Source organism: Streptomyces sp. NPDC004610 (assembly GCF_040609715.1).
Lineage (GTDB): Bacteria > Actinomycetota > Actinomycetes > Streptomycetales > Streptomycetaceae > Streptomyces.
On record NZ_JBEXLA010000034.1, the window covers coordinates 1 to 115,343 of the forward strand.

95 protein-coding genes and 8 pseudogenes are annotated in these 115,343 nt (G+C 72.0%); 66 read left to right on the forward strand and 37 right to left on the reverse strand.

The window, feature by feature from the left end:
• Nucleotides 1-670 precede the first annotated feature (670 nt).
• The gene (locus ABZX40_RS30980) at nt 671-1,363 is read right to left on the reverse strand and encodes a response regulator transcription factor (protein WP_355745283.1); all 693 of its coding nucleotides are present in this window, start codon (nt 1,361-1,363) and stop codon (nt 671-673) included.
• Nucleotides 1,364-1,855: 492 nt separating this feature from the next.
• Here ABZX40_RS30980 and ABZX40_RS30985 point away from each other — a divergent pair, with 492 nt between their 5' ends.
• From ABZX40_RS30985 to ABZX40_RS31045, 13 genes are all read left to right on the forward strand, one after another.
• Complete coding sequence (locus ABZX40_RS30985) at nt 1,856-2,989, forward strand: sensor histidine kinase (RefSeq protein WP_355745280.1); 1,134 nt, start codon at nt 1,856-1,858, stop codon at nt 2,987-2,989.
• Between the two features lie 101 nt (nt 2,990-3,090).
• Nucleotides 3,091-3,993 carry an ATP-binding cassette domain-containing protein gene (locus ABZX40_RS30990; protein WP_355745277.1) on the forward strand — a complete coding sequence of 301 codons (903 nt, stop codon included), beginning with the start codon at nt 3,091-3,093 and terminating at the stop codon, nt 3,991-3,993.
• Nucleotides 3,986-4,738, forward strand: coding sequence for an ABC transporter permease (locus tag ABZX40_RS30995; RefSeq protein WP_355745274.1), 753 nt, complete (start codon nt 3,986-3,988; stop codon nt 4,736-4,738). Before ABZX40_RS30990 ends, ABZX40_RS30995 begins: the two co-directional genes overlap by 8 nt.
• 115 nt (nt 4,739-4,853) lie before the next feature.
• On the forward strand, nt 4,854-4,982 hold the full coding sequence (locus ABZX40_RS31000; RefSeq protein ID WP_355745272.1) for an aborycin family tricyclic lasso peptide: 129 nt from the start codon (nt 4,854-4,856) through the stop codon (nt 4,980-4,982).
• Between the two features lie 56 nt (nt 4,983-5,038).
• A complete protein-coding gene (locus ABZX40_RS31005) occupies nt 5,039-6,973 on the forward strand; it encodes a lasso peptide isopeptide bond-forming cyclase (protein WP_355745269.1) in 1,935 nt (644 codons plus the stop codon).
• Entirely contained in the window at nt 6,970-7,233 is a 264-nt protein-coding gene (locus tag ABZX40_RS31010; RefSeq protein WP_355745266.1) for a lasso peptide biosynthesis PqqD family chaperone, read from the forward strand. Before ABZX40_RS31005 ends, ABZX40_RS31010 begins: the two co-directional genes overlap by 4 nt.
• The gene (locus ABZX40_RS31015) at nt 7,230-7,661 is read left to right on the forward strand and encodes a lasso peptide biosynthesis B2 protein (RefSeq protein WP_355745263.1); all 432 of its coding nucleotides are present in this window, start codon (nt 7,230-7,232) and stop codon (nt 7,659-7,661) included. The genes ABZX40_RS31010 and ABZX40_RS31015 overlap by 4 nt, the downstream gene beginning before the upstream one ends.
• Nucleotides 7,658-8,623, forward strand: coding sequence for an ATP-binding cassette domain-containing protein (locus ABZX40_RS31020; protein WP_355745260.1), 966 nt, complete (start codon nt 7,658-7,660; stop codon nt 8,621-8,623). Before ABZX40_RS31015 ends, ABZX40_RS31020 begins: the two co-directional genes overlap by 4 nt.
• The gene (locus tag ABZX40_RS31025) at nt 8,620-9,495 is read left to right on the forward strand and encodes an ABC transporter permease (protein WP_355745257.1); all 876 of its coding nucleotides are present in this window, start codon (nt 8,620-8,622) and stop codon (nt 9,493-9,495) included. The genes ABZX40_RS31020 and ABZX40_RS31025 overlap by 4 nt, the downstream gene beginning before the upstream one ends.
• Nucleotides 9,496-9,518: 23 nt before the next feature.
• Complete coding sequence (locus tag ABZX40_RS31030; protein ID WP_355745254.1) at nt 9,519-10,004, forward strand: MauE/DoxX family redox-associated membrane protein; 486 nt, start codon at nt 9,519-9,521, stop codon at nt 10,002-10,004.
• A gap of 17 nt (nt 10,005-10,021) precedes the next feature.
• On the forward strand, nt 10,022-10,753 hold the full coding sequence (locus ABZX40_RS31035; RefSeq protein ID WP_355745251.1) for a thioredoxin domain-containing protein: 732 nt from the start codon (nt 10,022-10,024) through the stop codon (nt 10,751-10,753).
• The gene (gene mslH, locus ABZX40_RS31040; RefSeq protein ID WP_355745248.1) at nt 10,750-12,087 is read left to right on the forward strand and encodes a lasso peptide C-terminal Trp epimerase; all 1,338 of its coding nucleotides are present in this window, start codon (nt 10,750-10,752) and stop codon (nt 12,085-12,087) included. The genes ABZX40_RS31035 and mslH overlap by 4 nt, the downstream gene beginning before the upstream one ends.
• A 70-nt stretch (nt 12,088-12,157) precedes the next feature.
• A complete protein-coding gene (locus ABZX40_RS31045; protein ID WP_355745245.1) occupies nt 12,158-12,835 on the forward strand; it encodes a response regulator transcription factor in 678 nt (225 codons plus the stop codon).
• Nucleotides 12,836-13,083: 248 nt separating this feature from the next.
• Here ABZX40_RS31045 and ABZX40_RS31050 read toward each other — a convergent pair whose 3' ends face one another.
• Nucleotides 13,084-15,591: an SdrD B-like domain-containing protein gene (locus ABZX40_RS31050; protein ID WP_355745310.1), complete on the reverse strand. Its 2,508-nt coding sequence runs from the start codon at nt 15,589-15,591 to the stop codon at nt 13,084-13,086.
• Between the two features lie 428 nt (nt 15,592-16,019).
• On the opposite strand from ABZX40_RS31050, the gene ABZX40_RS31055 reads away from it, so the two are divergent.
• Nucleotides 16,020-16,865 carry a hypothetical protein gene (locus tag ABZX40_RS31055; protein WP_355745242.1) on the forward strand — a complete coding sequence of 282 codons (846 nt, stop codon included), beginning with the start codon at nt 16,020-16,022 and terminating at the stop codon, nt 16,863-16,865.
• Nucleotides 16,866-16,902: 37 nt separating this feature from the next.
• Here the strand turns inward: ABZX40_RS31055 and ABZX40_RS31060 are convergent, their stop codons facing one another.
• A complete protein-coding gene (locus ABZX40_RS31060; RefSeq protein ID WP_355745239.1) occupies nt 16,903-18,273 on the reverse strand; it encodes a right-handed parallel beta-helix repeat-containing protein in 1,371 nt (456 codons plus the stop codon).
• A gap of 107 nt (nt 18,274-18,380) precedes the next feature.
• Here ABZX40_RS31060 and ABZX40_RS31065 point away from each other — a divergent pair, with 107 nt between their 5' ends.
• A complete protein-coding gene (locus ABZX40_RS31065; protein ID WP_355745236.1) occupies nt 18,381-19,760 on the forward strand; it encodes a Dyp-type peroxidase in 1,380 nt (459 codons plus the stop codon).
• Nucleotides 19,761-19,867: 107 nt separating this feature from the next.
• On the opposite strand, the gene ABZX40_RS31070 is transcribed toward ABZX40_RS31065, so the two are convergent.
• A complete protein-coding gene (locus tag ABZX40_RS31070; RefSeq protein WP_355745233.1) occupies nt 19,868-21,583 on the reverse strand; it encodes a bifunctional 3'-5' exonuclease/DNA polymerase in 1,716 nt (571 codons plus the stop codon).
• Between the two features lie 259 nt (nt 21,584-21,842).
• On the opposite strand from ABZX40_RS31070, the gene ABZX40_RS31075 reads away from it, so the two are divergent.
• Entirely contained in the window at nt 21,843-22,973 is a 1,131-nt protein-coding gene (locus tag ABZX40_RS31075) for a DUF2786 domain-containing protein (protein ID WP_355745230.1), read from the forward strand.
• Nucleotides 22,974-23,006: 33 nt separating this feature from the next.
• On the opposite strand, the gene ABZX40_RS31080 is transcribed toward ABZX40_RS31075, so the two are convergent.
• From ABZX40_RS31080 to rpmB, 4 genes are all read right to left on the reverse strand, one after another.
• Nucleotides 23,007-23,546 carry a DUF4232 domain-containing protein gene (locus ABZX40_RS31080; RefSeq protein ID WP_355745227.1) on the reverse strand — a complete coding sequence of 180 codons (540 nt, stop codon included), beginning with the start codon at nt 23,544-23,546 and terminating at the stop codon, nt 23,007-23,009.
• Between the two features lie 423 nt (nt 23,547-23,969).
• On the reverse strand, nt 23,970-24,470 hold the full coding sequence (locus ABZX40_RS31085; protein ID WP_355745224.1) for a hypothetical protein: 501 nt from the start codon (nt 24,468-24,470) through the stop codon (nt 23,970-23,972).
• Between the two features lie 213 nt (nt 24,471-24,683).
• The gene (gene rpsN / locus ABZX40_RS31090; protein ID WP_355745221.1) at nt 24,684-24,989 is read right to left on the reverse strand and encodes a 30S ribosomal protein S14; all 306 of its coding nucleotides are present in this window, start codon (nt 24,987-24,989) and stop codon (nt 24,684-24,686) included.
• A gap of 14 nt (nt 24,990-25,003) precedes the next feature.
• Nucleotides 25,004-25,240, reverse strand: coding sequence for a 50S ribosomal protein L28 (gene rpmB, locus ABZX40_RS31095; RefSeq protein WP_355745218.1), 237 nt, complete (start codon nt 25,238-25,240; stop codon nt 25,004-25,006).
• A gap of 66 nt (nt 25,241-25,306) precedes the next feature.
• On the opposite strand from rpmB, the gene rpmG reads away from it, so the two are divergent.
• The 7 genes and pseudogenes from rpmG (at nt 25,307) to ABZX40_RS31130 (ending at nt 29,428) form a co-directional block, all read left to right on the forward strand.
• Nucleotides 25,307-25,471 (forward strand): 50S ribosomal protein L33, encoded by a 165-nt coding sequence (rpmG, locus tag ABZX40_RS31100; RefSeq protein ID WP_355745215.1) that lies wholly within the window; start codon nt 25,307-25,309, stop codon nt 25,469-25,471.
• Nucleotides 25,472-25,479: 8 nt separating this feature from the next.
• Nucleotides 25,480-25,728, forward strand: a complete 249-nt coding sequence (locus tag ABZX40_RS31105; protein ID WP_355745212.1) for a type B 50S ribosomal protein L31 — start codon at nt 25,480-25,482, stop codon at nt 25,726-25,728.
• A gap of 4 nt (nt 25,729-25,732) precedes the next feature.
• Nucleotides 25,733-27,340 (forward strand): GTP-binding protein, encoded by a 1,608-nt coding sequence (locus ABZX40_RS31110; RefSeq protein WP_355745210.1) that lies wholly within the window; start codon nt 25,733-25,735, stop codon nt 27,338-27,340.
• Nucleotides 27,341-27,465: 125 nt separating this feature from the next.
• Nucleotides 27,466-27,876 (forward strand): VOC family protein, encoded by a 411-nt coding sequence (locus tag ABZX40_RS31115; protein WP_355745207.1) that lies wholly within the window; start codon nt 27,466-27,468, stop codon nt 27,874-27,876.
• A gap of 195 nt (nt 27,877-28,071) precedes the next feature.
• Nucleotides 28,072-28,392: pseudogene (locus ABZX40_RS31120) on the forward strand (metalloregulator ArsR/SmtB family transcription factor); the annotation flags it as partial.
• The gene (locus tag ABZX40_RS31125; protein WP_355745204.1) at nt 28,389-28,892 is read left to right on the forward strand and encodes an SRPBCC domain-containing protein; all 504 of its coding nucleotides are present in this window, start codon (nt 28,389-28,391) and stop codon (nt 28,890-28,892) included. The pseudogene ABZX40_RS31120 and the gene ABZX40_RS31125, both read left to right, overlap by 4 nt.
• A gap of 317 nt (nt 28,893-29,209) precedes the next feature.
• Nucleotides 29,210-29,428 (forward strand): DUF397 domain-containing protein, encoded by a 219-nt coding sequence (locus ABZX40_RS31130; RefSeq protein ID WP_355745308.1) that lies wholly within the window; start codon nt 29,210-29,212, stop codon nt 29,426-29,428.
• A gap of 310 nt (nt 29,429-29,738) precedes the next feature.
• Here the strand turns inward: ABZX40_RS31130 and ABZX40_RS31135 are convergent.
• Nucleotides 29,739-30,230: pseudogene (locus ABZX40_RS31135) on the reverse strand (ATP-binding protein); the annotation flags it as partial.
• A 331-nt stretch (nt 30,231-30,561) separates the two neighbouring features.
• Here ABZX40_RS31135 and ABZX40_RS31140 point away from each other — a divergent pair.
• From ABZX40_RS31140 to ABZX40_RS31165, 6 genes are all read left to right on the forward strand, one after another.
• Complete coding sequence (locus ABZX40_RS31140; protein ID WP_355745305.1) at nt 30,562-31,386, forward strand: helix-turn-helix transcriptional regulator; 825 nt, start codon at nt 30,562-30,564, stop codon at nt 31,384-31,386.
• A 255-nt stretch (nt 31,387-31,641) separates the two neighbouring features.
• A complete protein-coding gene (locus ABZX40_RS31145; protein WP_355745201.1) occupies nt 31,642-33,105 on the forward strand; it encodes an aldehyde dehydrogenase family protein in 1,464 nt (487 codons plus the stop codon).
• A gap of 184 nt (nt 33,106-33,289) precedes the next feature.
• Nucleotides 33,290-33,838, forward strand: coding sequence for a DinB family protein (locus tag ABZX40_RS31150; RefSeq protein ID WP_355745198.1), 549 nt, complete (start codon nt 33,290-33,292; stop codon nt 33,836-33,838).
• A gap of 259 nt (nt 33,839-34,097) precedes the next feature.
• The gene (locus tag ABZX40_RS31155; RefSeq protein ID WP_355745195.1) at nt 34,098-34,739 is read left to right on the forward strand and encodes a PadR family transcriptional regulator; all 642 of its coding nucleotides are present in this window, start codon (nt 34,098-34,100) and stop codon (nt 34,737-34,739) included.
• 179 nt (nt 34,740-34,918) lie between these two features.
• Nucleotides 34,919-35,878 carry an ATP-binding cassette domain-containing protein gene (locus ABZX40_RS31160; protein ID WP_355745192.1) on the forward strand — a complete coding sequence of 320 codons (960 nt, stop codon included), beginning with the start codon at nt 34,919-34,921 and terminating at the stop codon, nt 35,876-35,878.
• A 155-nt stretch (nt 35,879-36,033) separates the two neighbouring features.
• Nucleotides 36,034-36,762: an ABC transporter permease gene (locus tag ABZX40_RS31165; protein WP_355745189.1), complete on the forward strand. Its 729-nt coding sequence runs from the start codon at nt 36,034-36,036 to the stop codon at nt 36,760-36,762.
• 190 nt (nt 36,763-36,952) lie between these two features.
• Here the strand turns inward: ABZX40_RS31165 and ABZX40_RS31170 are convergent, their stop codons facing one another.
• Nucleotides 36,953-38,236, reverse strand: coding sequence for an ion channel protein (locus tag ABZX40_RS31170; RefSeq protein ID WP_355745186.1), 1,284 nt, complete (start codon nt 38,234-38,236; stop codon nt 36,953-36,955).
• 129 nt (nt 38,237-38,365) lie between these two features.
• On the opposite strand from ABZX40_RS31170, the gene ABZX40_RS31175 reads away from it, so the two are divergent.
• Nucleotides 38,366-39,127 carry a MerR family transcriptional regulator gene (locus ABZX40_RS31175; RefSeq protein WP_355745183.1) on the forward strand — a complete coding sequence of 254 codons (762 nt, stop codon included), beginning with the start codon at nt 38,366-38,368 and terminating at the stop codon, nt 39,125-39,127.
• Between the two features lie 810 nt (nt 39,128-39,937).
• On the opposite strand, the gene ABZX40_RS31180 is transcribed toward ABZX40_RS31175, so the two are convergent.
• Nucleotides 39,938-40,303, reverse strand: a complete 366-nt coding sequence (locus ABZX40_RS31180) for a YbjQ family protein (RefSeq protein WP_355745180.1) — start codon at nt 40,301-40,303, stop codon at nt 39,938-39,940.
• Between the two features lie 139 nt (nt 40,304-40,442).
• On the opposite strand from ABZX40_RS31180, the gene ABZX40_RS31185 reads away from it, so the two are divergent.
• Nucleotides 40,443-41,516 (forward strand): VTT domain-containing protein, encoded by a 1,074-nt coding sequence (locus ABZX40_RS31185; RefSeq protein WP_355745177.1) that lies wholly within the window; start codon nt 40,443-40,445, stop codon nt 41,514-41,516.
• Between the two features lie 57 nt (nt 41,517-41,573).
• Here the strand turns inward: ABZX40_RS31185 and ABZX40_RS31190 are convergent, their stop codons facing one another.
• Entirely contained in the window at nt 41,574-43,238 is a 1,665-nt protein-coding gene (locus ABZX40_RS31190; RefSeq protein ID WP_355745174.1) for a threonine/serine exporter family protein, read from the reverse strand.
• 194 nt (nt 43,239-43,432) lie between these two features.
• Nucleotides 43,433-43,924: an inorganic diphosphatase gene (locus ABZX40_RS31195; RefSeq protein ID WP_355745171.1), complete on the reverse strand. Its 492-nt coding sequence runs from the start codon at nt 43,922-43,924 to the stop codon at nt 43,433-43,435.
• Nucleotides 43,925-44,003: 79 nt separating this feature from the next.
• Here ABZX40_RS31195 and dacB point away from each other — a divergent pair, with 79 nt between their 5' ends.
• The 6 genes from dacB to folE all read left to right on the forward strand — a co-directional run bounded on the left by dacB (nt 44,004) and on the right by folE (nt 52,145).
• Nucleotides 44,004-45,599, forward strand: a complete 1,596-nt coding sequence (dacB, locus tag ABZX40_RS31200) for a D-alanyl-D-alanine carboxypeptidase/D-alanyl-D-alanine-endopeptidase (protein ID WP_355745168.1) — start codon at nt 44,004-44,006, stop codon at nt 45,597-45,599.
• A gap of 181 nt (nt 45,600-45,780) precedes the next feature.
• Entirely contained in the window at nt 45,781-46,905 is a 1,125-nt protein-coding gene (locus ABZX40_RS31205; RefSeq protein WP_355745165.1) for a zinc-dependent metalloprotease, read from the forward strand.
• 211 nt (nt 46,906-47,116) lie between these two features.
• The gene (gene tilS / locus ABZX40_RS31210; protein WP_355745162.1) at nt 47,117-48,286 is read left to right on the forward strand and encodes a tRNA lysidine(34) synthetase TilS; all 1,170 of its coding nucleotides are present in this window, start codon (nt 47,117-47,119) and stop codon (nt 48,284-48,286) included.
• Between the two features lie 64 nt (nt 48,287-48,350).
• The gene (gene hpt, locus ABZX40_RS31215) at nt 48,351-48,911 is read left to right on the forward strand and encodes a hypoxanthine phosphoribosyltransferase (protein WP_355745302.1); all 561 of its coding nucleotides are present in this window, start codon (nt 48,351-48,353) and stop codon (nt 48,909-48,911) included.
• A 254-nt stretch (nt 48,912-49,165) separates the two neighbouring features.
• Complete coding sequence (ftsH, locus tag ABZX40_RS31220) at nt 49,166-51,208, forward strand: ATP-dependent zinc metalloprotease FtsH (protein WP_355745299.1); 2,043 nt, start codon at nt 49,166-49,168, stop codon at nt 51,206-51,208.
• A gap of 331 nt (nt 51,209-51,539) precedes the next feature.
• Nucleotides 51,540-52,145, forward strand: coding sequence for a GTP cyclohydrolase I FolE (gene folE, locus ABZX40_RS31225; RefSeq protein WP_355745159.1), 606 nt, complete (start codon nt 51,540-51,542; stop codon nt 52,143-52,145).
• Nucleotides 52,146-52,304: 159 nt separating this feature from the next.
• Here folE and ABZX40_RS31230 read toward each other — a convergent pair whose 3' ends face one another.
• The 6 genes and pseudogenes from ABZX40_RS31230 to ABZX40_RS31255 all read right to left on the reverse strand — a co-directional run bounded on the left by ABZX40_RS31230 (nt 52,305) and on the right by ABZX40_RS31255 (nt 57,609).
• Nucleotides 52,305-52,793: a DUF3180 domain-containing protein gene (locus ABZX40_RS31230; RefSeq protein ID WP_355745156.1), complete on the reverse strand. Its 489-nt coding sequence runs from the start codon at nt 52,791-52,793 to the stop codon at nt 52,305-52,307.
• Between the two features lie 87 nt (nt 52,794-52,880).
• A complete protein-coding gene (gene folK, locus ABZX40_RS31235) occupies nt 52,881-53,489 on the reverse strand; it encodes a 2-amino-4-hydroxy-6-hydroxymethyldihydropteridine diphosphokinase (protein WP_355745153.1) in 609 nt (202 codons plus the stop codon).
• Nucleotides 53,486-53,845: a dihydroneopterin aldolase gene (gene folB / locus ABZX40_RS31240; RefSeq protein WP_355745150.1), complete on the reverse strand. Its 360-nt coding sequence runs from the start codon at nt 53,843-53,845 to the stop codon at nt 53,486-53,488. The genes folK and folB overlap by 4 nt, the downstream gene beginning before the upstream one ends.
• A gap of 273 nt (nt 53,846-54,118) precedes the next feature.
• The gene (locus ABZX40_RS31245) at nt 54,119-54,640 is read right to left on the reverse strand and encodes a nuclear transport factor 2 family protein (RefSeq protein WP_355745147.1); all 522 of its coding nucleotides are present in this window, start codon (nt 54,638-54,640) and stop codon (nt 54,119-54,121) included.
• Nucleotides 54,637-55,692, reverse strand: coding sequence for a dihydropteroate synthase (folP, locus tag ABZX40_RS31250; RefSeq protein WP_355745144.1), 1,056 nt, complete (start codon nt 55,690-55,692; stop codon nt 54,637-54,639). The genes ABZX40_RS31245 and folP overlap by 4 nt, the downstream gene beginning before the upstream one ends.
• A gap of 145 nt (nt 55,693-55,837) precedes the next feature.
• A pseudogene (locus ABZX40_RS31255) lies at nt 55,838-57,609 on the reverse strand (phosphatidylglycerol lysyltransferase domain-containing protein).
• Between the two features lie 1,199 nt (nt 57,610-58,808).
• On the opposite strand from ABZX40_RS31255, the gene ABZX40_RS31260 reads away from it, so the two are divergent.
• Nucleotides 58,809-60,518, forward strand: a complete 1,710-nt coding sequence (locus tag ABZX40_RS31260; RefSeq protein WP_355745141.1) for a hypothetical protein — start codon at nt 58,809-58,811, stop codon at nt 60,516-60,518.
• An 84-nt stretch (nt 60,519-60,602) separates the two neighbouring features.
• On the opposite strand, the gene ABZX40_RS31265 is transcribed toward ABZX40_RS31260, so the two are convergent.
• Both ABZX40_RS31265 and ABZX40_RS31270 read right to left on the reverse strand, forming a co-directional pair.
• Nucleotides 60,603-61,961 (reverse strand): PH domain-containing protein, encoded by a 1,359-nt coding sequence (locus tag ABZX40_RS31265; protein ID WP_355745297.1) that lies wholly within the window; start codon nt 61,959-61,961, stop codon nt 60,603-60,605.
• Between the two features lie 620 nt (nt 61,962-62,581).
• Nucleotides 62,582-63,085: a PH domain-containing protein gene (locus ABZX40_RS31270; protein WP_355745138.1), complete on the reverse strand. Its 504-nt coding sequence runs from the start codon at nt 63,083-63,085 to the stop codon at nt 62,582-62,584.
• A 31-nt stretch (nt 63,086-63,116) separates the two neighbouring features.
• Between ABZX40_RS31270 and ABZX40_RS31275 the strand changes: the two genes are divergently transcribed.
• Nucleotides 63,117-64,268, forward strand: coding sequence for an NADH-quinone oxidoreductase subunit D (locus tag ABZX40_RS31275; protein WP_355745135.1), 1,152 nt, complete (start codon nt 63,117-63,119; stop codon nt 64,266-64,268).
• Nucleotides 64,269-64,280: 12 nt separating this feature from the next.
• Here the strand turns inward: ABZX40_RS31275 and ABZX40_RS31280 are convergent, their stop codons facing one another.
• Entirely contained in the window at nt 64,281-65,342 is a 1,062-nt protein-coding gene (locus ABZX40_RS31280; RefSeq protein WP_355745132.1) for an SAM-dependent methyltransferase, read from the reverse strand.
• A gap of 253 nt (nt 65,343-65,595) precedes the next feature.
• Between ABZX40_RS31280 and ABZX40_RS31285 the strand changes: the two genes are divergently transcribed.
• The 3 genes from ABZX40_RS31285 to ABZX40_RS31295 all read left to right on the forward strand — a co-directional run bounded on the left by ABZX40_RS31285 (nt 65,596) and on the right by ABZX40_RS31295 (nt 68,360).
• Entirely contained in the window at nt 65,596-66,798 is a 1,203-nt protein-coding gene (locus ABZX40_RS31285) for a sensor histidine kinase (RefSeq protein WP_355745129.1), read from the forward strand.
• Nucleotides 66,799-66,888: 90 nt separating this feature from the next.
• On the forward strand, nt 66,889-67,560 hold the full coding sequence (locus ABZX40_RS31290; RefSeq protein ID WP_355745127.1) for a response regulator transcription factor: 672 nt from the start codon (nt 66,889-66,891) through the stop codon (nt 67,558-67,560).
• Nucleotides 67,561-67,727: 167 nt separating this feature from the next.
• A complete protein-coding gene (locus ABZX40_RS31295; RefSeq protein WP_355745124.1) occupies nt 67,728-68,360 on the forward strand; it encodes an AAA family ATPase in 633 nt (210 codons plus the stop codon).
• A 418-nt stretch (nt 68,361-68,778) separates the two neighbouring features.
• Here the strand turns inward: ABZX40_RS31295 and ABZX40_RS31300 are convergent, their stop codons facing one another.
• Nucleotides 68,779-69,879 (reverse strand): DUF5937 family protein, encoded by a 1,101-nt coding sequence (locus ABZX40_RS31300; RefSeq protein WP_355745121.1) that lies wholly within the window; start codon nt 69,877-69,879, stop codon nt 68,779-68,781.
• 337 nt (nt 69,880-70,216) lie between these two features.
• On the opposite strand from ABZX40_RS31300, the gene ABZX40_RS31305 reads away from it, so the two are divergent.
• Nucleotides 70,217-70,450, forward strand: a complete 234-nt coding sequence (locus ABZX40_RS31305; RefSeq protein ID WP_355745118.1) for a hypothetical protein — start codon at nt 70,217-70,219, stop codon at nt 70,448-70,450.
• 25 nt (nt 70,451-70,475) lie between these two features.
• Here the strand turns inward: ABZX40_RS31305 and ABZX40_RS31310 are convergent, their stop codons facing one another.
• A complete protein-coding gene (locus ABZX40_RS31310; RefSeq protein ID WP_355745115.1) occupies nt 70,476-71,699 on the reverse strand; it encodes a beta-eliminating lyase-related protein in 1,224 nt (407 codons plus the stop codon).
• 487 nt (nt 71,700-72,186) lie between these two features.
• Between ABZX40_RS31310 and ABZX40_RS31315 the strand changes: the two genes are divergently transcribed.
• The 10 genes from ABZX40_RS31315 (at nt 72,187) to ABZX40_RS31360 (ending at nt 81,436) form a co-directional block, all read left to right on the forward strand.
• On the forward strand, nt 72,187-73,134 hold the full coding sequence (locus tag ABZX40_RS31315; RefSeq protein WP_355745112.1) for a DUF2520 domain-containing protein: 948 nt from the start codon (nt 72,187-72,189) through the stop codon (nt 73,132-73,134).
• Entirely contained in the window at nt 73,131-74,123 is a 993-nt protein-coding gene (gene panC, locus ABZX40_RS31320) for a pantoate--beta-alanine ligase (RefSeq protein ID WP_355745109.1), read from the forward strand. Before ABZX40_RS31315 ends, panC begins: the two co-directional genes overlap by 4 nt.
• The gene (locus ABZX40_RS31325) at nt 74,120-75,859 is read left to right on the forward strand and encodes an L-aspartate oxidase (RefSeq protein WP_355745106.1); all 1,740 of its coding nucleotides are present in this window, start codon (nt 74,120-74,122) and stop codon (nt 75,857-75,859) included. The genes panC and ABZX40_RS31325 overlap by 4 nt, the downstream gene beginning before the upstream one ends.
• 5 nt (nt 75,860-75,864) lie before the next feature.
• Nucleotides 75,865-76,836: a carboxylating nicotinate-nucleotide diphosphorylase gene (gene nadC, locus ABZX40_RS31330; RefSeq protein WP_355745103.1), complete on the forward strand. Its 972-nt coding sequence runs from the start codon at nt 75,865-75,867 to the stop codon at nt 76,834-76,836.
• Nucleotides 76,837-76,849: 13 nt separating this feature from the next.
• The gene (locus ABZX40_RS31335) at nt 76,850-77,647 is read left to right on the forward strand and encodes a type III pantothenate kinase (protein ID WP_355745101.1); all 798 of its coding nucleotides are present in this window, start codon (nt 76,850-76,852) and stop codon (nt 77,645-77,647) included.
• A gap of 1,091 nt (nt 77,648-78,738) precedes the next feature.
• Nucleotides 78,739-79,401 (forward strand): hypothetical protein, encoded by a 663-nt coding sequence (locus ABZX40_RS31340; RefSeq protein WP_355745294.1) that lies wholly within the window; start codon nt 78,739-78,741, stop codon nt 79,399-79,401.
• 98 nt (nt 79,402-79,499) lie between these two features.
• Nucleotides 79,500-79,691, forward strand: a complete 192-nt coding sequence (locus ABZX40_RS31345) for a hypothetical protein (RefSeq protein WP_355745098.1) — start codon at nt 79,500-79,502, stop codon at nt 79,689-79,691.
• A gap of 183 nt (nt 79,692-79,874) precedes the next feature.
• A complete protein-coding gene (locus ABZX40_RS31350) occupies nt 79,875-80,324 on the forward strand; it encodes a BlaI/MecI/CopY family transcriptional regulator (RefSeq protein ID WP_355745095.1) in 450 nt (149 codons plus the stop codon).
• A gap of 9 nt (nt 80,325-80,333) precedes the next feature.
• Nucleotides 80,334-80,876: an amino-acid N-acetyltransferase gene (locus ABZX40_RS31355; protein ID WP_355745093.1), complete on the forward strand. Its 543-nt coding sequence runs from the start codon at nt 80,334-80,336 to the stop codon at nt 80,874-80,876.
• Between the two features lie 224 nt (nt 80,877-81,100).
• On the forward strand, nt 81,101-81,436 hold the full coding sequence (locus tag ABZX40_RS31360) for an Lsr2 family protein (protein ID WP_355745090.1): 336 nt from the start codon (nt 81,101-81,103) through the stop codon (nt 81,434-81,436).
• Here the strand turns inward: ABZX40_RS31360 and ABZX40_RS31365 are convergent.
• Nucleotides 81,415-81,597, reverse strand: a pseudogene (locus tag ABZX40_RS31365) (hypothetical protein); the annotation flags it as partial. The gene ABZX40_RS31360 and the pseudogene ABZX40_RS31365 sit on opposite strands and share 22 nt — an antisense overlap.
• A 714-nt stretch (nt 81,598-82,311) precedes the next feature.
• Nucleotides 82,312-82,536, reverse strand: a pseudogene (locus ABZX40_RS31370) (hypothetical protein); the annotation flags it as partial.
• Nucleotides 82,537-82,977: 441 nt separating this feature from the next.
• Here ABZX40_RS31370 and ABZX40_RS31375 point away from each other — a divergent pair.
• Nucleotides 82,978-85,503: an ATP-dependent Clp protease ATP-binding subunit gene (locus ABZX40_RS31375; RefSeq protein WP_355745088.1), complete on the forward strand. Its 2,526-nt coding sequence runs from the start codon at nt 82,978-82,980 to the stop codon at nt 85,501-85,503.
• Between the two features lie 354 nt (nt 85,504-85,857).
• On the opposite strand, the gene ABZX40_RS31380 is transcribed toward ABZX40_RS31375, so the two are convergent.
• Complete coding sequence (locus tag ABZX40_RS31380; protein WP_355745085.1) at nt 85,858-86,586, reverse strand: HAD family acid phosphatase; 729 nt, start codon at nt 86,584-86,586, stop codon at nt 85,858-85,860.
• Between the two features lie 455 nt (nt 86,587-87,041).
• Here ABZX40_RS31380 and ABZX40_RS31385 point away from each other — a divergent pair, with 455 nt between their 5' ends.
• Nucleotides 87,042-87,782 carry a M23 family metallopeptidase gene (locus ABZX40_RS31385; protein WP_355745082.1) on the forward strand — a complete coding sequence of 247 codons (741 nt, stop codon included), beginning with the start codon at nt 87,042-87,044 and terminating at the stop codon, nt 87,780-87,782.
• Between the two features lie 520 nt (nt 87,783-88,302).
• Here ABZX40_RS31385 and ABZX40_RS31390 read toward each other — a convergent pair.
• Nucleotides 88,303-88,890, reverse strand: coding sequence for a helix-turn-helix domain-containing protein (locus tag ABZX40_RS31390; protein WP_355745079.1), 588 nt, complete (start codon nt 88,888-88,890; stop codon nt 88,303-88,305).
• Between the two features lie 177 nt (nt 88,891-89,067).
• On the opposite strand from ABZX40_RS31390, the gene ABZX40_RS31395 reads away from it, so the two are divergent.
• Nucleotides 89,068-90,729, forward strand: a complete 1,662-nt coding sequence (locus ABZX40_RS31395) for an MDR family MFS transporter (RefSeq protein ID WP_355745076.1) — start codon at nt 89,068-89,070, stop codon at nt 90,727-90,729.
• A gap of 321 nt (nt 90,730-91,050) precedes the next feature.
• Here ABZX40_RS31395 and cseC read toward each other — a convergent pair whose 3' ends face one another.
• Both cseC and cseB read right to left on the reverse strand, forming a co-directional pair.
• Nucleotides 91,051-92,412: a two-component system sensor histidine kinase CseC gene (cseC, locus tag ABZX40_RS31400; protein ID WP_355745073.1), complete on the reverse strand. Its 1,362-nt coding sequence runs from the start codon at nt 92,410-92,412 to the stop codon at nt 91,051-91,053.
• A 72-nt stretch (nt 92,413-92,484) separates the two neighbouring features.
• Complete coding sequence (cseB, locus tag ABZX40_RS31405) at nt 92,485-93,192, reverse strand: two-component system response regulator CseB (protein ID WP_355745070.1); 708 nt, start codon at nt 93,190-93,192, stop codon at nt 92,485-92,487.
• Between cseB and ABZX40_RS31410 the strand changes: the two genes are divergently transcribed.
• A complete protein-coding gene (locus ABZX40_RS31410) occupies nt 93,175-93,384 on the forward strand; it encodes a hypothetical protein (RefSeq protein WP_355745067.1) in 210 nt (69 codons plus the stop codon). The two genes, cseB and ABZX40_RS31410, sit on opposite strands and share 18 nt — an antisense overlap.
• Here the strand turns inward: ABZX40_RS31410 and ABZX40_RS31415 are convergent.
• From ABZX40_RS31415 to ABZX40_RS31425, 3 genes are all read right to left on the reverse strand, one after another.
• Nucleotides 93,333-93,995 (reverse strand): hypothetical protein, encoded by a 663-nt coding sequence (locus ABZX40_RS31415; RefSeq protein ID WP_355745064.1) that lies wholly within the window; start codon nt 93,993-93,995, stop codon nt 93,333-93,335. The two genes, ABZX40_RS31410 and ABZX40_RS31415, sit on opposite strands and share 52 nt — an antisense overlap.
• Nucleotides 93,983-94,522, reverse strand: a complete 540-nt coding sequence (locus ABZX40_RS31420; RefSeq protein ID WP_355745292.1) for a SigE family RNA polymerase sigma factor — start codon at nt 94,520-94,522, stop codon at nt 93,983-93,985. The genes ABZX40_RS31415 and ABZX40_RS31420 overlap by 13 nt, the downstream gene beginning before the upstream one ends.
• 600 nt (nt 94,523-95,122) lie before the next feature.
• The gene (locus ABZX40_RS31425; protein ID WP_355745061.1) at nt 95,123-96,136 is read right to left on the reverse strand and encodes an A/G-specific adenine glycosylase; all 1,014 of its coding nucleotides are present in this window, start codon (nt 96,134-96,136) and stop codon (nt 95,123-95,125) included.
• An 860-nt stretch (nt 96,137-96,996) separates the two neighbouring features.
• On the opposite strand from ABZX40_RS31425, the pseudogene ABZX40_RS31430 reads away from it, so the two are divergent.
• The 3 genes and pseudogenes from ABZX40_RS31430 to ABZX40_RS31440 all read left to right on the forward strand — a co-directional run.
• A pseudogene (locus ABZX40_RS31430) lies at nt 96,997-97,758 on the forward strand (histidine kinase); the annotation flags it as partial.
• 717 nt (nt 97,759-98,475) lie between these two features.
• A complete protein-coding gene (locus tag ABZX40_RS31435; protein WP_355745289.1) occupies nt 98,476-99,156 on the forward strand; it encodes a response regulator transcription factor in 681 nt (226 codons plus the stop codon).
• 213 nt (nt 99,157-99,369) lie between these two features.
• Nucleotides 99,370-100,215: a hypothetical protein gene (locus ABZX40_RS31440; protein WP_355745058.1), complete on the forward strand. Its 846-nt coding sequence runs from the start codon at nt 99,370-99,372 to the stop codon at nt 100,213-100,215.
• A 276-nt stretch (nt 100,216-100,491) separates the two neighbouring features.
• Here ABZX40_RS31440 and disA read toward each other — a convergent pair whose 3' ends face one another.
• Nucleotides 100,492-101,616: a DNA integrity scanning diadenylate cyclase DisA gene (gene disA / locus ABZX40_RS31445; RefSeq protein WP_355745055.1), complete on the reverse strand. Its 1,125-nt coding sequence runs from the start codon at nt 101,614-101,616 to the stop codon at nt 100,492-100,494.
• 92 nt (nt 101,617-101,708) lie between these two features.
• Nucleotides 101,709-103,118 carry a DNA repair protein RadA gene (gene radA, locus ABZX40_RS31450; RefSeq protein WP_355745053.1) on the reverse strand — a complete coding sequence of 470 codons (1,410 nt, stop codon included), beginning with the start codon at nt 103,116-103,118 and terminating at the stop codon, nt 101,709-101,711.
• Nucleotides 103,119-103,396: 278 nt separating this feature from the next.
• Between radA and ABZX40_RS31455 the strand changes: the two genes are divergently transcribed.
• Nucleotides 103,397-105,163 (forward strand): hypothetical protein, encoded by a 1,767-nt coding sequence (locus ABZX40_RS31455; RefSeq protein ID WP_355745050.1) that lies wholly within the window; start codon nt 103,397-103,399, stop codon nt 105,161-105,163.
• A 958-nt stretch (nt 105,164-106,121) separates the two neighbouring features.
• Here ABZX40_RS31455 and ABZX40_RS31460 read toward each other — a convergent pair.
• A pseudogene (locus ABZX40_RS31460) lies at nt 106,122-107,015 on the reverse strand (hypothetical protein); the annotation flags it as partial.
• A 94-nt stretch (nt 107,016-107,109) separates the two neighbouring features.
• Here ABZX40_RS31460 and ABZX40_RS31465 point away from each other — a divergent pair.
• The 4 genes and pseudogenes from ABZX40_RS31465 to ilvD all read left to right on the forward strand — a co-directional run bounded on the left by ABZX40_RS31465 (nt 107,110) and on the right by ilvD (nt 112,049).
• On the forward strand, nt 107,110-108,078 hold the full coding sequence (locus ABZX40_RS31465; RefSeq protein ID WP_355745047.1) for a Ppx/GppA phosphatase family protein: 969 nt from the start codon (nt 107,110-107,112) through the stop codon (nt 108,076-108,078).
• Nucleotides 108,079-108,196: 118 nt separating this feature from the next.
• Nucleotides 108,197-109,021 carry a sugar phosphate isomerase/epimerase gene (locus ABZX40_RS31470; RefSeq protein WP_355745044.1) on the forward strand — a complete coding sequence of 275 codons (825 nt, stop codon included), beginning with the start codon at nt 108,197-108,199 and terminating at the stop codon, nt 109,019-109,021.
• Between the two features lie 269 nt (nt 109,022-109,290).
• Nucleotides 109,291-109,887, forward strand: a pseudogene (locus ABZX40_RS31475) (TetR family transcriptional regulator); the annotation flags it as partial.
• A 308-nt stretch (nt 109,888-110,195) separates the two neighbouring features.
• Complete coding sequence (gene ilvD, locus ABZX40_RS31480) at nt 110,196-112,049, forward strand: dihydroxy-acid dehydratase (protein ID WP_355745041.1); 1,854 nt, start codon at nt 110,196-110,198, stop codon at nt 112,047-112,049.
• Nucleotides 112,050-112,450: 401 nt separating this feature from the next.
• On the opposite strand, the gene ABZX40_RS31485 is transcribed toward ilvD, so the two are convergent.
• Nucleotides 112,451-114,808, reverse strand: a complete 2,358-nt coding sequence (locus ABZX40_RS31485) for a serine/threonine-protein kinase (protein WP_355745038.1) — start codon at nt 114,806-114,808, stop codon at nt 112,451-112,453.
• A 151-nt stretch (nt 114,809-114,959) separates the two neighbouring features.
• Here ABZX40_RS31485 and ABZX40_RS31490 point away from each other — a divergent pair, with 151 nt between their 5' ends.
• A complete protein-coding gene (locus tag ABZX40_RS31490) occupies nt 114,960-115,331 on the forward strand; it encodes a peptidase (protein ID WP_355745035.1) in 372 nt (123 codons plus the stop codon).
• Nucleotides 115,332-115,343 lie beyond the last annotated feature (12 nt).

Sequence of the window (115,343 nt, forward strand, 5' to 3'; positions counted from 1 at the left end):
CCCCAAGCCATCAACTCGACAGGGGGAGAGAGTCATGCCAACTCCGGAGGCCGGGCGCCCCATTGCGGGGCCACCAAGAAGGTAATGGGGGGGGGAAGCCGGTCACCCTCGCCGAGTCGCGCATCGGCCCGGCGGACGCATTTGGATCAAATCAGACGGTCAGCGTCGTCGTTCCTCCCATAGCGCCCCGTCGGCACCATCCTGTACCGGGACCCCTACATCTGGCAGCAGGACGGCAGCTGGCGGATGTTGGTCCCGGCGGATGCCAGCCAGCTCGGCACTCGTCAACGGCCGCGACGCCCCACTCCTCTATGAGTTCGACGACTTGGAGAACTGGACCTACCGCAGTCCCCTTCGCCACCGAACAGGACAGGCGGTCGGCTCACAAGAAGCGGTCACTGGGGGCTCCGGAACGTGCCTCCTCCGCGCGACGGCGCTGATGTCAGCCGTGTTGTCCCTTGTCCCTTGCCTCACGTCTCTTGTCTCATGTCCCACCGGGCTCCAGCCGTGTCGTCGTACGGACGGCGCCCCGCCCGCTCCGCCGACGGGCCTCGGCCTCGGCCCCGGCCCGCCCCGGCCCCAGCCACCTCGAACCCTGCTGACGAGGGAGTGATCCGACCAGACCGGCGGTGGCAGACTGACGGTCCGCCGGGGGCGTGCGGCCACGGCGTCAGATGCCCTGCGGAGCCGACGGCCCCGTGAGTCCGCCGAGGCCGGCGTCGCGGGCCACCACCACCGCCGTGGCCCGGTCGTGCACCTCCAGTTTTGTGAAAATCCGGGAGATGTAGTTGCGCACTGTCTTTTCGGCCAGGAAGAGCCTACGGGCGATCTGTTGGTTTCCCAGTCCGCGCGCGAGTAATTCCAGTATCTCCAGCTCCCTGCTGGTGAGGTCGGGAAATTCCGTCAGGTTCGGTCCGCTCTGCATCTTGGAGAAGTACCGGCTGAGTCGGGAAGCTATGGTCGGGCTGAATGCGGCGCCGCCCTCGGCGACTATCTGAATGGCATGGAGCAGTTCCTCGGACGACCTGATCTGCGTGAGATATCCGCTCACGCCCACCCGTAGAGCGGCGACGATGACGTCGTCGTCATCCTGTTGCGACACCACGATTATCCTGGGTCGTAACTTCTCGCGGTGATAGTTCGAGAAGATCCGCTGTACGGTCTCGCAGATGGTTTTTTTCGAGGACGGTTCGCCGAGTATGACGACGTCCGGCTGGAATGCGGTGTCTTCGAGACGTCGTATGCCGTCGGAGCTTCCCGCGGCCTGCCCCACGAGGGAAAATTTCTCGTCCTGATCGATGATTGCTTCAATTCCCGCAACGGTGATCGGGCTGTCGCTGATGATGAACACGTTGCTTTTCATGGATTGATGTGACCCCCGTGTCTGGTTTGTTTCCATGCCGAACAGGAGTGCAGGAGTGCAGGTGTGCGGGAGGGCGGGAGGGCGGGAGTGCTGGAGTGGTATGCCTATTTTGGCTGCGATGAATTGAAGGCGGTGCCATTATTTGTGTTCATGAGAAGTACGGTGTGTGCTACATGCGGCTGATGCCGAGTATGCGTAGGTGTTCGACCGGCGCGCAAGGTAGCCTCTCAAGCGAAATGACGGGTTCCACTTAGGGGCGATTCTCGGTCCAGGGGCGTGATGTGGCCGGTGGTTCCGGGCGAGGGGGCCTTGGCGGCTGTGTGGGGAAGGTCTGTTTCCGGTCGTGGTGATCGGGTGCCCGCCTGGTGGCGGTGATGTGGTCAATTTAGAGTGACGGCGAACTCCCGGAAAAGGCGGACCCGTATGGCCGGTAGAGAGGTAATCGCGCCATTACGTTGGACATAGCATGAACCGAACGAATACGTTCACGGTATGGGTGATCCCCAAAAGCGGCGCTTGATCATGCTCGACGTGCCGGTCGCGCTCGGGTTCGTACTGCTTCCGCAGGTGACCTTGTTGCGGCCGGACCTCGCCGACGGAGTGAGCGGCAGCACCATGTGGCTGCTCTCGCTGAGCACCGCGCTTCCGCTGGTCGTCCGGCGGCTCTGGCCCGTACCGGTCTTCGGGTTCGTCCTGGCCGCCGCCTGCGTCGCGCTGGCCGTCGGCGTCGGACCGATCCCGTTTCTCGCCACCGCGTACGCCCTGTACGTGGTGGCCACGACGAGGCGACAACGGCCGGGGCTGTCCGCGGCCTTCATCACCGGCCTGTGCGCGGTGGGCGCCGTCCTGCTCACGGCGACGGGAGGACAGAGCTACCAGGGCGGGACCAGGGTCGTGCAGGTTCTGTTCGGGCTGCTCGTGCTCGGCGCCACCTGGGCGGCCGGATCGGCCGTCAGGGAACGGCGGGAGAGCACCAGGCGCGCCATCGAGCACGCCGCCGAGCAGGCGAAGGTCGAGGAACGCCTCCGTATCGCCCGTGACATCCACGACGTCGTCACCCACAGCGTGGGCCTGATCGCGATCAAGGCGGGAGTCGCCAACCATGTCGTCGTCACCCACCCGGAGGAGGCGCAGGAGGCACTCAAGGTGATCGAGGATGTCAGCCGCAGAGCGCTGAGCGACATGCGGGCCACCCTCAGGGTGCTGCGCCGGGAGCCGGACGACGGGGCCCAGGACCTCCGGCCGGCTCTCGGGCTGGCGGACCTGCCCGCTCTGGTCCGTACGGCCGAGGCGGCCGGCGTCCGTGTCGACCTGCGGTCCAGGTGTCCGGAGGAACCCCCGGACGGGGTCGCGCTGTCCGCGTTCCGGATCGTGCAGGAGGCGCTGACCAACGTCGTCAAGCACGCCGCGCCGACCGGCTGCCGGGTCCGTCTCACGGCGGAACAGGGCATGGTGATGATCGACGTCGCGGACGACGGGCCCGGGGCGGGGCACCGGCCGACCGTGCCCGGCGGCGGAATGGGCCTCGTCGGGATGAAGGAACGGACCGCCGCGCACGGGGGCACACTCAGCGCCGGACCCGCCCCGGGCGGAGGTTTCCGGGTCGTGGCCACGCTGCCGTACTGACCCGGACTCATCCGCAGGTATGGGTTCGGCGCGCGAAGGCCGTCCGGCAGTCCAGCCCCGGGACCGATGCGGTCGGCGGGACGCCCGACGAGACTCACCGTGTGATTGACGTCCAGAACCTGACCAGGCGATACGGCCAGCACACCGTCGTCGACGGTCTCACCTTCTCGGTGCGGCCGGGAACCGTCACCGGCTTCCTGGGCCCCAACGGAGCCGGGAAGTCCACGACACTGCGGATGGTGCTGGGCCTCACCCGCCCCGACACCGGATCCGCGACGGTGCAAGGCCGCGCCTATCACGAACTGAGGTACCCCGCCCGGCATGTCGGTGCCCTGCTGGAGACGTCGGCCCCGCACCGCGGGATGACCGCGGCCAACCATCTGCTGTGGCTCGCGCAGAGCAACCGGATCGCCCGGAAACGGGTCGGCGAGGTCCTGGAGACGGTCGGCCTCACCGCGGCGGCCAGGAACCGGATCGGCACGTTCTCCCTCGGCATGGCCCAGCGGCTCGGCCTGGCCGCGGCCCTGCTCGGCGACCCGCCGGTCCTGGTGCTCGACGAGCCGGTCAACGGCCTCGACGCGGAGGGCATCCGGTGGCTGCGTGACCTGCTGCGCTCCATGGCCGCCGAGGGCCGGACCGTGCTCGTCTCCAGCCATCTGATGACGGAGATGTCCATGGTCGCGGACCAGCTGGTCGTCATCAACCGCGGACAACTCCTCGCGGAGACCGCGACGTCGGATTTTCTGGAGCGCCACGGTCGGAGCTATGTACGGGTGCGGACCCCGGAACCCCTGCGGCTCAACACCGAACTGCGGCAGCGGGGCGCCGAGTTGAGGCGCGCTGCGGACGGCAGTATCGAAGTCGACGGCATGCCGGCGGCCGAGATCAGCCGGCTGGCGGCGGCGAGCGGGCTCCCGCTCGAAGAGCTGAGCACCCATATGGCATCCCTTGAGGACACCTTCCTCAAGCTCACCGGCAACGGAGGAAGCACCACCCATGTCTGAGACGGCCGCGGCCATCCGGGCCGAGATCACCAAGCTGCGCGGCATCCGCGGCACGTTCGTCGCACTGCTGCTCTTCGTCCCCGTCAGCGTCTGCATCGGCGCCCTCGGCGGCTGGTCGGCGAAGGGCGCGATCGAGTCCGACAGCCCCGGGCTCCGCTCCGACTTCACCCCCGAGCAGGCCGGACTGGACGGCATCCTCTACGGCCAGCTCGCCCTGCTCGTGTTCGGCGTCCTCATCGTCTCCAGCGAGTACGCCTCGGGCATGATGCGCGTCTCGCTGCTCGCCGTGCCCCGGCGAGGCCGGCTCTACGCGGCCAAGATGACCGTCACCGCCCTCGCCGCCGCGGCTGTGGCGGCCCCCGTCATCGTCGTCAGCTACCTGGTCACACAGGTCGCCCTCGGCTCCCACGGCAGCTCGATCGACGCGGACGGCGTCCCCCGGGCCCTGGCCGGAGCGGTGGTCTACCTGATGCTGATGAGCCTGTTCGCGGCAGGTGTGGCCGCGGCGGCCCGCAGCGCCGTCCTGCCCCTGGCCGTACTGCTCCCGATGGTGCTCGCCGGAACTCAGATCCTCTCCGTCATCGGAGCGACGAAGGAGGTGGCCCAGTACTTCCCCGACCAGGCGGGCATGCGGATGCTCACCGTCCACTCGGACGACGCGTACACCGGATTCGCGGTGCTGCTCGTGTGGACGGCGGCGGCGCTCGCCGTCGGCTATGTCCGGCACCGCCGTTGGGACATGTGACGGGACGTGCATGAGGCACTTGGCCCATGCCAGTGGGACATGCCTCCTCGTAACTTCCTGGACAGGTCACGGGCCGAACTGGTCGGCCCGAACGACCGACCATCTGGGAGGAACCATGTCCGCCAGCTACGAGCCCCCCGCCCTCCAGGAGATCGGCGACTTCGACGAGCTGACCAAGTGCCTCGGTGTCGGTAGCTGTGGCGACTTCGCCGGCTGTGGCTACGCCGTCGTCTGCTTCTGGTGATCGCACCGGTGCCGGTGCGCTCCGGCGCACCGGCACCGCCCGGGGAACGAGGCGACATGGAATTCACAGTTCTTCCGGACTGCCCCGCGGGCGCCCGCCCGGCCGCGGAGCTGAGGGCGGCCCAGCGGATCGACCACGCGTCGGGGCGGCCCTGGATCGTCGGCACCTGGCCCGAGGACGAGGTCACGGTGGTCGAAGCGGGCCCGCGCCGGATGGTGCTCCTCGGCCGCACCCGGCTGGACCGGGCGGCGACGACGGCCGCGCTCGACCGGATGCGCTCCCTGCACGACGTGGACACGCTCGCGTCCCGGCTGCCGGGACTCTTCCATCTGGCGGTCTCGATGGACGGCAGGACCCGCGTCCAGGGATCCGTGTCCGGCGTACGGCAGATCTTCACCACCGAGGTCCACCGGGTGACGGTCGCGGCGAGCGGCATGGAACCGCTGCTGCGCCTCACCGACGCCGGCCTCGACGAGACGGTGCTGGCCGCGCGGCTGCTGGCGCCCGGCGGAGCACCCTGGCCGCTCTCCCTGCGTACCGTCCGCCGGGGCATCGACGCGCTCGCCACCGGGCACTGGCTCGAACTGGACACCGACGGCCGGTCACGGCAGCGGCGCTGGTGGCGGCTGCCGGAGGCGTCCCTGTCGCTCGCGCAGGGCGCGGAAGCCGTCCGCTCGGCGCTGTCCGAGGCGATCGCCACCCGGGTACGCCCGGGTTCCGAGGCGATTGACACCCGGGTGCGCCCGGTTTCCGGTGCGATCGACACCCGGGTACGCCCAGTCTCCGACCCGCTCGCCCCCCGGGCACGCCCTGACCGGACGATCAGCGCCGACCTGTCCGGCGGCCTCGACTCGACCTCCCTCTGCTTCCTCGCCGACAGCGCGGGCGCCGATCTGGTCACGTACCACGTCATGCCGCTCGACCACGCCAACGAGGACACCGCCTGGGCCCGCAAGGCCGCCGCGATGCTGCCGAGGGCCCGGCACCACATGCTCGCCGCGGACCGCGCCGAGAACATGTTCGACGTCGGCTACACCGCCGAGCATCCGCCGTCGGCCCCGGAAGGGCCCTCGACCTGGGCCTCCGGGCTCGCCCACATCAAGGACCTGGCGAAACGGGCCACGGCGGAGGGCTCGTCCCTGCATCTGACCGGCTTCGGCGGGGACGAACTGTTCGGCCGGATGCCCGCCTGCGCCTGGTCCCTGGCCCGTGCCAACCCGGTCAGCGGGCTGAGGCTGGTGAACCGCTACCGCCTTGCCAACCGCTGGTCGCTGGCCGCGACCGTACGGTCGCTCGCGGACCGGTCGACGTTCGCGCAGAACCTCACCGCGGTCGCCGCCCGGATCAGCACCCCGCCCGCACGGCTCGACGAGCCCGACTTCGGCTGGGTGTTCGCGCCCCGCATGCCCGCCTGGGCCACACCGGACGCCGTGGCCGCCGTACGGAAGCTGTTCGCCACGGCCGCCGACGAGACGCCGCAGCCGCTGGACGCCGACCGGGCCCGCCATCAGGCGCTCGCGTCGATCGTCTTCGAGGGGAAGACGGTACGTCAGGTCAACACGGCCCTCGCGGGCACGGGCGCGGGCCGGGGCATCGTCTGGGACGCGCCCTTCCTCGACGACCGCGTACTGGAGGCGGCGCTGTCCACCGCGATCGACCAGCGCCTGGCGCCCGGACGGTTCAAGCCGCTGCTGGCCGCCGCCGTACGGGACGTCGTACCCGCCGACATCCTCGACCGCCGGGACAAGGGCGAGTTCAGCGCCGAGGCGTTCCGGGGACTCGAACGCAACCGGGCCCGGTTCCTGGAGCTGTGCGAGGACTCGCACCTCGCCCGGCTCGGACTCGTGGACCCGGCGGCGTTCCGGTCCGCGGTGCTCGACCCCGGGCCGATGTCCCATCACCTCCACCCGATCGAGACCACCGTGGCCTGCGAGAGCTGGCTCCGGACGCACTCCCGGCCACACCCCCACGACATGGGAGAACGCACGTGAAGCTGAGGCTCGCCCGCGATGTCACCCTCACCTCCGTGGAGACCGGCGCCGTACTGCTCGACGGGCGCCGGGGCCGCTACTGGCAGTTGAACCGGTCCGGCTCCGCCATCCTGCGCCGCCTCCTCGAAGGAGCGACCCCCGACGCGACCGCCGCGAGCCTCGCCGAGGTCGCCCCGGTCAGCGAGGAGCAGGCGCACAGGGACGTGCTGGCCCTCATCGAATCGCTGAGCGCGGCCCACCTCCTGGAGGTGTCGCGGTGACCACCCCCGCCGTCGCCGAACAGGCCCCGCGCCTCCCCCCGCACCGGCAGCTCGCGCCCAGATGCGCGGCCGGCGCGGCCCGCCTCCTGGTCCGGCTGCCCCCGGCACGGCTGCAACGGGTGCTGCGCGTGATCAGCAAGGGCACCCGGCCCGCCGCGTACGGCGAGGTGGCGCGTGCCCGGCGGTCGGTCGTCTCCGTCAGCACCCGCTGCGCGGGCCTCGGCTGCCTCCAGCGCTCCGTGGCCACCCTCCTGCTCGTCCGGGCCCGGGGCAGGTGGGCCGACTGGTGCACCGGGTTCCGCATCCAGCCCTTCGGCGCGCATGCCTGGGTCGAGGTCGACGGACGGCCCGTGGACGAGCCGGGCGAGCTGAGCGTGTTCCGGACCGTCCTGGCGGTGCGGCGGCCCGACGGGAGGAGCCGCTCATGACAGCGATCCGGGCCGAGGGCCTGTACGCGTACTACGGCACCTCACCGGCGGTCAACGGCCTGGACCTGGAGGTGCCCGAAGGCGCCACGTTCGGCTTCCTGGGCCCGAACGGCGCCGGCAAGACGACCACGATCAGCATGCTGACCACACTGCTCACACCCACGGCCGGCCGGGCGGAAGTGGCCGGCTTCGACGTGGCGACCCGGCCCGCCGAGGTCCGCCGTCGCATCGGCATCGTCTTTCAGGAGTCGACGCTCGACATGGACCTCACCGCGGCCGAGAACCTCCGTTTCCAGGCCGACCTGTGCGGGCTCGGCCGCCGCGAGGCACGGACCGCGATCGCCGCGATGCTCGACCTGATGGAGCTGTCCGAGCGCGGCGACATCCCCGTACAGCGCTTCTCCACCGGCCTTCGCCGCCGTCTGGAGATCGCCCGCGGGCTCCTCGGCTCCCCCCGCGTCCTCTTCCTCGACGAACCGACCACCGGCCTCGACGCGCAGACCCGCGCGGCGGTCTGGGAGCACCTGGACAGGCTGCGGCGGGAGCGGGGGATCACGGTCTTCTTCACCACGCACCAGCTGGAGGAGGCCGAGCACTGCGACCGGATCGCGATCATCGACCGGGGCAAGGCGATCACCGAGGGGACGCCCGCGGAACTGAAGTCCGTCATCGGCGCCGACCTCGTCGTCCTGCGCACGGAGGACGACCCGAGCGCCGCGGAAGCCCTGTCCGACCGCTTCGGCCTGACCGCGGAACCCGGCCCCGACGGCCTGCGCGTACGGGTGTCGAACGGCGCCACCCTCGTCCCGCGCCTCTGCGCCGAACTGGGCCCGACCGTCCGCTCGGTGACCGTCACCCCACCGACGCTCGACGACGTCTTCCTGCACCACACCGGGTCCGCCATCAGGGAGAGCGCGCCGCACGCCCCCACACTCGGCACCATCGGGGAGGGACGACGATGAGCCGGACCGACATGGCACCCCTCGCACCCGCCGACACCACCACCACACCCCACAGCGCGCCGACCGACCGGCGCGGCCACGCGCTCAGGCCGTACGCCCTGCTCTGGCGCCGCGAGATGACACGGCTGCGGCACAACCCGGTACGCCTCGCCATGGGCCTGGTGACCCCCTTGCTGTTCCTCGTCGTCCTGGGCACCGGCCTCGACGCCGCGTCCTCCACCCTCGGCAAGGCCCAGCTCAACGACTACCGGGCCTACCTGTTCCCCGGCGTGCTGGTGATGTCCGTACAGGCCCCGGCGATCGCCGTGGGCATCTCCCTGGTCTGGGACCGCAGACTCGGCGTCCTGCGCCAGATGCTCGTCTCACCGTTCCCACGCTCCAGCATCGTGCTCGGCCTCGCGCTCGGCGGGGCCACCACGGGCGGGATCTACGGCCTCATGGTCCTGTCGGTCGGAGGCATCGCGAGCATCAGCTACACCCCGATGCTTCTGCTCGTGCTCCTGGAGATGCTGCTCGTCTCGCTGATGTTCACGGCGTTCGGGCTGCTCGCGGCGGTCACGATCAAGCAGGTCGACACCTTCCAGATCGTGGTGAACCTCAGCATGATGCCGCTGATGTTCTTCTCCGGCGCGATGTTCCCGCCGAACGGTCTGCCGGGCTGGCTCGACACCGTCGTCAAGCTGAACCCGCTCACCTACGGCGTCGACGCGGTCCGCCGCACCCTGCCGGGCCCCGACAGCCTCACCTCGGAACAGACCCGTCTGCTGCTCGGCGACTGGAACCCGCCGGTGCTCGCGGAGCTGGGCCTGCTGGCCGCCATCACGGCGGTGGCGCTGGGCCTGGCCACCTACCGGTTCTCCCGTACGTCGTGAGGGAGGGGAGGAGGGCGCACGCGGTGCACGACCTGAAGGCACGGGTGCGGAAACCCTGGGTGGGCACGGCCGCACGGCTCCTCCTCGCGGCGGTCCTGGGCTACGCGGGCCTGGTGAAGATCCGGGATCTCACGGAGTCCGGCCGCACGGTCGCCCTCTACCGGATCGTCCCCGACGACTCCGCCCAACTGGTCGGCGGTGTCGTGCCGTTCATCGAACTGGCGCTCGCCCTGCTCCTGGTCGTCGGCCTGGCGACCAGGGCGGTGGCGGTCGCCACCGTGGCCCTGATGGTCCTGTACATAGCCGCCATCACCTCGGTATGGGCCAGGGGACTGTCCATCGACTGCGGCTGCTTCAGCAGCGGAGGCACCCTGACGAGCGGTGCCGAACGCGGCTACGTCATCGACATCGCACGCGACCTGGTCTTCCTCGGCGCGGCGGCCTTCCTGGTCCGCAATCCACGAACCCGGTACGCGCTGGACCGCTGGGTCCTGGACATGAAGGAGTGAGTCAAGGAGTGACAGGAGTGACAGGCATACAGCCGACCGACGTCATGGTGCGGGAGATGGTGCGCAAGCGGCACCGCCGGCGGCGCACCCTGCTGGTGTCGCTCGTGGCCACCGTCGTGGTGGTCGCCGCCGCGCTCGTCGGCGCCGGCCTCGTCCGGGCGAACAACACCGAGCCGGGCGAGGCACCGGCCCGGGTCCCCGCCGAGGCGACCGACGACAAGGCGGGGCTGACCGCCTCGACGGGCGCGATACGGATCGACCTCTACCTCGACTACCTCTGCCCCGAATGCCGGAACACGGAAAAGGCCCTGGCCGCCGAACTGAACACGCTGAAGGCCGCGGGAGACGTCAGCGTCGTCCACCACCCGGTCGCCTTCCTCGACGGTCGCAGCAGCCCCGAGGGTTACTCGACCCGGGCTGCGTCGGCGGCGGCCTGCGCGGCGGACCGGGGCAGGTTCGAGGAGTACTCCGCGGTGCTGTTCGACCGGCAGCCCCCGGAGGGCGGTCCCGGGCTCAGCGAGGCCCAGCTGATCGCGGCCGGAGAGGAGGCAGGCATCACCGACGGCGGCTTCGCGACCTGCGTCCGGCAGGCCGCGTACACCCCCTGGGCGACGTACGTCTCCGAGGTCGCCGCGTCCCGAGGGGTCGCGCTGACCCCGACGGTCCTGGTCGACGGCGAGCGCATCGAGGTCACCGGACCGGACGCGGCGACCTCACTGACCCGCGCGGTGCGGGAGGCCAGGGGATGACCCGGCTGACGGTGGCGCTCTCCGGCGACTGCATGGCGACCAGGGGAGCGCTGATCACGTCCGACCCCGCGGCGGAGGAACTCCGCGAGGTGCTTCGGGCGGCGGACTTCGCCTTCACCAACCTGGAGGTGGTCCCCGCGACAGGCGAGGGCCACCCCATACACAACGCGGCGGGCGGCGGCGGCCTGATCGCCGACCCCGCAGTGATCGACGACATCACGGCGATGGGCTTCACGGTGCTCGGCTGCGCGAACAACCACGCGCTGGACATGGGCACGAACGGCGTCCTCGGCACCGTGGACCTCCTGACCGCGAGGCGAATCCCCTTCGCGGGCATCGGCGCCGACCTCACCGCCGCCCGGCGCCCGGTCTACGTCGACCGCCCCGGCGGCAGCCTCGCCCTGATCTCCTGCAGTACGACGTTCCTGCCCGGCCACGAGGCGGCGCCCCCGTCCCCGGACCTGCCCGGCCGTCCGGGCCTGAACCCCTTGCGGCACCGCGCGACGCTGAAGGTCACGCCCGCTCAACTGGACATGCTCAGGGAGATCGACGGCGAGACAGGCTTGAGGGCCCGTCGGACCGAGGCGCGCACGCTGCTCGGCTTCGACCCCGCGATGCCCTCGCCCGACAGGCTCACCCTGTTCGGCACCCGTTTCCAGGCCGCGGACGCCCCGGGCTTCACCACCACATGCGACCCGAAGGACCTGGACGACATCTCTCGGTGGGTGGCCGAGGCCCGACGCCGAGCGGACCTGGTCATGGTCAGCGTGCACTCCCACGAGCCGGGCCCGACCCCGCGGACGCCGGGCGAGTTCCTGCGCGAGTTCGCCCACCGGGTGATCGACGAGGGAGCCGACCTGGTGGTCGGACACGGCCCGCATCTCCTCCGGGGCGTCGAGCTCCACGGCAACAAACCGATCTTCTACAGCCTGGGCAACATCGTCACCCAGATCGACCTCGCGGACCGGATCCCCGCCGAGGACTACACGAACGTCACCTCGGCCGAACAGCTCACCCCGGGCCGCTACTTCGCCGAGCGGAGCGCCCACGGCCGCCGCCTCTTCGCCCCGCACCGCCAGTACTGGGAGTCGCTGGTACCGGTGCTCACCTTCGACGACGGCAGGCTGATCGAGGCCCGTCTCCACCCGATAGACCTGGGCTTCGGCCACCCGGTCCACCGCAGAGGCCGCCCGCGCATGGCGGCTCCGACCATGGCGAAGGAGATCCTCACGGACTTCGCCCGACTGGCGGACCACTACGGCGCGACGGTCACCGTCGGGGACACGGGGACGGGGGCGCTGCTGCTCAACGAGCCACAACAGAAAGGCAGTTGATCAGAGCCGACTGGTAGCATCGCAAGGCTCGAAAGGCGATGAACGGTATCCAGGGGACGAGGAGCAAGGAATGGCAGAGGCCGCGATCAGGGTCCTGATCGCGGACGACCAGGCCCTGCTGCGTGGAAGCTTCCGCCTCCTCATCGACTCGACCCCCGGAATGAAGACGGTGGCCGAGGCGGAGAACGGCGCCAGAGCGGTGGAACTGGCCCGCGAACTCACCCCGGACGTCGTCCTGATGGACCTCCGTATGCCGGTCATGGACGGCATCGCGGCCACCCGGGAGATCTGCTCCGACGAGACGCTGACGGGTGTGCGTGTCCTGGCCCTGACGATGTTCGACATGGACGAGTACGTCTACCCGGCCCTACAGGCCGGCGCGAGCGGCTTCATGCTGAAGGACGTCTCACCGTCGGACCTGGTCGCCGGCATCCGGGTCATCGCCACGGGCGAGGGCGTACTGGCCCCCACGGTCACTCGCCGCCTGATCGCGAACTTCTCCCGCACCGACGAGACGACGCGGGCGGCCCCGCGACTGGTCGGCCTCACCAGGCGGGAGCAGGAGGTGCTCGTGCTGATCGCGAACGGCTTGTCGAACGCGGAGATCTCGGGCCGACTGGTGATCAGCCTGCCCACGGTGAAGACCCATGTGAGCAGCCTCTTGGCGAAGCTGCATGCGCGTGACCGTGCGCAGTTGGTCATCATCGCGTACGAGAGCGGGCTGGCGGAGCGGGGCATGCCGATGTGAGGGTCGGCCCTCGCGGGCGAGACGGCGAGGTGCGGGGCAGGGCAGAGCGGGAAGCGAGCCACCGCCGCGACTCCACCCCGGCCCGGCCGTTCCGCCCAGCGGTTCAGCCCGGCCGTTCAGCCCAGCCATGCCGAACGGGCCGGTGCAGTGCACCGGCCCGTCAGGTGTTTCCAGGTACCTCTATGTACCTCCAGGAGGTACATAGAGGTACCTACAGTCATCTCCCATCGTCTCGCGGAGCTACCGCCCTAGCGGTGGCTGGCCCTCCGCTGTCGGCTGGCGTACACCACCGTCGCTCCCGCGCCCACCAGTACGGCGACGAGGGCGAGGACACCTCCGAGGCCGGACATGCCGGTCTCGGCGAGGCCGCCGTCCGGACCCGGGGCGTTGGGCGCGGGGCCCGTCGGCTTCGGGCCCGAGGTGTCGGACTCGGTCGGCGTCGGGGACGGCGATTCCGAGGCCGTCGGGGTCGGGGACGGGGATTCGGAGGCCGTCGGCGTCGGCGTCGGAGACACCGGCTCCGGGATGTGCACGCCGGCGTCGATCGTGTGATCGACCCCTCCTGGTGCGGCCGGTGCGGTGACCGGGGCGTACCCGTTGCAGAGCCGGCCCGTGGTCGGCGGGGTGACGTTGGAGTCGTGCACCGTGTCGTCACCGGCGCGCGGCAGGGTGAACCGCAGGTCGGTGGCGGCCGGCTGACCCGGCACCTCGCTGGTGTCCGCCGTGCACACATCGAACTGCACCGTGTACTCGGCGCCCGGCGTCAACTCGTACTCCGCGCCGACCCCGCCGAAGTAGTACTCACCGGCGGCGTCCGTCGTGGTCGTGGCGACCTGTTCGCCCTCGGCGTCCAGGAGGTTGATCGTGGCACCCGGCAGCAGTACGTGACCCGGGTCCTGGATGCCGTTGCGGTCGCCGTCGTACCAGACCACGTTGCCGATCTGGATCGGGGCGTTGGCCGCCGCGTACGCGATGTCGCCGAGACCGCCGGCCTTGCCGAACCCGCCCTGTCCCGCGCCGACGAACTCGTACGCGTTGTTGACCGGGTCGTTGCCGGGGCCGAGGCCGGTGGCGACGTCGTAGTAGCCGGTGCCGCTGGTGATGACCCGGCCGGTCGGGTCCATCTGGGTGCTGACGACCCACTGCTGCTGCGGGATGTAGGCGACCGAGCCCAGCGCCGACTCCTGATGCGGTCCCGGCGAGGTCGAGGAGCCGCCGTTCGGGAAGTAGTCACCCGGGAAGTACTCGACGACGCTGGCGGGCTGGACCCCGTCGAGGGACGGGTCCGTGGCGTGGTCGGGGCAGATCCCGGTGCCCTCCCAGTCGTAGCCGCCGTCCGGCCGGGCGCAGGCCATGTTGATGTCACCGCCGGCCATGCCGCTCTGCGGTGTGTTGTTGCCGGGTCTGGGGTCCAGTCCGCCCCAGCTCACGACGTCCATGAACCGGTCGCGGAAGCCGAGGATCAGCGAACCGTCGCGGGTGAAGGCCATGCTGGCCAGCGACGGCTGCGGATTGATCATCGCGCCCCCGATGTCGAAGCTGTCCCAGTCCGCGAGGTCGGTGTTCCACGGGTTCCAGTGGTCGACCTGCTCCTGGGTACGGCCGGCGAGGACGTCCCCGCGCTCGAAGTCCAGCGGCTGGGACAGGACGGTGGTGAAGTCCTCGCCGTCATAGGTGGCCACGACGGCCTTCAGGTCCGCACGGTCCTGTGTGCTCTCGGCGCTGCACACACCCCCGACGTACAGCTTGCCGTCGTGGGCCGCCACGCTGAACGGACGCCAGTCCGTGTCCGTCGCGCAGCCCGGGTCGGGGATCGGCACGGTGTCCTCGGGCGCCGAGGCCGTGGGCCCCGTCGCGTCGAAGCTGACCAGGCTACGGGTGAGCAGATTCACCGCGTACAGGGTCGAACCGTCCTCCGACAGGGCCAGACCGCCGATGCTCTCCTTGCCCGGAGCGTCGGTGAACCCGGCGTCCTTGATCAGATTGGCGGTGTCGTGCGGTGTCTCCGTGGCGTCCGGCACCGTCGCGAAGAGCGTCGGGTCACCGCCGTCGACGGGCTGGATGTAGATCGCGTTACCGCCATCCGGCCCGTAGGCGGTGTACCGGCGGGCGAACGACGACTGGAACAGCTGGTCACGGAACCGGTCGAAGGCCAGCCCGTACGTCGTGCCCACCTGGTCCTGGGTGTTGAGGACCTCCGGGCACGCCTGCGGGTCGGGGCAGTTGCCCCGGACCTCCGTCCCGAACGCCACCAGCGCCCGGGTGTCCGTCCCGTTCGCGCCGTTCTGGACCGGCACGAAGTACCGGGACTCGGGCAGGGTGTAGTCCGCCGGGTTCCAGACCCCGGTGGTCACCGAGTCGTCCTTGCCGTCCGAGACGTCCACGAACGACGTGAAGCTGTCGAAGTGGTTCGGCTCGGTCGACGCGGGCGCCGCCCGGAGATAGTCGCTGTAGGGCGCCGGGACGGTGACATCGACCCGGTACCGGCCGCCGGTCAGCTCGCTCGACGACGGTACGACGACCCTTCCGGTGGCGTCCGTGACACCGGTGACCCGGTTGCCCTCCAGGTCGATGACCTCGACCCGCATGCCCCGCTGAGGCACGTCCATGGTCGTGTTGATCACGCCGGTGCCGAAGAAGTCCCGCAGTACCTCGACGGTCAGCGTGCCGTCAGGGGCAGCAGCTCCGGCCTGCCCGGCGCCGGTCAGAACCGTCCCCGCGCCGCCCCCAACGAGCAGCAGACCGGACAGCCCCATCCGCAGTAGTGCACGTAATCGCATAGCTCACCTTTACCTCGTCCTAAGCTAACGCAAATCCAGCAACTCCCGCGCAGAGACTACAGTTGACGGAGCGTCATGTCTGGCAACCTCGGAGTTTGAGGGTGCCTCGGAGAGAGCTGTTACGATCGCGCCGCGTGCGGAGCATGTGGAGCAGGCAGAGACGACAGAGCGAGCGGAGACGACTCGGCGGCGGGGCGCGGAGCGCCGGCGCGGGGGTCGGTGGGGCGCGGAGCGCCGGATTCAAGGGGCGCCTTCTCGGGCGCGGGACGCCCGGGACAGCGGACCGGCCGCGCCGATGGCCGCGATTACGTTGGACAGCAGCCGCCGTCCTCTGTCTCGCGACCGCCGCGACCAGCGCCTTCGTCCTCCTCGGCGACGGCGACGACCGCGCCGAGCCACGGGCGTTGACCCCGGACGAGGTGAACCGGCTGGCGGTCACCCGCTTCCTCAACTACCAGGCGGGCGGCCGGGCGGTGACGATCACCGTCCCGAACGTCACCGGCCAACTGATCATCACCGGCTCCATCGACTACCGCACCCACACCGGTTACGGGGTGGTGCGGGGGAGCGGGCGCGACACCTCCAGCAACGGGCTGATCCAGTGGACCCCCACCACCGTCCTCGTCCATCCCATGGCGGATCCCCCGGCAGCGGCACCGGCGTCGCCGCCCGCGGCCGGGTGGTACAGCCGTCCGATGCAGGCATCCGGCATGACCCTCGACAGCGCCCTCGCCATCGCGCTCGACCTCGGCAGCGACCGGCCGGACAACTCCGCGCTGCTGCCGCAGAACGGGGCGGCCTGGGTGGGGCGGGAGGAGGTGCGGGGGCAGCGGACGGACATCATGAGGGGACCGCGGGCCGAGGGCGGTTCGGGATCCGATTCGGGTTCGGGCTCCGGCTCCGGCTCGGGTTCCGGTTCGGGTTCCGGCTCCGGCTCCGGGGATGGTGCCGGTGACGGTCCCAGTGCTGACGTCGATCTCGGTGGGGGAGCGGATACGGACGCGGGTGCGGGTGCCGGTGGCGACCCCGTCCCCACCCCCGCCCCCAGTGCCGAAGCCGACCCCGGTTCCCGCGGCGCCGACCCCACCCCCCGTGCCTCCCAGACCGTGCGCTACTGGATCGGCCCGGACGGCACCATGTACCGGGTCGAGGCCGCCATCGCCTCCGCGCCCCGACCCGTGGTCTTCGACTTCGACACCCAGACCTACGTCCCCGTCCAGCCGCTGCCCGAAGCCTCCCCGGCGTCGTAGCCGCCGCTCGGGAGGTCGGCGGTCGGGTGGCCGTCGGTCATGAGGTCCGTACCCGGGCGTCCCCGGCCAGCAGCGACGGCGACGGGAGCGTGATGTCGGCGACGACCGGCAGTTCCGGAACCTCCGGGACGACCGTGGCGCCGGCCGTGCCCGCCTCCGGGAACTCCGGCTGCGCGGCGGGCGCGGCCACCTCGGTGAACGGGATGCCCGGGGGCGCCACCGGATTGCGCCAACTGCCGGAGGGGGTGGGGGAGGTGGCGGGGACCGGACAGGACGCGCTCGACGCGAGTCCCTCCGGCACGGTCGTCCGCAGCTCGTTCCCCTCCAGGCAGTTGCCCTGTCCCTGGGTGGCCGTGGGGAAGGTCCAGCCGATGTCGATGCCGTTGGCGGTGAAGGTGTTGTCCGTGATCCGGTTGCGGTCCGCCGTCAGATCGGCGGTCGCGGTGATCACCAGCCCGGCGTTGACGTTGCCGGTGACCAGATTGCGGACGAACAGGTTGTCGCTGCCGCCGTCGACCCCGATGCCGATGCCCCAGCCGCCGTCGGCCTGTTCGGGGGTCTGCTCCTGCTGGTTGTCCGCGATCAGGTTGCCCGCGATGACGGCGTCGCGCTGCGGGAGCAGCTTCTCCTGGTGGTCGGAGTTGGTGGTGAGCCCGACGCGGTTGCCGACCAGCCGGTTGCCGACGACGTACATGTCACCGCTGGCGTTGGTGCCCTCGTAGCCGACCGCGTTCAGCTCGGAGATGTTGTCCCGCACCACGATCCGGCACGGCCGGCACTGGCCGACATAGATCCCGGAGTCCGCCCCGCCGGAGGCGTAGGAGTGTTCGATGACGCCGTTCTGGGCGGAGAAGGCGTAGATGCCGTACAGGCCGTTGCGGGTCGCGGTCACATGCGAGACGAGGAACGACTTGAGGAGGGTGACGGGTTCGTCGCCGGTGTCATAGCCGCTGCTCCCCGGCAGGCTGTTGACCGCCGCCGCCGAGCCGGTGACCAGGACGCCGTTGTGGGTGTTGTTCCGCACGGTCAGGTTCTCGACGGCCACTCCGGGCGCGGCGACGACCACTCCGTTCGGCCGCCGCACCTGCCCGTCGATGACGACCCCGGCCCGGGACTCGCCTCGGAGGGTGATGCGCTCGGTGTCGATCCGCACCGACTCGCGGTACACGCCCGGGGCCACCAGGACCAGGTCACCGGGCCGGGCCAGGGACACCCCGTCCGAGATCGTCGGGGCGTCGCCGGGCACCCGGATCGTCACCCGTGTGCCGTCCGGCCGACGGCCCTCGCCCGCTCCGTCGTCGCCGTTTCCGCCACCGCCGCCGCCATCACCGCCGCCACCGCAGCCGGTCACCAGGGTCAGGGCGCCCAGGGCAGCCGCCGCCAACGCGCGAAGAGCTAATCGAGACATGATCCCAGTCTGGCACGGCGCCGGACCGGCCGCCGGGGTGTCGAACTCCCGGCCGGAGTAGGCCGGTTGAGCGGCGGTCGCGGGGCGGGTGTGGCACTGTACGCATCATGCATCGCCGCCCCGACCACCCGCCCCCGTCCCGCCGCGCGTTCCTCGACGCGACGGGCGCGGCGGTGGCGGCGGGTGTGCTCGCCGGGTGCTCGGGGGACCCAGGGGGTGCCGGGGACTCCGGGGACTCCGGGGACTCCGGGGGGTCCGGGGGGTCCGGGGGGTCCGCCCGGCCCGGTCGCCCGGACGCCTCCGCGTCGGCGGCGCCCGCGCCCGCGCCGGTCGCGGTGACGGGCCGGTATCAGGCGGGCGTGACGCTTCCCCGGATCGCCCAGACCCATCTGCTGGCCCTGGTGGCGGACCTCGACACCGGGGTGGCGCCCGGCCCCCTCCTGGCCGAACTGGGCGAGGCCATCCGCAGCATCGCCGCCGGATCCGACCCACGGCTGCTGGGCCTGTCGCCGGGCGATGTGACGGTGACCGTGGGTGTGGGCCCACGGTTGGTGCGGATGGCGGGTGGGGCGGCCGGGGCGGGTTCGGCGGGGGCCGATGGGGCACCGTCCGGCGGCGGGACACCGTCCGGCGCGGCAGGGTCTGCCGACGAAGCGTCCTCCGGTACGGCACCCTCCGGTACAGCACCCTCCGGTACGGCACAGTCCGGCACGGCTGCCCTGCCCGGCGCGACCGACCTCCCGCGCTTCTCCCGCGAGCGGATCGCCGCAGGGGCGCGCGGCGGTGACCTGCTGCTCCAGATCTGCGCCGGTGACGCCCTGCTCGTACCGGTCGTCGCCGCCGCTCTCCTGGACCAGGCCGGCGACCGCGTCCGGGAACGCTGGCGGCAGTTCGGACGCCGCGGTACGGAGGTGCCGGTCGCCGAGGGCCGCTCCGCTCCGCGCAACCTGCTCGGATTCATCGACGGCATCGTGGGCCCGAACACCGCCGCCGAGCAGGAACGTGACCTGTGGCTGGCGGGACCGCCCGCGGTCGCCGGCGGCACCCTGGCCGTACTGCGGCGCATGGAACTCGACCTGACGCGGTTCGCCGCCCTGTCCGTCGCCGAGCAGGAGGCGGTCTTCGGGCGGCGCCGGGCCAGCGGCGTCCCCCTCTCCGGTGGCGGCATCGCCTCGGCCCCCGGACTGGGCGCCAAGACACCCGACGGGCGCTATCTGGTCCCCGTGGACGCCCATGTCCGCAGGGCGAACCCCAACGTCGTCGGTGTCGGCCATATGCTCCGCCGCTCCTACAGCATCGACGACCCCGCCCCCGGTCTGCTCTTCATCAGCTTCCAGAACGATCTGCGCACCTTCACCGCCACGCTCTCCCGCATGGACGCCTCCGACGCGCTGCTGCCGTTCACGACCACGACGGCCAGCGCGTCCTTCCTGATCCTCCCGGGGTACGACCGGGGCCGCCCACTCGGGGCTTCGCTGTTCGGTTGAGCCGAGGCTCCGCCGGTCCACTCCGTTCGGTGAGCCGGTGAGCCGGTGACCCTGTGATCCGGCGTCCCATATATCCACTTCCGTACCTTCACCCACCCTCCCCACCCCTACTTCGCCTCCGCATAACACTCCACCACCGCCGTACTGAACGGAAACCGCACCGGCGTCTCCCCGAACGTCAGCCGGGCCGCCAGGCGGGCCGACTCGTGGATCGCCGCGACCACCGCCTCCGTCTCGTCCTCCGGGCAGTGCACGATGACCTCGTCGTGCTGGAAGAAGACCAGTTCAGCGGAGAGGCCGACGCAGGACCGGCGCAGGGCGGCGAGCAGGAGGAGGGTCCAGTCGGCGCCGCTGCCCTGGACGACGAAGTTGCGGGTGAAGCGGCCCCGGGCGCGGGAGTTGCGGGACGCGTAACCCGGTACCCACTCCTGCGCGGCGCCGTCGTCTCCCCCTCCCTCGGCCGTCTCCTCGCCGTCGTCCATCGGGATGCCCGCCTCGTCGCCGATGTCGTCCCGCGAGGAACCGACCGCTGGTGGGCAGGTGCGGCCCAGCCAGGTGCGGACCAGGCGGCCCTCCTCCCCGGCGCGGGCGGCGTCGTCGACATAGGCCACCGCGCGCGGGAAGCGGCGTCTGAGCGCGGCGAGGTTCTTGAGGCCGTCGCCGCTGGTCTGGCCGTAGATCGCGCCGAGCACCGCCAGCTTGGCCTGGTCGCGGTCGCCGGAGAAGGCGTGGTCGGAGACCGACTGGTACAGGTCGCTCTCCCGGGCCGCCACCTCCATGAGACCGGGGTCACGGGAGATCGCGGCCAGCACTCTCGGCTCCATCTGGCTGGCGTCCGCCACCACCAGCCGCCAGCCCGGGTCCGCGACCACGGCCCGCCGGATCACCTTCGGGATCTGGAGCCCGCCCCCGCCATTGGTGACCCAGCGCCCCGTCACCGTGCCGCCCGCCAGGAACTCCGGCCGGAAACGCCCCTCCCGCACCCAGTCGTGCAGCCACGACCAGCCGTGCGCGACCCAGATCCGGTACAGCTTCTTGTACTCCACCAGCGGCTTCACCGCCGGATGGTCGATGTTCTCGATCTCCCAGCGACGGGTCGAGGTGATCTTGATGCCCGCCCGCGCGAACGCCTTGATCACATCGGCCGGCAGATCCGGCCGCACCCGTCGCCCGAACGCCGCCGACACCTCCTCCGCCAGCTCCGCGAGGCGCCGTGGCTCGCCCCCGCCCGCGTACCGCTCGCCCAGCAGTTCGTGCAGCACCTCCCGGTGGACGTCCGCCCGCCACGGCAGCCCCGACGCGTTCATCTCCGCCGCCACCAGCGTCCCCGCCGACTCCGACGCCGTCAGCAGCCGCATCCGGTCCGGGTGCTCCGCGCGCTGATGCCGACGCTGCTGCTCGACGTACACCGCGAGCAGGTCGGCCAGTGGCACATGCGCCGACTGCGGCTCGAACAGCGGTGACTGGGCGCCCGGTTCCGCCGGACGCAGCGGCGGATCCGCCGGGACCGGGCCGCCCCGCAGCCGCGCCAGGGCCGCGGCGGCCGAACGGGGCTCCCCGTACCGTCCCTCATGGCCGAGCAGCAGCGTCTCGGCCGCCTCGATGTCGTAGCACCGCTCCACTCGCACCCCCGCGGCGAGCAGAGCGGGATACATCTCCCCGGTGGACCGCCACACCCACCGCGTCACATCGGGCCGCGCCCGCACCGCCTCGGCCGCGTCCGCCTCCCAGCGCACCGGCCCGCCGGGCAGCCCGTCGGGGCCGAGGGGGGCGACCTCCACACCACCACCCTCGACCGCGGCGAGTGCCCAGCGATCGACCATGCTGCGAGTGTGACACCCGGGTCTGACAATGCCCGGGATGGGAGATTTTATGGTGTCATGTAGGGAATTTCGAGGGCCAGATGGACATGCTCGGCGCCGCTGCCGCCGTAGCTGCCGCTGCCGCTGCCGCTGCCGCTGTGGCTGACGCGCCGAGCCTCGCCGGCCGACGGCACCCTGCCGTGCTGTACAGCCCCCTCCCATGACGACCCCGCTCGGCGAGAGCACCCCGCACCCCCTCCCACATGGCACGATCGAGAACGTGAGTACGACCCCGCCCACCCCCGTCGACCGCGCCCTCGCCGCCCTCTACGCCCCCGACGGCGACGACACCGCCCTCGACACCGCCGCCTCCCTCCTCGCCGCCGACCCCTCCGCCGACGCGGAGCTCGACCGGCGCGGCCGGGAGTTCATCGCGGCGGCCTGGCGGCGCGGCTGGCAACCCGCCGACGTCATGCGCCTGGTACGCCGCGAACTGGACGACGTACACGCGCGCCTCGCCGCCGCTCTCATCCGCGCGCAGGCGCCCGACGACCGTCCGCGCGGAGCCCGTTGGGCCGGTCAGCTCGATGCCCTGCCCGCCGGTACGCCGCCCCGCGCGGACCGCTTCTCCCACGCCGGGACGGTGCTGGAGCTGTACCGGCTGCTGCTGCGGCTGCCCGCCCTGGAGCCGCTCGACGACCACGCCGAAAGCGGGTCCGGAGCCCCCGGTGGTTCCCCGTCCCGCACCCTGGTGCGTATCCGCGCCCTGCTCGCCAAGGCCGAGGCCACCGGCTTTCCCGACGAGGCCGAGGCGCTCACCGCCAAGGCTCAGGAACTGATGGCCCGGTACAGCGTGGACGAGGCACTGCTCGCCGCACGGGCGCCCGCCCCCGACACGCCGGGCGCCTGCCGGATCGGCGTCGAGCCGCCCTATGAGCAGGCCAAGGCCGTCCTCCTGGACGCGGTCGCCACCGCCAATCACTGCCGGGCGGTCTGGAACGAACCCTTCGGCTTCTCCACGGTCGTCGGGTTCGAGGCCGATCTCACCGCCGTGGAACTGCTCTACACCTCGCTCCTGGTCCAGGCCGACACCGCCATGACCCGGGCCGAGGCCGCCCAGCGCAAGGGCGGTCGCAAGCGCACCAAGACCTTCCGGCAGTCCTTCCTCGCCGCCTATGCCCATCGCATGGGGGCCCGGCTCGCCGCGGCTGCCGAGACCCCGGTGAGCGACGACCTGTTGCCTGTGATCGCCACCCGCGCGGTGGCCGTCACCGACGCGACCGACCGGATGTTCCCCGAGACCACCACGTCCCGGCTCCGCGGAGTCACCGACGCGGCCGGCTGGACCCAGGGCTCCGAAGCCGCCGACCGCGCGGAGGTCGCCTCCCGGCGAGGGCTGCCGCCCCGCTGAAACGCGGCCCCCGGGGACCGTTCGTCACCAGCCTCAGTCCCCCGCCTGCTGGAACGCGCTCACCGATGCCTCCGGTACCCCGCCCTCGGCGGCCACCGGGCCGTACGACCACGGAAGCCCCGCCCCTTGGTCGCCGCCGGGGAGGCTGACCCGCAACTGCTCGGCGTCGACGCCGCCCGTACCGCGCACATAGGTCACGGTGAAGGTCGCGGCGACGTCCTTCGCGAGGGTCAGCTGCTGCGCGGTGGCGGCCTCGTCGGCCGGGATGTCCACGGAGGCGTCTCCGCCCTCCAGACGGACGCCCGGGAAGCCGTCCAGGACGCAGTCCGCGCCCCGGTTGGTGAGGGTGACCGGCACATTGCCGGTGTCCCCGTCGGCCGGTGCCTCGGCGGCCGGACCGGCCTCCACCGTCAGGTCCCCGATCGCGCACGCGCCGGGCGCCCCCGCCGTCGTCGCCTTGCCGTCGGCAGCGCCGCCGTCGCCACCGCTGTCGTCACCCCCACCCCCACAGGCACCCAGCAGCAGAGCGCCCGCGAGGGCGAGAACGGAGAGCGGAAGCGGACGCGCGCGCATGTACGGGATCCCCACGGGTGGCAGAGCAGACGACGGACAACAGACAACAGAAGACCGAAGACGAACGGCAGATGGCAGATGACGATGATTTGGCAGGAGCTTACGCTGGCCGGACGAGCCGGTTCCGGACGCTGAGGGCGGTCGCCCGCCCGGGGGCGCGACGGATAGCGACCGGCCGGAGCCGCTGCCCGGCGCGGCGAGGCTCGCGGTCACCGTCCGGACCACCCCGGCGATCACCACCCCGATCCGCCTCGCGCTCGCGGTCCGTCGGCGGACGCCAGGCCCGGAGCCGGTGGCCAGTTCCGCCTTCGACGGCGCTCCGGAAGAAAATCTCGGCGGGCCGGGAACTCGGCGCCGCCCCCGGCCCGTTGATCCATCAGCCGGACGGCGACTGCCCACCCGGCGAAGGCCAGGACGGACGGGTCACTGCCCCGGACCCGGCGTCGGCAGCCCCGACGGCAGTTGTCCGCCCTCGGTCTTGGTGTACGTCTCCGTCCCGAGCGTTCCGTCCCAGATCACCTCCAGCGTGGTGGCCGACACGGAGCCGACCGTGCCCGCCGCCCGGTCGTCGCCGCCGTCGGTGCACTCAAGGCTGATCACCCGCTCGCCGTCCGCCTCCCCGGCCGTCCCGCCGCACACAGTCCCGCCGGTCGCGAAGAGCCCCGCCTCCGCGCCCGTGACGATCAGGGCGACCACCTTGCCGTCCGCGGAGGTGGTGACCCAACTGCCCTCCAACTCCCCGGCGCCGGACGCCGAACCACCGGACGCGCCCCCGGTGTCCGCCGAGGCGGAGGGAGAGGCGGCGGTGGTGGGGGAGGGGGAAGGCGCCGAGGACGCGGAGTCGTCGTCCGAGCCGCTCCCGCCGCACCCGCTCGCCGCGAGCACGCCCACCACCCCGGCGGCCACGGCGACGGGCCACCGCACCCACCGACCCCGACCAGCACCACGCCCACTCGACACCGAAGTCACGGAAAGCCCCCACAATGAGCCGATCGGACGTCCTGACCCACAGCAAGCTACCAGCCCGTAACCCCATGACCCCGGGCCCGACGGGCCCGTCCGCGCCCAGTCCGCCCCGGCCCCGGTGAGGCCCGCCCGCGCGGGATTGTCGGCCTCACCAGGACCCTGTCCTCCGCCTCACCAGGACGCTTTGCGCACCCCCGGCAGATACCCCGCGTGCGCCTGCCCCCGCAGCCCCACCCGGGACAGGCCGAACGCGCGGAAGTACCCGCGCGGGCGCCCGTCCACCGCGTCGCGGTTACGTACGCGGATGGGGCTGGCGTCGCGCGGCTGGCCGCGCAGTTCGCGCTGGGCGGCGAGCCGTTCGGCGTCGGTCGAGGCGGGCCGGCGGATGATCTCCTTCAGCTCGGCCCGCCGCTCGGCGTACCGGGCGACGATCTCCCGGCGCCGCTCGTTCTTCGCGATCTTGCTCTTCTTCGCCATGGATCCGTCCCCCCTCAGACCTTGACCCCGCGCGCCCGGATGCGCGCGACGGCCGCCTCGACGCCGATCGTGTCGACGGTCCTGATCCCACGGGCGCTGAGCCGCAGCCGTACATACCGGCCCTCGCTCGGCAGCCAGTAGCGCTTGGACTGGACATTGGGGTCGAACCGGCGCGGAGTGCGCCGATGGGAGTGGGAGATGCGGTTGCCGAAGCCCGGCCGGGCGCCGGTGAGCATGCAGTGTGCGGACATGTGGTGGTGACGTACCTCTCTGCCCCGGAAGGTGTTAATGGGAATCGTTTTCAGTAAGATAGCAGCATGGCACGCAACGAAGTCCGTCCGGTGGTGAGGCTCCGGTCCACCGCCGGTACCGGCTACACCTACGTCACCCGCAAGAACCGCCGCAGCGACCCGGACCGTATGACCCTGCGCAAGTACGACCCGGTCGCCGGGCGGCACGTCGACTTCCGAGAGGAGCGCTGAGGCACCGCATGCGCCAGGGAATCCATCCCGCCTACGGCCCCGTCGTCTTCCGCGACCGCGCCGCGAACCACGCCTTCCTCACCCGTTCGACCATGACGAGCGAGAAGACGATCGTCTGGGAGGACGGCCACACCTACCCGGTGGTGGATGTGGAGATCTCCCATGTGAGCCACCCCTTCTACACGGGTACCGCGCGCGTCCTGGACACCGCGGGCCGCGTCGAGCGCTTCGAGCGCCGGTACGGAAAGCAGGGCTAGGCCGGTGCCCGACCTCCCCGTGGTGATCGTCGGCGGGCTGCACGCCGATGCCCGCCGGGCCACGGTGGCCCGGCTGCTCGCCGACGTGCCCGGCAGCGTCGTGCTCCACCACGACCTCGCGACGGCCCCGGCCGGCACGGTCGTACGGACCGTCTCCGACGCCCGCGGTGTCCTCGCCACTGGCGAGGCGCCGCTGGTCGACGACTGCGCCTGCTGCGCGCTGCGCGAGGACCTGGTCCCCGAACTGGCGCGGCTCGCCCGGGACGGGGTCGCACCGCTCGCGATCGTCGAGCTGTGGGACTCCGTCGAGCCCAGGGCGATGGCGAAGGTGATCGTCTCCGGCGGGCTGCGACTGACCGGCGTGATCACCGCCGTCGATCCGGCACTGCTGCTGCCGTATCTCGCCAACGGCGACGATCTCGCCGAGCGCGGCCTCGCCGCAGCCGCGACCGATCGGCGCACGGTCGCGGACACCTTCGCCCGTCAGCTGGAGTACGCGCCGGTCCTCGCGATCACCGAATCCCCGGAGGCCGATGACGAGGACCGCGAGCTGCTGACCCAACTGCACCCGACGGCCCACCGGGTCCTGATCGGCCCGCCGGTCGGGCCACCTATCGCTCCGCCTACCGATCCGCCAGCCGGGCCGCCTGTCGATCCGGCAGCCGATCCGGCAGCCGATCCGGCAGCCGATCCGGCAGCCGATCCGGCAGCCGATCCGGCAGCCGATCCGCCGGTCGCCCCGCCGGTCGATCCGGCAGCCGATCCGCCAGCCGCCCCGCCGGTCGACCCGCCGGTCGACCCGCCAGCCGCCCCGCCGGTCGATCCGCCAGCCGCCCCGCCAGCCGACCCGCCGGGCGTCCAGGAGACACCCGTCGGCCCCGGCACGTCGGGGCCCGCGAAGCCCTCGGCGCCCCGAGGAACACCGGAGCCGCCGAGGCAACCGCGCTCGACCCAGCTCCCACGCCCGCCTCAGCTCCCAACCTCCCCGCAGCTACCGCGTCCACCGCAGCTCCCACCCTCCCCGCAGCTCCCAACCTCCCCGCAGCCCCCACGCCCGCCGCACCCCCCAACCCCCCTCACCACCGCCGCCCTCGCCGGTTTCGACGTCGATGCCGCCGGCGCGGCCCAGCACCCCGCCTGTGCGCTGCTGCCCGCCGAGGCCGACGCGCACGGGGTGAGCACGCTCGTCTGGCATCGCAGACGCCCCTTCCACCCTGAGCGGCTCTACGCCGCGCTGGAGGAGCTGACCTGTGCCGCCGTGCGCAGCAGAGGGCGGTTCTGGCTCGCCGACCGGCCGGACACCCTGCTGCACTGGGACGCGGCGGGCGGCGCGCTCTGCGTCGAGACGGCCGGTCCATGGCTGGCCTCGCTGCCGGACGCGGCCTGGGACCTGGTCCCGCCGGTGCGTCGGGCCGCCGCCGCGCTGGACTGGCACCCGGAGCACGGCGACCGCGGCCAGCACCTGGTGTTCACGTCCCCCGGCCTGGACCGCGACGGGCTGGAGCGCCTGCTGGAGTCCTGTCTGCTGACCGACACCGAGTACGCCGCCGGGCGGGACGCCTGGAAGCGGCTGCCGCCGGTCTTCGACGCTTTCCTGGATGTGGAGGTCTGACGCCCGATGCGCGGGAAAGGTCGGCGCCCGGCGGCGCAGGCACCCCCAGGCACACTCCCGCCGCGCGATAGGTAGGGGATCTCCTACGTTTGACGCGTAGGGCATCCCCTACCTATCGTTGTCCTATGACGACGAACTCCACCCCCACCGCTCCCACCCCCACCCACATCACCCACACCTCCTTCATCACCCTCCCCGTCACCGACCAGGACCGCGCCCTGCGCTTCTACCGGGACGTCCTCGGTTTCGAGGTCACCGCCGATCTCCAGATGCCGCCCGGCCGCTGGCTCCAGGTCGCCCCGCGCGGCGCGCAGACCGTGTTCACGCTCTCCGGACCCGGCATGGGCGGTTTCGAGCCCGGCTCGGCCCGGGGGATCATGTTGGTCACGACCGATGTCGACACCGACTGCGCGCGTCTCACCGAGGCGGGCGTCGCCGTGGAGGGCCCCGAGGAGCAGCCATGGGGCCGGATGGCCTCCTTCCGCGACCCCGACGGCAACGCGCTGATGCTCCTGACGGAGGCCGATGGCTCCTGACGGAGAAGGAAGGCCCCTGATCACGCCATGACCGCACCCGGGACCGGGACGGACACCCCGCCGCCGCACGGAACCGGGGCGCCCCCTGAGCCGCCCCCCGGCCCCAGCGCGCCCACCCCCACCTCCGGCTCGGAGCCGACCCCCACCTCCAACCCGGAGCCGACCCCCACCCCCGACCCCGACCCCACCCCCACCGACCGCGTCTTCGCCGCCCTCGCCAACACCACCCGGCGTGAGGTGCTGCGGCTGCTGCGGGACGGCGGACCGCAGTCCGTGCAGACGCTGGCCGATCACTTCGCCATGCGGCGGCCGAGCCTCTCCGAGCATCTGAAGGTGCTCAGGGAGGCCGGTCTGGTCTCCGAGCAGCGCTCCGGCAGGCGGCGTATCTACCGTCTGGAGGCGTCCCCGCTGGCCGACGTACAGGACTGGCTCCATCCGTACGAGCGTTTCTGGCGCGAACGGCTGACCGGCCTCGGCGCGCTGCTGGACCGGATGCCCGACGATGAGGCGACATGAACACCGCCTCCCCGCACCAGCCGGACCGGCAGGGCGAGCCCGCCGACGGGCTGACGGCCATCCGCGTCGACCACTTCTTCCCCCATCCGCCCGCCAAGGTCTGGCGCGCCCTGACCGAGCCCGAGCTGCTCGTGCAGTGGCAGATGCCAGGTGCGCGGGACTTCCGGCTGGAGGTCGGTCATCACTACCGGATGACTTCGGTGCCGAGACCGAACACAGGTTTCTCCGGCAGCGTGGAAGTGAGTGTGCTGGCCTTCGACATTGAACGGATGCTTCGAGTCCGCTGGGCCGACACCGATCCGACCAACTCCGCCGACTGGACCATCACGTGGACATTGGAACAGGAAGGGCGGGGAACGCGTCTGTTCCTAGTGCACGAGGGATTCGACCCCGACGATCCGGCGCAGTTGATGGCGCGGAGGATCATGGACGGAGGGTGGAGATCGCATGTCATGCGGTCTCTGGGGCAGACGCTCGACCGGATGGAACCGCATCCGTGAAACGTCCGTGAAAACGAATGGATCGCCCCGGGGGAATGGGTAAAGCTGGGGCGGCAGAGGTAAAGCGGTCGTCAAAGCTGTAATCACGGGAACACCCCGCGTGCACGTGCATCTGCGCATGCATTCGCCCATGCATCCGCAGATGAACAAGGTTATGATCCGGCACAGTTGACCGATGCATCAATGGCCACACCAGCCAGTGCACCACCGGGGAGCGACCTGTGGACCACGACGTGTACGACGGTGATGTGTACGACGGTGACCGGTATGGCGGTGACCTCTACGGCGGAGTCCCCGCCCCCGGCGTCTACAACGGCATGGCCGCCGCCAAGCTGGGCTCAGTGGCCTGGCAGAAGAGCCGGCACAGCAATTCCCAAGGATCCTGCGTGGAGTTCGCGAGACTGCCCGGCGGCGCGGTCGCCGTCCGCAACTCGAACTTCCCGGACGGTCCGGCGCTCGTCTACACCCGCGCCGAGATCGAGGCCATGCTGCTCGGCGTCAAGGACGGAGAGTTCGACCATCTGATCGTCGGCTGAGACGCGGCCCGTCCGGCGTGCCCTCGGGCGTGTCGTGCAACGGGTCGCGGGGCCTGGTCCGTACCAGTCGGTAACGCGCGTAGAACCGGGGCGCATGAAGTGCTCCGGTACCTCAACAGCCATCGCCGGGCCGGACGCCGCCGCCTCTCAGCCGGGCGTCACCCCGTGCCCGGACCCCATCAACCCCCGGGACATCCTCCCCGGGTATCTGCCCGCTCCCCTGCCCGCTCACCTGGCCGCTCCCTTGGCCGCTCGCGTCCCCCTGCCCGCTCCCGCTCCCCTTCCCCCGCTGCTCCCCGCGCTCCTCCCCGAGGCCGAACATCGCCCAGACGACCTTTCCGGGCAGTGATCCGGTCAGCGGGTGCCAGCCCCAGCTGTCGCTGAAGGAGTCCACCAGGAACAGTCCCCGGCCGGATTCCGCCGAGAAGTCCTCGGTCTCCCGGGCGACCGGCGTATCGGCGCTGGGATCGCGTACGGCGCACACCAGGCGGCTGGTCCAGCGCATCAACTGGAGCCGGACCGGCTGCTCATGACCGAGCGTTCCCACCGGACAGGGGCCGGGATGCGGCAGCGCGTGGCGCAGCGCGTTGGTGACGAGTTCGGAGACCACCAGGCAGATGTCGTCGAAGCGGTCGCCCACTTCCCAGCCGTCCAGGGTGTCGCGCGCGAATCGGCGGGCCTCGCGCACCGCTTCGTAGCGGGCGGGCAGGGCGCAGGAGGCGGCGTCGGACGCGGCCGAGGGGTCCAGTGGTGGAAGGCCCTGCCGTAACGGCTTGAGCATGGTCGATCCATTCGTCCCCATGCGAGGCACTCCCGGGAATTCGCGGTCGTTGCGATGCAGCGGTGGCGCGAGTCCATGGTTTCGGATGCGTACATCAGATGCAAGGGCAGATGCACGTGCACGCGACCGAATTGGACCCTCCCGTACCGCTTGTTGGTCATTTTTTCCGTCACCTTTGCGCCAGCTGTGGGCACTGAGCGGCCCGGAACGGATGCGGAATGTTTGGCTTCTTTCCGTCTCTGTAACCGGACGAGTACTGCTCGAAGTGCTTTAGTGGCAGACTGCGGGCCCTGAAGACGGTTGGGAGGCGGCGAACGTGAGCGCGGGAGAGCCCGGATCGGTGGTGCGACGCATGCTGCTCGGCTCGCAACTCAGGCGACTGCGCGAGGCGCGCGGCATCACGCGCGAAGCGGCGGGGTACCACATCCGCGCCTCCGAGTCGAAGATCAGCCGGATGGAACTGGGCCGGGTGAGCTTCAAGACGAGGGACGTGGAGGACTTGCTGACCCTGTACGGCATCACGGACGAGACCGAGCGCGCTTCCCTCGTCTCCCTGGCCCGTGAGGCCAATGTGGCCGGCTGGTGGCACAGCTACTCGGACGTCCTGCCGACCTGGTTCCCCACCTATGTGGGCCTGGAGGGCGCGGCCTCCCTCATCCGCGCCTACGAGGTGCAGTTCGTGCACGGTCTGCTCCAGACCGAGGCGTACGCCCGCGCGGTGGTGCGGCGCGGGATGAAGGGCGCGGGCGAGGCGGATGTCGAGCGCCGGGTGGCGCTGCGGCTGGAGCGGCAGAAGCATCTGGTCGCCGAGGACGCCCCCGACTTCCACATCGTCCTGGACGAGGCCGCGCTGCGCCGCCCCTACGGCGACCGCGAGGTGATGCGCGGACAGCTCCAGCATCTGATCGAGATCTCCGAGCGCCCCCATGTACGGCTCCAGGTCATGCCGTTCGGCTTCGGCGGGCATTCCGGCGAGTCCGGTGCCTTCACCATTCTCAGTTTCCCGGAGTCCGATCTGTCCGACGTGGTCTATCTGGAGCAGCTCACCAGCGCCCTCTATCTGGACAAGACCGAGGACGTCGCCCAGTACGAGACCGCCCTCAAGGAACTCCAGACCGACAGCCCCGGTCCCGCGGAGAGCCGGGATCTTCTCCGTGGACTGCTTCAACTCTCCTGAAACACAAGTACGATGACATGCGATCAGAGCGTCAGGTTTTCCGGGTGGGTCCCGGGCGGCTCTCGGTGGCCGGCCGCGCGGTGTCCCTCGGCGGGCCGACCGCTTCGACCGAGCGGGCTCGTACGGCTCTCCACCGGGCGGGCCGGGCTCTCACGGCTTCCATGGCTTCCACGGCTTTGACCGCTTTGGCTTCCACGGCTTTGACCGCTCTCGCTGCGTGACCGGCAGCCGGGGCGGCGGGGATTGAGGGATCACATGTCGTCGTCGTACTTCACCGACCTGGCCCAGCAGTACATCGACGGTGAGTGGCGCCCGGGTACCGGCGCCTGGGACATCATCGATGTCAATCCGTACGACGGCGAGAAGCTCGCCTCGATCACCATAGCCGCGGCCGATGAGATAGATCAGGCCTACCGCGCCGCCGAGCGCGTCCAGCGCGACTGGGCCGAGACCAACGCCTTCACCCGGCGGGCCGTGATCGAGCGGGCGCTGCGGCTGGTCGAGGAGCGCGAGGACGAGATAGCCGAGGCGATCATCGCCGAACTCGGCGGCACGCGCGTGAAGGCCGGTTTCGAACTCCATCTCGCCAAGGAGTTCCTGCGCGAGTCCATCGGCCTGGCCACCACCGAGCAGGGCCGGCTGATCCCCTCCCCGATCGAGGGCAAGGAGAACCGGCTCTTCCGGGTCCCGGTCGGGGTCGTCGGGGTCATCAGCCCCTTCAACTTCCCCTTCCTGCTCTCCCTCAAGTCCGTCGCCCCCGCCCTCGCCCTCGGCAACGGCGTGGTCCTCAAGCCGCACCAGGACACCCCGGTCTGCGGCGGCACCCTGATCGCGAAGATCTTCGAGGACGCGGGGCTGCCGCCCGGCCTGCTCAATGTCGTCATCACCGACATCGCCGAGATCGGCGACGCCTTCATCGAGCACCCGGTGCCCAAGGTGATCTCCTTCACGGGCTCTGACAAGATCGGCCGCCATGTGGCCGTCGTCTGCGCGGGCCGCTTCAAGCGCGTCCTCCTCGAACTCGGCGGCAACAGCGCCCTGGTGGTCCTGGACGACGCCGACATCGACTACGCGGTCGACGCGGCGGTCTTCAGCCGGTACGTCCATCAGGGCCAGGTCTGCATGGCCGCCAACCGGATCCTGGTGGACCGCTCGATCGCCCCCGGGTTCACCGAGAAGTTCGTCGCCAAGGTCAGGTCCCTCAAGACCGGTGACCCGCGCGACCCGGAGACGGTGATCGGCCCGGTGATCAACGCCTCCCAGGCGGAGATGATCTCGGGGGCCGTCGAACAGGCGCTGGCCGAGGGCGCGACCGCGCTGGTGCGGGGCGAGACCCGGGACAACCTGGTCGAGCCGTCGGTACTGACCGGCCTGCCCGCCGATTCCGCGCTGCTGCGGCAGGAGATCTTCGGCCCGGTCGCCTTCCTCATCCCCTTCGACGGCGAGGAGGAGGCGGTCCGGCTGGTCAATGACACGCCGTACGGCCTCAGTGGAGCGGTGCACACGGGCGACCCGGAGCGGGGCGTGCGCTTCGCGCGGCGCATCGACACGGGGATGTTCCATGTCAACGACGGGACCGTGCACGACGAGCCGCTGGTGCCGTTCGGCGGCGAGAAGAGCTCCGGGGTGGGGCGGCTGAACGGCGAGTCGACGGTGGACGCGTTCACGTCGCTGAAGTGGATCTCGGTGCAGCGGGGGCGCAGCGGGTTCCCGTTCTGACCCGGTGCCGCGCCTCGTCCTCTTGACGCCGGTTGGCGGGTTCTGGGGGCGATGGGTGGGCCCTGGGCGGCTTTTCCCGGGTGCTGCCGCGGGCCATTGGGTCAGGATCTGACCTCATTGGCCCGTAGCGTCATCGGTGTCAGCAGGGCAAGGGACATCCGATCCGGGAAGGCGGGGGTCAGTCATGGTCACTCACGTACGGGCCGAGGCGGCGGGCGACGAGCGCGGGGCGCTGCTCGCCTTCATCGAGGAGCAGCGCGGCGGCATCCGCCGTTCCGTGCTGGGGCTCACCGAGGAGCAGGCGGCGGCCCGGCCGAGCGCGAGCGAACTGACGCTCGGCGGGCTGCTCAAGCATGTCATCGAGGTCGAGCAGGGCTGGATCGCCCGCGCCAAGGGCGAGCCGCCGGCCGTGGCGCGGGACGAGTCGAACTGGCACGAGTGCTTCACGCTGGTCGACGGCGAGAGCGTCGAGTCCCAGCTCGCGTACGGGGAGAAGGTCGCCGCCGAGACGGAGGCGTACATCCGCTCGGTGCCGAGTCTCGACGACACCTTCGCGCTGCCGGACCAGCCCTGGTTCCCGCCCGAGGGGCGGGTCTCGGTGCGCTGGGTGTGCCTGCATCTGATCCGCGAGATCGGCCGTCACGCGGGGCACGCGGACATCATCCGGGAGTCGCTGGACGGCAGGACGGCGTTCGAGCTGGTGGCGCTGGAGCGGGGGGAGTCCTGGGGCTGACGGCGGCCTCCGGGCGGCCGTCCCGTGAACGCCGTCCCCTGCCCCGCTGGCCGCCGTTCCCTGACCGTTGCCTCGCTGGCCGCTGCTCTCCGTCGGCTGCTCTCCGGCCGCTTCTGGCCCGGCGGCTTTCGGGCCCGGCGTCCTTCCGGTCCGGCGGCTTTGTGGCCCGGCGTCCTTCCGGCCCGGTGTCTTTCCGGCTCCGCGGGTCCGGGGGAGCCCGGCGCGCCGCCCCCCGGTGCTTGACGCCTACCCTGAACCCATGTCAGCGATCCGTCTCCTCGTCCTGGGGGCCGTCCGTCAGCATGGGCGGGCCCATGGGTACCAGGTCCGCAATGACCTGGAGTTCTGGGGCGCGCACGAGTGGTCCAACGCCAAGCCGGGCTCGATCTACCACGCGCTGAAGCAGATGGCCAAGCAGGGCCTGCTGGTCGCGCACGAGGTCGCCCCGTCCACGGCAGGCGGTCCGCCGCGCACCGAGTACGAGGTCACCGGGAAGGGCACGGAGGAGTACTTCTCCCTGGTCCGCTCCTCTCTCACCGCCTATGACCAGCGCCCGGACGTGCTCACCGCCGCCCTCGGCTTCATGGTCGACCTCCCGCGCGCGGAGGTGCTCGCCCTGCTGGAGGAGCGGGTGCGGGCGATCCAGGCGTGGCGGAAGTCCGTCACCGAGTACTACACACCGGAGGCAGGCCCGGCCCAGCTCGGCCATATCGGCGAGATCATGAACCTCTGGGTGCACACCGCCGACACCGGCGCCGAGTGGACCCGCGGGCTGATCGACCGGATCCGCGCGGGGGCGTACACCTTCGACGGCGAGGGCGAGCCGTTCGTCGGGGTGCTGGCGGCGGACGAGGAGAACCCGTACGCGACGGGGGAGCGACACGCCGACGACGACCGCTGAACGGGGTCCCCTGGGACCCGCTCCGGCGTACGCGGGATGCGGTCTTACCACCTTCAATTCACCGACCTCGGTAAACAAGTTTCAGTAATCAAGTTTGACTAACGAGCGTCCTGGGCATTACCCTCCGGCGGTTGTTAGTCAAGTTTGACTAGAGTGGAACCAAGGGAGTGGGTGGCGCAGTGTCCGATACGGCGATCGCCGTCGAAGGCGTGCACAAGACGTACGGCGACAAACACGCACTGGACGGGCTCGACCTCACCGTCGGCCGCGGCACGGTGCACGGAGTGCTCGGCCCCAACGGGGCGGGCAAGACCACCCTGGTCCGGATCCTGGCCACCCTGCTGCGCCCGGACTCCGGGCGGATCACCGTGGCCGGGTACGACGTCCGGACCCAGGCCCAGCAGGTGCGCCACCGCATCGGTCTGCTCGGCCAGCACGCGGCACTGGACGAGGAACTGGGCGGTCACCAGAACCTGGAGATGTTCGGCCGCCTCTACCACCTGGGCGCCCGGCACGCGCGCGGGAGGGCGACAGAACTCCTGGAGCGCTTCGGCCTCCAGGACACCGGCCGCAAGGCGGTCAAGCAGTACAGCGGCGGTATGCGGCGGCGGCTCGACCTCGCCGCGTCCCTGATCGTGGAGCCGGAGGTGCTCTTCCTGGACGAACCGACGACCGGCCTCGACCCGCGCGGACGCACAGAGGTGTGGGCCGCCGTCCGCTCCCTGACCGGCGGGGGTACGACGGTCCTGCTGACCACGCAGTACCTGGAGGAGGCCGATCAGCTCGCCGACCGGATCTCGGTGGTCGACCGGGGCAGGGTCGTCGCGGACGGCACGGCCGACGCCCTGAAGAACCGCATCGGCGGCGACCGGATCGATGTCGTACTGCACGACGAGGCCCAGCTCGACGCGGCGGTCGAGCTGCTGCCGATGCCCCGGGACGAGGTGACGGTCGACCGGGACCGGCGGCTGATCAGCGCCCCGGTCACCGACCGGATGACCGCGCTCTCGGAGGTCGTGAGGGCCCTGGAGACGGCCGGGCTCCGGGCGGAGGACGTGGCGCTGCGGCGGCCCACGCTGGACGAGGTGTTCCTGCATCTGACCGGGCGGGACGAGAAGGCGAAGGAGGCCGTGGCATGAGTGCGGACGTGCGTGTGAACTCCGGTGGGTCCGGTGTCGGCGGGTCCGCCGCAGGCGGGGCTCCTGGCGGTAAGGCTCCCGTGGGTGGGCCTGCTGCGAGGGGGTCCGCTGCCGGTGGGTCCGCTGTCGCCCATGCCCTGGCCGACTCCTGGACCATGACCCGGCGGGAACTCGCCCACTGGGCGCGGCAGCCGGTCGGGGTCGTGGTGAACCTGGTCTTCCCGGTGATGCTGCTCGTGATGTTCGGCTATCTGGTCGGCGGCGGGCGCGGCATCACCGGCGACTACGTCGACTTCCTGGTGCCCGGCATGCTGGCGCTCACCATGGCCTTCGGTCTGGAGTCCACGATGGTCGCGGTCACCCAGGACCTCAACAAGGGCGTGATCGACCGCTTCCGCTCCATGCCGATGGCCAACGGGGCGGTGCTGGTGGGCCGGTCCGTCGCCGACATGCTCCAGTCCGCGCTGATGCTGCTGGTGCTGGTCGGTGTGGGGTTCGCGCTGGGCTGGCGGGCGACGGGCGGGGCCGTCGGCTTTCTGGCCGCGCTCGGACTGCTGCTGCTCTTCCGGTTCGCGATGCTGTGGATCGGTATCCATCTGGCCCTGGTGGCGGGCAAGCCGGAGCTGGTGACGGCGGTGCAGATCCTGGTCTGGCCGGTGGGCTTCCTCTCCAACGCCTTCGCGAGCCCGGACTCGATGCCGGACTGGCTCGGCACGGTGGTGCAGTGGAACCCGATGTCCCATACGGCGACGGCGGTCCGCGATCTGTTCGGCAACCCCGGCGGCGAGCCCGGCCATGTCTGGGCGGCGGTGGTGTGGCCGCTGGCCCTGCTGGCGCTGTTCTTCCCGCTGGCGGTACGGAGGTTCGGGCGGCTGAGCAAGTAGCCGGGTGGAGGGGTGAGAAGACCGCGAGGGCTGCGAGGGCTGCGCGGTGGGCTCGGGGAAGATTTTCCGCCGGGGTGGGAACCCGGAGGCGCCGGGCGGTGTACCAGAAATAGATGCCGGCTCGCCTGCCGGTGACACCCGGCGGGGGAGGTGCCGAGCACCCCGGTGCCTCCCCCGCGGGGCGTCGGCGTCAGCGTACGGAGGAGCCGTCCTCCTTCAGCTGCATCTGGGGGCGGCCGGTGACCAGCAGCCAGGCCGGAAGGGAGGCGATACAGAGGAGGGAGAGGATGGCGGGGGAGGAGACGAGGACCGCGGCGGTGAAGAGGCTGACCCAGCCCTGCCGGGTGATCGCCAGCAGCATGCCGAGGACGCCTGCCGAGACACCGACGGCCGGGTCCACACCGGGGACCAGGGCGTGCGCGGCGAGACCGAAGGCGGAGCCGACGAAGACGGCCGGGAAGATCCGCCCGCCCCGGAAGCCACTGGACGCGGCGACCAGCAGCGCGGCCAGTTTCACCACGGCCATCACCGCGAACTGCCCGGCCGACCAGCCGTCCGGGTCATGGGCGAGTTCCGCCGTCTCGTCCAGCCCCTTGAACAGCGTCAGATGGCCGCCCAGCGCACCGAGCAGACCCAGCACCAGCCCACCCGCGGGCAGGATCAGCAGAGGATGGCGCAGCCGGGAGAAGGCGCCATGGACATAGGGGAAGGCGTACACCGCACACATACCGAGCAGCGCGGCGAGGGAGGCGACGACCAGACAGGACAGCAGATCGGCCCAGCCGGGGCGGTCGAACGGCGGCAGATGCAGATCGAAGCTGGGGTGGGCCACCAGGGTGGTCGTCAGGGCGCCCGCGGCGGCGGCGACCAGGGGCGCGAAGACGCTGTCCCACAGCTTGCCCCGGGTCTGACGGCCGGCGAGGGCCTCGGAGATGACCAGCGCGGCGGCGACCGGGGTGCCGAACAGCGCACCGATCGTCGCGGCCTCCGCCAGCACCGGCCAGACGGCGCCGGGTACGGCGGGCAGCAGCCGGTTGCCCAGCCAGAAGGCGAGGCCGACATTGACGGCGATGATCGGGTTCTCCGGGCCCAGGCTGGGGCCTCCGGCCAGGGTCAGGGCGGTGGCGATCAGCAGACCGGGCAGCACGACCGGTGCCATCACGGGCGCGTCCAGGCCGGTCAGGGCCGGGTCGGGTCCGGCGTGTCCGGGGATCTTCCACACCACCAGTCCGGCGAGGAGGCCGGTCCCGGTGAGGACAACCATGATCCAGAGCACGGAGTAGCGGCCCACGCCGAGCGCGTCGGGGAGGTTGTTCCACAGCACATGCTGGAGCTGCTCGGCCAGCCCGCTGACGCCGAGAAAGAGCAGGCTCGCGCCCACACCCACGACCAGCGCGGGAAGGATCAGGGGCAGCAGCGCGCGGGCCGGGGTCGCCGGAGTGCTCGGCGCCGGCGACGAGGTGTCGTGAGCCACCCGGGCCACGATAGACGGGTGAACCTCGCATATCGGGCGTAACGACTGTCATTCATCCCGGAAAATCGGGCTTGCACCTCACGTGGCGTGAGGCAGGAAGGTGAAGGGCGTACCGAGGAAGGAGCGGAAGTGAGCTACTCCGTGGGACAGGTCGCCGGTTTCGCCGGAGTCACGGTGCGCACGTTGCACCACTACGACGACATCGGTCTGCTCGCCCCCAGCGAGCGCAGCCACGCGGGGCACCGGCGGTACAGCGACGCCGACCTCGACCGGTTGCAGCAGATCCTGTTCTACCGAGAGCTGGGCTTCCCGCTCGACGAGGTCGCCGCCCTGCTCGACGACCCGGACGCGGACCCGCAGGCGCATCTACGCCGCCAGCACGAGTTGCTGACCGCCCGGATCGACAAGCTGAGACAGATGGCGGCGGCCGTGGAACACGCCATGGAGGCACGCAGCATGGGCATCAACCTCACACCCGAGGAGAAGTTCGAGGTGTTCGGGGACTTCGACCCGGACCAGTACGAGGAGGAGGTGCAGCAGCGCTGGGGCGACACCGACGCCTACCGCGAGTCCCAGCGTCGCGCCGCCAGTTACACCAAGGAGGACTGGAAGCGGCTCACCGAGGAGTTCGACGCGATCCACCGGCGGATGGCCGACCTGATGACGGCCGGCACCCCCGCGGACGCGCCGGAGGCGATGGACGCCGCGGAGGAGCACCGCCGGTTCATCTCGGGCGCGCATTACGAGTGCTCGCACGAGATGCATGTCTGCCTGGGCGAGATGTATGTGTCCGACCAGCGGTTCACGGCGAACTACGACAAGATCCGCACCGGGCTGGCGGCGTATCTGCGGGACGCGATCACGGCGAATGCCGCCCGACAAGGGGGCTGAGAGGGCTGAGGGGGCGGGGGCGTGGGGGTGCGGGGCGGCGGTCCTGGTGCGCGGCATCGGTGCTGATGCCGGGGGTGGGGGCGGTTCTGGTTCCGGGGTGGCGGTTCCGGGGTGGCGGCGCTGGTGCCGGTCGAGGTGCCGGGGTGGCGGTTCCGGCAGCGGCGGGCTGCCCCGCTGTCACTCCGGTGGTCCCCCGGCGCCGGGTGCGTTCCGCCGTCAGCCCGACGGGCGGGGGCGGGGGCGGGGTGAGGTGGAGGGGAGTGGGTGCAGGCCGGGTGCGGCGGCCCGTTCCGCTTTCGCCCGACGGGCCGCCGGGGTCGTGTTGCCTTCCGGGATCCTCCGGACCACCGGGGTCGTGTTGCCCTCCGGACCCTCCGGGCCACCGGGATCGTGCTGCCCTCCGGGACCCTCCAAACCACCGGAGTCGTCCTGCCCTCCGGAACCCTCCGGGCGACCGGAGTCTCCTGCCCGTCGAAGTCCCTCTGGCAGCCGGTTCGCCCTCGCCCACCAGGTTCCCTGGCCGCCGGTTCGCCCTCACCCGCCAGATTCCTCAGGCCGACGGAGTCCCCCCGGGCCCCTCACCCCGACAGAGTCTGAGTCCCCCCGGGCCCCTCACCCCGACAGAGTCTGAGTCCCCCCGGGCCCCTCACCCCGACGGGGTCGCCGCCCCCGGTTCCCCCACCGACGGAGTCGCCAGCCCCATCCCCCTGCCCCGAAGTGCCGCCACCCCAGGTCCCTCCCCGACGGAGTCACCCCCGGCCCCTCCCCCCCGACGGAGTCGCCCGTGGTGTGTGTCACGTTCCTTCGGGGTCAGTCCTTGATCAGGACGACCGCCGTGCCGTAGGCGCACACCTCCGTGCCGACGTCCGCGGCCTCAGTGACGTCGAAGCGGAACATCAGGACACCGTTGGCGCCGCGGGCGCGGGCCTGTTCGACCAGGCGCTCCATGGCCTGGTTCCGGGTCTGCACCAGTGTCTTGGTCAGCCCACGCAGTTCCCCGCCGACCAGCGACTTCAGCCCGGCGCCGAGCTGGCTGCCGATGTGCCGGGAACGCACGGTCAGTCCGAAGACCTCACCGATCACCTGGTCCACGCGGTAGCCGGGTACGTCGTTCGTCGTCACGACGAGTACCTCGGGCTCGGGTCCCTGCCCGCCGCCGTAGTCGTCCATGCCCATGACTCACAGCTTGGTCCCCCTCGGCGCACAGTGCATCCTGGAGGCACGGGTGGAACCTGGGACGGACACACAGCGTTGATAGCTTTGTCCGGCCGTACGGACGCCGAAGTTCTCAACACCCTTTCAGGAGCCAGGAATCGTGACGACGCTTGCCCTCGGACCGAGCTGGCTCGATCCGAACACCCTGCTCGACAACTTCGGCATCTGGGGCCTGCTCCTGATCGTCTTCGCGGAGTCCGGTCTGCTGATCGGGTTCTTCCTGCCGGGCGACTCCCTGCTCTTCACGGCCGGTCTGCTGATCACCTCCGGGCAGCTGGACTTCCCGCTGTGGGGCGCGGTCGTGCTCATCGTGATCGCCGCGATCGTGGGCGACCAGGTGGGCTATATGTTCGGCAAGAAGGTGGGCCCCTCGCTGTTCACCCGGCCGGACTCACGCTTCTTCAAACAGGAGAATGTGCACAAGGCGCACGAGTTCTTCGAGAAGCACGGCCCGAAGTCCCTGGTCCTGGCCCGCTTCGTGCCGATCGTGCGGACGTTCACCCCGATCATCGCGGGCGTCAGCGGGATGCGTTACCGCTCGTTCCTGATCTTCAACGTCGTCGGTGGCGTTCTCTGGGGCGCCGGTGTCACCTTGCTGGGCTCCTGGCTGGGCAATATCGCCTTCGTCAAGGAGAACATCGAGGCGATCCTGATCCTGATCGTCCTGATCTCCGTGCTGCCGATCGTCTTCGAGGTGCTGCGCGCCCGCCGGCAGAAGAAGAACAACCCCCAGCCGGCCGCCCAGCAGCAGGACCAGTACCAGCAGTCGCCGCAGCAGCCGTACCCCTACGCCCAGCAGCAGCCGCCGGCCATGGACGACGCCACGACCCAGCTCCGCCGTATCCCCCCGGGCCCCGGCACCCACCAGCCCCACGCCCCCCACACGCCGCAGGGCAACCAGGGACACCAGGGGCACCAGAACAACCCGGGACACCAGGGGCACCAGAACAACCCGGGACACCAGGGGCATCAGGGCAACCAGGGCTACCCGCAGCAGCAGCAGTACCCGCAGCAGCAGGGCTACGGCCAGCAGCAGGACCCGTACCACGCGGCGCCCCAGCCCCAGCAGCCGTACCCGCACCAGCAGCAGTACCCGCCGCAGCAGTACCCCCAGAACCAGCAGCCCCAGCAGCCCCAACCCCAGCCGGGGCAGTACCCCTACCACCAGGGCTGATCGCAGGCCGCAGGGGACCGCGGGCGCCCCGCCCACCCGGCGGGGCGCCCGCGCGCCTCAGAAGCCCCGGGTCCGCTTCGCCGCCCGGCGGCCCGCCGTCGCCGCGCCCGGTACCCGCAGCATCAGCCGGGACAGTTCCGCGCCCAGATTGACGCCGATGGCGATGGCCATGGCGAGGGCCGCCGCCTTCGTCAGGGAGGCCAGCCCATTGGTGATCTCGTTCTGGGCGATGGACAGCACACCGAAGTAGGTCGCGGAACCGGGCAGCAGGGGCCCGATCGCGGCGGTGGTGTACGGCAGCGCGGACGCGTACCGGTACCGGGACAGCAGCTGGCCGAACAGACCGACCAGCCCCGCCGCGATCGCCGTGGAGGCGACCGGCGAGAGATTCCCGGTGTAGTGCAGGGCGCCGTAGACGGACCAGGCGACCCCGCCGTTCAGGGTGACGGCGAGCACGGTGGACCGTTCCTGCTGGAGCAGGACCGCGAAGGTGAGGGAGAGCAGCATCGACGCGGCGATCTGGAGCCCCGGCCGCTGGGCGATGGTCAGCGCCGCGTCCGGGTTCAGCTCGGCGCCGAGCTGGACGCCGAAGTACAGCACCACCAGCACCCCGACCACGATCCCGACGAACAGGTACATGACCTCCAGGAGCCGGGCCGCGGCGGTGATGTAGAAGCCGGTCAGCCCGTCCTGCACGCCCGCCACCAGCGCCCGCCCCGGCAGCAGCGCGAACAGCCCACCGGTGATCACCGCGGAGGCCCGGACGTCGATATGGGCCATGGTCAGCGCGATCCCGACGGCGGCCGGGGGCATCGCCGCGACCACGAACTGATAGAACTCCGGCAGCCCCCGCCCGGCGCACCACCAGGCCAGCCGGTCGCCCAGCATCGCCCCGATCGCCGCCGCGAAGAACACCAGGACATCACCGCCGACCAGCACCGAGGCGGCCCCCGCCAGCAGTCCGCTGGCGGCGGTCAGCACCCAGGTCGGATAGGGGTGCCGGTTGCGGCGGATCTCGGCGAGGCGCCGGTACGCCTCCTCCAGCGAGAGATGGTTCTCGGGGTCGCTGAGATCGTCCACCAGCCGGAACACGGCGGCCAGCCGGGTGTAGTCGGTGGCCCGGCGCCGCACGGTCCGCGAGGCCGTCACCGGATCGTCGACCAGGGACGGCTGGTGCGAGATGGACAGCAGGGTGAAGGTGACGGTCGGCTCGCAGCGGTCCAGCCCGTAGGAGCGGCACACGGCGAACATCGCCGCCTCCACATCCTCCGCGCCCTCCCCGCCCGCGAGCAGCAGCTCGCCGATGCGCAGGGTCAGGTCGAGCACGCGGGGGACGGCCGGACCGGCGTCGTCCGCCTTGTGCACGGCCTCCGGAGCGGGCCGTTCCGCCACCGGCATGCGCAGCATGGTGCGCATCCGGTCCTGCCAGGGCGCGTCCTTCGTCAGACTCACCCTCGGCAGCCCGCCGGGCGGGGTGAACGCGGGCGGCGCCTGGCCGGCGACATAGGTGCTCGGCATGGTGAAGGCCGACCCCTCCGCCTCGACGGCCGACGCCGGTACGTCCAGCCCTTCCGGCACGGCGAACTCGGAGGTGGTCTCGGGCTCACCGCCCGCTCTCGCCACGTCCAGCCCCGCCGGAACCGAGAACTCGGACGTCACCTCCGGATCGAAAACGCCCCGTGCCTCGTCCGAATGCGGCTTACGGTGCTCCGCGTCCGTCACTTAAAGCAGCGCTCCCTGTACGACTGCGTCCCAACGGCCTCAGTATGCGCACAGACAAGCGAAAGGCCGCACGCGGGATGCGTACGGCCGTTCTCGGAAGGCTCGCTTCCGGGCCCCTCGAAGGGACCCCGACAAACTCCGGAAACCCCGAAAAGCTCCGGAAAAGTCCGGAAAACTTCAGGAACCCGAACGGTTCAGTGGCCGCCCTGCTCCTTGAAACGCTTGTACGACCGCTCGATCTCGGCCTCGGCGTCGGTGCGGCCCACCCAGTTGGCGCCCTCGACGGACTTGCCGGGCTCCAGGTCCTTGTAGACCTCGAAGAAGTGCTGGATCTCCAGGCGGTCGAACTCCGACACATGGTGGATGTCGCGCAGATGCTCCACCCGGGGGTCGGACGCCGGGACACACAGCAGCTTGTCGTCGCCGCCGGCCTCGTCGGTCATCCGGAACATGCCGATCGCGCGGCAGGTGATGAGACAGCCGGGGAAGGTCGGCTCCTCCAGGATGACGAGCGCGTCCAGCGGGTCGCCGTCCTCGCCGAGGGTGTTCTCGACGAAGCCGTAGTCGGCCGGGTAGCTGGTCGAGGTGAAGAGTCGGCGGTCCAGGCGGATACGACCGGTCTCGTGGTCCACCTCGTACTTGTTGCGCGAACCCTTCGGGATCTCGATCGTGACGTCGAACTCCACCGGTGGCTCCTCCATGATCAGCACGCAGTTGTGGTGGTTAAGTGTCCCTCACGCAGGTGTGTGATCGCGAAAGGGGCTGGTGGTCGTGCCCGAACAGGGTCGCTGGCGGGCGGGAGAGCGGGTGACACGGCTCGCGCGAGCCGTACCGCCGCGGCTCACGCGGGCGGCGGTGGCCGCGAGGCCCTACGCCACGCGCTGGGCCCATGCGGTGAAACCGCAGGTCAAACGGGTGACCACGGTGAAGACCTGGCAGTACACGACCGGCGCGGCGGCTCTCGGGCTCGCGCTGGCGGCCGGTGCGGTGACCGCCGCGGCGCCCTTCGACGCCACCGGCCAGCGCACGGCGGAGCGCGATACGGCCGCTGCGGAGCGGGATTCGGGTGGCGCAGATCACGGTCGTAATTCCGGTACGTCCGCCGGAGCACCCCGTCCGGCCCCCAGCGCGGCGTCCGTTCTGGAGGCCCTCGGGGTGTCCGCGGGCCCGGCCGGAGGGGTGAAGGCACCCCCGAACGGCGGCAAGTCCCTCGCCCAGGTTCTGGACCCGCTGTTCGAGGACGCCGGGCTGGGCGACCGCCGGGCCGCCTCGGTCGTCGATGTCACCACCGGCGAGCGGCTCTACGGGCAGAGCTCCGGCGAGGCGCTCACCCCGGCCTCCACCACGAAGATCGCGACCGCGGTCGCCGCGCTGGACGCGCTCGGCCCCGACCACCGCCTCACCACCCGGGCCGTCTTCGAGCCCGACACCGGCGAGGTCGTCCTCGTCGGCGGCGGCGACCCCACACTCACCGCCCGCGAGGACACCGACGGCCTGGCCGGCCTGCGCGCCCTCGCCGAGCGGACCGCGCGGCAACTGAAGAAACGTGGCACCACCGAGGTCACGCTCTCCTACGACACCACCCTCTACGCCGGGGACGCACGCCACCCGATCGGGGTCAACGACAACCTCGCCGAGGTCACCGCGCTCATGGCCGACGAGGCCCGCACCGACGACTCCACCAGCGGCCCCGCCCCCCGCCACACCGACCCGGCGGCCGAGGCCACCCGCTCCTTCGCGGGCTTCCTCAAGTCCCACGGCATCACCTCCGAGCCTCCCGGCCCCTCCAAGGCCACCGCCCGCGCCGAGACCCTGGCGACCGTGACCTCGCCCCCGCTGTCCACCCTGGTCGAGCGGATGCTGACCCACAGCGACAACGACATCGCCGAGGCCCTCGCCCGGCACACCGCCCTCGCCTCCGACCAGCGCGCCGACTTCAAGGGCGCCGGTACGGCGATCAGGTCCCGCCTGAAGAACCTCGGGCTGCCGGTCGAGGGCGCCGCCTTCAAGGACGGCAGCGGCCTGGCCCGCGCCGACCGGCTCACCGCCGATCTCCTCACCGCCCTGCTCGCCAAGGCCGCCGACCCCGACCTCCCCGCACTGCGCCCCGCCCTGACGGGCCTGCCGGTGGCGGGCTTCACCGGCACGCTCAGCTCCCGCTACACCGACGGCGCCGCCGGCGTCGTCCGCGCCAAGACGGGCACCCTGACCGGCGTCAACACCCTCGCCGGCACCGCGGTCACCCCGACCGGCCAGGTCCTGGCCTTCGCCTTCCTCGCCACCGACACCACCGACCCCGCAGCCGCCCAGACGGCCCTGGACAACACAGCAACGGCCCTGGCGACCTGCGCATGCCGCTAGCCCTCTCTCCGGACAGCCCGAAACCCGACCCGCACTGACCAAGACACGCCGCATCCCACCCCCCAAGGGGCGCGGGGAACTGCGCGACCGGCCACATCCCACCGCCACCGGACCACCGCCCGGAACCACCCCACCCCCCACAGCCTGCCCCCAGCGGCAGCGCTCACGTACCGTTGAGCGCATGACGCGCATCGGTGGTGCCGAGATGGTCGACTGGAATCTCGCGGTGGCGACCGCGACCCGGCTGGTACGGCCGGGCCCGGAGGTGAGCCGTGACGAGGCCCGCGCGGTCGTCGCGGAGCTCCGCCGCCATGCCAGAGCCTCCGAGGAACACGTCCGGGGCTTCACCCGGATGGGAACCGGGGAGATCCATGACACCCCCGTCCTGGTGGTCGACCGCCCCGGCTGGGTGCGGGCCAACGTCGCCGGGTTCCGGGAGATCCTGAAACCCCTCCTGGAGAAGATGCAGGAACGTCGCGGCAGCACCCCCGGCGGTGCCGTGCTCGGCGCGGTCGGCGGCAAGGTGACCGGCGTCGAACTGGGCATGCTGCTGTCCTTCCTGTCGTCCCGGGTGCTGGGCCAGTACGAGACCTTCGCCCCCGCGACCCGGGACCTTCCGGCCGGTGAGAAGAACGGCGGCCGGCTGCTGCTCGTCGCCCCGAACATCGTCCACGTGGAGCGCGAACTCGACGTGCAGCCGCACGACTTCCGGCTGTGGGTCTGTCTGCACGAGGAGACCCACCGGACCCAGTTCTCGGCCGTGCCCTGGCTGCGGGACCATCTGGAGGGCGAAATCCAGTCGTTCCTGGGGGAGACCGAGGTCGATCCCATGACCGTGCTGGAGCGGATCCGGGAGGCCGCGCAGTCGCTGGCGGGCGGGCGTCCGGAGGGCGAGGAGGACGACGGCGGGCGGTCCCTGGTGGAGATCGTGCAGACGCCGGGGCAGCGCGAGATCCTCGGCCGGCTGACCGCCGTGATGTCCCTCCTGGAGGGGCACGCCGACTTCGTGATGGACGGCGTCGGCCCGGCCGTCGTGCCGACCGTCGGGGAGATCCGGGAAAAGTTCCAGCAGCGCCGCGCCAAGGGCGCCTCCCGGCTCGACCTGGCCCTGCGCAAGCTGCTCGGCCTGGACGCCAAGTTGCGCCAGTACCGCGACGGCGAGCGGTTCGTGCGCGCGGTCGTCGAAGAGGTCGGTATGGACGGCTTCAACCGGGTGTGGACCTCCCCCAACACCCTGCCCACGAAGGTGGAGATCGCCAAACCGGCGGACTGGATCGCACGGGTGCACCGCAAGGCGGAGTCGTGAACCGCGGGGGTGCGTCGTGAATCCCGAGTGACGTGGTGAACCGGATCCGGCCGACGGCAGTCGAACGCCCCTGCAATCACCCGTCCGAGGGACCGTGAGGCCTGGGCAGGCGTGCAATGCTCGGGGAACCGCTCGGTTCTGTCACCATCTACACACTCTGAGTGACCGGACTCGGGCTCTCCCCCCGAAACATTCATGAAGGGAACCGGACATGGGTCCCCATCCTGCGGTCGCGGCGATACGCCTGGCGGTCCGCCGCGTCCTCCACGACATCCTCACCGAACACAGCAGCGTCCCCGACCCCACCGGCAGCGCGGCCGTCCCCCTGGCCGCCGGCCGCGTGGGCGCCGCCCCTGGGGGGCCCGCAGGCCGCACCGGTCTCGCCCCCGCCTACGACCGGCCGTACGAGCGACCGCCGTCCCCGCTCGTGCTCGTCGCCTGTTCTGGCGGCGCCGACTCCATGGCGCTCGCCTCCGCCCTCGCCTTCGAAGCCCCCCGCCTCGGTATCCGCGCCGGCGGCATCACCGTCGACCACGGACTCCAGCAGGGCTCCGCCGCGCGCGCCGAGGACGTCGTCCAGCGGCTGCGCGGACTCGACCTGGACCCCGTCGAGGCCACCGCCGTCACCATCGGCAGCGAGTCCGACACCCCCGCGCACGGCTCCGGCTACACCGGGGGCGGCGGACGCCGGGTCGGTCCCGAGGCGGCTGCCCGCGACGCCCGCTACGCCGCCCTCGACGCCGCCGCCGCACGCCATGGCGCCGCCGCCGTCCTGCTCGGGCACACCCGAGACGACCAGGCCGAGACCGTACTGCTGGGCCTCGCCCGGGGTTCCGGCATCCGCTCCCTGTCCGGGATGGCCGCGGTCTCGGGGGCCGACGGCCGTTACCGGCGTCCCTTCCTCCAACTCGACCGGCAGACCGTCCGCAAGGCGTGCATGGTCCAGTCCCTGCCCGTCTGGGACGACCCGCACAACGCGGACCCCGCCTACACCCGCTCCCGGCTGCGCCACGAGGGCCTGCCCGCCCTGGAGAAGGCGCTCGGCAAGGGCGTCGTCGAGGCGCTCGCCCGGACGGCCCAGCTGTCCCGGGACGACGCCGACGCCCTCGACGCCTGGGCCCGCCAGGCCGAGAGCGCCGTACGGGACTCCGCGGGGCTGCTGGAGTGCGCCAAGCTCTACGCCCTGCCGCCCGCCGTCCGCCGCCGGGTGCTGCGGCGCGCGGCGATCGAGGCGGGTGCCCCGGCGGGTTCGCTGTTCGCGCGCCACATCGAGGAAATGGACCGGCTGATCACCGGCTGGCGGGGCCAGGGGGCCATCAACCTGCCGGGCAAAGTCGTCGCCCAGCGGCAGGGTGGCAGACTGGTGATTCGGCAAGGCTGAATCGACACCCCTCCGGACCCTCTCCGGCGAGGGTCCCGGTCAGCCGGTGGGACGACCGAAAGTGATGTGGGTGGACGCGAAAGACATGGGTGCCGACCTCCAGCAGGTGCTCATCACCAAGGAAGAGATCGACGCCAAGCTCGCCGAGCTGGCCGCCAAGATCGATGCCGAGTACGCGGGCAAGGACCTGCTCCTCGTCGGTGTGCTCAAGGGCGCGGTGATGGTCATGGCCGACCTCGCGCGGGCGCTGTCCACCCCCGTCACCATGGACTGGATGGCGGTGTCCTCCTACGGGGCGGGCACCCAGTCCTCCGGTGTGGTGCGGATCCTCAAGGACCTCGACACGGACATCAAGGGCAAGCACGTCCTGATCGTCGAGGACATCATCGACTCCGGGCTGACGCTGTCCTGGCTGCTGTCCAACCTCGGCTCGCGCGAGCCCGAGTCGCTGAAGGTGTGCACCCTGCTGCGCAAGCCGGACGCGGCGAAGGTCGCCATCGACGTCGAATGGGTGGGCTTCGACATCCCCAATGAGTTCGTCGTCGGCTACGGCCTCGACTTCGCGGAGAAGTACCGCAACCTGCCGTTCGTCGGCACGCTAGCGCCCCACGTCTACGGCGGCTGAGGCCCCGGCGGCCGGGGCGGGCCGCCCCCTGGACCGTACGGGCGGCCGGTGCCGCTGATCCGTACGGACCAAGCCGGACCAAGGGGGACGAGGAGATCGGGAACCCCAGCGGGTTCCGCGCCGTTGGAGCATGCGTAGACGGGAATGCCAGCCGTCCCGTGCATCGTCGGGCGACAATGCTGGGGTACCGTCAGAAGAACTGTCTTATCAAACTCACTATGGCAGGAGGGACGGGGCGGCACCGCTCCGTGTGGATGGACGTGAAGCGATACTTCCGTGGGCCGGTCATGTGGATCGTGCTGGCCGTCCTTGCCGTGGTCGTGTTGATGCAGGTCGTCGGCTCGTCCGGCGGCTACAAGACGGTGGACACCGGCCAGGTGGTCCAGGCGATCAACGAGAACCGGGTCGAATCGGCCCAGCTGACCACCGGTGACGAGCAGACCGTCAAGGTCACGCTCAAGGACGGCCAGAGGATCGAGGGCAGCTCCAAGATCCAGGCCAGCTACATTGGCGACCAGGGCGTCACCATCGCCAATACGCTGCAGACGAAGTACCAGGACAACCAGATTCCGGACGGCTACACCGTTTCGCCGTCCAAGCAGAACCCGTTCGTCGGCATTCTGCTCTCCCTGCTCCCCTTCGTGCTCATCGTCGTCGTCTTCCTGTTCCTGATGAATCAGATGCAGGGCGGCGGCTCCCGGGTGATGAACTTCGGGAAGTCGAAGGCCAAGCTCATCACCAAGGACACGCCGAAGACGACCTTCGCGGACGTCGCCGGTTCGGACGAGGCGGTCGAGGAGCTCCACGAGATCAAGGAGTTCCTCCAGGAGCCCGCCAAGTTCCAGGCCGTGGGCGCCAAGATCCCCAAGGGCGTCCTGCTCTACGGGCCTCCCGGAACCGGCAAGACGCTCCTCGCGCGCGCCGTGGCCGGCGAGGCGGGCGTGCCCTTCTACTCGATCTCCGGTTCCGACTTCGTCGAGATGTTCGTCGGTGTCGGTGCCTCCCGGGTCCGTGACCTCTTCGAGCAGGCCAAGGCGAACGCCCCGGCGATCGTCTTCGTCGACGAGATCGACGCGGTCGGCCGCCACCGCGGCGCCGGCCTCGGCGGTGGTCACGACGAGCGCGAGCAGACCCTCAACCAGCTGCTGGTCGAGATGGACGGCTTCGACGTCAAGGGCGGTGTGATCCTGATCGCCGCCACCAACCGGCCCGACATCCTGGACCCGGCGCTGCTGCGGCCCGGCCGCTTCGACCGCCAGATCGCGGTCGACCGCCCGGACATGCAGGGCCGTCTGGAGATCCTCAAGGTCCACCAGAAGGGCAAGCCGGTCGCCCCGGATGTCGATCTGTCCGCCGTCGCCCGCCGTACGCCGGGCTTCACGGGCGCCGACCTGTCGAACGTGCTGAACGAAGCGGCGCTCCTGACGGCGCGCAGCGACAAGAAGCTGATCGACAACCACATGCTGGACGAGGCGATCGACCGGGTGGTCGCGGGCCCGCAGAAGCGGACCCGGATCATGTCGGACAAGGAGAAGAAGATCACCGCGTACCACGAGGGCGGTCACGCCCTGGTCGCGGCGGCCTCACCGAACTCCGACCCGGTCCACAAGATCACCATCCTGTCCCGCGGCCGGGCCCTGGGCTACACCATGGTCCTGCCCGACGAGGACAAGTACTCCACCACCCGCAACGAGATGCTCGACCAGCTCGCCTACATGCTGGGCGGTCGCGCGGCCGAGGAACTGGTCTTCCACGACCCGACCACGGGCGCCGCCAACGACATCGAGAAGGCCACCACCACGGCGCGCGCGATGGTCACCCAGTACGGCATGACCGAGCGGCTCGGCGCCATCAAGTTCGGCGGCGACAACACCGAGCCCTTCCTCGGACGTGAGATGGCTCACCAGCGCGACTACTCGGAAGAGGTCGCCGCGCTGGTGGACGAGGAAGTCAAGAAGCTGATCGAGAACGCGCACAACGAGGCGTGGGAGATCCTGGTCGAGAACCGGGACGTCCTGGACAACCTCGTGCTGGCGCTGCTGGAGAAGGAGACGCTGGGCAAGGAGGAGATCGCCGAGGTCTTCGCCACGATCGTCAAGCGTCCCCCGCGGCCAGCCTGGACCGGCTCCTCCCGCCGCACCCCGTCGACCCGTCCGCCGGTGCTCTCCCCCAAGGAGCTGGCCCTGACGAACGGCGCCAACGGAGCGACTCCGGCGATCACCACGGCGAAGGCGACCCCGGCCGAGCCCACGGCCCCGGTGGCCGAACCGGCACCCGAGGACCGTCCGGAGAGCTAGCGCCGACGGACACCGCAAGGTAGTACGGAGCGGAGGGCATCGGTCGACCCCTTGAGGGGGGTGGGCCGGTGCCCTCCGGTTTTTCTTGGGCTGCGGTTTGCTGCGGGGGTGCGGCTTGCCGGGGGGGTGGGGCTGACTGTGGGGTGTAGGGCCGGGCGGGGGCCGTTTCGCCGCCCCGCTTGGGGCGCCCTGGGCCCTTAGGGGTCCTTCGGCCCCATCCGGCCCGGAATGGATACCGCGCCCCCTGGGTTCTAGCCTGGGGTGCGGAATCTCCGTAGGCCCGCAGTTGAGGCGCGCGCCCCGCGCGACCCGTACAGGAACGAGGCACCCCATGACCGACGCCGTGACGCTGGACGGCGAGCGCCCCATAGGTGAGTTCGACGAGAAGCGTGCCGAGAACGCGGTGCGCGAACTCCTCATCGCGGTCGGCGAGGACCCCGACCGCGAGGGCCTCAGGGAGACGCCGGCGCGGGTGGCGCGGGCGTACAAGGAGATCTTCGCGGGGCTGTGGCAGCAGCCGCAGGATGTGCTGACCACGACGTTCGACCTCGGGCACGATGAGATGGTGCTCGTGAAGGACATCGAGGTGTACTCGACCTGTGAGCATCATCTGGTGCCGTTCCGGGGCGTCGCGCATGTCGGGTACATCCCGTCGACCAGCGGCAAGATCACGGGGCTGTCCAAGCTGGCCCGGCTGGTGGATGTCTACGCCCGCCGGCCGCAGGTGCAGGAACGGCTGACCACGCAGATCGCGGACTCGCTGATGGAGATCCTGGAGCCGCGGGGGGTGATCGTGGTCGTGGAGTGCGAGCACATGTGCATGTCGATGCGGGGGATCCGCAAGCCGGGCGCGAAGACCCTCACCTCGGCGGTGCGGGGGCAGTTGCGGGACGCGGCGACCCGGAACGAGGCGATGAGTCTGATCATGGCGCGGTGAGGGTGAGCAGGGCGCGATGAGTCTGAGCGTGGCGTGGTGAGTCTGGGCGTGGCGTGGTGAGGCGTTCCCGCATCTGTGGCCGGTGGGTGTCGCCGCGTCGGTGAGGGTGCGGTGGTGTCGGCGTCGCCGACGGGGGTCGTCCTCGGCGCGGCGGAGGCGTCAGGTCGTCGGGGCTGTGCCCGTCGTGTCGTGGTCGTCGTCGTCCGGGAGCTTGCAGACATGCTCCAGGAACAGGGCCGCCGCTATCACCGCGATGCCCGCCACGACCGAGAAACCGGCGTAGATCGCCTGGTCGCGGCGGGCCGGGACATCGAGAAGCTCCAGCAGGAAGACGCCCGTGCCGCCGTACATACCGGCGACCAGGGCGGCCACCAGGGCGCTGGCCTGGCCGAAGACGACGGCTCGGGCGGCCATCAGCGGGTCGACGCCCTTGGCGCCGGGCTCGCGCTCGCGCTGGGCCTTGAGCCGGGTGCGCAGCGAGAGCGCCGTGGACAGCAGGACGACCGCGATCAGCGCCAGGACGATGGGGGCGGCCAGGGGCACACTGGGCAGCGTGCCCACCGAGTTCCACAGGCGGGCGGCTGCCCAGGACAGCACTCCGGCGACGACGAAAACGCCGATCAGCAGCCTGATGCGCAGCTCTCTCACGGTGTCCCTTCAGCTCCCCGGTCGATGGGCGGTCCGTCGACGCACGACCGCGCCGGGCGGGCCCCGCGGTCGTCTTGACCTTAACGACTATTCGGGCAGCCGTAGTTCCAGGTCGCCGCGGGCCGCCACGCCCTCCTGGCCCACACCGGCCAGCAGATCGGCGACCGGGCCCCGGCCGGGGAGCAGGGCCGCCGGGTCCACGTCGTGCCAGGGGGCGAGCACGAAGGCCCGTTCATGGGCGCGCGGGTGAGGGAGAGTGAGCTGCGGATCGTCGGACAGCACATCCGCGTACGACACGATGTCGACGTCCAGGGTGCGCGGGCCCCAGCGCTCGTCGCGGACCCGGTGGAACGCCTCCTCGACCGCGTGCGCCCGCTCCAGCAGGGAGGCGGGCGGGAGGGTGGTCTTCAGGACGATGACCGCGTTGAAGTAGGAGGGCTGGCTGCCGGGGTCGACGCCCCAGGGCTCGGTCTCGTACACCGGGGAGACCGCTTTGACGCGGACGCCCGGGGTGTCCTCCAGCGCGTCGATGGCGCCCTGGAGGGTCTCCAGGCGGTTGCCCAGGTTGGAGCCGAGGGCGATGACGGCTCTTCGCGGGTTCTGGAGGGTGGTGTCGGCGGCGTCGACCTGCTCGACGACGGAGGCGGGCACCGGCTGTACGGTCGGGTCGCTGTGACCCTCGGTGAATGCGGTCATACTCGGCTCCGGATGATGGTGACGGTCACATCGTCGAAGGGGACCGTGATCGGCGCGTCCGGTTTGTGGACACAGACCTCGACCTGCTGGACCGCCGCGTGCTTCAGACAGACCTGCGCGATGCGCTCGGCGAGCGTCTCGATGAGATGGACGGGCTCGCCCTCGACGACGGCGACGACCTCCTCGGCGACGATGCCGTAGTGGACGGTCTTCTCCAGGTCGTCGTCGGCCGCCGCCGGGCGCGTGTCCAGCCCCAGGACCAGGTCCACGAGGAAGGTCTGGCCCTCCTCGCGCTCCTTGGGGAACACCCCGTGGTGCCCGCGGGCCTTGAGGCCGCGCAGCGCGACACGATCCACGCGAATCACTCCTGCAATCGTCGGTGAGGGCCGGTCCGTACCGCGTGCGGGCGGACGGTCGGCCTCGAACGAATCTACCTGCGGGCACTGACAGTCCCGGGCCACGGGGGTCCGGGCGCGGGCCGCGTCCGGGGGATCCACCAGGTGAATCCCCCAGGGAACCCGGCCCCTCGGGGTCGGAAACCGCGCTTACCCGGTGGTACGTGATTCCAACCACCTTCCGGCCAGGGGTGACCCTTACGGGCTCCCCCGGCCGGGCCCTGGTCCGCCCCGTCAGGAGAGCGTGTCGTCCGGGGTGGGCGGTTCGTCCGTGTCGTCCTCGTCGGTCTCCGCCAGGACCGGGGAGGCGTGGTGGGACCAGAGCTTCCAGCCCTCGTCGGTGCGCCGGAACACATTCGTGGCCACCACCAACTGGCCCACCAGCGGGCCCAGCTCCCCGCCCTCCTCGGGCGCGGGGCCTCCGCTGAGGATGTTCTCGGTGCAGGTCACCAGCGCGGTGTCGCCGGTGACGGACACATGCACATCCGTCAGGAAGAACTGGATGTAATCGGTGTTCGCCATGATCAGCGCGTAGGAGCGCAGTACCTCGCCGCGTCCGGTGAGCGCATGCCAGCCCGGGTGCACGCAGGAGATCACCCCGGTGTCCGCCGGGTCGTGGTACTCCTCGTCGACGCCGAGGTCGGAGGGGCTGAGCCACTGCGCGGACACCGCCTCGAAATCGCCGCGCTCCAGCGCCTCGTAGTAGGCGGTGTTGGCGGCTTCCACCTGCTCGACGTCGATGTGGGGGGCGCTCACCTGTCTCCTTCGGTCGACCGAGCGTCGGGGGAGGGGGTGGGGGAGGAGAGGGGGGTGGAGGTGGAGGTTGTGGGGGTGGGGGGCCGGGCGGTCGATTTCGGTGTGCGGGCTTCGTCGGCGGTGCGGGACGCCGCCCCGCTGCGGGCCTCTTCCTTGGTGCGGGACGACTCCCCGCCGCGAGTCTCTTCCTCGGTGCGGGCCCGCTCCACCGCTTGGGCGACGCGTACGGCGTCGGCGGTGGCGCGTACCTCGTGGACGCGGACCGCCCACGCGCCCGCGTACGCGGCGAGCGCGGAGACGGCGGCCGTGGCCGCGTCGCGCTCGCGGGCGGGCGGGGGCGCGCTCCCGGGCCCGGCCAGGACCCGCCCCAGGAACCGCTTGCGGGAGGCGGCGACGAGGACCGGGTGACCGAGGGCGTTCAGCCGGTCGAGCCGGGCGAGCAGCGCGAGATCGTGCTCGGCCTGCTTGGAGAAGCCGAGACCGGGGTCGACGACGATCCGGTCGGGGGCGACACCGCCCTCCAGTACGGCCCGCACGCGCGCGTGCAGCTCGTCCGCGACCTCGGTGACGACATCGTCGTAGGAGCCCTGGACATTGCCGCCCGCCAGGAAGCCGCGCCAGTGCATGACGACGAAGGGCGCGCCCGCCGCGGCGACGGCCGGGATCATCGCGGGGTCGGCGAGGCCGCCGCTGACATCGTTGACGAGGACGGCACCGGCCGCGAGGGCCTGCTCGGCGACCGACGCGCGCATGGTGTCGACGGAGATCACCGCGCCCTCGGCGGCGAGGCCGCGGACCACCGGGACGACCCGGCGCAGCTCCTCGTCCTCGTCGACGCGGGTGGCGCCCGGCCGGGTGGACTCGCCGCCCACGTCGATCAGGTCGGCGCCCTCGGAGACCAGGTCGAGGCCGTGCTTGACGGCGGCCGTCGTGTCGAACCAGCGGCCTCCGTCGGAGAAGGAATCCGGGGTCACGTTCACGACCCCCATCACCGCGCAGCGGTCCCATGTGGGGAGTCCCGCGACGCTCCGGCGTCCGATCTGCTTGCTCATACGTTCAGCGTAGGCCCCTGGGCGGGGCGGATCGCCTGGCCACCGCGCGGGACGCGACGGCGGGGCCCGGGGCGGGGTGTGGGGCGGGGTGTGGCCGGGCGCGGTGGGGACGTGGTGGGGGTGCGGTCGGGGCGCGGCCGGGGTGCTATGCGGTCCGGACATCTCCTTCCGGTACGGCGTGGGCGCAGGGGCGGCGCAGGGGGAGCGGCAGGGCGGTCAGGGAGCCCTCGGCCCGCGGCAGGTCGGCGGAGGCGCGGTAGACGATGAAGTGGGGCTCCCAGCGGGGCCGGAACGTGGCGTTGGACCGGTACGGCGACTCGATCTGGAACCAGCGCGAGAGAGACACCGGCGGCCCGCGCCAGGCCCGCGGCACCGGACCGGCGCCGAGTCGCTCGCCACGGGCCGGCGCCGAGGGAAACATCGCGAAGTTCAGCGACACGCGCGAGATCCCGAACTTCGGCGCGGCGCGCAGGGCCGCCACGATCAGCAACTCGTTCAGCCCGGGGTCGGTGGTGCGGTCGCGGCGTATCAGATCCAGGGACACGCCGTCCGCACCCCAGGGAACGAAGTGCAGGACGGCCTTGAGGTCGCCATAGGGGCCCGGTTCCGCCGGTTCCGCCTCGGCACGGTGGGCGGTGGCGATCAGGCAGTCCCCGTCGGCGGGGTCGCCCACGTGGCCCGGCGCCATGGAGAAGCCGCGCTCGGTGGCGGTGCCCCGCCAGGCGCCGCCGCCCGGCGGATCCGGTCCAGCTCGGCCCCGCCGAGGTCACGCACGCGTCGTACCCGGGTCTCGTGACCGGCGCGCTCGACGCGGGTGACCATCTGGCGCATGGTGCGCGTCGCGCGGCCGGCGAGCGAGAAATCCGGGACGTCCACCACCGCCTCGTCGCCCAGTTCGAGCGCGTCCAGGCCGGTCTCCCGGGTCCACACCTCGCCGCCGGTCTCGGAGCAGCCCATGACGGCGGGCGTCCAGGAGTGGGCGCGGGCCACGTCCATGAAGCGCTCCATGGCGCCGGGCCATGCCTCCATGTCCCCGATCGGATCGCCGTCGGCGAGCATCACGCCGGAGACCACGCGGTAGGTGACGGCCGCCTTGCCGCTGGGCGAGAACACCACCGCCTTGTCGCGGCGCAGCGCGCAGTGGCCGAGCGGGTCCCGGCCGCCGTGCCGCTCCAGCAGGGCGCGCAGCCGCCGCTCGTCGTCCTCGCTGAGCCGCGCGGCCGGGTGCTCGGGGCGCAGGGCGAGACAGACGGTGGTGACGGCGGTCAGCAGGCCCAGCGCGGCCAGGGAGGCGGCCACCGTCCAGGACGTGCCGCCCCGGTAGTCGACCGGGCCCTCGACGCCGAGCAGGCCGTACAGGACGTGGGTCAGCCGGGCCGCCCAGCTCGGGTCGCCCACCATGGGGCCGTGGTGGACGCTGACGATGACCAGGCCGAGGGCGAGCGAACCGGCCCCCATGAGCACGAAGTTGGCCAGCGCGCGCCAGCGGCTGCGCGGGTCGGGCAGGGCGGCGAAACGGTCCCGGTGGCGCAGCAGCACCCACAGCAGGGCCAGTGAGAGCACCACGCCGATGAGCGAGTGGCGGTAGGCGAACTGGGCCAGGGCGCCCGCCGGGAGCAGGGCCACCGCCGCCCGCCAGGCCCGCCGTTTGCCGCGCCGCAGCCCGCGCGTGAGGAGCAGCAGCAGGACGCCCGCGCTGAGCGACAGGGCCGCCGCGAACGGGCCCAGCGCGCCGGGCACCACCTCGGCGAGGGCGTGCGTACGGCTGTGCCGGAAGCGGGGGAACACACCCGCGGCGACGCCCAGCAGGCCCACCAGCGTGCAGGCCCCGGCGACGAGGGCGGGCACCGACCGGGGGCGCGGACCGCGCAGCAGCCGCCGCACCCTTCCCGCCCGTGCCGGAGCCGTGCCTGACATTTCCCCACCTTCCGTGACAGCCATCGCATCCCGCTGTTCCGAGAGAGACCCCGTGGGCGGCCCCGATTCGGGCATCCGGCCACATTGCGCCCTCTAGGACGGTGAGCCGGGGGGAGAGGTTCACTCCATCGTCCAAAGGTGGTTCAAAGCCCGTGAAAAGTCAGGGAACGCCCTAGGGGTGGCGGTCTATCGGGCGGGGGTGTGTGAGGTGATCGCGGGGGAGGGGGCGGTAATGGGGAAGGGGAATGCGGGGTCTCTTCCGGGAAGCGTCCGGGCTTCGCGTCCGGGTTTGCGTCGGGGCTTTGCGTCCGGGCTTCGCGGTAAGGCTTTGCGTCGGGGCTTCGTGTCAGGGCCTCTCCGAGGGATCTCCGGGGGATCTCCTGGGGTTCTCCCCGGGTTCTCCGGGGCAACTGCGGGGCATCTCCGGTCGGCCTGCGCGGGTGGCATCCGCCGGCTATCCCGGGGTGGCATCCGTGCGGGATCTCCGGGGGCCCTGAGGACGATCTCGGAGTCTCTTGAGGGCGATCTCCGGGTCCCTTGAGCGCGATCTCGGGGGCCCTTGAGGGCGACTTCGCGCCGACTTCGCCCGGACTTCGCACTCACTTCGCCTCGGCCTTCGCCGGGCGGCTTCGCCATGGCCTTCGTTGCGCCCATCGCAGTGCCGTTCGCTGCGCTGTTCGTCGTGCTCTTCGTGGCGCTCTTCCGCGTGCTCTTCTCGGCGGGGGGCGGGCAGCGCCATGGTGGGGAACTCCGGCGCCGCGTGGGGCAATGGGCGGCTTCCAGGGGGCCCTACCCAGGGGGGCGTTCGCCGTGCGTGCCCGGCGTGTCGCGGTCGGCGGGCGAGGGGTGAGGGGGAGGGGCAGTGGGCGGCGGGAGGAGGGGAGATGGGCCGGTTACGGGGGTGGAGTGGGGCTGGTTGCAGGGGTGGGGGCGAGCCGGTTACAGGGGCGAGTGGGGTCGGTAAGGGAGGCGGTACGGGATCGGCGGCGGGGTCAAATGGCCTTCGGATCAAGAGGATTCGTATTCCCCTTGACGGCTATTGCGGCATCGCCCGGAAGTTGATCATGCGGAGATCGCGGGGAACTCCGGTACGGCTCCGCGCGCCGATACCGAATCGAAACCGAGTGAACGGTTCGGGGTGGCTGTGTTTTTACGGCCCGGCGCACCACGATTCCCCTACGCGCGGTAAGTTTCTGGCCATGCCACGTGGACGTCACCGCCATTCACCGCCCCTGCACCGGCTGCTGCCCCCGTCCGCAATCGCAGGCGTCGCCGTGGTCTGCGCGGTGGGCCCCTGGGTGTTCTCCGAGACCGCGGTGCTCCGCGCGCTGGCCGGGGCCGCCGCCTTGACCGCTGTCGCGGGGGCGATCGTCATGCGCCGCTGGGACACCCAGGCGGGCAAGCAGGTGGCCGACCTCGCGCGCGTGCGGGTGAGCGAGGAGTGGCGTCATGAGGAACGCGTCGCCGAACTGGAGGCCGACCTCGACGAGTCGCGCGAGCTGCGCGGCAAGCTGGAGCAGCGGCTGCGCGCCAAGCGGGCCGAACTCGCGGGCCTGCGCAATGAACACGCTGCCCTGCTGCGGCGGTACGCCACCGCGGAGACCGAGCGTGCGACCGCCCTGGAGGGCCGCCGCCTGCTGGAGATAGAGGCCGGGGAACCGGCGAACGCGCTGCCGCCGGGGGAGTCGGCGGAGTCCGCCGAGGGCTCTGGGGGCAGCGGAGGCAGCGGAGGTAGCGGGGGCTCCGAGGACGCCGGGAACGGCGGCGAGTCCACCGCCGCCGTGTCCGACACGCCGGCGCTCTTCTCGCCCGAGGGCTCGCAACTGTTCCTCCGCGCGCGTGAGGCCCTCGTACGGCTGGAGAAGCGCGAGCAGGGGATGGGCTCCCAGGAGGCGCTGGAGGCGCCTGAGGGGTCGGAGGGGCCTGAGGGGTCGGAGAAGGGCGCCGGGGGCGGGCAGGAGGAGTCCGAGGCGTCCGTGGCCACCGAGCAATCCCTGGCGTCTGTGGCCACCGAGCAGTCCGTCGCGGCTGCGGCGGCCGAGGAGTCCGTGGCGGCTGCTGCGGCTGCGGCGAACGACGGTGAAGCGGTCGTCCAGGAGGGCACTGCGGAGCAGGCCGGCACCAGCCGCGAGCAGGCCGACACCGCCCCGGAGAAGGCCGCCGCCTCCGACCATGACCCCGACCCCGATTCCACCGACCCCGACCCCGACCCGAACGGCAGGGGTCCCGGTGAGCCCGAGGACGCGGCCGACGAGGCTCCGGAGTCCGGGGCCGGGCCCCAGGGCGCCGGTACGGACAGCTCCGTGGCCGTTGCGGACGGCGCGGACCTGCCCGCCGTGACCACCCCGGAGCCCGCGCGGGCCGCCGCCGTACCCGCGCGGGGCGGGGACCGCGCCGGATCCTCGCCCGCACCGGTCGCCGACGGCGGGGCCGGGGCGGCTCAGGAGGGCGAGGCGCAGGGGAAGCCCGAGGCGGCCGACGCGCGCGAGCACGCGGTAGCCACGCCCACGACCCATACCCAGAGCGACGCCGCCGGGGCCGCCGAGACCCGGCCCGTCGGACCCCTTCCGGTGCACCAGCCCGCCGGGCACTTCACCGTCCCCACCGCCGTGGCCGTCGTACCGCCCGCTCCGGCCCGGCGGCCGTCCGTGGAGGGCGGGTTCGACTTCTTCGGCACGCAGCAGCCGGAGGGTGTGGAAGGCGCGGAGAGCGCCGTGCAGGACGAGGATCTGGCCGATGTCGTCGGCCAGGAGGCGCTGGACGCGCAGCGGCTGCGGGCGCAGGCCGAGGACGGGCCGGAGCGGGCCCGGGAGCGCGCGGACGGCGAGGACGGTCCCGTCGTCGACCTGACCGCGCACGACGAGACCGAGCAGATCGACGTCCAGGGGCTGCGCAGCGCGGTGTCCTGACCCCCCCCGTCCGCGACGGAGAGCCCGGTGTGCCGTGCGCACGCCGGGCTCTCGGCGTTCCGGGTGGCGGAGCGCGGGTGGGACTCAGGCCATCCAGCGGTCGGGGCGGGCGTCGCGGCGGCCGGTGCGGGAGCGTTCCGCCTGGGCGTGCAGCAGCAGCGCGGCCTCCTCGGCGTCCCTCAGACGCGTTGTCTCGACCTGGTTGGCCCCCGTGTCCACATGGACGTCCGCGACGCCCCACAGGCGCCCCCAGGGGCCTTGCGTGACGCGTACGCTCTGGACCTTCGCGTGGGGGACGAGGGCGAGCCGGCGGCTCACCAGGCCCTGGCGGGTGGCGAAGACCGTGTCGGTGATCGCCAGCCCGTGGCCGCGCCACCACACCGGCACGCACCAGCGCGCCCGGCGCGGCGGACGGCTGAGCGCGTCCGGCGCGGGGACCGTCACCCCCGGCAGCACCCGCGCGATGACCGACTCCGCGACCTCGCGCGGCGCCACCGGCAGCAGCAGCGAGTTGTCCGAACCGGCCACGGCCAGTTCCACCTTGACCCAGCCGCGCCGCCGCCACAGCCACGGCTCGACGATCCGCACCGTCTGCACCCGCCCCGGCGGCACCGTCTCGTGCGCCCGGTCCAGCAGCCCGTGGTCGATGCGCAGCCCGTCCGGCGACTCGGCGAGCGTCCAGTCGTACTCGCTCACGAACCGTCCCACGCTGCTCGCGCCCGCCGCGCCGATCAGCGGCAGACCGGTCGCGATCACCGTCCACAGGCTGTGGGTGAAGAACCACAGCACCGGCGGTACGACGGCGGCGGCGACCAGCGTGGCCCAGGTCGCGCCGGTCAGGAGCAGGGAGATCGCCAGGTCCCGCGCGGGCACCCGCAGCAGTTGCCGCGCCGGTGCCTCGCCGACCTCGTGCGCGGTCTCCGGCGCGAAACCGGCCGCGCGGGCGAGCAGTTCGGCCCGTAGCGCGCGGGCCTCTCCCTCGCCGAGGAAGGCGAGTTCGTCCTTCTTGTCGGCCCCTATGACATCGAGCCGCAGCTTGGAGACACCCGCCACGCGCGCGAGGAGCGGCTGGGTGATGTCGATCGCCTGGATGCGTTCCAGCCGGATGTGCGCGGTACGGCGGAACAACAGGCCGGTACGGATGCGCAGTTCCGAGTCCGTCACCGCGAAGTGGGTGAACCACCAGGTGAGGAAGCCGTACAGGGCGGCGGCCGGGATCACCACCGCGAGGGCGATCACCAGGGTGGTCGTCGTCAGCCGGGTCAGCTGGCGCTGCGCCTGGTCCGGGTCGTGCAGCGCCCAGCCGATGACCACGGCGATCGGCGCCCAGGCGCGACGGAGGGGGGTGATGGGGTGCAGGCGGCGCTCGGGGTGGGGGGTTGCCTTGGTCTTGGTCGTGGCCTTGGGCTTGGTGTCGCGGTCGGTTGTGTCCGGCGCGGTCATGGTCTCGGGGTTGCTGGTGTCCGGCGCGGTCTTGGTCTCGGGGTTGCTGGTGTGCGGCGCGGTCTTGGTCTCGGGGTCGGTTGTGTGCGGCGCGGTCTTGGTCTCGGGGTCGGTTGTGTGCGGCGCGGTCATGGTCTTGCGGCCGGTCTCGTCCGCCGCGGTCTTGGTTCTGCGGGTTGTCGAGTCCGTCGCCGTCGTCCTGGTCCTGCGGTCCGTTCCGTCCGGCGTTTCTCCGGCGTGCGGGTCCGTCCTGTCCGTCGCCGTGCCGGTCCTCTGGTCCGTCCCGTCCGCCGTACGGGCCCCTTGGCCGGTGACATCCGTCGTGCCGGTCTCCCGGCCCGTCGCATCCGGCGTGCCCGTCCCGCGCGCGGGTACCGCCCCCGGAACCTCGAAGGCATCTGGAGCAGCCCCCAACGCCCCCGGAGCCCCCAATGCCCCTGGAGCCTCGAACGCCTCCGAAGCCTCAAGCACCCCGGGATCCTCGAACGCCCCCGGAGCCTCAAATACCTCAGGAACCCTGGTCGCCTCCGGAGCCCCGACCACCCCCGGAGCCGCCGTCGCCCCCATCGTCGTCTCCCCGCCGGGCCCCGCGTGGCCGCCGCCGTCCGCCCCCGGCGTCGTCACAACCCCGCCGATCGGGCCTGGCCCAGTTCGGTGAGGCGGTCGCGCAGCCGCTCGGCCTCGGCCGGGTCCAGGCCGGGGATCCGGGCGTCGGACGCCGCGGCGGCCGTGTGCAGCTGCACGCTCGCCAGCCCGAAATGCCGCTCCACGGGCCCGGAGGTGACCTCCACGAGCTGCATCCGCCCGTACGGCACCACCGTCGTCTCACGCCACAGCACGCCCCGGCTGATCAGCAGGTCGTCGGAGCGCTCCGTGTAGCGCCAGGACCGCCAGTTGCGCTCCAGCATCACCCAGCCCCAGACCATCAGCGCCAGCGGAAGCAGGGCGAAGGCCGCCCACGCGGGGCCCGCCAGCAGCCCTGGCAGCAGCCCGGCCGCCAGCGTCAGCAGGCCCAGCCAGATCACCAGCAGCAGCCGCCGCATCCGCAGCAGTCCGGGCGGCAGCCCGGTCCACACCGGCTCGGCCCGCGCCGTTCCCGCGCTCGGCGGGCTCCCCGTCTCCATACCGCCAGCCTACGTAGGCCAGACTGTCGCCATGACTCCTACGACGGAGACCATGGTCGGGATCGGCGGCGCCGCGGAGAGCACCGACATGGTGCTCAACATCGGACCGCAGCATCCGTCCACGCACGGAGTGCTCCGGCTGAAGCTGGTCCTCGACGGGGAGCGCATCCAGCGCGCGGAGCCGGTGGTCGGCTATATGCACCGCGGCGCCGAGAAGCTCTTCGAGGCGCGCGACTACCGCCAGATCATCATGCTGGCCAACCGCCACGACTGGCTCTCCGCGTTCTCCAACGAGCTGGGCGTGGTCCTCGCCGTCGAACGCATGCTCGGGATGGAGGTGCCCGTCCGCGCGGTGTGGACCCGCACCCTGCTCGCCGAGCTGAACCGGGTCCTCAACCATCTGATGTTCCTCGGCTCCTACCCCCTGGAGCTGGGCGGCATCACCCCGGTCTTCTACGCGTTCCGCGAACGCGAGGTCCTCCAGAACGTCATGGAGGAGGTCTCCGGCGGCCGGATGCACTACATGTTCAACCGCGTGGGCGGGCTCAAGGAGGACATGCCCGCCGGATGGGCCTCCCGCGCGCGGGAGGCCGTCGCCGGGGTGCGCTCGCGCATGGACCGCTTCGACGATCTGGTCCTGGGCAACGAGATCTTCCGGGGCCGCACCCGCGCGGTCGGGACCCTCGCCCCGGAGACCGCGCAGGCGTACGGCGTGAGCGGGCCCATCGCGCGGGCCTCGGGCCTCGACCTTGATCTGCGCCGCGACGAGCCGTATCTCGCGTACGGCGACCTCCAGGACGTCCTTCGGGTCGTGACCCGCGCGGAGGGCGACTGCCTCGCCCGCTTCGAGTGTCTGCTCGACCAGACGCACAACGCCCTCGACCTCGCCGACGCCTGTCTGGACCGGCTCGGCGACCTCCCGCCCGGCCCCGTCAACCAGCGGCTGCCGAAGGTCCTCAAGGCGCCCGAGGGGCACACCTACGCCTGGACCGAGAACCCGCTCGGCATCAACGGCTACTACCTCGTCAGCAAGGGCGAGAAGACCCCGTACCGGCTCAAGCTGCGCTCGGCGTCGTACAACAACATCCAGGCCCTCACCGAACTGCTGCCGGGCACCCTGGTGGCGGACATGGTGGCCATCCTGGGGTCGATGTTCTTCGTCGTCGGGGACATCGACAAGTAGGTCACCGGGGTGCTAGCCGGCCTCCGCCAGCGGGTCGCCGGCATCCCCCACCGGCGTCACCAGCCAGCCGAAGTCCCCGAGGCCGCCCTCGGCGGTCAGTTCCGCGGCCTCTCCGGCGCCCGCCAGGGCCCGTAGGTAGGCCGCGGGGTCCGTGGTCGCCAGGGCGAGCGGGGGACGCTCCCCGGTGACGCCCAGCGCGCGCAGGGCGGCCCGCTGGCTGAGCACCCGCCCCTGGTGCCCGGTAGCGGTACGCGCGTGGGCCGCGCACGCGTCCAGCGCCACATGGGCCGTGACATCGCACGACCCGTCCGGTACGGGCGCCGTCCCGCGGCCCGCGCGGAAGCCGGTGAGGGTGCCGTAGGGCGGGCGGGTGGCCTCGGTGTGCGCGTAGTCCACCGCTACGGCTGCCCCGCGCGCGAGGCTCGCCACGGCGTCCGCCCAGGCCGTGTCCCGGGGCAGCCCGATCTCCGCGCGCCGCCCCTCGGCGGCCGGCAGCGGCCACCACCGCGCCAGCCACGCCGCGTCCACCCCGCGCACCGGACCGCCGAGCCGCTCGGTCCCGCCCTCGTCGACGAGGACCAGCCGGGCCACGCCCGAGCCGTCGACCTCGGCGACGTCCACAGGCACGTTGTCCAGCCACTCGTTGGCGAACAGCAGCCCCGTCACCCCGCGCGGCGGCTCGTGGCGCCATTCGATCCGGGGATCGAGGCCCTGGGGACGGGCGGCGATCTCGACGCCGTACGCGCGCGTACGGGCCGCCACCTCCGGGGGCAGCGCGGCCAGCACCCCGGTGACCAGCTCGCCCCGGCCCGCCCCCATGTCGACGAAGTCCAGCACCTCGGGACGGCCCAGGGCCTCGTCCAGGCGGCCCAGGAGCCGTGCCACCGCCCCCGCGAACAGCGGCGAGGCGTGCACCGACGTACGGAAGTGCCCGGCGGGGCCGGGGCCCTCAGGGCGGCGGTAGAAGCCGTGCGGGCCGTACAGGGCCTCCTGGGCGGCCTCCCGCCAGCCGCGCACGCGGGGCGGCGCTTCCGGGGCGGGGGAGGAGAGGGCCGGGGCGGAAGGAGCCGCCAAGGCGGAAGCGGAAGGGGCCGGGGCCGGGGCGCCAGAGCCGGAGGGGCCGGAAGGGCCAGAGGGGCCGGAAGGGCCAGAGGGGCCGGAGAGGGGTACGGAATCGGCCGTATCGGCGCCCCGCGTGTCGTCCGTCACGTCCTCAGGCTATGCGCACCGGTGAGTGTGGCCTCCACCTTGGGGAGTATGCGGACGCGGTACGGATCGACCCTTCGGTTGACCCGGGCACACATCTCGTTTCCCTACGCTGGGTTACGTGCAGCGTCTCTACGACTTCATCCGCAGACACCCGACATGGGTCGACGGCTTCTGGGCCCTCGTACTGGTCGGTATCTCCGTGATGAGCTCGGTGGCCACCCAGCCCGAGACGGGGACCGACGCACCCTGGCTGATCATCCCCGTCGCGCTGCTGCTCGGCCTCGTGGTCACCCTGCGCCGAAGGCTGCCGGAGCAGATGCTGATCCTCGCCGTCGTCATCGGTGTGGCCCAGCTGGCGCTGGACGTGTCGACCTCGGTCGCCGACTTCGCCATGCTGGTGATCGTCTACACGGTCGCGGCCAACGGCGCGCGCTGGGCGTCCCGGTTCGCGCTGATCGGCGGTCTGTGCGCGGCGCCGATCGCGCAGGCCCGCTGGCCGATGGCCGAGGCCAGCCCGGCGGGCAATGTGGCGGTGGCCGTGCTCCAGACGGTGCCGTTCGCGCTGGCCTGGGTGCTCGGCGACTCGCTGCGCACCCGCCGCGCCTACTTCGCCCAGCTGGAGGAGCGCGCCGCGCGGCTGGAGAAGGAGCGCGAGGCCCAGGCCAAGGTCGCCGTCGCCGCCGAGCGCGCCCGTATCGCGCGCGAGCTGCACGACGTGGTGGCGCACAACGTGTCCGTGATGGTGGTCCAGGCCGACGGCGCCGCCTATGTCCTGGACGCCGCGCCCGACCAGGCCAAGAAGGCCCTGGAGACCATCTCCTCCACCGGCCGCCAGGCCCTCGCCGAGATGCGCCGCCTGCTCGGCGTCCTGCGCACCGGGGAGCACCAGGAGAGCGGCGAGTACGTGCCCCAGCCGGACGTCCAGCAGATCGAGGACCTGGTGGAGCAGTGCCGTACGGCGGGACTGCCCGTCGACTTCAAGGTCGAGGGCACGCCCCGCCCGCTGCCCAGCGGCGTCGAGCTGACCGCCTACCGGATCGTCCAGGAGGCGCTGACCAACACGCGCAAGCACGGCGGGCCCAACGCGGGGGCGAGCGTCCGCCTGGTCTACTTCGACGACGGCCTCGGCCTGCTCGTCGAGGACGACGGCAAGGGCGCCCCGCACGAGCTGTACGAGGAGGGCGGCGCCGACGGACAGGGGCACGGCCTGATCGGTATGCGCGAGCGCATCGGCATGGTCGGCGGCACCCTGGACGCCGGTCCCCGGCCCGGCGGAGGATTCCGCATCAGCGCCCTGCTCCCGCTCAAGGCGGCGCACTGAGGCCCTTGTGTGTGAGATTGATTCGTAAGACCGCTTGACGAACCCCATGGCAGTGCCGCCCCACCCGGCCGAAGGAAACGGAAGAGCCCGATGACGATCCGAGTGATGCTCGTCGACGATCAGGTGCTGCTGCGCACCGGATTCCGGATGGTGCTCGCCGCGCAGCCGGACATGGAGGTCGTCGCGGAGGCGGGGGACGGCGTCGAGGCCCTCCAGGTGCTGAGCGGCACGGCCGTGGACGTCGTCCTCATGGACGTCCGGATGCCGAAGCTGGACGGTGTCGAGACGACCCGCCGGATCTGCTCCGACCCCAATCCGCCCAAGGTGCTCATACTGACCACCTTCGACCTCGACGAGTACGCCTTCTCCGGCCTCAAGGCGGGCGCCTCCGGCTTCATGCTCAAGGACGTGCCGCCGGGCGAGCTGCTGGCCGCGATCCGCTCCGTGCACAGCGGCGACGCCGTGGTGGCCCCGTCGACCACTCGCCGGCTCCTGGACCGGTTCGCGCCGATGCTGCCCAGCACCGGCAAGCAGCCCGAGCACAAGGAGCTGGGGCGGCTCACCGGCCGTGAGCGCGAGGTGATGGTGCTGGTCGCGCAAGGGCTCTCCAACGGGGAGATCGCCGCGCGGCTGGTGCTGTCCGAGGCGACCGTGAAGACCCATGTCGGGCGCATCCTCACCAAGCTGGGGCTGCGGGACCGGGTGCAGGTGGTGGTCCTGGCGTACGAGACGGGGCTGGTGCGGGCCGGGGGACAGGGCTGATCCCGTTCTCCGGGCTTGATCCGGTTCTCCGGGCTGATCCGGTTCCTCCGGGCGGGTCCGGTTCTCCGGGCGGATCCGGTGATCGGCGGGCTCACCGCGGGGAGTGGGCGGCCCGGCCTGACGGGGACATGGCTGACCGCCGCCCGGCGCGCCGGTAGGGTCTGCGCATGCTCCTGTGGATCAACGGCCCCTTCGGGGGCGGCAAGACACAGACCGCACACGAGATACGGCGCCGCCTGCCCGGCAGCGTGATCTGCGATCCCGAACTCCCCGGCTTCGGTCTGCGCCGTATGCTCCCGCCCGAGCTGCGCGGCGACTTCCAGGACCTCGCCGCCTGGCGCCAGGGTGTCGTCGAGGTGCTCGGCCTCACCCTCGCCAAGCACGAGGGCGTGGTGATCGCGCCCATGACGATCACCGACTCCGGCTACTTCACCGAGACCGTCGGACGGCTGCGCGACCTCGGCCACGACGTCCAGCACTTCACCCTGCTCGCCCGGCGCGAGACCGTGCTGAAGCGGCTGCGCGAACGCGGGCTCGGGCAGGTGATCCGGTTGGTCGCCGGGAAGAAGGCGGTGCCGGGCCGGGAGAGCTGGGCAGCGCGGCAGGTCGACCACTGTCTGGAACGCCTGGCCGAACCGGAGTTCGCCGAGCATCTGTGGACGGACGACACGACCGTCCCCAAGACCGCGGACCGGATCGCCGTCCTCGCGGGGCTGAAGCTGCGCCCCAACACGGAGGGCGCCCTGCGGACCAGGCTGCGTCAGGCGGGGGTCGGGGTGAAGCACATCCGGCTGGACTGAGGCCGGCCCGCGGGCTTGGGCCGTCCTGGAGGTGGCCTCAGGGCAGGGCGGGCCTCCAGGGGCAGGTAGGGGCCTTGGGGACCGGGCGTGGTTTCAGGGGCAGGTAGGGGTCTCAGGGATCGGGTGGGGTCTCCGGGACCGGGTGGGGCCTCAGGGACCGGGAGTGGTGCGCGTCGGCCGGGTACGACCGTGCGTGTCGGCCGGGCATGTCCGTGCGCGTCAGCCGGGCAGGGGACGTGCGGGTCAGCGGGCATGTCCGTGCGTGTCAGCTGGGAAGGGCTGGTGCGTCAGCTGGGCACGGGCGTGCGTGTCAGCCGGTCAGGGGACGTGCGGTCAGTCGGGCACGGGCGGGTGCGTCAGCCGGACACACCCGCCGGTCTCAGTGCCCGTTCCGTCGGGAGCCGCACCGGGGTCCTCGTCATCTGAGCACCCCTTCCAGGAAGTCGCTCCCCAGCCGGGCCACCACCGCCACGTCCAGCTGGTGCAGCACATAGCGGCCCCGGCGGCGGGTCGTCACCAGCCCGGCCTTCTTCAGCACGCCCAGGTGCCGGGATATCTCCGGCGCGGTCATGCCGTGGGCCTGCGCCAGCTCCGTCGTCGTGTACGCGCTGCGGGCCAGATGGCGGCAGATGCGCATCCGCACGGGGTGGGACAGGGCCGTCATCCGCAGGGCCAGCTCCTCCACCGAGGGCGGGCGGACCGGCTCCGGGGCGCTGACCGGGTAGTGCAGCAGGGGCTGCCAGCCATCGCGGTGCAGCACATTCAGATGCGGTCGGCCCAGGCTGGTCGGGACGAGCAGCAGCCGGCCGCTGGAGGCGATCCGGCCCTCGATCAGCTTGTCCACCACGACCTCGCCCGTCCGCTCGTCGAGCCGCACCGCCGGGGACACCGCCGCCAGCGCCTCGGCGAGGCCCTTGCGCCGCAGCAGCTCCGTCTTGTGCCGGGCGTCGGCCGCGAGCTGCGGGCGCAGCTTGCCCCAGATCCCGGCGAAGAACGCCTCGTCGCAGTCCTCCAGGAAGCGCCGCAGCCAGCCCCGGACACTGGGTGGGTCGTCCAGCAGCCGCTGGGTGAAGCGCAGCTGGCGCTGCCCGCGCGAGGCGGCCACCCCGAGCGCCCGCGCGTGTCCCTCGCGGCTCGCCAGGTAGTTCGGCGGCTGGAGGTCGTACTGGAGGGTGCAGGTGAACTCCAGCGCCGCGTCCACGAACTGCTCGTCCGTCAGCTTGTCCAGGAGGTCCAGCTCCTCGGCGAGCGTCGCGCCCGGCAGCACCTCGCCCGGGAGCCCGGCGGACGGCATGAACACATCGGAGTACGTCGACCGCCACAGGAAGTCCGCCTCGCACATACGGTCGGCCACATGCGGGTCCAGCCCCGCCGTCACCCCCGTGGCCCAGCCGCGCAGGCCCGGGTGGTGGCCCGGCTCGGCCAGCACATGCAGCGCCATGCACAGCTCGGCCAAGGGGGAGGGCACGACGGCGACCCCCTCCGGCCGCAGCCCCGTCATGTCGATGCGCACGCTCATCCCCCCATGGTGCACCCGACCACTGACAATGCCCCCGACCAGCGGGTTCGCCGAGGAACGAGAGGCGACGCCCGATTGACGAGGCTGGTCAATCGAGGCGACTTCCGGCGGCAGGGGAAGCAGCCTGGGAGGCCCCTGCGGCGGGGTCGTGGCGCTGATGGCACTTGCGGCGCTGGTGGCACTTGCGGCGGGCGCGGCACTCGTGGGCCCGGTCGGGGCGCGGGGCCCGGACCCCCTTGCGCTCCCGGTCCCCGGACCCCGGACCCCTCGCGCTCCCGGTCCCCGGACTCCTCGCAGTCCCGGCCCGCACCTCTCACGGAAAGGCGTACGAACGGCTATGAGCAGCACCCAGCAGTTCCTCCTCGACACCTACCGCGCCGCCCAGCACGGCGAGCCCATGCCGCCCGCGCCCGGCAGGCACGACGCGCGCGTGGTCCGCGAGATCCGTACCTACCGGCGGTTCCGCGCGGTCCTCGCCGGGCGCCCCGCCCAGGGCCTTCTGCGCCGGATCCGCACCGCTGCCGTCACGACGGCCTCGCGGCGCCACGGAGACGCCCGCTCCGCGTGCTGAGCGGGGAGTCCGCCGGTTCACAGCGCTAACCGCGCTCGGCGGCCTCCTCCCGCAGGATCGCCACGAACCCGGCGACCGCCGTCCGTACATCCGCCGGAGTCCACTCCAGCCCCTCCGCGCGGACCTCGATCTCGGTGACGGCGAGACCGGGTCCGGGCGCGTCCCAGGCGCGGCCGAAGAGCAGGGTGCGGGTCTCCTCGGCATGGCGTACGGCGGCCTCGGCGACGAGATCGGCGTCATAGGGCAGCCAGAGCTGGAACTCGTTGGTGTGCGGCACCTCGGGATGCACCCGGAACCAGGGCAGCCCCGCCGCCGTGAACCCCTCACGCAGCGCTGCGGCGATCACGCGCGCGTGCCGCACGTACTCCGGCAGCCGGGGCAGCTCCCGCTCCAGCCCGGCCAGCGCCGCGAGCACCGTCGGGAACTGCTGGAAGACCAGCCCGCCGTACCGGTGCCGCCAGCTCCTGGCCTGCTCCACGAACAGCGCCGGACCGGCCAGCGCGGCGCCGCCGAGGCCGTTGAGGGACTTGTAGAACGACACGTAGACGCTGTCCGCGAGGCCAGCGATCTCCGGCAGCGGGCGGCCGAAGTGCTCGGTCGTCTCCCACAGGCGCGCGCCGTCGAAATGCACCACCGCCTCGCGCTCCCGCGCCGCCTCGACGATCTCCGTCAGCTCGTCGAACGTGGGCAGGACGAAGCCGGCGTCCCGGAGCGGCAGCTCCAGCATCAGCGCCCCGAAAGGCTCCTCGAAGTCCCGTACCTCGGCGGCGGTCGGCAGCCGTGGCTCGCGGGTCAGCCGGACCGGGCGCAATCCGCTGACCTCGCTGAAGGCGTTGCGCTCATGCACCTCGGGATGGGCCAGCGCGTGCAGGGCGACGGTCCGGTCGCCGGTGCGGGCTGCCCAGCAGCGCAGGGCGATCTGCTGGGCCATCGTGCCGGTCGGGAAGAACGCGGCGGCCTCCGTGCCGAGCAGCCCGGCGACCTTCTCCTCCAGGGCGGCCACGATGCCGTTGCCGTACAGGTCGACGGGCTGGTCGAGGTCGTAGAGGTCCTCGACGTCGTCCAGGACCGTCAGCCGGTCGCGGAGCGAGCTGAGCACGGTGGAGCGTCCGAGGAGGCGCCGGGCGCCCCGCTGGGCCTGCCTGCGCCGCTCGAAGCGTCGGAGACGGCGGGCTTCGGCGGAGTCCGGGTCTGGTGCCGGGTCCGTGTTCGGGTCAGAGCCTGTGTCCGGGGCCGGGCCCGATTCCAAGCCCGACCCCGACCCCGACCCTCGCCCCCGCCCTGACCCCGGCTCCGACCCTGGCACCGACTTCAACCCCAACCCCAACCCTCGCCCCGGTCCGTCCCGATCGACCGGATCTCGATCCCCAGGGGCCCGCACACCCCGCACATCCCGCGCATCCCGCCCGGCGGCCTCAGCAGCCTCAGCGGCCCCGGTAGCGCCGTCCCGTCCCGTCGCGTCCCGCTCCCCATCGCTCATGCCCGGGATCATCTCCCGCCCCCCGCGCGCGGGCACCCGCTTTTGCGACGCCCCTCAGGCGTGCCTTAGACGCTTCTCAGGCGCCTCTCGGGCGCCCCTCCGGCGCGTCCGGCGCGTCGGGCCCGTCGCCGGTGCCCGCAGCCGCGCGGGTACCCACACCCTGTGGACAACCGGACGCCCCCGGAACCGATCGCGTTAACATGACGAGAAATCGTCCGGTACCCGGAGCGGACTGGAACGGGAAGGCCGCAGTCGCGTGAGTACAGTTCACCAGCCAGATCCCAGGGACCGCCCCGCGCGGCTCGCCGTAGGTGTGGTCGGCGCCGGGCGGGTGGGGCCCGCGCTGGCCCTGTCGCTGCAACTCGCCGGGCACCGCCCCGTCGCCGTCTCCGGGGTCTCCGACGCCTCCCGGCGCCGCGCCGCCGAACTGCTGCCGGACGTGCCCCTGGTGCCGCCCGCGGAGGTGCTCGGGCGAGCCGACCTGGTGCTGCTGACCGTGCCCGACGACGCCCTGCCCGGCCTGGTGTCCGGCCTCGCCGAGACCGGCGCCGTACGCCCCGGGCAGCTGCTGGTGCACACCTCCGGCCGGTACGGGGCGCGGGTCCTGGACCCCGCTCTGCGCGCGGGCGCGCTGCCGATCGCCCTGCACCCCGCGATGACCTTCACGGGCACACCGGTGGACGTCCAGCGCCTGGCGGGCTGCTCGTTCGGTGTCACCGCGCCCGATGAGCTGCGGATGGCCGCCGAGGCCCTCGTCATCGAGATGGGCGGCGAACCGGAGTGGATCACCGAGGAGAGCCGCCCGCTCTACCACGCGGCGCTCGCGCTGGGCGCCAATCACCTCGTCACCCTGGTCGCGCAGTCCATGGAGCTGCTGCGCGCCGCCGGGGTGGGGGCGCCGGACCGGATGCTCGGGCCGCTGCTGGGCGCCGCCCTGGACAACGCCCTGCGCTCCGGTGACGCGGCGCTGACCGGCCCGGTCGCGCGCGGGGACGCGGGTACGGTCGCCGCACACATCGGGGAACTGCGCCGGCACTCCCCGGCGACGGTCGCCGGGTATCTGGCGATGGCGCGGGCCACCGCGGACCGGGCGCTCGCCCAGGGGCTGCTGAAGCCGGAGCTGGCCGAGGACCTGCTCGGGGTGCTCGCCGAGGGGAGCCCCGGCGCCGAGGGCACCCGGGGTGCCGAAGGAGACGCCCGATGACCACCACCCTGATCCGGACCGCCGCCGAACTCGACGCCCGCGCGCGTACGGGGCGCCGCGCGGTCGCGATGACCATGGGCGCCCTGCACGAGGGCCACGCCGCCCTGATCCGCTCCGCGCGGGCGGCGGCCGGGCCGGACGGCGAGGTCGTGGTGACCGTCTTCGTCAACCCGCTCCAGTTCGGCGCGGACGAGGACCTGGACCGCTATCCGCGCACCCTGGAGGCCGATCTCAAGGTCGCCGAGCAGGCGGGCGCGGACGTGGTCCTCGCGCCGGGCGTGGACGAGGTCTACCCGGGCGGCGCGCCGCAGGTGCGGATCAGCGCGGGCCCCATGGGGGCGCGTCTGGAGGGCGCCGCACGTCCCGGGCACTTCGACGGGATGCTCACCGTCGTCGCCAAGCTGCTCCATCTCACCCGCCCGGACGTGGCGCTGTTCGGGCAGAAGGACGCCCAGCAGCTCGCCCTGATCCGCCGCATGGTGCGGGATCTGGACTTCGGGGTGGACATCCGCGCGGTGCCCACCGTCCGCGAGGAGGACGGGCTCGCCCTGTCCAGCCGCAACCGCTTCCTGTCGGACCGGGAGCGGCGTACGGCGCTGGCGCTGTCCCAGGCGCTGTTCGCGGGCGCCGACCGGCACGCGGCGCAGGAGGCGCTCCGCGCGCGGGCCCGCGAGGTACCCGCCACCCGCGCGCGTGCGGAGGCGCTCAGCGCGCTCGGCGAGTCCCGCGCGGCGGCCGACGCCCACGCCGTCGCCAAGGCGGCCCCCGGCTCGCCCGCCGCCGTCCGCGCGGCGGCCCGCCTGGTGCTGGACGAGGCCGCCCGGCTGAACCCGCCCCTGGAACTGGACTACCTGGCGCTGGTCGACCCGGCCGACTTCACCGAGGCCGGGGACGGCTTCACGGGCGAGGCCGTGCTCGCCGTCGCCGCGCGCGTGGGCGCGACCCGGCTGATCGACAATCTGCCCCTGACCTTCGGAGCCGCCCCGTGACCAGCGACAGCACGGACACCCGTACCGGCATACGGCTGCACGCGCCCGCCCCGGGCTGGTCGATCGCCGCGGACGTCGTGGTCGTCGGCTCCGGCGTCGCCGGGCTCACCGCCGCCCTGCGCTGCGAGGCGGAGGGCCTGAGGACCGTCGTCGTCACCAAGGCGCGGCTCGACGACGGCTCCACCCGCTGGGCCCAGGGCGGTATCGCGGCGGCCCTGGGCGACGGCGACACGCCCGAGCAGCACCTCGAAGACACCCTGGTCGCGGGCGCGGGCCTGTGCGACGAGGACGCCGTCCGCATCCTCGTCACCGAGGGCCCCGACGCCGTACGGCGGCTGATCGCGACCGGCGCGCACTTCGACGAGTCGGCCGAGGGCGGTCTGGAACTCACCCGGGAGGGCGGCCACCACCGCCGCCGTATCGCGCACGCGGGCGGTGATGCCACCGGCGCGGAGATCTCCCGCGCCCTGGTGGAGGCGGCCCGCGCGCGGGGCGTCCGCATGATCGAGAACGCGCTCGTCCTGGACCTTCTGACGGACACGGAGGGCCGTACGGCCGGTGTCACCCTCCATGTCATGGGCGAGGGCCAGCACGACGGCGTGGGGGCCGTGCACGCGCCCGCGGTGGTGCTCGCCACCGGCGGCATGGGCCAGGTCTTCTCGGCGACCACCAACCCGTCCGTGTCCACCGGCGACGGCGTCGCCCTCGCCCTGCGCGCGGGCGCCGAGGTCAGCGATCTGGAGTTCGTCCAGTTCCACCCCACCGTGCTCTTCCTCGGCGCGGACGCCGAGGGCCAGCAGCCGCTGGTCTCCGAGGCCGTACGGGGCGAGGGCGCCCACTTGGTGGACGCGGGCGGGGTGCGCTTCATGGTCGGGCAGCACGAACTGGCCGAGCTGGCGCCCCGGGACATCGTCGCCAAGGGCATCATGCGGCGGATGCAGGAGCAGGACGCCGAGCACATGTTCCTCGACGCCACGCACTTCGGCGCCGCCATGTGGGAGCACCGCTTCCCGACCATCCTGGCCGCCTGCCGGGCGCACGGCATCGACCCGGTGCACCGGCCCATCCCGATCGCCCCGGCCGCCCACTACGCCTCCGGCGGCGTCCGCACCGACGCCCGGGGCCGGACGACCGTGAGCGGGCTCTACGCGTGCGGGGAGGTCGCCTGCACGGGGGTGCACGGCGCGAACCGGCTCGCCTCCAACTCGCTCCTGGAAGGCCTGGTCTACGCCGAGCGCATCGCCGCCGACATCGCGGCCTGCCGCGACCGGGACCGGCTGCCCGTGCGCGTACCGCAGCCGCTGCCGTACCCCGAGGTCCCCGAGCATCCGCTGCTCGCCCCGGAGGACCGTTTCGCCATCCAGCGGACCATGACCGACGGCGCGGGCGTCCTGCGCTCCGCCGCCTCCCTGGAGCGGGCCGCCGGGCAGCTCCGGCGGCTGCACCGGGACGCGCGCGAGGCCCTCGCCGAGAACGGCAAGACCGCCGAGCCCGGTGTCGACACCTGGGAGGCCACCAATCTGCTGTGCGTGGCCCGTGTCCTGGTCGCCGCCGCCCGGCTGCGCGAGGAGACCCGGGGCTGCCACTGGCGCGAGGACCGCGCCGAGCGCGACGACACGGCGTGGCGCTGCCATATCGTCGTACGGCTGAATCCGGACCGCACGCTCGCGGTGCGCACCACCGATACCGCAGACTTCCCCCCGACCCGCCGGCAACGTCCCTCCCAGGAGCAGTGAGCCCAGTGAGCACCCCCGACCTCCCCCTCGCCCGAGAAGGCGGCTGCGGCGACGGCTGCGCCTGCGGCGCCGACGAGGAATACCCCGAGTGCGGTCTGGACCCCGCGCTCGCCGAGCTGCTGGCTGCCGCCGGGCTCGACCCGCTGGAGGTCGAGGACATCGCCAACGTGGCCGTCCAGGAGGACCTGGCGGGCGGCGTGGACGTCACCACGGTCGCGACCATCCCCGAGGAGGCCGTCGCCACCGCCGACTTCGTCGCGCGCGAGGCGGGCGTCGTGGCGGGCCTGCGGGTCGCCGAGGCGGTGGTCTCGGTGGTCTGCACCGACGAATTCGAGGTCGAACGGCACGTCGAGGACGGCGACCGGGTCGAGGCCGGGCAGCCGCTGCTGTCGGTGACCACCCGCACCCGTGACCTGCTGACCGCCGAGCGCAGCGCGCTCAACCTGCTGTGCCGCATGTCCGGCATCGCCACCGCCACGCGCGCGTGGGCCGACGTTCTGGACGGCACGCGCGCGAAGGTCCGCGACACGCGCAAGACGACCCCCGGGCTGCGCTCCCTGGAGAAGTTCGCGGTGCGCTGCGGCGGCGGCGTCAACCACCGTATGTCGCTCTCCGACGCGGCCCTGGTCAAGGACAACCACGTGGTCGCCGCCGGGGGCGTGGAACAGGCGTTCAAGGCCGTCCGGGAGGCGTTCCCGGACGTGCCGGTCGAGGTCGAGGTCGACACCCTGCACCAACTGCGCGAGGTGCTCGACGCGGGCGCCGATCTGATCCTGCTGGACAACTTCACGCCCGGCGAGTGCGAGGAGGCCGTGGCCCTGGTCGACGGCCGCGCCGCCCTGGAGGCGTCCGGCCGCCTCACCCTGGACAACGCCAGGGCCTACGCGGACACCGGCGTCGACTATCTGGCCGTGGGGGCGCTCACGCACTCCGCCCCGATCCTGGACATCGGCCTCGACCTGCGCGCCGCGCGGTAGGGGCGGGACAGCCATGCTGCTGACGATCGACGTAGGCAACACGCACACGGTGCTCGGCCTGTTCGACGGCGAGGACATCGTCGAGCACTGGCGCATCTCCACGGACGCCCGCCGCACCGCGGACGAGCTGGCGGTGCTCCTCCAGGGCCTGATGGGCATGCACCCGCTGCTCGGCGACGAACTGGGCGACGGCATCGACGGCATCGCCATCTGCGCCACGGTCCCCTCCGTGCTGCACGAACTGCGCGAGGTGACCCGCCGCTACTACGGCGACGTCCCGGCCGTCCTGGTCGAACCCGGCGTCAAGACGGGCGTCCCGATCCTCACCGACAACCCCAAGGAGGTCGGCGCCGACCGGATCATCAACGCGGTCGCTGCGGTCGAGCTGTACGGCGGCCCGGCGATCGTCGTGGACTTCGGCACGGCGACGACGTTCGACGCGGTCAGCGCGCGCGGGGAGTACGTCGGCGGGGTCATCGCCCCCGGCATCGAGATCTCCGTCGAGGCGCTCGGGGTGCGCGGCGCCCAGCTCCGCAAGATCGAGGTGGCCCGCCCGCGCAGTGTGATCGGCAAGAACACGGTCGAGGCCATGCAGGCGGGCATCATCTTCGGCTTCGCCGGCCAGGTAGACGGCGTGGTCACCCGCATGTCCCGCGAACTGGCCGACGACCCCGAGGACGTCACCGTCATCGCCACGGGCGGACTGGCCCCCATGGTCCTCGGCGAGTCCTCGGTCATCGACGAACACGAGCCCTGGCTGACCTTGGTCGGCCTGCGCCTGGTCTACGAACGGAACGTTTCGCGGATGTAGGCGTACGGTGCCCTGCGCGGGACGTTCACCGGCTGGGGGGCGTCCTTGCGCGGGTTCCCGGCGCGCGGAGGGCACCTGCGCGGGTGTCGGCCCCTCGGCGTCCGGTGCGGGTGGACGCTCCTGCCCGGTGCGGGTGGTCGCTCCGGCGGGCGCCCGGCCTGGGTCGCCATGGGGCAGTGCGGCCTGTGCGGGTGTCCACTCGTCCACGCCCCACCCGGGTGCTCGCTCCAGCGGGCGTCCCGCGCGGCTCCCCGCCGAGCAGCGGGCCTGCATGGGTGTCCCTTCGCGGCGCCCTGCCCTGGAGCTCGCCCTTGCGGGGGCCTCGTTCGGGTTCCCCGCCGTAGAGGGGTCCCTCGCGCGCGTTCCGCCACCGCTCCGGCGTCGGGTGCGGGTGCTTGCTCCGGGCTGGTGTCCGGCTCGGGTTCCCGTCGAGCAGTGGGCGTCGCTTTCTCCGGCGCCGGCGGCGGGTGCTCGCTCCGGCGGGCGCCCAGCTCCGGTCCGCGCCGAGCGGTGGCCCCCGCGCGGGTGCCGCTCCCTCCGAGCCCGGCGCAGGTACTCGCCCTTGCGGACGCCCTACCGGGGTCCCCGTTGCGCGGCGGCCCCGCGCGGGTGCCGCCCCCTTCACACCCCACGCAGGCGCTCGCCCCAACAGGCGCCCCACCCGGGTCCCGCCACCCGCAAGGGCCCTGCGCGAACGCCCTCCGACACCCCGCAGATGCCACGCATCCATCCGGCCACCGGCACAGGCAGGGAGCCACCCCTCCGACGCCCCCAGGTGCCACCCAGCGGACCACCCTGTACGGGCACCCCCTCCCGCGGACGCCCCGCACAAGTCCCCGCAGCAAGGGACGCCCCCCGGAGCCCCGCCTCCCCCCAGAGCCTCGCCCCTGCCAAGCCCGCCCCCCCCGAAACCCCCACCCCCAGTGCCCCGCCCCCGAAACCCCGCCCGCCCCCTACCCCCCACCCCCTACCCCCCACCCCCTACCCCCACCCGGGTATCTCGCCCACGCCACACCCACCCCCTGTGTCGAGTTTGTCTGATTAGTGCGTATCTTTGGGATATGCCCACGCCTTACGGATCCCGTGGCGGCATGGCGTTCGGTGGGGAGGAGTTGCGCGTGATCCGGCGCGCGCTCGCCCTCGCCCTGGAACCCGGCCGCGCCTCGGACGAGGACGTTCAGGACTGTCTCCGGCTCGCCGAGTCGCTCGACGAGGCGACGCGTGAGGCCGCGCGGCTGAGAGCCTTCCTCGTGGCCGACCTCGCGCGCTACCGAGCCGCCCTCCCCGGCACCGCCGGCGGCTATCTGACGCTCCTGGAGGAGGTCCTGGCCGCCGGGTACCGCCCGGTCGCCGACGATCTCGCCGCGCTGCGCGCCCTGCGCGGCAACCCGGCCGCCGCCGCCCTCCTCGACCGCTGCCGGACCTTCGCGGAGCGCGACGTACGCACCCGCCTGGCGCGGCGTACGGCGCTGCGCACGGGCCGCCCGGACCTCCCGGCCGTCCCCGTCTCCCGGGTCCGTCTGACGGCCCTTCCCGGCGGCCTGGCGGACGGCGGCGGACAGCTCGCCGAGCCCGGCCGCAGGTCCCCCGAGAAGCAGCCCGCCGACAAACCGGCCCGGCCGCCCGCGAAACGCCCCGAACGGCCCGCCCCGCAGCCCGCGCGACGCCCCATCCCCACCCCGGGCGAGGTCTTCCCGCGCCGCAAGCCCCCGCAGCCGCCCTCCGGCCCGCCGCAGCAGTTGGCCGCCGGCTGACCGACCATGCCGCCCCGGCGGCGCCCCTTGCGCGAGGGGCGCGCCATCCCACCGGCCCCCGTCCCGGGCGCCCGGCGGCCCGCGTCTACCCTTGGCCCATGGACTACGTCTCCGCGCTGCTGCCCCCGGCCGTGATGGCCGTCTTCTTCATCGGTGTGATCCGCGTGATCGTGAAGACGCAGGGCGGCACCCAGAAGGCCAAGGAGGACGCGGCCGTCGACGCCGCCTTCGCGCGCGTGGGGGGCGCTCAGCAGCCGTCGTCCACCACGCGGGCCACCACCGACGACTGACCGGCGTCCGGCGGACCCACGGTCGCCGGATCTACGTCCCGCGCCCTGAGGGACCGCCGTCCGACATCCGCCCGTTTTGCCCCTGTTTTCAGTAAAGACGCACGTCCAGCACGTCATCACCGAGATCTCCCACTATTGTGCTGAGTTGTGCCTCGCCCATTGGGAGAACTCGAAGACGCCGTCATGACCCGGGTGTGGAAGTGGAACCGCCCGGTGACCGTTCGAGAAGTCCTGGAAGACCTTCAGCAGGGGCGGTCCATCGCCTACACCACGGTGATGACCGTTTTGGACAATCTCCATCAGAAGGGCTGGGTCCGCCGTGAGGCGGAAGGCCGGGCCTATCGATATGAGGCGGTCTCCACCAGGGCCGCCTACGCCGCCGCCCTGATGAACGACGCATGGGCGCAGAGCGACAACCCGGCGGCTGCTCTCGTCGCCTTCTTCGGCATGATGAGCGAGGAACAGCGCCACGCCCTCGCCGACGCCGTACGCATGGTCCAGGGACCGGAATCACCGCAAGAACCGGAACCCGGGCGAACCACCACCGAGAACACCGGGGAGAAGCCCGCCGAGAACCCGGCCGAGAAGCCCGGTGAGAACCCCGGCGCGGCGCCGGAGGACGGTGGGCGATAGCGTCCGTTCATGTCCGCACAGAGCGCAGAGAGCCCCGAAGTCACCGCTAAAGCCATCACCGTCCGGCGGGCCCGGACCAGCGATGTCCCCTCGGTGCGCGCACTACTGGACGCGTACGCCCGGGACCGCATCCTCCTCGACAAAGCGACGGTGACCCTTTACGAGGACATCCAGGAGTTCTGGGTCGCGGAACGCGACGACAACGCCGAGGTCGTCGGCTGCGGCGCGCTGCACGTGATGTGGGAAGACCTCGCGGAAGTCCGCACTCTCGCGGTGAAGCCCGGACTCAAGGGCGCCGGTGTCGGCCATCAGTTGCTGGAGAAGTTGGTGGACACCGCGCGCTGGCTGGGCGTTCGACGCGTTTTCTGTCTCACCTTCGAAGTGGACTTCTTCAGCGCCCACGGCTTCGTGGAGATCGGTGAGACACCGGTCGACACCGATGTCTACGCGGAGCTGTTGCGTTCTTACGACGAGGGCGTCGCGGAGTTCCTCGGTCTCGAACGAGTGAAACCGAACACCTTGGGCAACAGCCGGATGCTGCTGCATCTGTGATCGGCACGGCATATTCCGCCGGACCCCCTTGCCCAGGTTCCCTATGTCCGAAACGCGCACGTTTCATGACCGCCGCCGCCCCGTGAGTCTCTCCCAGGGGTTTGTGTTTTTCCAGCAAAAGCGGTTTGCTTTCCGACGTACTGCGTACTGCATATAACAGGGGAGCGGCGAAACGGCGGACGCCGCAGACCCCGGCCCTCACGTTATCGATGAAAGGAAATCCGGTGGCACAGAAGGTTCAGGTCCTTCTTGTCGACGACCTCGACGGCGGCGAGGCGGACGAGACCGTGACGTTCGCTCTGGACGGCAAGACCTACGAGATCGATCTCACGACGGCCAATGCGGACAAGCTGCGCGGCCTTCTTGATCCGTATGTGAAGGGCGGTCGGCGTACCGGTGGCCGTGCTTCGGGTGGACGTGGAAAGGCGCGCGCCGCTTCCGGCGGCAGCCAGGACACTGCGGCCATCCGCGCCTGGGCGAAGGAGAACGGTTACGAGGTCAACGACCGCGGCCGGGTTCCGGCGACCATTCGCGAGGCTTACGAGAAGGCCAACGCCTGAGCGCACGAGCGCCGCAATCGGATGCGGTGGCAGTGAGCCGCCACCGTGTCCACGACGCGCACGAGATCGGGGGCGCCCCCACCGCCCCCCATGGCCGACAGCGTCGGCAGCGAGGACTCGACCTCGCACCCCGGCTCGGGGGGCCGCAGCCATACGGCGGCCCTCTGCAAGGACCCCGCTCCGCACAGCGACCGAGCACCGCGCACGCACTCCGGCCCCCACAGGGACCCGGCCCCGCGCACGCACCCCGGTCCGCCCTGGCGGCCCTCCCCGCGCGAGGACCCCGGCCCGCATAGGAGCCCTGGCCCCCACCGGCAGTCTGCGCCGCACGCGCACCCCGGCCCGCCCCTGTGCCCCTCCCCGCCCAAGGACCCCGGTCCGCACCCGCAGCCTGCCCCGCGCACGCACCCCGGTCCGGTCACGAACCCCGTCCCGCCCCGGCCGCCCTCGCCCCCCGGGACACCCCCACCGCCCGGACACCCCCGCCCCACCCGCACAGGCACAGGCACCGGCTCAGGCGCCGTCATCACCCCGCCCGCCCCGATCGCCACCAGATCCAGGCCCGAGGCCAGCGCGCCCCACTCCAGCCAGTCCAGCAGCCCCGGCAGCTCCTCCGCGGACCCCGCGGCCACCAGCAGCCGCATACGGGCCCCCTGTGCCGCGCACCCCTGGCCGCCGCTCCCCTCTGCCTCGCATGCCGCGCACCACCGGCCCCCGCCCCCTTCCGCCCCACGTGCCACGCACCTCTGGCCGCCACCCCCCTCTACCCCGCGCGCCGCGCACCCCCGGCCGCCACACCCTTCCGCCCCGCGCGCCCCGCACCCCCGGCCCCCGCCCCCTTCCGCCCCGCGCGGCCCCTCCCCGGCCTCCGCCAGGGCCACCGGAGAACCTGGCGCCAGATGACGCAGCGCGGCCCTGCCCGCCTCGGCCGGCACATCCAGGACGTCGAATCGCGGGCCCACGCGAAGCCGCGGTGGGGATCCGGGCACGGTCGGCCATCCCAGTTCGTTCTCGTACCACCGCCGCACATCCCGGCAGACCGCGTCGAGCGGGCCGCGGGGGGCGGGGACCGTGCCGTACGGGGGAGGGGCGCCAGCCATGCCACCAGCAACCGGGTCCCCGACGGCTGAGTTACGTTGAGTGTGTGTGCGAATGCGGAGAGTGGTGAAGATGGAGATGTGCGGGGGTGCGAGGTGGCGCAAGGTTGTTCGCCCGTAGCGGAGGGAACCAGGGGGTGCGGCATGGACTGTCAGTGGCGGAGGGTAAGACATGCCTAGTGGGAGGGGGCGACACGCAGGAAAGGCCGTCTCGCGTTCGCCATGGGCGTACAGATGGCAGGGGTAACTGCCTGGCCTGCGGGAACATCGTCTCGCACCATCAGGTTGGAGCAGTTGTCGTCATTCGGGGTCAGGAGGCAGACGTGGTTCTCGGTCCGGTGTCGGCAGTTGGAATGAGCGGTCCCCGCTTGCGGGACTAAGCTGCGGAAGGACAGGGAGGGGAAGTTCCCCCCACTGCCTGACCGCTCTGAGGAGCGATTAACGATGTTCGAGAGGTTCACCGACCGCGCGCGGCGGGTTGTCGTCCTGGCTCAGGAAGAAGCCCGGATGCTCAACCACAACTACATCGGCACCGAGCACATCCTCCTGGGCCTGATCCACGAGGGTGAGGGTGTCGCCGCAAAGGCCCTGGAGAGCCTCGGCATTTCGCTTGAGGCGGTCCGTCAGCAGGTGGAGGAGATCATCGGTCAGGGCCAGCAGGCCCCGTCCGGGCACATCCCCTTCACTCCTCGTGCCAAGAAGGTCCTGGAGCTGTCGCTCCGCGAGGCCCTTCAGCTGGGCCACAACTACATCGGCACGGAGCACATCCTGCTCGGCCTGATCCGTGAGGGCGAGGGCGTCGCCGCCCAGGTCCTGGTCAAGCTGGGCGCCGATCTCAACCGTGTCCGCCAGCAGGTCATCCAGCTGCTGTCGGGCTACCAGGGCAAGGAGACCGCCACCGCCGGCGGCCCGGCGGAGGGCACGCCCTCCACGTCCCTGGTCCTCGACCAGTTCGGCCGGAACCTCACCCAGGCAGCCCGCGAATCCAAGCTCGACCCGGTCATCGGGCGCGAGAAGGAGATCGAGCGGGTCATGCAGGTGCTGTCCCGCCGTACGAAGAACAACCCGGTCCTGATCGGTGAGCCCGGCGTCGGCAAGACCGCCGTCGTGGAGGGCCTCGCCCAGGCCATCGTCAAGGGCGAGGTGCCCGAGACCCTCAAGGACAAGCACCTCTACACCCTGGACCTCGGCGCCCTGGTCGCCGGCTCCCGCTACCGCGGTGACTTCGAGGAGCGCCTGAAGAAGGTCCTCAAGGAGATCCGCACCCGCGGCGACATCATCCTGTTCATCGACGAGCTGCACACGCTGGTCGGTGCGGGTGCCGCCGAGGGCGCCATCGACGCCGCCTCGATCCTGAAGCCGATGCTGGCCCGCGGTGAACTCCAGACCATCGGTGCCACCACCCTCGACGAGTACCGCAAGCACCTGGAGAAGGACGCGGCCCTGGAGCGCCGCTTCCAGCCCATCCAGGTCGCCGAGCCGTCCCTGTCGCACACCATCGAGATCCTCAAGGGCCTGCGCGACCGCTACGAGGCCCACCACCGCGTCTCCATCACGGACGAGGCGCTGGTCCAGGCCGCCACCCTGGCCGACCGGTACATCTCGGACCGCTTCCTGCCGGACAAGGCGATCGACCTGATCGACGAGGCCGGTTCCCGGATGCGGATCCGCCGGATGACCGCGCCGCCGGACCTGCGCGAGTTCGACGAGAAGATCGCCGGTGTCCGCCGCGACAAGGAGTCCGCGATCGACTCGCAGGACTTCGAGAAGGCTGCCTCGCTCCGTGACAAGGAGAAGCAGCTCCTCGCCGCGAAGGCCAAGCGGGAGAAGGAGTGGAAGGCCGGCGACATGGACGTCGTGGCCGAGGTCGACGGCGAGCTGATCGCCGAGGTCCTCTCCACGGCCACCGGCATCCCGGTCTTCGAGCTGACCGAGGAGGAGTCCAGCCGCCTGCTCCGTATGGAGGAGGAGCTGCACAAGCGGGTCATCGGCCAGGTCGACGCCGTCAAGGCGCTGTCGAAGGCGATCCGCCGTACGCGCGCGGGCCTCAAGGACCCGAAGCGCCCCGGTGGCTCGTTCATCTTCGCGGGCCCGTCCGGTGTCGGTAAGACCGAGCTGTCCAAGGCGCTCGCCGAGTTCCTCTTCGGCGACGAGGACGCGCTGATCTCCCTCGACATGTCCGAGTTCAGCGAGAAGCACACGGTCTCCCGGCTCTTCGGTTCGCCCCCCGGCTACGTGGGCTACGAAGAGGGCGGCCAGCTCACCGAGAAGGTCCGCCGCAAGCCGTTCTCCGTCGTCCTCTTCGACGAGGTGGAGAAGGCCCACCCGGACATCTTCAACTCGCTGCTCCAGATCCTGGAGGACGGTCGGCTGACCGACTCCCAGGGCCGGGTCGTGGACTTCAAGAACACGGTCATCATCATGACGACCAACCTCGGCACCCGGGACATCTCCAAGGGCTTCAACCTGGGCTTCGCCGCCCAGGGCGACACGAAGACCAACTACGAGCGCATGAAGAACAAGGTCCAGGACGAGCTGAAGCAGCACTTCCGGCCCGAGTTCCTCAACCGCGTCGACGACGTGGTGGTCTTCCCGCAGCTCACCCAGGAGAACATCCTCCAGATCGTCGACCTGATGATCGGCAAGGTGGACGAGCGCCTCAAGGACCGGGACATGGGCCTGGAGCTCTCCCAGTCCGCGAAGGAACTGCTGTCGCAGAAGGGCTACGACCCCGTGCTGGGCGCCCGGCCGCTGCGCCGGACCATCCAGCGCGAGATCGAGGACTCCCTGTCGGAGAAGATCCTCTTCGGCGAGCTGCGCCCCGGCCACATCGTGGTCGTGGACACGGAGGGCGAGGGCGAGAGCAAGACCTTCACCTTCCGCGGCGAGGAGAAGTCCGCGCTCCCCGACGCCCCGCCGATCGAGCAGGCGGCCGGTGGCGCCGGACCGAATCTGAGCAAGGAAGCGTGACGATCACGCCTTGAGGTAGAGAACCTGAGGTAGGGAAAAGGGCTGGCGCCTTCGGGTGCCGGCCCTTTTCTCGTGCGTCAGCGGGCTGCCGGGCTCCCCTTTCCGGCCACCCGGCGCCCGAAGGTGTTCGATGCGGGAAAGGCAATTCCGTTCGAACAGGCGTCCCGGAACGGCGCCCATTCCCTCACCGAGTCCAGGCATTGCACCGGGAGTTGACGCGCGAGCGAGATGACCCTGATGAGATGAACCGGGCCGGCCGCGCGATCAGAACAACGGCTCACAGAAGAACGGCTCTCCTCCCGACCGGCTCAGCGCAGTCGGCGGCTCAGCGCAGCCGCCCGCTCCCCGACCGGCTCAGGAGAGCTGTCCGTCGTAGTCCGGCAGCTTGTATGTCGTCTCCGCGTGGCCGCCGGACAGATCGCTCGCGCTGTTGCCGATATTGGCGATGATCGTGTAGCCCTTCGCCTCGATGCCGGCCCGCTGAGCGGTTTTGTACGCGGCCACGTTCTTGAAGAGGTCGAAGAATCCGCGGACGTGGAGACCGGAGATCTCGTAGCCCGCGTGGTCGAGGTTGTACTCGGTGGGCAGAGAGATGATCCCGGGGCGGGCGGTCACGAAGAACAGCGCCACGCCCCGCTCCTGCGCGTACCGCGCGACCTCCAGGACCGGCTGGTTGGCGGGCTGCGGGTAGGTGAAGCCGAAATCGGTCTCCAGGCTGGTGTTGTCGATGTCCAGGACGATCGCCTGCTTCTCGCCCCGCTCGGTCTTGGCGATGCGCTCCTTGATCCGGGGCAGCGCCTGGTCCATCACCAGCCGGCAGTCGCGCTGCCAGGTGGCGTAGTCGACGTCCGCGGCGGCGCCAACGGCAGCGGGGGCGGCGGCGGCCTGCTGTGCGCCCTTCGGTGCGGCGGTGGGTGTGGTGATGGCGGTGGTGATGGCGGTGGGTGTGGTGGCGGTGGTCGTGGTGGCGGTGGTCGTGGTGGCCGCGGCCACCGCAGGGGCGGCCAGTGCCACGAGGGTCGCTGCCGCCGCGGTGACGGCGGTGGCGGCCGGACGAGGATTCCAGGGGCGTCGGCTGGTCATGGGGGGTCCTCCCGCCTGGGACCCGCGGTACGAAACCGCAGGCAGCGATGTGTCGTGTGCATGCTTAGGCAGCAGGATGGCGGCAAGGGAACCGCCGGGTTACTGGACGGTAGGTAACGAAGTAGCGCCGGTCACATCACGGAGTTGCCCGACCCCGGAGTGCGGTGACATGGCGCACAGGCGATTTGCCCCGTACTAGAGGGAATAGTGGAGATCATGAAACGGGCAAAAGGGATGTATGGCTATGAATTGCATGCGGACATCAGCCGCACTGCCCGGATTCACCCTGGATGCGGGCTCTGTCAAGACCCGTTGGGTTTGCCGCGTACGTACTAGATTCCGTCGTAGGTCACACATTTGGGGGCTTCTGGGGGGCGGGGGTACCAAGGGATGGTCCATCCGGCCGATGCCTGTGCGCCGGGTGGTTTTCCTGTCCCCGTCCCCATGAGGTTGAAATGTTCCAGCGCATCACGTCCCGTTCCCCCCGTTCCCCCCGTACGTCCCTGCTCCGCACCCGCGCTGCCGTGCTGGCCGCGGGTCTCGGGACCACGGCCGTACTGGGCGCCGGGGTCGCGGTTGCCGCCGAACTGAACTCTTCGCCCGCCAAGGCCCCGGCCGCCGCGCCCGCCGCGAAGGCGCCCGCCGTGAAGCCCGAGGCTCCGGCGAAGGCCCCGGCCGCCAAGCCCAAGGCCCCGGCTGTGAAGCCCGAGGCTCCGGCCGCGAAACCCGAGGCCGCCGCGAAGGCGCCCGCCGCCAAGCCCAAGGCCGCCGCGGCCCCCTCCTGGGTCAAGCCGGTGAAGCAGTACACCAAGACCGCCGGCTTCGCCCAGAACGGTGCCCGGTGGGCCGCCACCCACAGTGGCCAGGACTTCGCCGTGCCGACCGGCACCCCGGTCTACGCCGCCCACGGCGGCACCGTCGTCAAGGCCGGCGGCAACGGCGGCGGCGACGGCCCCGCGTACGGCAACGCCGTGGTGATCAAGCACGGCAACGGCATGTTCTCGCAGTACGCGCACCTGTCCCAGGTCAACGTCAAGATCGGTCAGATAGTCAAGACCGGTCAGAAGATCGCCCTGTCCGGCAACACCGGAAACTCCAGCGGGCCGCACCTGCACTTCGAGATCCGCAAGTCCGCGAACTATGGCTCCGCCGTGGACCCGGTGTCCTTCCTGCGGGCCAAGGGCCTGAGCATCTGACGGCACTGATGCCGGAGCCGTCGGGATGGTCGTCTTGGGGTTGGTCGTTCCGGGGCTGGTCGCCCTGGGGCTGGCTGGCTGGTGGGGCTGGGCTGGGCTGGTAGTGGTTGGTGGCTCGGTGGCCGCTAGCCGCTAGCCCCTAGCCTGGTCGCCTCTAGTAGCCCGGTGGCCCCTAGCCTGGTGGTCGGCCAGTCCCTGGCCCGCTGACTGCTGGGCTTCTGGCTCCTGGCCCCTGGCCTGGCGGCCCTGCGGTCGCTAGCCTGCCCGGCGCCCGGTGGCTTTCCGCCGGTAGCCCTCCGACCCCCCGACCGGGTGGCCCTCCCGGCAGGATGCCTGCCTGCGGGCAGCCCTTTCGCGGGCAACTCTCCGGCCCGGCCCCACCTCGTAGCCGAGCGACCCGGCACCCCCCGACTCGGCCCCGACCTGGCAGCCGCAGACTCGGCCCCCCGACCCGGCGGCAGCCACCCGGCAGCCACCCGCCCCCCGCCTCACACACCCCCCGGCCTCACACTCCCCCGCCTCACCCACCCCCATGCGCCTGCGTCACCAGGTCGATGGCGACATCCAGGACCGCCGCGCGCTTGTCCTCGGGGGCGCCCTCCAGGTCGCGCAGGGCGAACATCCCGGCGTGGAGGGTGAACAGGGCGCTGACACAGCGGACCTGGTCGGTGAGGGCGGCGTCCGGGTCGATGATGATCCGGCGCATGCCCAGCATCCGCTGCTTGAAGATCTCGCCGATGCTGAGGTCCCGTACCGTCGCCTGGTTCTCCTGCATGAAACGGAACAGTGGTTCCGCTTCCCAGAGCGCGTCGCCGTAGCGGCGCAGGATCTCGCGCTTGGTCTCCAGGGTGTGCGGCTGTCGGCCGCCCCACTCGATCAGTTCCTCGATCGGCCGCGTCAGATCCTCGAAGAGGCTGACGATGATCTCTTCCTTCGTCTTGAAGTGGTAGTAGAGCGCCGCCTTCGTCACATCGAGGCGCTCGGCGATCTCGCGGAGGGATGTCTTCTCGTACCCCTGCTCGGCGAACAGTTCCAGCGCGACGTCCTGGATGCGCTGGCGGGTGTCCCCGCGGCGCCGCCGCCTCGTGTTCTCCGTGCTCCCGGTCATGCCGCCCATCCTCGTCCTTCGCGATGTGCCCTCGCGACTTTCCCTAAAACTTACTTGACGCCCGGCTAGTAACGCCAGTAGCTTCTCGGTCGTGCCGGGGGCTAGCCGGTCGGCAAGTAAGTCCAGGTAGCTACGCGCGATGAGCAGGCGCGCGCAGGGGATGGGGGCGCTGGAACGATGGCGGAGAAGACGACAACGGAGGCGGCGGGACCCGCCGCGATACCCGAAGCGGCGGCAGGGAAGGGAAAACGGCCCAGGAGTGTCCGGGTCGTCCTGCTCGCCCTGATGATCGCGATGATGCTCGCGATGCTGGACAACATGATCGTGGGCACCGCGATGCCGACGATCGTCGGCGAACTGGGCGGACTCGAACACCTGTCCTGGGTCGTCACCGCGTATACCCTGGCCACCGCCGCATCCACCCCGATCTGGGGCAAGCTCGGCGATCTCTACGGCCGCAAGAACACCTTCCTCACCTCGATCGTGATCTTCCTGATCGGCTCCGCGCTCAGCGGCATGGCCCAGGACATGGGCCAGCTGATCGGGTTCCGCGCGGTGCAGGGCCTGGGCGCCGGCGGTCTGATGGTCGGGGTGATGGCGATCATCGGCGATCTGATCCCGCCCCGGGAGCGCGGCAAGTACCAGGGCATGATGGCCGCCGTCATGGCGCTCGCGATGATCGGCGGACCGCTGGTCGGCGGCACCATCACCGACAACTGGGGCTGGCGCTGGTCCTTCTACATCAATCTGCCGCTCGGTCTGGTCGCCCTGGCCCTGGTCACCGTCGTCCTGCACCTGCCCCGCAAGCGGCAGCAGGCGCGGATCGACTATCCGGGCGCGCTGCTGCTGACCGTCGGCATCACCGCGATCGTGCTGGTCACCACCTGGGGCGGCACCGAGTACGCCTGGACCTCCGCGCGGATCATGGAGCTGACCGGGATCGGAGTGGCCGCGCTGGTCGGCTTCGTGCTCTGGCAGACCAAGGCTGCCGAACCGATTCTGCCGCTGCACATCTTCCGCAGCCGCAACTTCACCCTGATGTCGGTCATCGGCTTCGTCACCGGCTTCGTGATGTTCGGCGCCACCCTCTTCCTGCCGCTCTACCAGCAGTCCGTGCAGGGCGCGTCCGCGACCAACTCCGGGCTGCTGCTCCTGCCGATGCTGGGCGCGATGCTGTTCACCTCGATGGTCGCCGGCCGGGTCACCACCAACACCGGGCGCTACAAGGTGTTCCCGCTGGTCGGCGGCGTTCTGATGGTCGCCGGGCTGTTTCTGCTGGCCCAGATGGACACGGGTACCTCGCGGCTGACGTCCGGCATCTACATGGCCGTCCTCGGTCTCGGCATGGGCTGTCTGATGCAGATCACCATGCTGGTCGCGCAGAACAGCGTCGAGATGAAGGACATGGGCGTCGCCTCCTCCTCCGCGACCCTGTTCCGCACCCTGGGCTCGTCCTTCGGTGTCGCGCTCATGGGCGCGGTGTTCAACAACCGGGTGCTGGACGAGATGTCCGCGCGGGCGGGCACCCTCGGCTCCCAGGCCACCGAACAATCCGCCCAGCTCGACGCGGCCAGCCTCGCGAAGCTCCCGGAGGCGACCCGCGAGGCGTACCAGTACGCCGTGTCGGCGGGCACCCACTCCGCCTTCCTGCTGGGCGCGGCGGTGGCCGTGGTGGTGCTGATCGCGGCGTTCTTCGTGAAGGAGGTACCGCTGAGGGGGTCCTCCGGAACGACGGAGGAGGCGGCGGCGGAGGCGGAGGGAACGGACACGGGGTCGGGTTCGGGATCGGGTTCGGGTTCGGGTACGGCGCTGAAGGCGCCGCTGACGGAGTCGGTCTAAGGCGTCCGGGGCGCCCGGGACGTCTGCGGTTTCCGGGGTGGTCGGGACGCCCGGCCCGCCCCTCGTTGTCAGTCCCGCGTGCCACCATCGACCGTATGGACAAGAGCGCCGACGACGAGACCTTCACGTCCCGTCCCGTGGCGTCGAACTCCTCCAGCCCCCGCAGGAGCGCCCGTACGCCATCGAGGCGATCTCCCGCGACGCCACGGCAACGGCAACTGCCACTCACTGACCGAGCGGAGCGAGGAGCTGGACTTCACGAAGGAGTTCGCAGCGAAAGGCGGACCGGGCGTTGTGCCCGGACCCCGGAGGGGCCGTCCCTCACCCTTTCTCCCCGGGAACCGGCAGCATCGGATGGCTCCCCGTCTTCGTCGGTGCGTGTTCCGGCAGCCACAGCACGGCGACCGCGCCCTCCGCCGGTATGTGGTCGGGAGCGCCGGGCCGCCGGACATTGCGGAAGGTCAGCCGGGCGCCGAGGACCCGTGCCTGGCCGGCCGCGATGGTCAGGCCCAGGCCATGGCCGACGCCCGCGCGGTCCTCGCTGCCGGTGCGGAACCGGCTGGGCCCCTCCGCGAGCAGCTTCTCGGGGAAGCCGGGCCCATGGTCACGGACTCTTATCACCCGGCCCTCGACGATGACCTCTATGGGCGGACGGCCGTGCCGGGCGGCGTTGGCGAGCAGATTGAACAGCACCCGCTCCAGTCGCCGGGGATCGGTGGTGACCTCCGACTCATGCACCACGGACACCCCGACCTGCGGATCCTTGGCCGCGACCCGGCGTGCCACGAACTCCCCGAGCATGATGTCCTGCAACTCGGCCCGCTCCGACGCCCCGTCGAGCCGGGCGACCTCCAGCACATCCTCCACGAGGGTGCGCATGGCCTTGGCCCGGTCCAGCACCAGTTCGGTGGGGCGGCCCGGCGGCAGCAGCTCGGCGGCGGTGAGCAGTCCGGTCACCGGGGTGCGCAGCTCGTGCGCGATGTCCGCCGTCACCCGGCGCTCGGCCTCCAGCCGCTGGCGCAGCGCGTCCGCCATGGCGTCCACGGCCCGCGCGAGATCGTCGGTCTCGTCCCGCACCACCCCGCCGATGGCCTCCCGGACCTGCACCTCCGTATCACCCTTGGCGACCCGGTTCGCCGCGTAGGCCGCCTTGCGCAGCCGCCGTGACAACTGGGCCCCGATCAGCACGCCGATCGCGCTGCCACCCAGCACCACCGCGATCGACCCGATGATCAGCGCCTGGTCCAGATCGTTGAGGATGTCCGTACTGCGGTCGGTGAACCCGGTGTGCAGGGACATCACATGCCCGTCCTTGAGCGGTACGGCCGCCCAGATGTCCGGCGCCCCACCCGACTCGTCGGCCACGAAGGTCGCCCGCCGCCCCCGTTCGACCTTCTCGCGCAGCTCGGCCGGCAGCAGCGGGTCGTCGATCTTGATTCCGGGGAAGTTGGGCCGCCCGGACAGCTCATAGTTGCGCTGTGCGATCTGCACCCGTTCGTCGGCCAGATCACGCGCGTTGTCCAGCATCGACACCCGGGCCGCGTTGTGCACCACCAGGCTGAGCGCGATCGCCACCAGGGCGCCGACCAGCGCGATCGCCGCGCTGAGCTTCCATCTGAGCCCCGTACGGAGTCCGCTGCGGTCCATCCGCAGCGGCACCATACGCAGGAGCGTCCCCCGCATCAGCCGTCCCGTTCCGTCCCGTTCCGTCCAGTCCCGCCGCGTCCCGTCTCGTCCCGTCCCGTCCCGTCCCGCCTAGGCCCGCAGCTTGTAGCCGAAGCCGCGGACGGTCTCGATCCGGTCCTGCCCGATCTTCGTCCGCAGCCGCTGCACATGGACATCGACGACCCGGGTGTCACCGCCCCAGCCGTAGTCCCACACCCGCTCCAGCAGCTTGTCCCGCGACAGCACCGTGCCCGGCGCGGCCGAGAACTCCAGCAGCAGCCGCATCTCGGTCGGGGTCAGCGCGACCGGCGCGCCACCGCGCCGCACCTCCATGCCCTCGGTGTCGATCTCCAGATCACCGAAGGTCAGCACACCCCCGGTGGCCGCCGCGGTCCGCTCCTCGGCCTGCCCGGCGGCCCCGCCCGCGTGGCCGAACCGGCGCAGCACCGCCCGGATCCGCGCCACCAGCACGGCCCCGTCGAACGGCTTGGTGACATAGTCGTCCGCCCCGGCCTCCAGGCCGAGCACCACATCGATGGAGTCGGCGCGCGCGGACAGCATGATCACCGGGACCGTGGACTCGTCCCGGATCCGGCGGCACAGACTGACCCCGTCCAGCCCCGGCAGCATCACATCCAGCAGGGCGATGTCCGGCCGGTCGGCACGGAACGCCTCCAGCCCGGCCAGCCCGTCGGGCATCGCCGTGACCGCGAAGCCGTCCCGCTCCAGCGCGAGCTGTGTGGCCTCGCGGATGACATCGTCGTCCTCCACGAACAGGACGTGGGTCTGCTCAGCCATCCGGTGCTCTCTGTCGTCATCGTCATCGTCGTCTTCGTCTTCGTCTTCGGCGTCGTCTTCGTCAGCGCCGTTCCCGGCGTCGACGTCGTCATCGTCCGCCGCCGCGTCACCGCACCCGCGCCGCCCCGTCGGGGCAGCGGTCAGTTGATCTCGGGGGCCGGCATCGGCTCGCCCCCGGTGGTGTCGCCGTAGTCGTTGTGCGTGCGGTACTTCTCGGCGAACTCGCCGGCCGTCCACCTGTATGTGATCACGTTCTCCCCGGAGGGGTTCGACACCGGGTCGCCGCGTTCGTAGACCTGCTTGGTGACGACCAGATCGCCCCGGTCTATCTCCGCGTAGACGGGCGGCTCCTCGGTGAGGAACACATTCTTGTAGTCACCACCCTCGTCCCGGTACACATACGACCCCACACCCACCGCGTCTCCGCAGGTCAGCACATTGATCACGACATCGTCGGCGGTCCCGCCGGTCAGATCGCCGTACGACACATCGACCGGATACTCGTCCGCCACACATGGCTGTAGCCCCCGCTTGACCGCGGGGGAGACCTTGGGATCCTCCTGGACCAGCCGTACCGCGTCCTGCGGGCTGGGGCTCGGGGTCGCGGACTCCGCGGCGCCGGGGTCGGCCGTGGCGCCCGTCAGCGCCTCGGCGTTGGCCGGGCCCTCGTCCCGGGCGCCGGTGCCACCGGTGCCACAGGCCGCGACCAACAGGGCGAGGGCGGCACACGCGGCCGTCGCCGCCATCGCCGTCTGCAAAGGGGTACGGGTCCGGGTGGACCCCGCGCCGGTCAGGCCGCGCAACGCTCCCGCTCCTCACGCTCCAGCGCGCGTGCGCCCAGATCGCGCGCCTCCAGCTCCTCGCGGAGCCGGGCGAGCGCCCGGTGCAGCGTGCTCTTGACCGTACCGGCCGACATGCCGAGGGCGGCGGCGGTCTCCTCCGTGGACATCTGCTCCCAGTGTCGCAGCACGACCACGCTGCGCTGCTTCGGGGCGAGCACCTTCATGACGTCCATCAGCAGGGCGCGGTCCGCGTGCTGCTCGGTGGAGTCGTCCACACTGGCGTCCGGGAGCTGCTCGGTGGGCACCTCCTCCAGCTTGCGCGCCCGCCACCACTCCGTCCGCGTGTTGATCATGACCCGGCGCAGATAGGCGTCCGCGAGCCGCTTGTCCGCTATCCCCTCCCAGCGCCCGTACGTCCGCGCCAGCGCCGTCTGGAGCAGATCCTGGGCGTCGACCGGGTCCGGCACCAGCCGGCGGGCACTGCGCAGCAGTGCGTCCTGCCGCGTACGGACGTACTCCTCGAACTCCAGGATCTCGCCCTGCGCCACTTCGCCCCGCGCTACTTCGCGCCGCGCCACCTCGCCCTGTGCCATGCCGACCGCCTCCCCGCTTCCCCGTCACCGGGCCGCCTGTAGACCGGTGTTTTCTTCGCCTGTGATCCGTAGTCGCCCCGTCCTGCCGGGCATGGAAAGAAAGCTACGGAGGCGTTGTCACGGCACTGTGCGAGGCAGCCTGCGGACAGCGCGCGGCTGTACGTCGGTTGTGTAACGAAGGAAGAAATCGGATAAAAGGCTGGGCGGGAAGCTGCGGCTAAAGGGGGATTTGTCGGATCCTGACTCTCGGTCGGCTGGTGCGGAAGTTACGACAGCGCCCGCGACGAGCTCGTCACGGAGCCCGTCATGGAGCCCATCACGGAGCCCGTCACGATCACCCTCGACGCCACCTGCAAGGCCACGTGCAGGGCCACCGGCAAGGCCGCGCGTCAGGCCACGCGTAAGGCCACGTGCAGGGCCGCTCGTAAGGCCACGTGCAGGGCCGCTCGTCAGGCCACGCGCAAGGCCACGTGTAAGGCCACGCGCAAGGCCATATCCAAGGGCCACATCTAAGGCCACGCTAAAGGCACCTGCGCGCCACCTTCAGAGCCACCCTCAGCGCGACGGCAACCGGTACAACCCGCCCTGCAACGGCTCCACCAGCCCGTCCGACACCAGCCCGTCCAGCGCCCGTGCCCGCTGTACCGGCTCGTGCCACACCCGGTCCAGCACCGACTGCGGCACCGGTCCGTGCGCCTCCCGCAGCACCGCGAGCAGCTTGCCCCGCACCTGGCGGTCCGTCCCCGCGTAGGTCTGCCCGCGCCGCGGCGGACCGCTGTGCTCGGGCTTTCCGCCGAGCCGCCACGCGCACTGCCCGGCGATCGGGCAGCTCCGGCACTCCTCGTTCTTGGCCGTGCACACCAGCGCGCCCAGCTCCATCGAGGCCGCGGCCCAGCGCGCCGCGGTGGCCTCGTCGTCCGGCAGCAGCGCCCGCGCGAGCTTGCGCTCCGCCGCGGTCGTCGCGTTCGGCGGGTACTGCACACCCGTCACCGCCCGCGCGAACACCCGGCGCACATTGGTGTCCAGCACCGCGTGCCGCTGCCCGTACGCGAAGGAGGCCACCGCCGCCGCCGTGTACTCCCCGATCCCGGGCAGCGCCAGCAACTGGCCGTGCTCCGCCGGGACGTCCCCGCCGTGCCGTTCCGTTATGGCCACCGCCGCCCCGTGCAGCCGCAGCGCACGGCGCGGATACCCGAGCCGGCCCCAGGCGCGCACCGCCTCGCCGGGCGCCTCCGCGGCCAGATCGGCCGGGCGCGGCCAGCGCGCGAGCCACTGCTCGTACACCGGCAGAACCCGGTTCACCGGTGTCTGCTGGAGCATGAACTCACTGACCATCACCCCCCATGGCCCGGCCTCGGGGCGCCGCCAGGGCAGGTCGCGCGCGTGCTCGTCGAACCAGTCGATGACAGGGGAGTGCAGATCCCGTCCCCGGGACGGGCGGGGGACCTCCCCGGATACCTGTTCTTCCAGTGGGGTCCGGTCCTGGGGCGAGAGGGATCCGCCGGGCCGGGGGGAATCGGCGGACGCGTCGGCGAGTGGGCTGTGGGGGAGCTTCGTGGGCGCAGTCATGACGATTCCGATCCTGCCATGCCAAGCCCCTGACTCGGGCGAACCGCCACCCGTGGGGACGACCCCACCTGACGATCGGCAGGGGCGACACCCACCGCCCGGCTTGTAGCGTCGTACGGATGGACGGCACGAACGGCGACGAGATCGGCGACGGGAAGGGCGAGGACGGCAGGAACGGCGGGGTCGGCGGAGTCGGTGGGGTCGGCGGAGTCGGCGGAGTCGGCGAGCAGGGCACCGGCATCCGGCGGGGCGGCGAGGGCGGCACCGCCATCCGGCGGGGAGCCGGGCGCCGCCCCGGAACCGGCGACACACGGCCGCCCGGCGAGCAGGGAACCGCCCCCAGGTCGCCCGGCGAGCAGGGATCCGACACACCGCCGCCCCGCAAGCACGGATCCGACCCACGGCTGGACACCCAGCACCGACCCACGCCCCACACCCGCACCCCCCTCCACACCCACACCCGCCTCCCCACCCCCACCCCCACCCGCTTCCCCCTCCACACCACCGCCCTCTGGGCCGCCCTGGCCACCCCCACCACCCTCACCCAACTCCTCCGGCTGAACGAACCGCGCCCCCTCTGGCAGCAACTCGCCGGCGTGGCCGTGCTCGGCGTGGCGGTCGCCGTCTCGCGGCGCACCCCGCTGACCGCGTTCGCCCTGGCCGCCGCGCTGAGCCTGGCCACCGCACCCGCCCTGTTCACCCTCGCGTACGCCCCCGCGCTCGCCACCCTGGCGCTGCTGCTCGGACTGCGGGAACGCCCGCTGCGCCCGGCCGCCCTCTGCTTCACGGCCGTCGGCTGTGCCGGAACCGCGCGGATCGCGCACCTGGGAGCCGACCCGGCGCCGGAATGGCTGGTCCTGATGTGCACCCTCCTCTTCTGCTGTGTCTTTCCCTGGCTCGCCGGACGGCACCGGCGCCAGGGCCGGGAACTCGCCGAGGCCGGCTGGCTGCGCGCCGCCCGGCTGGAGGACGAGCAGCGCCACACCGAGGAACGCGCCCGTCTGCGCGAACGGGCCCGGATCGCCCAGGACATGCATGACTCCCTCGGCCACGACCTCAGCCTGATCGCGCTGCGCGCGGGCGCCCTCCAGGTCGCCGCCGACCTGCCCACCCACCATCGCGCCGCCGTCGCCGACCTGCGCGCGGCGGCGGCCGACGCGACGGACCGGCTGCACGGCGTGATCGGCGTCCTGCGCGAGGACGACGACGAACCGGCACCGCTCGCCCCCGCGGGCGAGACGCTCGAACAACTCGTCGCCCGCACGGCCGAGTCCGGCCTGCCCGTCCGCTGGGAACGGGCCGGTCCGCAGCCCGCGCCCACCCCTGAGCCGGGCGGGGTGACCGGGCGGCTGCTGCACCGCGTGGTGAGGGAGGCGCTCACCAACGCGGCCCGGCACGCGCCCGGCGCGACGGTCGTGGTGACGGTGACCGGTGAGGACCAGGGCATCGCCGTCACAGTTTCCAACGGTCCGGCCACGCAGAGTAGTTCCCGCCCGGCGCGAGGAGGTTCAGGACTTCTGGGCCTGCGCGCCGCGGTGACGGCGATCGGCGGCACCTTCGAGGCGGGCCCCTGCGGAGGCGAAGGTCCGGCGCCGTACGGAGGCGGCTTCCGGGTACGGGCGTGGGCACCGGAACCGGCGGCCGAGCGAGTGGACGGACCGGCCGCCGGGCAGGCGACCGAGCGGTCCCCGCAGGGCACCCGCCGCCCGTCCCCGCAGGGCACCCGCGGACGGACCCCGCAGCGCACCAGCGCACGGACCCGCGGGCGGACCCCGCAGCGCACCCGAAGGCGGACCGCCCGGTCCGGGCCGCCGTGGCCACTCACGCCCGCCCCCGGGAGAGGCCGCACCACGGCGGACGACGACGCCCACAGCCCCTCCAGCATGGCCCCCTCCGCTCCCACCCTCATCCCCACCCTCACCCCCACCCTCGCCCTCACCCCCACCCCCTTCACCCACGCCCGAAAACGCGCCGCGCTGGCCCTCTGGGGCGCCGGTGGCGCCGGACTCGTCCTCCTCGGCACCGCCTTCGCCTGGTACGCCTACACCGAGACCCACTCCGTCCTCCGCCCCGACACCTACGCCCAACTGCGCCTCGGTATGACAGCCACCCAGATCGAACCCCTGCTGCCGGACCGCGCGGGTCGCCGATCCGCCCGCCGATCGCGCACCCGTGCCCCCGCCGGGCGCCGACTGCGCCTACTACCGTTCCAGCGGCGAACTCCTCGTCTCCGTGGACCACTTCCGGCTCTGCTACGACGACGGGAACCGGCTGATCGTCAAGGACGTGGTCCCGGGCGTCGGACGCCCCGATACCGCGCGCGAGGAAGGAACTGCCCGATGATCCGCGTACTGCTGGCCGACGACGAGGCGATGGTCCGCGCCGGAGTGCGGGCCATCCTCGCCGGTGGCGGCGAGACCGAGGTGGTCGCCGAGGCGGGCGACGGCCGCGAGGCGGTCGAACTCGCCCGCGCCCACCGCCCCGACGTGGCGCTCCTGGACATCCGGATGCCCCGCCTGGACGGACTGGCCGCCGCCGAGGAGATCGTCCGCACCCTGCCGGGGACGGCGGTCGCGATGCTGACGACGTTCTCCGAGCGGGACTATGTGGCCCGCGCGCTGGGCGGTGGCGCCACCGGGTTCCTGCTGAAGTCCGGCGATCCCTATGAGCTGATCGCCGGAGTGCGGGCGGTCGCGCGCGGGGCCGCGTTTCTGTCGCCCAAGGTGGCGCGGGGGATCATCGACGACCTGGGCGGCGGCACGGGCACCCCGGACCGGCCCACCGGGGGCGGACGGCTCGGCCGGGAGGCCGCCGCGCGGGCGCGGGTCGCGGAACTCTCGCCCCGTGAGCGCGAGGTGCTCGGACTGGTCGGCCGGGGACTCTCCAACCCGGAGATCGCCGCCCGGCTGCATCTGGTCGAGGGCACGGTGAAGGCGTACGTCAGCGCCGTACTGGAGCGTCTCGGCGTCCGCAACCGGGTCCAGGCGGCGATCGTGGCGTACGAGGCCGGGTTGGTGTGACCCGCCGTCAACTGTCGCCGCTGGAGCGCGGATCGGCGGGTCGGAGAGTGTCCGGGGCGGCGGGTGCGATGATCACGGAACGCGACGAACAGGTAACTCAAACATCAAGCAAGCTATGGCCAACGGCGCTTCCGGGATGATGATCCGGAAAAGTTGCCCTTGAGGCGGCGGGTGGCGCGAGCGGCGGCGCGGATCTCTCGTACAGTTTGCGCCGTGGGATCTCTGCGCAATCCGGTCGGGCCGCTTCCCTCCTCCATCTACTGGCGACGGAGGGTCGTCATCGTGTCCGTGGTCGCCCTGCTGGCGCTGCTGACGACCTGGATCGTGCTCTCGCGCGGCGGAGACGGCGACAACGGCGCCGAGGGGTCCAACAGCAAGAACCCCGCGCCCTCCATCACCCCGGGACCGTCCGGGTCCGGACCCGCGATCAGCCAAGCCCCGGGCGGACGCGACGAGTCCGGCGACGGCAGTGACGACGGAAGCGGAAGCGGAGATACCGGCGGCAGTGCGGGTGCCGGGGACGAGGGCTCCGGGGGATCCGGAGGCTCCGGGGGCTCAAGTGGTGGCGGTACCGGCGGCTCCGGCACGGGTGGTTCGGGTGGTACGGGCGGTACGGCCGTCGGTACGGGGGACGCGCTCCCGGCGGGTTCGCCGCTGCCCGATTGCGCGCCCGGCTCCTTGACCCTGACCGTGCGCAGTGTCCGCAACTCCTACTCGCCCGACCAGAAGCCCCAGTTCCAGCTCATCGCCCGGAACTCCGGCTCCAGCGACTGCAAGGCGGACCTCGGCCCCAAGGGCGCGGTGGTGACGATCACCCAGGCCGGGGAGGACGACACGTTCTGGTCCTCGGAGGACTGCCCCTCGGGCGCGGCCAGCCTGCTGTACCGGGTGCCCGCCGGGAGCGGTGTCACGTACACCCTCGACTGGAACCGTCAGCGCAGCGCCCCCGAGTGCGCCACCCCCGCTCCCCGGCGGGCCGCCGCCGGGACGTATCTGGTCGAGGCCCAGGCCGAGGGCTTCAGCAAGGTGCAGACGTCGTTCGTCCTGACGGCGGACTGACGGCGGACTGACGGGAACGGACCGACCGGAGCGGCTCCAGCGGAACGGACCAGCCAAAGCGGGCCGGCCAAAGCTGACCGACCAAAGCTGACCCAGCGAAGCGAACCGACCGAAGCGGACCCAGCAGAGCTGACCGACCGGAGCTGACCGCCCCGCGCGCGGGGGCCGCGTCCGGGAGCGGCTCGCGGACCGGTGCTGGGCGGGCGAGGGACCGACCCGCGCGCAGGGGCACGCGCCCTTCGGGGCGACCGGGGGGATACCGGAGAGGGCCGGAGGCTAGACGTACCGCTCCAGGATCGACGACTCCGCCAGCCGTGACAGTCCCTCGCGCACGCTCCGGGCGCGCGCCTCGCCGACCCCGTCCACCGTCTGGAGGTCGTCGACGCTCGCGGCCAGCAGCTTCTGGAGTCCGCCGAAGTGCTCGACCAGCCGGTCGATGATGGCGCCCGGCAGCCGCGGAACCTTGGCCAGCAGCCGGAACCCGCGCGGCGACACCGCCGTGTCGAGGGTCTCGGGGGACCCGGTGTAGCCGAGGCCCCGCGCGACCGTGCCCAGCTCCAGCAGCTCCGCGTGGCTGAGCGCGTCCAGCTCGGAGAGGGCCTCCTCGACCGTGCGGGAACGCTTCACCGTGGGCTCGGGGACGTAGTCCCGTACGACCAGCTCGCGGTCGGGCTCGACCCCGGCGATCAGCTCCTCCAGCTGGAGCGCCAGCAGTCGCCCGTCGGTGCCCAGTTCGACCACGTACTCGGCGATCTCGGTGGCGATCCGGCGGACCATCTCCAGCCGCTGCGCGACCGCCGACACATCCCGGACCGTCACCAGGTCCTCGATCTCCAGCGCCGACAGCGTGCCCGCCACCTCGTCCAGGCGGAGCTTGTAGCGCTCCAGGGTGGCCAGGGCCTGGTTGGCGCGGGACAGGATCGCCGCCGAGTCCTCCAGGACCCGGCGCTGACCGTCGACATAGAGGGCGATCAGCCGCATGGACTGCGATACGGAGACCACCGGGAAACCCACCTGCTTGGAGACCCGGTCCGCCGTACGGTGCCGGGTGCCCGTCTCCTCGGTGGGGATCGTCGGATCGGGCACCAGCTGGACGCCGGCGCGCAGGATCTTCGACAGGTCGGACGAGATGACGATGCCGCCGTCCAGCTTGCACAGCTCGCGCAGCCGCGTCGCCGTGAACTCGACGTCCAGCACGAAACCGCCCGTGCACATCGCCTCGACCGTCTTGTCGGAGCCCAGCACGATGAGACCGCCGGTGTTGCCCCGCAGGATCCGCTCCAGGCCGTCCCGCAGTGCCGTACCCGGCGCCACGGCGCTCAGCGAGGCGCGCATCAGGCCCTCTGAACCGGCACTCCCACCGGACTTTCCGGGAGCTGCTGCCCGGTCGTTGGCTGCCACTGCACTCCTCCGGTCGCAGGTTCTCAGGCGTCCCGTACGGCGTCCCGTTTCACGTACTCGGTTCGTACGGACGGGCGAGACCTGGGCAAAGTCTACCGGCGGTCCTCCTCGTCCCGGGGGGCCTCCCGGCGACGGGAGCGCGGCAGCACCCGCAGCGCGTCCCCTATGTCCGCGACTTCCAGGACCTTCATACCGGGTGGGATCTTGCCCGGATCGCTTGGTACGAGGGCGTGGGTGAAGCCCAGCCGGTGCGCCTCGGAGAGTCTGCGCTGCACGCCCGTGACCCGTCTGACCTCGCCCGCGAGGCCCACCTCGCCGATCGCCACAAGGTTCTTCGGCAGCGGAGTGTCGCTGGCCGCGCTGGCCAGCGCCAGGGCCACGGCGAGGTCCGCGGCGGGCTCGGAGAGCTTCACCCCGCCGACCGTCGCCGAGTAGATGTCCCGCTTGCCCAGGGCGCTGATCCGGCCGCGCTGCTCCAGTACCGCGAGCATCATCGACACCCGGGAGGTCTCCAGCCCGGAGGTGGTCCGGCGCGGGGACGGGATCTGCGAGTCCACGGTGAGCGCCTGGACCTCGGCGACCAGCGGGCGGCGGCCCTCCAGGGTGACGGTCAGACAGGTGCCGGGCACCGGCTCCGCGCGGCGGGTCAGGAACAGGCCGCTGGGGTCGGTCAGGCCGGTGATGCCCTCGTCGTGCAGCTCGAAGCAGCCGACCTCGTCGGTGGCGCCGTAGCGGTTCTTGACGCCGCGGACCAGGCGCAGGCGCGCGTGCCGGTCGCCCTCGAAGTGCAGGACGACATCCACCAGGTGCTCCAGCAGACGCGGGCCCGCGATGGCGCCGTCCTTGGTGACATGGCCCACCAGGAGCGTCGACATACCGCGCTCCTTGGAGGCCCGGATCAGCGCGCCGGCCACCTCGCGCACCTGCGCCATGCCGCCGGGCGCGCCGTCGATCTCCGGGGAGGCCACCGTCTGCACCGAGTCCAGGATCAGCAGGGAGGGCTTGACCGCGTCCAAGTGGCCGAGGACGGCCGACAGATCCGTCTCCGCGGCGAGGTAGAGATGGTCGGCGAGGGCCTTGATGCGGTCCGCGCGCAGCCGCACCTGGCTCGCGGACTCCTCGCCGGTCACATAGAGCGTGGGGTGTTCGTCGCTGGAGGACTTGGCCGCCACGTCCAGCAGCAGGGTCGACTTGCCGACGCCGGGCTCGCCCGCCAGCAGCACCACCGCGCCGGGCACCAGACCGCCGCCCAGGACCCGGTCCAGCTCGGGCACGCCGGTGGTGCGGGCGGTGGCCTGACGGCCGTCCACCTGGCCGATGGGCACGGCGGAGGTGGTGACCCGACCGGGGGTCGTCGTCCGGACGGCGGGCGTGCCGTACTCCTCGATCGTGCCCCACGCCTGGCACTCGGGGCAGCGGCCGAGCCACTTGGCCGTCTGCCAGCCGCATTCGGTGCAGCGGTAGGACGGTCGGTCCTTCGTGGATTTGGTACGGGCAGCCATGCGGCGACCCTAGCCGCTGGCACTGACAACGAGGCCGGCGCTCGCGGTGCCGCCCGGCCGGCCGGCCCCGCCCCCAGGCTTGTCGGGGCCGGTGCGGAAGCGCGGTGCGGCCCGCCTCCGCCTGCTCGTCACCACCCTCAAACTCGGCCATCCCGTCAAGAACCAGCCATGGAACGAACCGTTCCTGTCCCCCATTGAGGGATCGTTTCACCCGTACGGATTAAATGTGCTCAAGGTGGGAGAAGGGGCCGTCGCGCGCCCCCTACGGTCCACGAGTGATGACCAGCAGCCAGCAGACAGCGACCCGCACCACTGGCGCACACCGGGCGCGCAGGGAGGCACGTGACCGCGCTGCGGCGCGCACGCTGGCGCAGCGCCCACCCGCGCGCTACGAGCCCTATCTGGACGGCTTGTTCACCTACTGCCTCTCCGTCCTGTGCGACCACGACACGGCGACCGCCGCCCTCGGCGACGCCCTCGCGCTGGCCGAGCGCCGCGGCACCCGCGCCCCGGAGGCCCCCGGCGACCGGCGCGCCTGGCTGTACGCGCTGGCCCGCTGGACCTGTCTGCGCAAGCTGGCCGAGGCCAAGCAGAAACGTCAGGGCACGCATGCCTCCGGCCGGGCGCACCCCGGCGCACAGCTCCCCGCGGCCCACGCCTCGGCGCGTTCCGGCACCCACACCCCGGCGCACCCCGGCGTGCACGCCCCCGCGCAGCCGCCCGTCACGGAGGAGGTGCAGGAGTTGCGGCGCCGCGAACTGGCCCTGCTGGCCTGGCCCGAGGCCGCCGGGACCTCCCCGGAGCAGCGCGAGGCCCTCGAACTGGCCGTGCGCCACCATCTGGCCGCCCATGAGGTCGCCGCCGTGCTCGGCATGGACCTGGCCACCGCCCGCGAACTGCTCGCCTCCGCCGCCTGCGAGGTGGAACGCACCCGCGCGGCGCTCGCCGTGGTCGAGACCGGCGGCTGCCCCGGCGTCGCCCGCCTCACCGGCGACCACCAGCTGGTGCTCAGCACGACCCTGCGCCGGGAACTCGTCCGCCATGTCGACGACTGCCCGCGCTGCCGCCGGACCGCCCAGCGCGCGGTCCCCGGCCGCTGGCCCGGCGCCACCGTCACCCCCGCCGAGCTGCCCGTCCTGGGGGCGCCCCGTACGGCGCTCCACCGGGCGCTGGCCCACCACACCCGCGCGCGGGGGGCCGCCGTACCGCGCTACGACCGGCGTGGCTTCCCGATGGACCCCAAGGACCGCGCGGCCCGCAGGGACCGCATCCGCGCGCGTGCCGTCACCACGACCGTCGTCGCCACGGTCGTCGCCGCGCCCGTGATCGCCCTGTGGTCGGCCTACCGCGGCGCCCCCTCGGTGGCCGACGGACAGGGCGGCCCCGGCGCGACCGCCACCCAGGAGGACGGTCCCGGGGGCCTCGACGGCACCGGCTCCGGCTACCAGAACGCGGGCAGCGCCGGCGACCGCCCCGACCGCTTCGGCACCGGCGACCGCCCCGATGTCTCCGTCCAGGTGCTCAGCGTGTCCGGCGCCGGGCACCAGGGCGCCGCCCGCATGGAGGTCACCGCGGCCAACAGCGGCGACACCACCCTCATCACCCTCACCGCCACCGGCGACACACCGGTGAGCTGGTCCGCGTCCACGGCGGCGACCTGGCTCTACCTCAGCCGCGCCGCGGGAACCCTCCAGCCCGGCGAGTCGTTGACGATCAAGGTGTACGTGGACCATCTGCGCGAGCCGTCCGGCCACTGGAGCGCGCGGGTGGCGGTCTCCCCGGCCGGGGCGGTCGTCTCCATCGAGGGCTACGGCACCGCGCCCACGCCGACCGCGCCCCGCCCGACGCCGACGCGCACCCCACCGCCGACCGACCCGGGACCCACCGAACCCGAGCCGACCCCGACCTTCTCCACCCCGACCGCCCCGCCCAGCAGCCCACCCCCGACCCCGACGGACCCCGAGCCCACCCCGACGGCCCCGACTCCGACGGACCCGGGCTCCACGCCGACGCCGAGCGAACCGGGGGAGCCTGGTTCTGGGTGAGCTACCTGGGGGCGGCGGCTGGGTCGGGTTGAGGGCGTGCGGGGTTGGCTGCGCGGGTCGGCTGCGCCAGGGCGAGCGGTTCGCCGCCGGCTGGCGTCGGGGTGAGCGATTCGGGGCCGACTGGCGCCGGGGGCGCATTGCGCGGGCTCGGCTGGCGCCGGGCTGGTCGGCAAAGGGTCGACCGGCGTCGGCTGGATGGCGCCGGTTCGGCTTGGCGTCGGAGGGGAGGGCGGCGGGGCTGGGCGGCGCGGGGGCGAGCGGCACCCGGCCGAGCGACGCCGGGGGTGGACTGCCCGGGGGCGGCTGACGCCGGGCAGGTCTGAGGGGCTCAGGTACGCCGTCACGTCGATGAGCGCCGCCTTCTGCTGAGTGCTGCTTCTGCCCAGCCGCAGCGCCCCCCGGCAGCGGGTCCTGCCCGGCGTCCACCGATCCGGGTTCCCCACCCTCATGGCCCGGTTTCCCGGCTCTTGGCCCGGTTTCCCAGCGACCTGATCCGGCTCCTGCCCGGATCCGGTTGCCGAGCGACCCGATCCGGCCTCCGGCCGCGACCCGATTCCTGAGCGACCCGATCCGGCTCCCGGCCCTCCCGACGCAGTTCCTGGTCCCCGACCCGGCTATCGGACCCGGCTCCCGGCTTCCGGACGCGGCTCCAAGCCCACCGACCCAGCTCCGAGCCCCCTGCTAAGTCCTCAGCCCCCCGGCTCAGCCCTCAACCGCCCTTCCCGGGCCCCAGGCGCCCCCCACCGCCTCAAGTCGGCCCCCCACGCCCTCAACCGCCCGCTCAGGGCCTAAACCGGCGCCAGGCCCCCCTGGCCCTCCGCGTCCCTCACCCCTCCGCGTCCCCCGGCTCCGCCGTGCCCGCCGGGCGCCCCGGCCCCACAAGCCCCGCCGACCCCGACGGCCCCGCCGGATCCACTGACCCCACCGACCCCACCGACCCCACCGCCCCCGCCGGATCCGCCGGATCCGCCGGATGCGGAGCAAACAGCGGCAACCCCGACGCCAACCGCTCCTCGCACAGCTCGCTCAGCCGGTCGTAGCCCGCCTTGCCCATCAGCTCGGTCAGCTCGGGGCGGTAGGAGACATAGACCGGGTCGCCCGCGCCGTGCGCCGAGGTCGCGGAGGTGCACCACCAGTGCAGATCGTGGCCGCCCGGACCCCAGCCCCGCCGGTCGTACTCGCCGATGGACACCTGGAGCACCCGGGTGTCGTCGGGGCGGTCGATCCAGTCGAACGTGCGTCTCACCGGCAGCTGCCAGCAGACGTCCGGCTTGGTCTCCAGCGGTTCCCGGCCCTCCCGGACGGCCAGGATGTGCAGCGAGCAGCCCGCGCCCCCGGCGAATCCGGGCCGGTTCTGGAAGATGCAGGAGCCCTGGAAGGGGCGGGTCTGCCGGTCGCCGTCCTCGTCCTCGGAGACCCAGCCGTGCCGGGTGCCCTCGCCGTGGTGCTGCCAGATGTCCGGCGTGAGCCGTGCCACGAACCCGGCGACCCGCTGCTCGTCGTCCTCGTCGGAGAAGTGCGCGCCCAGTGTGCAGCACCCGTCGTCCGCGCGGCCTGCCTGGATGCCCTGGCAGCCGCTTCCGAAGACGCAGTTCCAGCGGGAGGTCAGCCAGGTCAGATCGCAGCGGAAGACCTGCTCGTCGTCCGCCGGGTCCGGGAACTCGACCCACGCGCGCGGGAAGTCCAGCCCCTGTTCGTCGCCGGTCGCGGCCTCGGCGGCGGCCCGCCCTTTCGCCTTCTTGCCGACTTTGACTGCCTTGTCGATCATGTCGAGCTTGTCGGCTTTGCCGGTCGTATCGTTCTTACCGGTCTTGCCGCTCTTGTCGCTCTTCGCCTTTTTCGTCTTTGGCACGGGTCCAGGGTAAGTCGCCGGACCCGTCCATGGGACCGCTCGGGAACCGGCCTCCGGGGCAAAGGATCGCGCCACTGGCAGTAGCGTTCCGGGTATGAGACTCGGTGTCCTCGATGTGGGAAGCAACACGGTGCATCTGCTGGTGGTGGACGCGCACCCGGGCGCGCGCCCGCTCCCCGCGCACTCGCACAAGGCGGATCTGCGCCTCGCCCAACTGCTGGAAGAGGACGGGTCCATCGACGCCGCAGGCGTCGACCAGCTGATCACCATCGTGCACGAGGCCCTCCAGGCCGCCGAGGACAAGGGCGTCGAGGAGATCCTGCCGTTCGCCACCTCCGCCGTGCGCGAGGCCACCAACGCGGACGACGTCCTCGCGCGCGTACGCGCCGAGACCGGGGTCGAGCTGCGGGTGCTGACCGGCGAGCAGGAGGCCCGGCTGACCTTCCTCGCGGTACGCCGCTGGTTCGGCTGGTCGGCCGGAAAGCTGCTGGTCCTGGACATCGGCGGGGGCTCCCTGGAGATCGCCTACGGCATCGACGAGGAACCCGACGCCGCCGTCTCCCTCCCGCTGGGCGCCGGCCGCCTCACCGCCGCCTGGCTGCCCGGCGACCCGCCCGAACCGGCCGCCATAAGGGCCCTGCGCCGCCATGTACGGGCCCGGATCGCCCGTACGGTGGGGGAGTTCAGCAGGTTCGGCGCTCCCGACCATGTGGTGGCCACGTCCAAGACGTTCAAGCAGCTCGCCCGTATCGGCGGCGCCGCCCGCAGCGCCGACGGCCTCTATGTGCAGCGCGACCTCAAGCGCGAGTCCCTGGAGGCATGGGTGCCGCGGCTGGCCTCGATGACCATCGCCGAGCGCTCCGAACTCCCCGGTGTCTCCGACGGCCGCGCGGGCCAGCTCCTCGCCGGTGCCCTGGTGGCGGAGGGGGCGATGGACCTGTTCGGCGTGGAGACCGTAGAGGTCTGCCCCTGGGCCCTGCGCGAGGGCATCATCCTGCGCAAACTGGACCGCATGGGCACCACGATGACCCCGGCGATGCCGACGGACCTGGCGGACCTGTAGCCGACAGGTGGGCCCGAAACACCCCACCCGACACCTCACCCGCGCGCGTGTACCCCCGTACCCGCCCGTGAACCCCGTCCACCCGGGCCCACCGCCAATCCCACGTACCCTGTGCTTCGTGGCACCCCCTGTCGTACGCATTCCGGACGCGAAGGTCGCCCTCTCGACGGCGTCGGTCTACCCGGAGTCGACGGCGACGGCCTTCGAGATCGCCGCACGCCTGGGGTACGACGGTGTCGAGGTCATGGTCTGGAACGACCCGGTCAGCCAGGACATCGACGCCCTGCGCCGACTCGCCGACTACCACCGGGTCCCGATCCTCGCCGTGCACGCACCCTGTCTGCTCATCACCCAGCGGGTCTGGTCCACGGACCCCTGGACCAAGCTCCAGCGCGCCCGCGCCGCCGCCGAGCGGCTCGGCGCGAGCACGGTCGTGGTCCATCCGCCGTTCCGCTGGCAGCGCCAGTACGCGCGGGACTTCGTCACCGGGATCTGGCGCATGGCCGACGAGACCGATGTCCGGTTCGCCGTCGAGAACATGTACCCCTGGCGCTACCGCGACCGCGAGATGCTCGCGTACGCCCCCGAGTGGGACGTCACCAAGGACGACTACCGGCACTACACGATCGATCTCAGCCATACGGCGACCGCCCGCGTCGACGCCCTCCACATGGTCGACCGGATGGGCGACCGCCTCGGCCATGTCCATCTCGCCGACGGCCGGGGTTCGGCCAAGGACGAGCACCTGGTCCCCGGCCGGGGCACCCAGCCCTGCGCCGAACTCCTGGACCGGCTCGCCGTGACCGGCTTCGACGGGCATGTGGTGATCGAGGTCAACACGCGCAGGGCGATGTCCAGCGCCGAGCGCGAGGCGGACCTCGCGGAGGCCCTCGCCTTCACCCGCCTCCATCTGGCCTCACCGACGAAGGTGACCCGGTCATGACCGCCCCGGAGAACGAACCCAAGCCCGCTCCCGGGACCCCGGCCCGGAGCGACGCCCCAGGTGCCCCGGCCCAGACCGGTACCCCTGGGACCCCGGTCCAGAGCGACCCCGCCGGGACCCCCGCCCAGACCGGCACCCCTGGGACCCCGACCCGGAGCGACGCCCCCGGGACCCCCACCCCAAACCGCCCCCCTAGGACCCCCACCCAGAACGCCCCCCCTAGGACCCCCGCCCAGACCGACACCCCCGCCCCCCCCACAACACCCCCCCGCCGCCGAGGCCGCCCCTCCCGTACCGACTCCGCCGACGGCCCCGCCACCCGTGACCGGATCCTGGCGGCGGCCCGGGACAAGTTCTCCGAGCGCGGGTACGACAAGACCTCCGTGCGGGGGATCGCGAAGTCGGCCGGGGTGGACCCGGCCCTCGTCCACCACTACTTCGGCACCAAGGAGCAGGTCTTCGCCGCCGCCGTCGAGGCCGTCGCCGCCCCGGCGCTCCGCGCACCCGACGTGGTGGTCGACGGCCCCCTGGAGGCCGCGGGGGAGCGGCTGACCCGCTACTTCTTCGGCGTCTGGGAGAACCCGGCCACCCGCAAGCCACTGCTGGCCATCGTCCGCTCCGCCGTGAACAACGAGGCCGCGCGGGTCGTCTTCAGCAACCTCATCGCCAACACGCTGCTGCGCCGGATCGCCGACGACGTCGATCTGCCCGACCCGAAGCTGCGGGCCGAGCTGGCGGCGTCCCAGCTGGTGGGGATCGCCGTGATCCGCTATGTGATCAAGATCGAGCCACTGGCCTCGGTCGATATCGAACAGATCATCGAACGAGTCGCCCCCGTGGTCCAGAGCCACCTGACCAGCCCTTGATCAGCCGCTGGCCAGCCCTTGGTCATCCTTCGACCAGCCCCCGATCGGCCCCCGAGCGGACCCGACGCCAGGACGCCCGCAGCGGCAGCGGCCCGGCAGGACACCCCGCAAAGAGCCCCCACCCGGCCCGCCCGCCCGGCCCGCCCATGAGACCCGCCCATGAAACCCGCCCGTGAGACATTCATCCCGAATCCCGGACATGGTGTCCATCCCTTGGAGCGCGGGCGTACGCTCATAGCAGCCAGAACTCCGACGGTTCGGTTCCCGACCGCCGGAACTCTCGGAACTCTCCGAAGGAGCGAGCGACGATGCCCGAGCTGAGGTCCCGCACAGTCACCCACGGCCGCAACATGGCGGGCGCCCGCGCCCTTATGCGCGCCTCCGGTGTACCCGGTGCGGACATCGGCCGGAAGCCGATCATCGCGGTCGCCAACAGCTTCACCGAGTTCGTGCCCGGTCACACCCATCTCGCGCCGGTCGGCCGGATCGTCAGCGAGGCGATCGTCGCGGCCGGCGGCATCCCGCGCGAGTTCAACACCATCGCGGTGGACGACGGCATCGCCATGGGCCATGGCGGCATGCTCTACTCCCTGCCCTCCCGCGACCTGATCGCGGACAGCGTGGAGTACATGGTCGAGGCGCACTGCGCGGACGCGCTGGTCTGCATCTCCAACTGCGACAAGATCACCCCGGGCATGCTCAACGCGGCCCTGCGGCTGAACATCCCCACGGTCTTCGTCTCCGGTGGCCCCATGGAGGCCGGCCGCGCCACGCTCGTCGACGGCACGGTCCGCACGCTCGACCTGATCGACGCCATGGTCGAGGCCGCGAACGAGAACGTGTCGGACGCGGATGTCCTCCGTATCGAGGAGAACGCCTGTCCGACCTGCGGCTCCTGCTCCGGCATGTTCACGGCGAACTCGATGAACTGCCTGACCGAGGCCATCGGCCTGTCCCTGCCGGGCAACGGCTCGGTCCTGGCCACCCACACGGCCCGTAAACAGCTCTACGTGGACGCCGCGCGCACGGTCATGGACGTGACCCGCCGCTACTACGAGCAGGACGACGACACGGTCCTGCCGCGCAACATCGCCACCTTCGCCGCGTTCGAGAACGCCATGGCCCTGGACATCGCCATGGGCGGCTCCACCAACACGATCCTGCATCTGCTGGCCGCCGCCCAGGAGGCCGAGGTCCCGTTCGGGCTGGCCGAGATCGACGCCGTGTCGCGGCGCGTGCCGTGCCTCGCGAAGGTCGCGCCGAACGTCGCCAAGGACCGGACGTACTACATGGAGGACGTGCACCGCGCGGGCGGTATCCCGGCGCTGCTCGGCGAGCTGCACCGCGCGGGCCTGTTGAACGAGGATGTGCACGCGGTGCACAGCCCGTCCCTCGCCGACTGGCTGAAGACCTGGGACGTGCGCGCCGGCTCCCCGTCCCCCGACGCGATCGAGCTGTGGCACGCGGGTCCCGGCTGCGTCCGTTCCGCCGAGGCGTTCTCCCAGTCCGAGCGCTGGGAGTCGCTGGACGAGGACGCCGAGGGCGGCTGCATCCGCTCGGCCGAGCACGCGTACTCCAAGGACGGCGGACTCGCTGTGCTGAAGGGGAACTTGGCGGTGGACGGGGCCGTTGTGAAGACAGCGGGCGTCGATGCGTCGATCTGGACCTTCGAAGGCCCGGCCGTCGTCTGCGAGTCGCAGGAGGAAGCCGTTGAGAAGATCCTGACCAAGCAGGTCAAGGAGGGTGACGTGGTGGTCATCCGCTACGAGGGCCCCAAGGGCGGCCCGGGTATGCAGGAGATGCTGTACCCGACCTCGTATCTCAAGGGCCGCGGCCTGGGCAAGGCGTGCGCGCTGGTCACCGACGGCCGCTTCTCCGGCGGCACGTCCGGCCTGTCCATCGGCCACGCCTCCCCCGAGGCGGCGTCCGGGGGCACGATCGCCCTGGTCGAGGACGGCGACCGCATCCGTATCGACATCCCCAACCGCTCGATGGAGCTGCTGGTCGACGACGCCGAACTCGCCCGCCGCGAGCAGGCGCTGGGCGGGGTCTACGCCCCGAAGAACCGCGAGCGCAAGGTCTCCGCCGCCCTGCGCGCGTACGCGGCGATGGCCACCAGCGCCGACCGGGGCGCGGTCAGGGACGTCAGCAAGCTGGGCTGAGCCGCGTCCGACGGAGGGTGTGGGCTGAGCGCCATCCGACGGAGGCAGCCCATCCGACGGAGGGCGTGGGCCGAGCCCCATCTGCCCGAGGGCCGGCCGCCCGACCCGAGGCAGGGACCGGCCACCACGAGGGGCCGCACGTGACGGGTGCGGCCCCTTGGCCATCCCGTCCCACGGAGAGCCCCGCACCGGCAGCCCCACGCACCGGGCGAGCCCGTCCACAGGCCCATCTACGAGCACGAGCCCATCCACGGGCCCATCCACGAGCGCGGGCCCACCCGCGAGAGCTCATCCACGAGCACGAGCCCGCCCACAAGCCCATTCACGACCACGGGCCCACCCACGAGAGCCCATCCAAAAGCACGAGCCCGCCCACAAGCCCGCCAACCCGGCGAGCCGCCCTACCACCCCTCCACCCCACCCCCCTCCACCCCGAACAACGTCCCGTCCGGCGCCGCCCCGAACACCTTCCCCTCACCCACCACCGGCACCGGCAACCCCGACACCACCGACTCGCGCGCAGCCCCCGGCCGCGCCTCCGTCTGCCCGAGCTGCTCGCCCTTCGCCGCGTCCACGGCGACCACCCGCCCGTCCCCGGCCCCGAAGTACAGCCGCCCCCCGGCCACCACCGGCGCCGACGGAAAACTCACCGACGTCTCCACCCGCCACACCTGCGCCGACTTCCCCGCGTCCACGGCCACCAGCGCCCCATCGGCCCCGATCAGATACACCCGGTCCGTATCCCCCACGACGCTCTGCGCGCCCGCGACCGGATAGCGGAGCGCGATCCGCCGCTGATCCCCCCGCTCCACGTCGTAGCGCACCACGGCATCCGTGTCGGAGTACGCCGCCGCCGTCGAGGTGAACCACAGCACCCCGTCCCGCGCGCCGACCAGGGTGAGCGTCCCGGTCAGCCGCCGCTGCCAGCGGACCTCGCCGGTCTCCGGGTCGACGGCGCTGACCCGCGTCCCGTCCGCCCCGTCGGCGCCGACCGCGTACGCGTTCCCGTCGCCGTACGACTGGAACACCGGCTGGGTGAGCCCGTCCACCGTCCGCCGCCACTTCCGCTCCCCGGTGGCCGCGTCCAGCGCGGTGACCTCGGAGTCGTCGGCGGTGAGCAGGACGACCCCGCCGGCATGCGCGATCCGTCCGCCGTAGCCGGTCAGATCATGGGTCCAGCGGGTACGGCCGGTGTCCGGATCCAGCGCGGCCAGCCGCCGCCCGCCGTCCGTGACGACATGCAGCAGCCCACCCGACAGCACCGGCGGCTCCACGACACCGTTCCCACCGACCCCACCACCCGCCCCGGCGTCCACCTCACCATCCACCCCACTGTCCGCCCCTCCATCCACCCCACTGTCCGTCCCCCCATCCACCCCACTGTCCGTCCCCCCATCCGCCCCGGCATCCGTCCCGGCCCGAGCCCACCGCACCGACCCGTCCACCGGATCCACCTCCGCCGCGAGCACCCCGGGCCGGGTGCAGTACAGCGCGTCGGGCGCGTACACACAGTGCGGCATCCCACCGGCCTCGGCGCCCTTCGCACTCAGCGCCACCTCCCACGGCCGGAACCCCTCACCCAGCCCCGAAGCCCCCTGCCCACCCTGCGGGGCGGCGGACTCACCCCCGGCCACCGCGAACACCCCGGCCCCGAGCGCCACGGCGACGGCCGCGGCCCCGACCCCCGTCCACAACCTCCGCCCACGTGGCAGCCGTACCCGCCCCGGCCGCCCCTCGCCGCCGACGCCCGGCACCCCGCGCCGCCGATGGGTAGGCACCTCGGCCCGCCCCGAACGCCTCCCGCGCCCCGCCCCACCGGAAGCCGACCCCGACGCCCCGCCCGCCCCGGAATCCGAGCCCTCCCCGCGCGCCCCGGAACCCCCACCCCCCGCCGCCCGCTGCTCCGGTATGAACGCCTGCGTGTCGTACGACGCCGACACCGACCGCAGCTCGGTCATCAGCTCATCCGGCGTCGGCCGATCCTCGGGATCCTTGGCCAGACAGCGCGCGACCAGCTCCGCGAGATCCTCCGGCACCCCTGTCAAGTCCGGCTCTTCATGGACGACCTGATAAGCCACCAGATAAGGACTGTCCGAATCGAACGGCCCACTGCCGGTCGCCGCGTGCACGATGACCGACCCGAGGGCGAACACATCGGCGGCGGGCCCCACATCACGCGGCCTGCGGAACTGCTCCGGCGCCATGAACGGCGGCGTACCGATCAGTTTGCCGGTCTCGGTACGCAGTTCACTGTCCGAGGGCCGGGAGATCCCGAAGTCGATGACTTTCGGCCCATCCTCGGCGAGCAGCACATTGCTGGGTTTGAGATCCCGGTGGACCACTCCGGCCCGATGGATGTCCCGCAGCGCCTCCGCCAGCCCGGCCATCAACTGCCGTAGCCGAGCGGCTGGCAGCGCCCCGTTCCGCTTCACATACTCGGCGAGGGTCGGCCCGGGGATGAACAGGGTCGCCATCCAGGGCCGCCCGGCATGGGGATCGGCGTCCACGACCGGCGCGGTGAACGCCCCGCTGACCTTCCGCGCCGCCCCGACCTCCTGCCGGAACCGCCCCCTGAACTCGGGATCCTGCGCGAAATCGGCATGCACGACCTTCACCGCGAGCTTCAACCCGGAGGCCGACCGCGCCAGATGTACGACACCCATCCCACCGGAGCCCAACGGGGCCTCCAGCAGATACTGTCCGGCATACTGCGGAGATTCCGCTTCCGCATCCGCGCCGGTGCTGCGCCATGGCGGCATCGCTCACCCCCGGATGCTCCTCCGCACGCACGACGCGCTGAGCCTAGTCGATGCTTCGTACGAAACCCCGGGCGCCTTGCTAGCCTCGGTGCGCCACGTGATGTTGGCGTGAAGCGTTCATCGTGAAGGTTCATCCAGGGGGGAGAACGACATGGCCACGGAGAACACTGAGCAGGTCGTGACACAGGGGGCGGACGAGGCCGACGACCGGCCGGCGCAGGCCGAACAGACCGCGCAGTCGGCCGAGACGGAGTCGGAGTCGGCGGCGGCACGGGTACGCGCGTACCCGGTGGCCCCCGGCGTCCGGCTGAACGTCCGCAACGGCCCCGGCACCCACTACCGGATCGTCCGCGTCCTCCCCGAGGGCGCCACGGTCCCGATCTACTGCCAGCGCCCCGGCGACTCCGTCACCGGCCCCTACGGCACCTCGACCATCTGGGACTGCATCGCCAACGCCCAGTATGTGTCCGACGCCTATGTGAAGACGGGCAGCGACGACTACGTCGCACCCCGCTGCTCCTGACCCACCAGGCAC

Excerpts from the sequence above, each read along its gene's own strand:
- ABZX40_RS31045 (WP_355745245.1), top strand. The coding sequence starts at position 12,158 with ATGGCAGAGGCCGCGATCAGGGTCCTGATCGCGGACGACCAGGCCCTG.
- ABZX40_RS31105 (WP_355745212.1), top strand. The coding sequence starts at position 25,480 with ATGCGCCAGGGAATCCATCCCGCCTACGGCCCCGTCGTCTTCCGCGAC.
- ABZX40_RS31130 (WP_355745308.1), top strand. The coding sequence starts at position 29,210 with ATGGCCGCCGCCAAGCTGGGCTCAGTGGCCTGGCAGAAGAGCCGGCAC.
- ABZX40_RS30980 (WP_355745283.1), bottom strand. The coding sequence starts at position 1,363 with ATGAAAAGCAACGTGTTCATCATCAGCGACAGCCCGATCACCGTTGCG.
- ABZX40_RS31350 (WP_355745095.1), top strand. The coding sequence starts at position 79,875 with ATGACCCGGGTGTGGAAGTGGAACCGCCCGGTGACCGTTCGAGAAGTC.
- panC (WP_355745109.1), top strand. The coding sequence starts at position 73,131 with ATGACCACCACCCTGATCCGGACCGCCGCCGAACTCGACGCCCGCGCG.
- cseB (WP_355745070.1), bottom strand. The coding sequence starts at position 93,192 with ATGGCTGAGCAGACCCACGTCCTGTTCGTGGAGGACGACGATGTCATC.
- hpt (WP_355745302.1), top strand. The coding sequence starts at position 48,351 with ATGTGGGTGGACGCGAAAGACATGGGTGCCGACCTCCAGCAGGTGCTC.
- ABZX40_RS31275 (WP_355745135.1), top strand. The coding sequence starts at position 63,117 with ATGACTCCTACGACGGAGACCATGGTCGGGATCGGCGGCGCCGCGGAG.
- ABZX40_RS31080 (WP_355745227.1), bottom strand. The coding sequence starts at position 23,546 with ATGCGCGCGCGTCCGCTTCCGCTCTCCGTTCTCGCCCTCGCGGGCGCT.
- ABZX40_RS31265 (WP_355745297.1), bottom strand. The coding sequence starts at position 61,961 with ATGACCGCGCCGGACACAACCGACCGCGACACCAAGCCCAAGGCCACG.
- rpmG (WP_355745215.1), top strand. The coding sequence starts at position 25,307 with ATGGCACGCAACGAAGTCCGTCCGGTGGTGAGGCTCCGGTCCACCGCC.
- ABZX40_RS31485 (WP_355745038.1), bottom strand. The coding sequence starts at position 114,808 with ATGCCGCCATGGCGCAGCACCGGCGCGGATGCGGAAGCGGAATCTCCG.
- ABZX40_RS31020 (WP_355745260.1), top strand. The coding sequence starts at position 7,658 with ATGACAGCGATCCGGGCCGAGGGCCTGTACGCGTACTACGGCACCTCA.
- ABZX40_RS31335 (WP_355745101.1), top strand. The coding sequence starts at position 76,850 with ATGCTGCTGACGATCGACGTAGGCAACACGCACACGGTGCTCGGCCTG.
- ABZX40_RS31260 (WP_355745141.1), top strand. The coding sequence starts at position 58,809 with ATGCCACGTGGACGTCACCGCCATTCACCGCCCCTGCACCGGCTGCTG.
- ABZX40_RS31115 (WP_355745207.1), top strand. The coding sequence starts at position 27,466 with ATGACGACGAACTCCACCCCCACCGCTCCCACCCCCACCCACATCACC.
- ABZX40_RS31290 (WP_355745127.1), top strand. The coding sequence starts at position 66,889 with ATGACGATCCGAGTGATGCTCGTCGACGATCAGGTGCTGCTGCGCACC.
- ABZX40_RS31345 (WP_355745098.1), top strand. The coding sequence starts at position 79,500 with ATGGACTACGTCTCCGCGCTGCTGCCCCCGGCCGTGATGGCCGTCTTC.
- ABZX40_RS31050 (WP_355745310.1), bottom strand. The coding sequence starts at position 15,591 with ATGGGGCTGTCCGGTCTGCTGCTCGTTGGGGGCGGCGCGGGGACGGTT.
- ABZX40_RS31150 (WP_355745198.1), top strand. The coding sequence starts at position 33,290 with ATGGTCACTCACGTACGGGCCGAGGCGGCGGGCGACGAGCGCGGGGCG.
- ABZX40_RS31125 (WP_355745204.1), top strand. The coding sequence starts at position 28,389 with ATGAACACCGCCTCCCCGCACCAGCCGGACCGGCAGGGCGAGCCCGCC.
- ABZX40_RS31455 (WP_355745050.1), top strand. The coding sequence starts at position 103,397 with ATGACCAGCAGCCAGCAGACAGCGACCCGCACCACTGGCGCACACCGG.
- ABZX40_RS31385 (WP_355745082.1), top strand. The coding sequence starts at position 87,042 with ATGTTCCAGCGCATCACGTCCCGTTCCCCCCGTTCCCCCCGTACGTCC.
- ABZX40_RS31000 (WP_355745272.1), top strand. The coding sequence starts at position 4,854 with ATGTCCGCCAGCTACGAGCCCCCCGCCCTCCAGGAGATCGGCGACTTC.
- ftsH (WP_355745299.1), top strand. The coding sequence starts at position 49,166 with ATGGACGTGAAGCGATACTTCCGTGGGCCGGTCATGTGGATCGTGCTG.
- radA (WP_355745053.1), bottom strand. The coding sequence starts at position 103,118 with ATGGCTGCCCGTACCAAATCCACGAAGGACCGACCGTCCTACCGCTGC.
- ABZX40_RS31065 (WP_355745236.1), top strand. The coding sequence starts at position 18,381 with ATGCATCGCCGCCCCGACCACCCGCCCCCGTCCCGCCGCGCGTTCCTC.
- ABZX40_RS31145 (WP_355745201.1), top strand. The coding sequence starts at position 31,642 with ATGTCGTCGTCGTACTTCACCGACCTGGCCCAGCAGTACATCGACGGT.
- rpsN (WP_355745221.1), bottom strand. The coding sequence starts at position 24,989 with ATGGCGAAGAAGAGCAAGATCGCGAAGAACGAGCGGCGCCGGGAGATC.
- ABZX40_RS30985 (WP_355745280.1), top strand. The coding sequence starts at position 1,856 with ATGGGTGATCCCCAAAAGCGGCGCTTGATCATGCTCGACGTGCCGGTC.
- ABZX40_RS30995 (WP_355745274.1), top strand. The coding sequence starts at position 3,986 with ATGTCTGAGACGGCCGCGGCCATCCGGGCCGAGATCACCAAGCTGCGC.
- ABZX40_RS31465 (WP_355745047.1), top strand. The coding sequence starts at position 107,110 with ATGAGACTCGGTGTCCTCGATGTGGGAAGCAACACGGTGCATCTGCTG.
- folK (WP_355745153.1), bottom strand. The coding sequence starts at position 53,489 with ATGACCGCATTCACCGAGGGTCACAGCGACCCGACCGTACAGCCGGTG.
- ABZX40_RS31435 (WP_355745289.1), top strand. The coding sequence starts at position 98,476 with ATGATCCGCGTACTGCTGGCCGACGACGAGGCGATGGTCCGCGCCGGA.
- ABZX40_RS31300 (WP_355745121.1), bottom strand. The coding sequence starts at position 69,879 with ATGAGCGTGCGCATCGACATGACGGGGCTGCGGCCGGAGGGGGTCGCC.
- ABZX40_RS31395 (WP_355745076.1), top strand. The coding sequence starts at position 89,068 with ATGGCGGAGAAGACGACAACGGAGGCGGCGGGACCCGCCGCGATACCC.
- ABZX40_RS31165 (WP_355745189.1), top strand. The coding sequence starts at position 36,034 with ATGACCCGGCGGGAACTCGCCCACTGGGCGCGGCAGCCGGTCGGGGTC.
- folE (WP_355745159.1), top strand. The coding sequence starts at position 51,540 with ATGACCGACGCCGTGACGCTGGACGGCGAGCGCCCCATAGGTGAGTTC.
- cseC (WP_355745073.1), bottom strand. The coding sequence starts at position 92,412 with ATGCGGGGGACGCTCCTGCGTATGGTGCCGCTGCGGATGGACCGCAGC.
- ABZX40_RS31070 (WP_355745233.1), bottom strand. The coding sequence starts at position 21,583 with ATGGTCGATCGCTGGGCACTCGCCGCGGTCGAGGGTGGTGGTGTGGAG.
- ABZX40_RS31375 (WP_355745088.1), top strand. The coding sequence starts at position 82,978 with ATGTTCGAGAGGTTCACCGACCGCGCGCGGCGGGTTGTCGTCCTGGCT.
- ABZX40_RS31355 (WP_355745093.1), top strand. The coding sequence starts at position 80,334 with ATGTCCGCACAGAGCGCAGAGAGCCCCGAAGTCACCGCTAAAGCCATC.
- ABZX40_RS31270 (WP_355745138.1), bottom strand. The coding sequence starts at position 63,085 with ATGGAGACGGGGAGCCCGCCGAGCGCGGGAACGGCGCGGGCCGAGCCG.
- ABZX40_RS31005 (WP_355745269.1), top strand. The coding sequence starts at position 5,039 with ATGGAATTCACAGTTCTTCCGGACTGCCCCGCGGGCGCCCGCCCGGCC.
- ABZX40_RS31425 (WP_355745061.1), bottom strand. The coding sequence starts at position 96,136 with ATGACTGCGCCCACGAAGCTCCCCCACAGCCCACTCGCCGACGCGTCC.
- ABZX40_RS31305 (WP_355745118.1), top strand. The coding sequence starts at position 70,217 with ATGAGCAGCACCCAGCAGTTCCTCCTCGACACCTACCGCGCCGCCCAG.
- ABZX40_RS31060 (WP_355745239.1), bottom strand. The coding sequence starts at position 18,273 with ATGTCTCGATTAGCTCTTCGCGCGTTGGCGGCGGCTGCCCTGGGCGCC.
- ilvD (WP_355745041.1), top strand. The coding sequence starts at position 110,196 with ATGCCCGAGCTGAGGTCCCGCACAGTCACCCACGGCCGCAACATGGCG.
- mslH (WP_355745248.1), top strand. The coding sequence starts at position 10,750 with ATGACCCGGCTGACGGTGGCGCTCTCCGGCGACTGCATGGCGACCAGG.
- ABZX40_RS31140 (WP_355745305.1), top strand. The coding sequence starts at position 30,562 with ATGCTGCTCGGCTCGCAACTCAGGCGACTGCGCGAGGCGCGCGGCATC.
- ABZX40_RS31180 (WP_355745180.1), bottom strand. The coding sequence starts at position 40,303 with ATGGGCATGGACGACTACGGCGGCGGGCAGGGACCCGAGCCCGAGGTA.
- ABZX40_RS31025 (WP_355745257.1), top strand. The coding sequence starts at position 8,620 with ATGAGCCGGACCGACATGGCACCCCTCGCACCCGCCGACACCACCACC.
- ABZX40_RS31390 (WP_355745079.1), bottom strand. The coding sequence starts at position 88,890 with ATGACCGGGAGCACGGAGAACACGAGGCGGCGGCGCCGCGGGGACACC.
- tilS (WP_355745162.1), top strand. The coding sequence starts at position 47,117 with ATGGGTCCCCATCCTGCGGTCGCGGCGATACGCCTGGCGGTCCGCCGC.
- ABZX40_RS31295 (WP_355745124.1), top strand. The coding sequence starts at position 67,728 with ATGCTCCTGTGGATCAACGGCCCCTTCGGGGGCGGCAAGACACAGACC.
- ABZX40_RS31490 (WP_355745035.1), top strand. The coding sequence starts at position 114,960 with ATGGCCACGGAGAACACTGAGCAGGTCGTGACACAGGGGGCGGACGAG.
- ABZX40_RS31340 (WP_355745294.1), top strand. The coding sequence starts at position 78,739 with ATGGCGTTCGGTGGGGAGGAGTTGCGCGTGATCCGGCGCGCGCTCGCC.
- rpmB (WP_355745218.1), bottom strand. The coding sequence starts at position 25,240 with ATGTCCGCACACTGCATGCTCACCGGCGCCCGGCCGGGCTTCGGCAAC.
- ABZX40_RS31380 (WP_355745085.1), bottom strand. The coding sequence starts at position 86,586 with ATGACCAGCCGACGCCCCTGGAATCCTCGTCCGGCCGCCACCGCCGTC.
- folP (WP_355745144.1), bottom strand. The coding sequence starts at position 55,692 with ATGAGCAAGCAGATCGGACGCCGGAGCGTCGCGGGACTCCCCACATGG.
- ABZX40_RS31205 (WP_355745165.1), top strand. The coding sequence starts at position 45,781 with ATGACGCGCATCGGTGGTGCCGAGATGGTCGACTGGAATCTCGCGGTG.
- ABZX40_RS31155 (WP_355745195.1), top strand. The coding sequence starts at position 34,098 with ATGTCAGCGATCCGTCTCCTCGTCCTGGGGGCCGTCCGTCAGCATGGG.